This window comes from Alkaliphilus peptidifermentans DSM 18978, assembly GCF_900101495.1.
In the GTDB taxonomy this organism is placed as follows: Bacteria; Bacillota; Clostridia; order Peptostreptococcales; family Natronincolaceae; genus Alkaliphilus_C; species Alkaliphilus_C peptidifermentans.
This window is the reverse complement of record NZ_FMUS01000007.1, coordinates 1-115,343: the sequence shown is the minus strand read 5'-3', so window position 1 is coordinate 115,343 and position 115,343 is coordinate 1. Positions and strand designations below refer to the sequence as shown.

The following is a 115,343-nucleotide window of genomic DNA, read 5'->3' as shown; positions in this document are numbered from 1 at the left end:
TGGAAGGATGCTATTGGTGAGATTGGTGATAAATTAACTGAGATTCTTAATATTTACGGACCATCATCACTTCTTCATTATACAGAGTCTGGACACTGCGGTCTGTTGAAAAATATAGTTACTGCCTTCTTCAATAGCCTGGGCTCAGTAATTCAAACTGAAGGAAGCCTATGCTGGGGTGCAGGTATAGCTGCTCAGAAGCTGGACTTCGGGAAGGCTTTAAGTCATTCTCCAGAGGATCATTTAAACTCAAAAACTATAATAATTTGGGGTAGAAATCCTGCAGATACAAATCTTCACCTAGTTCCCTTTCTAAAGGAGGCCAAGGCACAGGGTGCTAATCTAATCTTAATTGACCCAATAAAAACCAAAACCTTTGCTTTAGCTACAGATTTTTATCAGGTTAAGCCTGAAGGCGATGGATACCTAGCCTTAGCTATGGCAAAAATAATTATTGAAAGCAACTGGGTTGATGATGAATTTTTACTTAGATATAGCAATAATTATACAGACTTTAAAGACCATCTCTTAAATATTAAAATGGAGGATTTGGTTGAATCTTCTGGATTAACTCTGGAAGAAATAATAAAGCTTACTAGAATGTATGCCCTCTCGAAGCCTTCTTCAATTATTTTAGGGTATGGCCTTCAGCGATATAAAAATGGTGGTAAAAACATTAGATATATTGATGCTCTAGCGGCCTTAACTGGCAATATTGGAGTTGACGGCGGTGGAGTAAGCTATGCAAACCAATATTTAAGTCAATGGATTAATTGGAAATATGCTTTAAATACTCCAAAGGAAAAAGGAATAACCATAAAGAAACCGCTGTTTGCAGATTTTGTTTTAGAAAAATCACCCAATACTATTAAAGGTATTTTTGTCACAAAGGGTAACCCAGTAATACAATTGCCCGACACAGGAAACACCATAAAAGCCTTTATGAGTATACCCTTAAAGGTTACAATTGATCATTTTATGACCGATACCGCTGCCCTTTCAGACTATATACTACCCTGCACCCATCAGTTTGAAGAGGAGGATTTCCTTAGCTCCTCCATGTGGCACGACTATTTCTATTATACACAACAGGCTGTTTCTCCCTCCAAGGGGGTAAAGCATGAGTTTCAAATATTTAAGGATTTGGCTATTCATATGAACTTAAACAGCTATTTACTTAATTATGGTAATGAGGCTGATTACTTAACTAAATCTCTTGAGCCATTATTAAAAAATAGCGGACTTGACTTGAATACTATGAAGGGTAATTTTTATAAACTGACAGGCAATGATGTTCCCTGGAAAAATAAGCAATTTTCAACACCCTCCAAGAAGTTTGAGTTCATATTACCTAAGGATGTAATAGATTCAAATATTGAAAGGGATTTAAATTATCCACTTCAGCTTATTACATTGCACCCCAAAAACTCACTTCATTCCCAGCATTTTATGGATGAAATCGAAGGCTCTTTACCAATAGTCTATTGCAATACCGCCACAATAAAAAACTACAATTTAGCTACAGGTGATAAGATAACTATTGAATCTATTAATGGAAGTATTAGTGCAATTGTAGAATGTGATGATGGTATTTTGAAGGACCTTCTTGTTTTATATGAAGGCTGGTGGTTAAAAAACGAAGGAATCAATAGACTTACAGGTATGCTTCTTTCTGATATTGGAAATCAGGCTGCTTATAACCACTGCTTTTGTAAAATTAAAAGTTATTAATACCATGTAATATAAGCTTCCTTATTATTCAAATTATATTTTAAATTGTTTTTGTTAAAAATATAATTGAAGGGAGTGATTTAAATGCCATGGAAACAAGGAAAGATTAAACTAGCAGATGGAACCACGTATCCAGCAGAGCTCTTAATTGAGAAGGGAAAAGAAGTTTGGAATGTTAAAATTCAAAGTGATAGAGGGGTAGTTGAAGAAATAGATCCTGACCATTTTGCCAATAAGCTTAAAAAATCTCCGGAAGATGTATACCCCTTTACCTACGAGCTAGATAACTAATAAAGTTTGAAAAATAAAGATCAATTAGCTGAATAAAGCTTTTTGATCTTTATTTTTATTCAGAACTTTCTATAAATATTGCCTGTTAATAAACAAACTCTATGGTTTTAATCCTCTAATAATATAATGTTTTCTATCCCTAATATTACATGTCCTACTAAATCCCTTTAAATATCACATTGTAACAAAATCTTAATTATTTTTTTCTCGTTAATACTTTATCTATATTAATTATTAATGTATAATTATTATGACAACAAAATTATTCTTATGGGAGGATTTATACTATGAAAAAAGTTTTACTGTTTTTACTTATTGGCATACTTGCTGCTGGGATGATTGCTTGTTCATCTAACGATGCCGAGCCAAGTGTAACACCACCGGCTGCTTCTGAGGATACTGATTCTAACCTATACAATGATGGTACCTATACAGCTGTATCTGATGCTACTGATAAAGGTTATGGTGCTGTAACTGTTACTATCGTAAACGATGAAATTACTGAAATCGAATTATTTGAATATAACGGTTTTGGTGATGAAAAGCCTGAGTCTTATGCTTATGAAGCGTATCATGAAGCAAAGGAAGCTATGCCAGCAAAATTCATTGAAGCTAATGGAACTGACGTAGAGATCTTTACTGGTGCTACTAGCTCTAGTACTAAGTGGATTCAAGCTTTAGAAAGAGCTTTAGAGATGGCAAAGACTGAATCTGACAGTGAAGCTACTTACTTTGATGGTACTTTCCTTGGATCATCTGATGTAGGTGAAAAGGGTCGTGGAGTTGCTTGGGTAACAATTGAAAATGACAAAATCGTTTCTGTAGAGTTAAAGGCATCAACCTTTGAAGCAGACACTAAAAAAGAAGTTTTCAAAGGGGAAGAATATCCATACGAGCCTTTCCATGAGGCTGTAACTGAAATGGCAGAAAGATTTGTTGAAGCCAATGGTGATGAAGTTGAAATCTTTACTGGTGCAACTGGTTCAAGTACACAATGGCAACAAGCAGTTGAACGTGCATTAGGAAAGGCTGCAAGATAATTTAATCACATACTTCAAGAAGAGAATCCAAAAGGGTTCTCTTTTTATTTTGCATTATTTATTGGAAATGGTATAATATATTTAGACATTCTAAATATATGAGGAGGCACTATGGACTACAGTGGTAAGAGGCATTTTATTCTTAATGGTAGTATGCCAAAGGTAATTTTGACTTTAGCTACTCCTATAATGTTTAATAATTTTATCCAAACCCTATATAATCTCGCTGATACTTTTTGGGTAAGTAAGCTGGGGTCTAATGAGGTTGCTGCAATGGGACTAGTTTTTCCCTTCATATTTTTAATTATTTCTATAGGGATGGGTATGAATGTAGCTGGAACAGCCTTAATTTCTCAGCATGTGGGAAATGATGATAATTCAAGTGCCAAAATGGTGGCTGGTCAAATATTCACTTTTTCACTAATCCTGTCAACTGCACTAGGTGCTATAGGTTATTTTGCTACTCCCTATTTAGTCGGTATTGTAAAGGGAGAGCCGGAGGTATTGAGTCTTAGCTCCCAGTACTTAAGTATTATGTTTCTTGACATGCCTATTGTTTTTCTGTTTTTTGTTTATAACTCTATTAAGCAGGGTCAAGGGGACACCTATACCCCTATGGTATTAAATGTCTGTGGTGTTTTATTGAACATTGTTTTAGATCCTATATTTATTTTCACATTTGGTTTAGGGATAAAGGGTGCTGCCTTTGCAACTATAATATCAAGGGGCATTTTTGCCATTTATGCAATATATACTTTATTTTCAAATAAGCAACCTATACATCTAAATAGAAAAAATCTAAAGCTAAAGAAGGATTTGCTATTTAAAATACTAAAGGTCGGTATGCCTGCTTCTATTGGGCAATCCGCTGCTGCCTTTGGCTTTATAATTTTAAATGCCTTTGTTATCTCTTATGGGACAGCAACTTTAGCAGCCTTTACAATAGGAAACAGAATTAACTCATTGGTATTGATGCCAGCAATGGGAATAGGCAGCTCTATAGCCACCATAATTGGTCAAAATTTAGGTGCTGGCAAAAATGACAGAGCTAAATTGGCGTTTAAAACCAGTGTATACCTATCTACCCTCTTTATGGTGGCTGGAAGCATAGTTCTTTTAATGGCATCTAGATCAGTTGTTGGAATTTTTGTTAAGGATGATCCCGAGGTATTAAACCAAGGAATTCGATATCTTCGATTGATTTGCATAGGACTTCCTTTGATGGGAATTTTTCAAATACTAATAGGTACCTTTCAAGGTTCAGGTCATACAGGCTACGGCATGGCATTGGAGATGGGTAGACTATGGGGTCTTAGAATACCCATGATTATATTATTTAGATACTTAACCGGATGGGGCTCCGATTCAGTTTGGTATGCAATGCTTTTAAGCAACTTTTTTATATGCATTGTAGGATACCTAATATACCTAAAGGGTACATGGCAGGAGAAGGTTATACTGGAGAAGGCAGTTAGCTAAATATAAAAATATATTCAATTAAATATGAGTAAAATAAAACCTGTAATTACTGCAACTAATACTTCTGCAGAATTACAGGTTTTATTTTGAATATTTTTTCTCATAACCACGTTAAGACAGTAAGCCTACAAGTCCATCCTTCTTATTGGTTATTAAAGAGAAGATCCGGATCGATGGCTTCAATGACATAGTCTTTCGTTTGGCTTAAAACATCTTTTGTCAGGGTGATTTGAGCCACATGGACGGTATCGCCGACCTCTAAATCCGGTAGTTCTGTCCATAAAGTGTTGGCATCCACAAAAACCGTATCCACTGGCCGATTGTTGATGCGAATGCTACTAAAGGTTGTGAACTGGGTACCTTTGACGGTCATACCGGTAGGTTCTAACACTATAGTGTCAATGGTGATAGGGAGAATGCCAAGGGTTAGTGACTTGGGTGCATAACCCGGTTCGCCGCCGTAAAGATAATAGTTGCCATATAGCATATCGTATTGTAAGGCGACTAGACGCTCTTGATAATCCCATTGATGGGCATAGTTTTGATGCAGTTTGGTCAAATAACCGTTGTTGATACCGGCATAGGACAATACTTGTGCGCTGAGTTGATAAGCATCAAGGTCCTGGTTGTCACCCTGCAAACCATAATTGCTCCAAATGACATATTCAGTCTGGAAACGGTTGCCATGCTTCAACTCTGCATCTGCAAATGGGATGCTGGGCAAATGGTCGCCGTAGAAGACAGCAATGGTCGGTTCCTCAAAATCTGATAAAGCAGCAATCAAATCGCCGATAAAGGCATCGGTTTCATAGAGTTGATGCAAATAATAAGTGTATGGGATTTGAAGACTATCATCCTCTAAGCCATCAAGAGTGATGAAGGTGGGGTCGTCAGTTGAAATATCCAGATACTTTCCGTGGGCTTGGACGGATATGGTAAAAACAAAATCCCTGTCTGGCGTTGCTTTTAATGCTTTAAAGATTTCTTTTGTTAATACCGCATCTCGTGCCCAACCGACGGGGGTATAGGTAATATCGTGCATATATTCGATGCCATTAAAACTGTCAAATCCCAGGTTGCCATAGATAAGATGGCGGTCATAAAAAGTGCTGGTGTTGTTATGGATGACATGACTATAATAACCGTAAGGTTCTAAATTGTAAGGCAGCGACTCCGTGGTATGTGTTTTTAGAATGGTTTTATAGGGGTACTCTCCGGCGCCAAAATAAGCCAGGTTCATACCTGTTAAAATTTCAAATTCTGTATTGGCTGTTCCGGCACCTACAGTGGGGACGGTTAGGTAGCCATGGGGAAAGTTCGCCTTTAGTTGCGTGAAATTTGGAATGGGATTTTCTGAAAATGACCAGTCAATTACTTGGTGGACATCAAAAAAACATTCTAATTGAACCATGATGATATTAGGACGCAGGCTAGGTGTTAAAGCGGTTAGTGTATCCAAATCATCTTTTATGCTTTGAATGGTCAAGACGTTGTAATCTTCTGGTTCTTTAATGCCTCGATCAATCAAGCTGGCTGAGAAGCAGTAGGCGAATCCATAATCATCATAAGCTTCAATCAGGTTACTGAAACTCTCGTTATAGGACTCTGAATTAACCGCAAAGGAATTGGCTACGATTAATGTGCTTAGAATCAGAGTAAAAACTAAGCTATGTTGTGCAAGGGCAACCTGCCTTTTGGGCAGTTTTTTCCATGCCATGCCAATAGCGAAAAAAGCTGCTAAAAAAGCCAGTAGGATTAAAACAATCTGAAAAAGACTGAAGTACATAAAAATCATGGTGATGGCAGACTTTAAAATAGCAAAATCTGGTCCGTTTAAAGGGGTGATCCGAATACTCAAGACAACCCAGTTGGCAATACCAAGGCCTATCCATATGACGCTAATCAGCACAAAAAAGAAATTTCTACGCTTAAAGAGCAAGGCGACAGATAACGTACATAATATAATCAAAAAGTTGGTGAAGAACATAAAAGGGTTTTGAGTCATATAAAATAAGCCCCCCAAAAACACTCTGCGGTTCAAACTTTCTACGACTAAAGTTAAGGTGAAAGCTAGTAATAGTACCAAATATAGTGAGGGTTGATCTAAGCGCTTTATAAAAGATTTAAATATTTTCACTGGTTTCATATACACACACACTTTCTGATACATATCATTATTTTTACTTATATTAAATCAAAAATAAAGAAAAAGTTCAAGAGGTTGATGATCCACCTGAGTGTTGACAGAACCATAACCCGGTGTATACCGAATGACATTAGGAATAATGCTTAATATCCCTCTGCCTGTCTCTGATGATTAATCTTATTCTTCATTAAATAGCTTTCTTCAATCTCCTTGTAATCAAATCCTAATCCTACCCCCAGTTTTACGAAGCTTTTCCACAGTTTTGTATAGTTTTCTTCCCTTTGATTAAACTGCAGGGCTGTAATATTTGCAAAAACCTCCATAAACTGACCTGTAACCGTTTCAGGAGCATTGATTTCTTCAAAGCTTAGGTATAAGAAACCCTTCTCTAGCCCTATACTTAGTATAAAATGTAGACAATCTACATATTCCTCTAAAATTACTTTCTTTTCTGCAGGACTTTTTAAGCTCCAGTACTTAAAGCATCTTGTTTCATTTGCCAATTCGCCCAGCTCCACCAATAGGGCTAGAATTTTACGAGGCACCAGGTCTTTCCCCTCCAGTTGATGCTCCTTTAATATCTTCATATCCAGCTCTTTTTGTATTTGAAAAAGCTTTTCTATATTCATCATTACTTCCTCCTGTAGTATGTAAATCTTTGTTATCTAATTTCACATTTTATCATAATTATGAATAGAAAACTATCCCTAGAAAAAAGCTATATAATAAGAGGACTTGTGTATGATTATGTATTGACTTGTATTATTATTTGATTTATCCTTATAATATGTACATAAATCAAGCTATTTCATAAAGCAGATTACTCACTGTATGCCTACTGCCTTTCTGAATTTTACTGCATATTTTAAAATTTATTTTATTATTTATGATACATATGCAAATTTAAAAATGAGTGTATTTATACATTTTAGGAGGTATTTCAAATGAAAAATATTAAAGAAAAGGCACTATGGAGTGGACGCTTTTCCAGTTCGCCTGCTGAAGTTATGCAGCAGTTTAGTCAATCCCTTGATATGGACTGGCATTTCTATAGTCAAGATATATTAGGAAGTAAGGCCCATGCCAAGATGCTCCATCATATTAATTTGATAGATGCAAATGAACTGGAGCAGCTTCTACAGGGCCTTGCTGAAATTGAGATGGAAATATTAGAGGGAAAGCTTGTTCCTAAAGTCTCATTAGAGGATGTCCACATGAACATAGAAGCACGACTTATTGAAAAATTAGGTCCATTGGGTGCTAAAATCCACACGGGTCGTTCGAGAAATGATCAAGTAGCCACAGACTACCGCCTTTTCATGAAGGCTGCAATTGAAAGCATCATGAATAAACTCATTAAATTTATGGAGGTTTTAACAAATAAGGCAAGTGATAACATAAATGTAATTATTCCAGGATTTACTCACCTACAGCATGCACAGCCTATTTCCCTTGGTCATTACTGGATGGCATATTTTTGGAAATTTGAGAGGGATTTAAAGAGATTTCAAAATGCTTACGAAACCACCAACGTAAATCCTTTGGGAGCTGGAGCTTTAGCTGGGTCTACTCTGCCATTAGATCGTGATTTTACACGAGTTGAATTAGGTTTTGATTCTACTACTGAAAACAGCTTAGATACTGTTTCTGATAGGGACTATCTTTTAGAGTTTTTGTTTGCTGCTTCCACCTTTATGCTAAACACCAGCCGTTTAAGCGAAGATTTAATTATTTGGTGTACATCGGAATTCGATTTTATTCAGCCCCCAGATTCCTTTTGCACCGGCTCCAGTATGATGCCTAATAAAAAGAATCCTGATGCTTTAGAACTGACAAGAGGAAAGACCAGTGGAGTTCTCAGTAGTTTATTAGACTTAATGGTTAATATCAAAGGCTTACCCTTAACCTATAATCGAGACCTACAGGAGGACAAGCGCCCAGTTTTCCACGCTATAGAAACCGTCAATATAGTTTTAGAGGTTCTTACTCCTCTTATTGCTGGAGTAAAGCCTAAGGAAGAAAAAATTGCTCCCCACTTGAAAAAAGGCTTTCTCCTTGCAACAGATGTGGCAGAATACCTAGTTTTAAAGGGTATCCCCTTCAGAGAAACCCATGAGATTGTGGGTAACTTGGTGCAATATTGTATTGGCGAAAACAAGGGCTTTGAAGACTTATCAATGGCTGAGTGGAAAAATAGTAATTCAATATTTGAAGAGGACATTTTGGATATTTTATCGGTGGAGGCTGCAGTTGACCGCAGAAATACCTACGGGGGCACTTCACGGAAGGAAGTTGAAAGACAGATTGAAAAGGGACGCCTGTTAATTGAAAAGACTCTAGTATAAACAACTAGAGCCTTTTTTTACATATTATTTTCCACAGCACTTCTTATATTTTTTTTCGCTTCCGCAAGGACAAGGGTCATTCCTACCAACTTTGTCGTCCTTAACAACAGTTTTACTTGAATTATATTCCTTCTTTATCTCTTTTTGCCTATCTTCTGTAAGGATGGAATTCCATTCCTCAAGTGTATATAACCATTCTGCTTTAGCGGCATGCATATTGTAGTACAGCTTATCAAACTCAATTGTGATATCTATTGTTGATTCTTCCTCTAACTCTTCTAGCTTTATGGATTCTACAAGACTTTCGTTGACACCATCTAAAAAGCCCAAGAAATATACTGGAGTTACATTATACTCCTGTGATAATTCCTTTATACTTCCTTTAAGATGTCCTTCCTTACTTTGAAGAATACTTTCATAAATCCCTTTTTCCATTTCGCAATAATTCTTCCAAAACTCATTGGCTTGCGTTTCTTCCTGTTCTTCAAAAGCTAACTGCTTCCACCCATCATATAAGCTCATTCACTAATTCTCCTTTGTATTCGTATTCCAATAATATTATAATACAAACTGTTGAAGGTTGCAATCCTTAAGCCTCTGCCTCCACAAGAAGAGACTTTGAATTATATATGTTTTTTCTCTTAAATAGAGTATAGCTTAATGTAAACCTAAATATTAGGTCCAATGACATGGCCACCCAAATTGCTGTTATGCCAAAGCCAAAATAAGATGTAAGGATGATTGAAAGGGGAATACGTATACCCCAAATTCCTGCTGCAGCAACTATCATAGGTACCTTTGTATGTCCCGCTCCCCTTAGGGCTCCATTTAAAACGCCAGACATATTTTGTGGAACTTGAACCATCCCCATAAACATTAAATATGTTACACCGATCTGAATAACTTCTTGTTGATCTGTCAATAGTCCCATAACTACAGAAGGGAAAAACACAAAAACTATTACTACTATACTGGTAATTGCCATAGATCCTTTAATAATTTCCTTTAAATACCTCTTTCCCATTTCTGGTTTATTTGCACCAAGGGATTGACCCATAAAGGCTGTTGCTGCTACGCCAAATCCTGCCGCTGGCATAAAAGATATGGATTCTGCCTGAAAGCCCAGCTGGTAGGCTGCAAGGGCAACCTCACCAAAGTTTAATATTATTTTTGTAAGTATAATTGCAGAAAACTGCCAAAATAAAGATTCCATAGCTGTAGGGCCACCGACACGGTAAACTGCTGATACCTCTTTAATATCAAAAGATATAATATCTTTTATAGTAATTTTCCCAACAACTCCAGCTTTACCGAATAATATGGTCAAACCAATAATAGCTGCAATAACTTGAGCTGTAACCGTTGCCATTGCAGAACCCTTCAGCCCCATGGAAGCAAATCCCAGATGCCCAAATATAAAAACATAATTCAAACAGACGTTTATAATATTCATAATTAATGCTATTTTCATTGGTGTTTTAGCATTGCCCATCCCTTGCAATATTCCCGCAACCACCAACGTAACTGCCAAAAAGGGTAACCCCCAAGAAACAGTTCTTAAATATAAAATCCCGTTTTCCAGTAATGGACCATTTTTCCCGAAAATTCTAAGTAGTATAGGGGCATTCCAATAAACCACCTGCTGCATTATTATTACCAGCACTATAGCTGACATCAATGTTTGCTTTACAATTTGCTTAAGCTTAGGTATGTTGTTGGCACCATAAGCTTGTGATACAAATACCGTTGCACCTGTAGTAACACCTCTAAACATAGCCCATATAAGCTGTGTTATACGCATGCTTATTCCTACCGCGGCAATAGAAACCGTATCAATTCGACCTATCATGGCCATAGCAACAAATCCAGCCATCATCTGGAGAACATTTTCTACTGTGATGGGCAGAATCATAGAATATATTTTTCGTCTAACTTCCAACTGTGATATCTTATTGGCTTCTATATCCATCTTTTCGTCTCCCTAAATTTTTTATATGCCAACCTTATTATACAATAAATATTAACTATTAGCATAAATTTTTATTATTATTTAATATCTATTGCACTATAAATTTTAGCTCTTTTTATTTATGAAAAATTTAATTATAATTTTTTGTTATTATGAGACTATTATGGTTATAAATATATTTAGAGTAAGTAAATAATTAAGGAGGTTTTTATATGAAATCAATAGGTAACTTATTACAATCAGGAGACTGGAAGGGCGAAAAGCATGTGCCAGTTATACATGCCCCGGCAAAGGTTAGCTCTGGTGAAAAGTTCGATTTAAAGATTACAATTGGTGATGCTATTGGTCACCCAAATTCATTTGAGCATTACATTGCCTGGTTTAAAGTATTCTTTCATCCAGAGGGAGGAAAGTTTCCAATAGAATTGGCTACTTTCAATTTTACTGCCCACGGCGAAGGTGACAATTTTACAGAGCCCGTAGGATTAACTACTGTTAAACTACAAAAATCAGGTACCATTCATGCTATAAGCTATTGTAATATTCATGGCTTATGGGAAAACACTCAAGAAATCACTATAGAATAAATACATAAACCCAGCACACCTAATTTTTAAAGGTTGCTGGGTTATTTTATGGAGCGGTTATTTAATTGCTACATAATTAAAGCAAATTGTAAATTATCAGTCCATTTATTGGTGCTAATATATTGAAAACCATGTGCACCAAAATACTGTGCTCTACATCCTTCTTTATAAGCATATATCCACAGACCAATCCCAGTGGCAATATTTGAATATATTTGATCCAATTATTTGTGAGTATATCAGAATGTAAAAACATCCATATCAATGTTGGAACTAACACAGCTACTACTTTGGTTACCTTATTTTTACCTAACCAATGTAAAAAGAGATTTACCCCTAAAAATCGAAATACTATTTCTTCACTTAAGGGGGCTAAAATAAATATAATTAGGAAGTTATTAAATGAAGATGCCCAATGTGACTTTTCAGAAATGTTTATTAAATCTGGATTTATCTGAGCGTTACTAAATCCTAGAATTGCTAGAGTCCAAATTGATAAAAACAAATTCATCAATAAAATTTGCTTCCAATCTATATTTTTCCATTTGAATTTTCCTTTTAAATAGCTGCTTCCCCTTAAATAGTTTATGTCTGATAAAGATTGAGCTCCCCTAAGCTGCCCCTTTAAAACTGCATAATTAATGAATAATCCGATAAACATTCCAAAAATAAACGGTAAGTCATAATTAATCATTAAAATGCTAGTTAAAATTGCACTAATGATGTTAAGTACAAGAAACAGATTAGCAACTTTTGTAGTCTTTGGCTTATACCTTATTGAGAAGTCTTTGGTGGCTTTATATAATACGATGGTAATTATTAGTGTTGCCAAGGAAATTATTCCATAAAAAAGTCCCATTTTTTTGTTTTGTCCCCCTTTAAGTATTTTTGTTCACATAATTATTTCGACATCAATAAATATCTTTATTGCTAAATTTTACAACCCTTTTAAATTCATTCTGATACAAATTTTCAACAGTCGGCAGGTATTGACTTTATAAAATTGGAGAAAATAGACGTGCCAGTGATTCTTTTACCCTGTAGGATACACCCCTCTTTTTATGGTCTTCCAGCATAATTTCTTTACTATCCTCCAAATCCAGTAAAAAATCTATTGTCATTTCTCTATTTACGTCAGTATCATAAATAAATGCATTAACTTCAAAATTCAAGCTGAAGCTACGTATATCTAGATTAGCTGTTCCAATACTGGAAAAATTGTTGTCTGCGATGACTATTTTGCTATGGATAAAGCCCTTTTGATACTCATATATTTTGACACCAGCTTCAAGAAGCTCCATAAAATGTGATCTTGATGCCCAAAACACAGTTTTATGATCGTATCTGCCTGGTAAAATTATTCTTACATCTATTCCACTAATGGCTGCTGTCTTTAAGGCGACTAATATACTCTCGTCAGGGATTAGGTATGGTGACACCATATATACCTTCTGTGTAGCAGACGTAAGTGCCGTGAAGTAGGCCTGATGTATGGATTCCCAATATGAGTCTGGTCCACTGGCGGCAATTTGAATCATTTGTTCACCGCAATGGGATTGTTTAGGAAAGTATCGTATACTATCTATCTCTTCTCCACTAACAAAGTACCAATCCATTAAAAAAATAGCCTGAAGTACATACAGTGCTTCACCCTTTATTTTTAGATGGGTATCCCTCCAAAAACCTAGCCGTGGGTTCTTTCCAAGGTATTCATCACCTATATTGACTCCACCTAAGAAACCTATCTTTCCATCAATAATTAGTATTTTCCTGTGATTCCTGTAATTCAATCGACTTCCAAAAAGAGGTATTGACACTGGTAAAAAAGCAAAAACTTCTATTCCTGCATCCCTCATTGCTGTAAAAAATTCTTTTTTTGCCTTCCAGCACCCCACCGCATCATATATTAGACGAACCTTGATACCAGCCGTTGCTTGCTCAATTAAAGCCTGTTGAATTTCAAATCCTATTTTACTTTCTTTAATTATAAAATATTCCATATGGATATGATCTTTGGCATTTCTTATTGCATCAAGAATTTCTCTATATGTGTTATCGCCATTTTTTAGTATCTTAGTTTCGTTATTAACTGTTATAGGAGAATGTGTATTATTCATCAATAATGGGATAAGCCTTCCCCTTAAGCCTTTAAATGCTTGCTTAAAAATATAGGTGTTTTGAGAGAAGGAGGCCTGCTCTTGTAATAGCTGTCTTAAAACCTCATAATCGTGTTTTCTCTTCTTTATAAAGGTTTTTTTCTTACGGTGATTCTGTCCAATATAAAGATAAAAGAAAATACCCACCACAGGCAATAGAATTAAAACAAGTAGCCATGCCATTGTTCTAGAAGGATTTCTATTTTCCATCACAATAATTATACTAATCAATATTGTCAGCACTGCTAAAAAATATGTTAGGTAGCTTAGAATGCTCAAGGGATCACCTCCAATCTATATTAATAAATTATACTACAAAGGTTTTAACAGGTTTTTTTCAAATTGCATAATAATGTTTAAAGCCTCCATTAAAAGCTTTTGTCTATCAAACTTTAATATAATATCGTCTATTATATCGGTATTAATTAAGAAGTCCTTTTTATTTTTTATTGGTATAAAAGGAATACTATTTATTGTGTCAATTATTTCTTCAAGTGTGTATATTTTATGGGCTTCCAGCTTCTTTAAAGAAGCTATCGCTTCGATTACTCCAAAGTATACATCACTATAGGTAGCTTCATTTCCAAGCTCCATAAGCTTAATAAATCTTGGTATAATCTCTTCTAAAATTAGTCTATTTAATGGTATATTATGTGGTAGTTTAAACAATTGCCCTAGTTTTTTTACTGCATTACTGTCTAAATTCATAAAAAAAGCCAATGCATCCTTTTCATTAATAACCCCTTCAATATAAAAAGTCTTGCCCTTTAAGCGTCTAAATACTTTTAATGTATCTAAATATCCAAGCATTATGTTTTGTCGTGCTCTATCTGTTGAAAAGTCTAAAATGTTTCCTAATGATTTTTGAGGGCTTATATATATTACCTCTAAATCCTTATGCTTAATTTTTCTAATTCTACCACTACCGAATAATCTAACAGCAATTATTTTACGATATCCCTTCTTATATAGCATTTCAAATGGCAAGTTATCATAAATTCCACCATCAATAAATAACTTACCATCAAGCTTCTTTGATTTAAACACAGGTAAATAAGCAGATGCCATTAGATAGTCTGCCATTTTGCCTATTGGTATTTGTTCTTTATAAATTTCTAAGGGTTTACGATCAGTAAGACAAACAGTTACAAATCCAAAATCTTTAGATGAGTTGCGGATCACATCTTCCCTTAATGTGTTTGTAATTAGATCCTGTAGGGGTTTATTATCAATGCCGAACCCTTTTATGGTTCTTCGAGCCTCTTCGAAAAATAGTTGCAAATTGTCGGAGGTTAGGTGATGTTCAGCAATCATCTCATATATACGATCATCAATATTCATGATTTTTGTTGGGGAAACATTATGCCATATTTCATGGGCTGTATCATAATCTCCTTGTATCATCAATGCACCATTTAAGGCCCCTACCGAAGTACCTGAAATACCTTGAAAGTCTAAGCCTAGCTCGTTAAAGGCCCGCCAAGCACCGATTTGATAGGCTCCTTTAGCGCCACCACCTTCTAGTGTTAATCCAATCATATAGAGCACCCCTCCTTCATTGTTATCCTTTAATCATTATACTCTAAAAAGGTAAAATTAAACACTCCATTGAGTTAGGTAGGAGGGTAAATTTAGATGATTTAATACCTATGTAATAAAAAAGACGAAGCAAGATTGCTTCGTCTTTTAGGTATTAGCTTAAATTATTATTAGTTTGCTAGCTTTGCATAGCTTTCATATCTTTCTTCTGCTTCTTTTTGAGCTTTAATAAATAACTCCTCAGCAATCTCTGGGAAGCTGTTTACTAGTGAAGCATAACGAACTTCACCCATTAAGAATTCCTTAAAGGAAGCCTTAGGCTCTTTAGAGTCAAGAGTAAAAGGATTCTTACCTTGTTCCTTCAACTCTGGGTTGAATCTGTATAGATGCCAGTATCCAGCCTCTACAGCCTTTTTAGACTGCTCTTGCGTCTTACCCATACCCGCTTTAATTCCATGGGCAATACAAGGTGAGTATGCTATTACTACAGAAGGTCCTTTATATGCTTCTGCTTCCTTCATAGCTTTAATAAGCTGGTTCTTATCTGCTCCCATAGCTACTTGTGCAACATATACATATCCGTAGCTCATTGCGATCATACCTAAGTCCTTCTTCTTGGTCTTTTTACCAGAAGCAGCAAACTTAGCAATTGAAGCAGTCGGACTAGCCTTTGAAGATTGTCCTCCAGTATTAGAATAAACTTCTGTATCCATAACTAGTATGTTAACATCTTCTCCTGAAGCTATAACATGATCTAATCCACCAAATCCAATGTCATAAGCCCAGCCATCTCCACCAAAAATCCATTGAGATTGCTTAATTAGGTATTGCTTCTTTTCAACTATCTCGTCTACAATAGCATTACCCTTTGCAGCTTCAAGCAATGGAAGTAGTCTGAAGGTAGCTTCCTTTGATCCTTTACCTTCTTCTTTATTTTCTAACCAGAATTTAAAGGCATCCTTTAATTCTGTAGATAAATCTGACTCTAAACCTTCCTCCATTAAATCAGCAAGTCTTGCTCTAATTTGTTGAACTCCTAAGAACATACCATATCCAAATTCTGCGTTATCTTCAAATAGAGAGTTAGCCCACGCTGGACCTCTTCCGTCTGCATTTTTACAATATGGTACAGATGGTGCACTACCACCATAGATTGATGAACAGCCAGTTGCATTCGCCACCATCATTCTATCGCCAAATAATTGAGTAATTAACTTAACATAAGGAGTTTCTCCACAACCTGCACATGCACCTGAGAACTCAAATAGAGGTTGAGCAAATTGGCTTCCTTTAACTGTTTCAATATTTGTTAAATGTGATTTATCAGAAACTGTTGTTACGTAATTCCAATTATCTTTTTGCTCCACTATTTGTGGTTCAACTGGTTCCATCACCAATGCCTTACCCTTTGGAGCTGGACAAATATCGGCACAGTTTCCACAACCTGTACAGTCTAATGGACTTACTTGGATTCGATATTGTAATCCATCAAATTCTTTACCCATGGCTTTTAATGTGTCCATACCTTCTGGTGCATTTTTAACTTCTTCTGCGTCCAGTAGGATTGGTCTTATGGCTGCATGTGGGCAAACGTATGAACATTGATTACATTGAATACAGGTTTCCTTTTTCCACTCAGGTACATGAACAGCTATACCTCTCTTCTCGAATGCTGAAGTTCCAAGAGGGAAGGTTCCATCTTCTGTTCCAACGAATGCACTAACTGGAAGAATATCACCATTTTGTGCGTTCATTGGTCTTAAAATATTCTTGATGAAATCTGGCTCTTCTACCGCAGCCGCTGCTTCATCAGTTGCTCCAGACCAAGAAGCAGGAACATCTATCTTTGTTATTGCATTTACACCTCGATCAACTGCTTCATTGTTCATTTTAACAATCTTTTCACCTTTACTTCCATAAGCATCTACAATAGCATCCTTTAGGTACTTCACAGCATCTTCTACAGGAATAACCTCAGCTAGCTTAAAGAAGGCTGATTGACAAATCATATTAATTCTTCCACCTAAACCAATCTCAGATGCAATATCAGTTGCATTAATGGTATAGAAGTTTATATTGTTATCTGCAATATATTTTTTCATTGCTGCTGGAAGCTTTTCAGACAATTCTTCTGGCGTCCATATACAGTTTAATAGGAAATTTCCACCTTTTTTCAAGCCCTTTAACAGGTCATATTGATGTACATAGGCTTGGTTATGACAGGCAACAAAATCAGCCTCATCAATTAGGTAAGTTGATTTAATTGGCTTATTACCAAAACGCAAGTGAGAAATTGTTACTCCACCAGACTTCTTAGAGTCATAAGAGAAGTAAGCTTGAGCGAACATATCAGTGTTGTCACCAATGATTTTGATAGCACTCTTATTTGCTCCAACTGTACCATCAGAACCTAGGCCCCAGAATTTACAGCGAATTGTTCCCTTAGGGGCAGCATTTACATTTGCTTCTACTGGAAGTGATGTGTTGGTAACATCATCAACAATACCAAGAGTAAATCTATCCTTTGGTTGACTGGCTTTTAAATTATTAAATACTGCTACTACTTGTGCAGGTGTTGTATCTTTAGATCCAAGTCCATATCTACCACCAACTATTAGTGGAGCATTTTCTTTTCCAAAGAACATTGATTTAATATCTAAATGTAATGGTTCTGCCAGTGCTCCCGGTTCCTTTGTTCTATCAATAACAGAAATTCTCTTAACAGTTTTAGGAAGTACATCAAAGAAGTACTTTTCAGAGAAAGGTCTATAAAGATGAACCTTAATAACCCCTACCTTTTCGCCTTTTTCCATTAAATAATCTACTGTTTCTTCTATTGTATCTGTTATTGAACCCATTGCGATGATTATGTTTTCAGCATCTTCTGCTCCGTAGTAGTTGAATGGTGCATAATCTCTACCTGTTAACTTATTAATTTCCTTCATATAGTCATTTACTAAATCAGGTATTTCATCATAGAATCTATTGGCTGCTTCTTTAGCTTGGAAGAAGATATCTGGGTTTTGAGCAGTTCCTCTTAAAACAGGATTTTCTGGATTTAATGCATTGTTTCTGAAAGCTTTTAATGCATCCCAATCTAAAAGCTTAGCAAATTCATCATATTCGATAACTTCTATCTTTTGCATTTCATGTGAGGTTCTAAATCCATCAAAGTAATGAATAAATGGAACTCTTCCTTTAATAGCAGCTAAATGCGCTATTCCACCTAAGTCCATTACTTCTTGAACGCTACCAGTTGCCAGTAATGCACATCCTGTCTGTCTTGCAGACATTACATCAGAGTGGTCTCCAAAGATAGATAGCGCATGTCCTGCAACAGCACGGGCACTTACATGGAATACTCCTGGTAGTAATTCCCCTGCAATTTTATACATATTAGGAATCATTAAAAGCAAGCCCTGTGACGCTGTAAATGTAGTTGTTAAAGCTCCTGCAGCAAGTGATCCGTGTACTGCCCCAGCAGCCCCTGCCTCCGACTGCATTTCAGTTACCTTTACTGTTTGGCCAAAGATATTCTTTTGACCATACGAACTCCACTCATCAACATTTTCAGCCATGTTAGATGATGGAGTAATAGGATAAATAGCTGCAACATCAGTAAATGCATAAGCCACATATGCAGCGGCCGCGTTACCGTCCATGGTTTTCATCTTTCTTGCCATTATATTTCCTCCCTTTATAAATTATTTATATTGATCTATCTTTCAACGATAGAAACAATGTATCTTGTATACCATTTCATTATATAAAAAAACTGAAGATATTTATAGTGCAACTTTTTTTAATCGTTATCCTTTTTTTGTATTGCTTTCATAATATTCTATCTTTTCATATTTACCCCAGAAACAAGGTAGTTTATAGATTAAAATTCTAGCACTACAGAAGATTTCGTCATATAAAAACGTTTTCCTGCAATATTAATAAAAAATTAACATGATTTATAATTAATCATGTTAATGAAGGTTTAATCATCATTCGATTCTTCTTTATTATTGTTAATATACTCTATAATAAGTCTATCTAGTTGTTGACTAAGTTTCATAGTCTCCTTATTCATAAAATTTCCATCTTGCACCAATAGGTTTAACTTATTTCTTGTTTTCTCGATTTTCTTTTTTAGTTCCTGTAGCTTTTTTTCATCACAAGTCAATTTTTCTACCTCACTTTATAAATAAACATTCATTCATATATTTCTTTTATTAATTAAAATAGAATGATATATTACACTTTACCGATGGGTGCCATATATACGACAAACTCTTCTTCTCCATCTATATTTAAAAGTAAATCAGCTGCCTCCTGATGGTATGCCGCTATAGCACAGGTCCCCAATCCAATTGCCTCACAGGCTAAATAAAGATTTTGACAAAGGTGTCCAGCATCTAATAGCATAGTCTTATGGGCTGCTACATTATATCGCCACTCACTTCTATATGGAATACAGCTCCATATAAAAATTACAGAACCTTTTGCAGCAAATTTTTGTCCTAAAGTTATTTCCGTTACCTTCTCCTTAAAGCCCTCGTCTTCTTTAACTAGACAAAGTTGATGACTTAAGGCTAAATAACGATAAATTCCTGGTTTTAAACCCTTTACTGTATTTACAAAGATGTAGGTTTCAAAGGGGTGCCTTGCTCCACCAGAAGGTACAGTTCTTATGGTGGCATAGTTGTCACCTTTGATAGTATCCACTCCCTGGGTTGCCCATAATAAGTAGCCTAGTTCATCTAAGTCCATTTCGTAATTTTGATATTTCCTATGACTTCTACGTTCTTCTATTGCTTTATGGAAATCTTTCTTTATAATACTGGCATCTATTTTAGGTAGTTCAATTTTCTCGCCATCAATTTCTGTTGATTTTTCTAGGGGTGGTTGCTGTATTTCTTTATTCTGATCCGTCTCAATATCATCCAATAATTTAAAGTTAGCCTTCATAAATTGTCTGTTAGCTTTTATTGATTCCATGTAACCTCTCCTTTATAAAATATTTATTAATTATAGTATTCTATTCTTAGTTCCACATACCTTCCATTTTTTGTGATTAATTACATGAAATTTTTACCTATGGTATTTTTTTGTTTTCAACAAAAATAATCCCTCTGTAACGAGGGATTATTTCATCTTTATTTAAGTTTTATTAACAATTCACCAGCTTTTACCTGTTGGTTTTCCTTCACCTTTATTGACTCAACAATTCCCTTAAGAGGGGATGTAATATTTGTTTCCATTTTCATCGCCTCCACCACCAGGAGACTCTGGTTCTCCTCAACGGCTTCTCCTTCTTTTACTAACACCTTAATAACTGTTCCTGGTATACTTGCACCAATCTCATTCTTATCATCTGGGTCGGCTAGCTTTACAAATTCAACTTTGTTCTCAAGACCAGATGCTTTATCATGAATTGGTATTTCCCTTCTATTCCCATTCACTTCGAAAACTACAGACCTATTACCCTCATTATCTAACTTCCCAATTTCCAAAAGCTTAATAATTAATATCTTTCCATCTGCTATTTCTACTTCGCAGGTTTCTCCTTCAAACAGTCCATGGAAAAAAACATCGCTACCCATTCTACTAAGGTCACCATATTCTTTAATATATTGAAGATACTCTTCAAAAACCTTTGGATACAGAGCGTAACTCAGAATTTCCTTCTCTGTTGGAGCTATATTATAATTCTCATTTAAATATTTAGCTATGCTTTCAAAATTTTCAGGATCTAACATCTCCCCTGGTCTACAGGATATACTCTTTTCTCCCTTGAGCACCAGCTCCTGTAATTTCTCAGGGAATCCTCCCATCGGTTGACCCATCATACCTTTAAAATATGAAACAACAGAATCTGGATATGTCATTTCTTTACCTTTGTCGTAAATATTTTCTGGTGTTAAATCATTTTGCACCATAAATATTGCAAGGTCACCAACCATCTTGGATGATGGTGTTACCTTTACAATATCCCCCACCATCTCATTAACGATTTTATACATTTCCTTTACTTCCTTAAATCGGTGTCCTAAACCAAAGCTTTCAACCTGTGGCTTAAGATTAGAATATTGTCCACCTGGAATTTCATATTTATATACCTCTGTAGTACCTGACTTTAACTCTGACTCAAATTGACTATATACAGGCCTTACCGCACCCCAATAGCTCGAGATTTCTTCTACATCATCAAGATTTATTTCAGTTGCACGGGTGGTATTTTCCAATGCTGCAACTACCGAGTTTAGTGCAGGTTGACTGGTTAGTCCTGACATACTATTAAATGCTGTATCTATTATATCTACTCCAGCTTCTGCTGCCATTAAAACCGTTGAAACTCCATTTCCACTGGTATCATGAGTATGAAGGTGTATAGGCATAGACACCTCATTTTTTAATGCTTTAATCAGTTTTTCTGCTGCATATGGCTTTAATAACGCTGCCATATCCTTAATTGCAAGGATATGGGCACCTGTCTTCTCAATTTCTTTTGCCATGTCTACATAATACTTTAATGAGTATTTATCTCTTGTAGTATCTAATATGTCACCAGTATAACAGATACAAGCCTCTGCAATTTTATTGCATTTTAAAACCTCATCTATAGAAATTTCCATCCCCTTCAACCAGTTTAAAGAGTCAAAAATTCTAAAAACATCAATTCCAGCGGTTGCAGACTCTTGAATAAACTTCCTAATTACATTATCCGGATAATTTTTATATCCTACCGCATTACTACCACGAATCAGCATTTGAAATAGAATATTAGGTATTTTCTTTCTCAATTCCTCTAGCCTGGTCCAAGGCGATTCCTTCAAGAACCTATAGGATACGTCAAAGGTTGCTCCACCCCACATTTCTATTGAGAATAAGTCCTTTGCCAATACAGAAGTTGCCTTTGCAATTTTTGTCATATCTCTAGTTCTGACTCTAGTAGCCATCAAGGATTGGTGAGCATCCCTCATTGTGGTATCTGTTAATAGTAGTTTTTGCTGTGACCTAATCCATTCTACTACTGCTTCCGGACCTCCACTATCTAGTATTTGCTTTGTTCCAGAAATGTCATTCGGTCTAACTATACTTGGGACAATAGGAACATCAAACTCCTTTTTATTACCTTGTGTTTCATTCACAACCTTTTCACCAATATATCTTAAAACTTTTAGCTCTTTATCAGTTTTTGGTGCAATATCGAATAGCGATGGATGCTCTGCAATAAAACCAGTATGGCACTCTCCTTTTATAAAGGTTTCATGATTTAACACATTTATTAAAAAGCCCATATTGGTTTTAACTCCTGTAATTTTTAACTCCTTAATTGAACGTATGGATTTTCTAATTGCATCGTCGAAGTTTCGTGACCATGCAGTTACCTTAACCAAAAGACTATCATAATAGGGACTCACATTAGCACCGGCAAAGCCGTTACCTCCGTCTAGTCTGATGCCAAAGCCTGAGCCAGTCCTGTATATATCTATTTTACCTGTATCAGGAGCAAATTGATTTGCAGGATCTTCTGTAGTAACTCTGCACTGAATTGCATAGCCTCTTGTAGTAACATCCCCTTGTTCTTTTATTCCAATTTCCGAAGATGCCAAAGGGTATCCTTGAGCAACTAGAATTTGATTTTGTACTATATCTATCCCTGTCACCATTTCTGTTACTGTATGCTCTACCTGTATCCTGGGGTTCATTTCAATGAAATAATGATTGCCATGGATATCCACAAGAAATTCTACTGTCCCTGCATTACTATAATTAACTGCTCTAGCAATCTTCAATGCATCTTCACAAATTTCACTGCGCTTTTCTTCTGATATAGTGATGGCTGGTGTAAATTCTATGAGCTTTTGATGTCGTCTTTGAATAGAGCAATCCCTTTCAAATAAATGAACTATATTTCCATATTGATCACCTAATATTTGAACCTCTATATGCTTTGGTTTTTCCAAATATTTTTCTATGAAAATATCTTCTATTCCAAAAGCTTTTTTTGCTTCGTTTTTTGCACTATAGAAGGCATCTATTAGGTCTTCTTCTCGGTGCACTATTCTCATGCCTCTGCCACCACCACCGGCTGCAGCCTTAACCATAACTGGATATCCACAGAAGTTAGCAAATTCTTTAGCTTCATTTTCGTTTTCAATGGGTTTTTCTATTCCTGGGATAGTAGGAACATTTGCATTTTTAGCTACTATTTTAGATTGTATTTTATCTCCAAGCTTTTCAATCATAGTATAGTCTGGTCCTATGAATTCAACTCCTGCTTCCTTACATTTCCTGGCAAATTCTGGATTTTCCGCAAGAAATCCATAGCCAGGATGTATTGCATCTACACCTTTTTTCAAGGCAAGGCCTATTATCTCATCTATACTTAAATAAGCATCTATTGGACCTTTATTTTTACCAATTAAATAGGATTCATCTGCCTTTGTCCTAAAAAGAGAGGTTTTATCTTCATTTGAATAGATGGCCACAGTTCTAATACCCAGTTCATTGCAAGCTCTAAATATTCTTATGGCAATTTCCCCTCTATTTGCCACTAAAACTCGTTTAAATTTTTTTACATTCATAGCTTTTCACACTCCAAACACGTAATTTTTAATATATATTATGCATAATTATTCATCGGCATTAATATTTATTTTTTCGGGTAATAAATATGATTATACAACAAATACAACAGTGTTTCAACAATATTTTATTATGTGTATTTTCTATATTATCATTACATTTTTATGTATAAATATTTTTTTATGTTAATCTTCAGTAAATTGCAGGTATGGTTATATAATCTTACAAAAACCAAATTAAAATGCTCCCTTTTTAAGGGAGCACGGGGTTGTTGAAAAACCTTGATATTTTCAAAGGTATTAACAAACAAAAAATCAAGCTATATATATTTCTTCATTTCATCCGCAGTCTTTCTAAGATTGTTTTCAAACCATATTATTTCAATATCATGTATTGTACAAATAACCATTATTAAAACACACAAAATGAAAATTGAGCCATAGATTTACTCTGACTCAATTTAAATAATGTAAGTTATACAATTAAAAAACTACTAGTTTGAAGGGGTATTGGCCCCTGTTATTACCCCAAAGCTATTAATGTCTCATTTACCAATTCCTTCATCAATTCCTTAACAGGAATTATCTTTTTCAATTTATGAGCATTTTGCCCCACAAATATTAGACCATTATCAACATCTCCAATTACTGCATTTATTAAAGCTGTTGATATACAGTAAGGGCTTTTACCAGGGTCACAAGGCTTTAAACAATTATAGCATTTGGTTATAGGAATATTGTCCAGCTCTAATTTTTTTATAAAATCATTTCTAATGGCTCTCCCTGGCATGCCGACTGGGCTTTTTACTAGTACAATATCCTCTTCCTCAGCATTAATATAGGCTTCTTTATACTTGATATGAGCATCACATTCATCAGTGGCTGCAAACCTCGTTGCCATTTGAACACCTGCAGCTCCAATTTTTAGATATTTAGCTATTTCATTCCCATCATATATACCACCAGCTGCAACAACTGGAATTTCTTTATCACTGGCTTCACGGAAAGGCTTTAATGCCTCTATTACCTCCTTAACAATTGAGAATAGGTCAGGCTTTTCTTCCTTCTGTAATTCTTCCATGGAAAAACCTAGGTGTCCTCCTGCTTCTGGCCCTTCAACAATTACCATATCTGGTAGATAATCAAATTTTCGTTGCCATACCTTTGCAATAAGTGCAGCAGCCTTTCCTGATGAAACTATTGGTGCTATTTTAGTTCCTGATCCCTTAACAAGGGCTGGAAGCTCTGTTGGTAATCCGGCACCTGAAATAATAATATCTATTTTTTCTTCCACAGCAGCCTTAACCATATCTTTATAATTATTAATAGCCACCAGCAGATTTACACCCAAAATACCCGTTGGACTTAGTTCCCTTGCTTTTCTTATCTCTTTTTTAAGTCCTCTTACATTGGCATCATCATTATTGGTTTCGAAATCTGGTTCTCGAAATCCTATTTGCACTCCAGAAATTATCCCAATTCCACCAGCATTTGCTACCGATGAAGCAAGACGTGATAATGAAACTCCTACTCCCATTCCTCCCTGGATTATAGGGATTGGGGAAATTAACTCACCTATTCGAAGTGGTGGTAAATTCATGTCATCGACTCCTTGAAAATTATTTGTTTATTTATAAAATATTTTATCACATATTAAGGACAAGTATAGCTATATTTTTACTAAAATAGAATAAATATTGAAATTTCAGCTTTAGTAATAGATGTATATATCTTTAAGCATAGTCAAAATATTCATCAATAATACCCAAATAATTGAATATGAAATTAGACATAGCCTCATTTTTTTGATATGATGACATGGATACCAATCATAAAGGAGCGTTAAAAATGAAAAATGATATCTTAGCAGTTGTCGGAAACAAAAACATTACTCAGAGTGATGTGGATAGTGTTTTGAAAAACATCGATCCTCAACAGGCAATGCAGTTTTACAGTGAGGAAGGAAAGAAAAAACTATTACAAGAGTTAATTAGTCAAGAATTACTATACCTGGATGCAATAGACAACAACCTGCAGGAGGATGCAGACTTTTTAAATGAGGTTGAAAGGGTTAAAACTAATTTATTGAAACAATATGCCATAAGTAAATCAATCGCCAATATAAGTGTTTCTGAAGAAGAAGCTCTTAATTATTATAATGAAAATTCTGCAAGCTTTAAAAGCCCAGAATCAATAAATGCAAGTCATATACTTGTAGAAACAGAAGCTGCGGCTGATGAAATAATTAGCGAAATTCAGAATGGCTTAAAATTTGAAGAAGCCGCTCAAAAATACTCCAAGTGTCCTTCAAAGGAAAAGGGTGGAGAGCTAGGTCACTTCACTAAAGGCAAGATGGTACCTGAGTTTGAGGCTGCTGTTTTTAACATGGATGTTAATGACCTTAGTGCACCTGTAAAAACTCAATTTGGATTCCATATTATTAAAGTTTTAGATAAAAAACCAGAAGCTATTCACTCCTTTGATGAAATAAAAAATCATCTAACCCAACAAATTCTTTCTCAAAAACAACAGGAAGTTTTTTATGCTAAGGTTGAATCTTTAAAAGAAAAGTATCCTGTTACAATGAATATTTAAACTTCTACTATGTGCACACAAAAGCCTAACCTATCCAAATGGATAGGTTTTTTTTTATCACTCTTTATTGCTATGTGAATAAAATAAGTAGAAAGGTATATTTAAGGGTGGTGACTAAAATTATGTTTACTATCGACAATGCAGATTTTAGAGGCTTTGTTTCAGGCCTTAATACAACAATTCCCCTTCCTTCAGGTAGATATACAACTGCTATCAATTTTGATAATGCAGCAACGACTCCTGCCTTCAATTATGTTCTTCATGAAATAATAAGGTTTGCACCTTGGTATTCCTCTGTACATAGAGGTACTGGCTTTAAATCTCAATTTTCTTCAAGTCTTTACGAAAACTCTAGAAGAGTAGTAGCTGATTTTGTAAATGCTGATTTAACCAATAGTACTGTAATTTATCTAAAAAACACCACTGAAGCAATCAATAAGGTTTCACATCACCTATGCAATTCACCCGAAGACATAATACTTAGTACATACATGGAGCACCATTCCAACGATTTGCCATGGCGTGGTAGGTTCCAGTTGGAATATATTTCTATTGACCCTAAAGGCAGATTAGACTTAAAGGATTTAAAGGCTAAGCTTGAAAAATATAATGGCAGGGTAAGGTTGGTTGCAGTAACAGGAGCATCAAATGTCACTGGTGCAGTAAACCCCATACATACTATTGCGTCTCTATGTCATAATTATGGTTCCCGCATTCTTGTTGATGGTGCTCAACTGATTCCCCACGGTGGCTTTAACATGCGGCCCCATGACTCTGAAGAACATATAGACTTTCTAGTGTTTTCAGCCCACAAAATGTATGCACCCTTTGGAATAGGTGTGTTAGTTGCACCAAAGGAAGTTTTTGAAAAATCCCCCGACATTGTAGGTGGAGGCACTGTAGATTTAGTGACCCATGATTATATAAAATGGGCTCAGCTTCCTCAACGGGAGGAAGCTGGAACACCAAATCTAATGGGTGTAATTGCACTTATTTCATCCATTCGCGTTTTAAAGACTATAGGAATGAATAAAATTTCTGCTCATGAGCTTTCATTAACAGGATTCTTAATAAATGAGCTGAAGAAAATTGAAGGAATTGAATTGTATGGAGATACCGAATCTAATAACAGGGTTGCAATTATACCCTTCAATATAACTGGAATACCTCATGATATTACAGCAAAGATTTTGTCCTATGAGGGAGGTATAGCCGTTAGAAATGGATGTTTCTGTGCGCAACCCTACGTCCAAAGGCTACTGAATATTACCCCTGAATATATAGAGGAAAGAATAAATGATCCCTCTCTTCCTCACCCTGGTTTTGTAAGAATTAGCTTTGGATTATATAATACATACCAGGAGGTAGCTGTCCTTATTGATATATTAAAAAAGATAGTGAAGGATAAAGACTATTACTACAAGCTATATAAAAATTTTGATTATGATTACTTTCCAAAATGATTTTAATTTATAACTACTCCTGCCCAGTTAAAATTATTTATTTTAGGTATTTGGTTAAACTAACTATAAATAATAATATTAAAGGAGTAGTTCACTTGAATAGAAAAGTAAACCTGTTAATGTTTAGTGGTGATTTTGATAAAGCAATGGCTGCTTTAATACTTGCAAATACTGCAAAGGAAATGAAGCTTGATGTAACAATGTTTTTTGCTTTTTGGGGCTTATTTTTAGTTAGGGATCCAGCAAGCTTATCCACTGACCATAAGACTACATACGAAAAAATGTTTGGTATGATGACTCCAAAGGGAATAGAGGACCTACCTCTATCCAAAATGAACTTTGCAGGTATTGGCAAGGAAATGCTGAAGGAAATGATGAAGGATGATGATACCCCCTCTTTATCAGCCTTTCTAAAGGGAGCACAAAATAAAGGTGTTAAGTTTTATGGTTGTAAGCTTTCTATGGAAGTGATGGGCTTTAAAAAGGAAGAAATGATTCCTCAGCTTGAGGTGGTAGATGCTAAAACCTATATGGAGGATGCATTAGAGTCCGACCTACAGCTTTTCATATAGTAATTATTACAATTACATTACAATTAAATAAATATGTTGTATTTTTCTTATATGTGCCATATAATAGTCAATGTAGAAATAAATACCATAAATTACAAAGGAGGTCGTGCAAGATGATTACAAATTACATTTCAGTCAATAACACCATATCCATACAATTTAATGATATAGCACGACTTATAATGCTGTCGTAACGTTAAAATTACTTTTTTTGTAATTAAATAGATTATGAAGCCATAGGTTGTGTATGTTAACCTGTGGCTTTTTATATTTTCAGCCTTCTATTCAAGTTGAAATAGAATGTTTGCTTATATAATGTTATTTTTGGCCATAGATTAAATCTATGGCTTTTATTATGTAAAATATGATGTACAAAAACCATTACATCATATGGAAAGGAGATGAAGAGTAATGAAAAAAATGGTGATTAAGGTTTAACAGTTAGAAGCGAAAAATAAACCAATAGGAGGTAGATAGAAATGTCAGTATTAAATTTTTCTTTAAAGGTAAGTACATTTCAAATAGTTTTTGATATTAAAAGGGATGTAACAAATGATCCCCCCAAGATAAAAGATGAATTTGAATACGCCAATAAAATAAGAGAAGCAGCTGAAAATCAGTTTTTCTTAATGGGTAAGCAATTCTAATTTTATAAAAGGGGGTAAATTTAAATGAAGCAAAATAGTATTACATATCATACAATTAATGTGTATGAGGTACTGTTTTTATGAAACAAAAAATTTGGAGGTAGATTATATGTCAATAATGAGTTTATCATTAAATATAGCAAGCTTTAGTATAAAGATTAATGTTAATAGAGATAAAAATAAAAATATCGAAACACTAGATAAAGTTATAGAGAAGGAAAAAATCTATAATGATTCTATTGATAACATTGAACGTGCCAAGGCTGCTTTTTATAATATGAATATGTTACAGTAATAAATTCTGGGGTGAATGATTAAATCATTCACCCCAGAAATCTATTAGCTTATTTTCGATATTTTTCTTGCTAATTACATCAATATTATTCCAATATTTTGGGAATATTTTTTTGTAGCTATTAGTAAGGTATCTATCGTCTATCAGTAGCACCGTTCCCGTATCCTCTTCAGTTCTAATCACTCTACCTGCTGCTTGTAGTACCTTATTCATTCCAGGATACTTAAATCCATACTCATAGCCTTTTTGATATTTTTCCTGATAATAGTCTTTAATTAGGTTAGTTTCAAGGCAAATTTGAGGCAACCCTACTCCAATTATAATTGAGCCTAAAAGCCTAGTGCCGATAAGATCAATCCCTTCCGAAAATATTCCTCCCAAAACACAAAAACCTAAATAACACTCACCATTTTGATGCTGAAATTTATCTAAAAAAACCTCCCGCTCCTCCTCTGTCATATAAGGAGCTTGTACCAAAATATTATAGGTAGAATTATGGGTAGAAAATATTTCTACTACTGATTCTAAATATTTATAGGAAGGAAAAAAAATTAGATAGTTTCCTGGTTTTATTTCAATTATCTTTTTTATATACTGGGCAATGTCGTTATAGCTTTTTTCTCTATCATAGTATCGTGTGGATATATCTCCAGCAATCAATAAGCATAGCTTTTTACTATCAAAGGGAGAATCAAGTAGTAAAGAATAATCCCCCTCCTCTCCCCCTAAAACATTTCTAAAATATTCAATAGGAGTAAGGGTAGCAGAAAAAAATATTGCAGATCTGCCACGCTTCAGTGCCTCCCTTAACAGCTTTGATGGATCCAAACAAAATATTTTCAGCTTTGTATCTTTACCTGCTCTTTCAACATAGGTAACATAATTCAAGTCATAAAACTCAGCAATTTTTACGAAGGCTATGGAATCAAAATACAGCTGGAGAAACTCTTCTCTAATCTCTTCACCTTTATTTTCTGTGAAATAATAATCACATTCTTCAATAAACTTTCGTAATAATGGATATATTTCTGAGGGCTCATCTTTTTGTGCATAACTTTCATCATCACCATACAACTTCTTCATGTTTAACATATATTTATTTATTTTTTCTAATGCCTTCGCTATATCTTTACTTTTGTTCTTTATATATTTTTTTTCCTCAAGGAACCTACCTTTATATAATTCTGCAGAAAACATCATTCTAGCCCTCTCAACTAAGTTATGGGCTTCGTCTATTAAAAACGTATAGTCTCCACCATATTCAACAAAAAATCTTTTTAAGTAAACCCTTGGATCAAATACATAGTTATAATCACAAATGATGCAATCTGCCCACAGAGAAAGCTCTAATGAAAACTCAAAGGGACATAGATTATATTTTTTAGCATAATCTTCTATTGTGATTCTATCAAATGCCTCTTCCTCAATAATTTCCTTAAGAGCATCATTTAGCCTATTAAAATAGCCCTTGGCATATTGACATTCATCAGGGGTGCAGCTTTTTGTCTTTTCAAAACATATTTTATCCTTAGCTGTAATTGTCACAGATTTAAAGTGCAAACCTTCTACCCTTAGTTTATCAACGGCTTCCTCTGCAACTTGACGGGTTATTGTTTTTGCAGTTAAATAAAAAATTTTAGAGGTTTTCCCTTCTCCCATCGCTTTTATCGCTGGAAAAATAGTGGACATGGTTTTACCTATGCCCGTTGGAGCTTGTACGAAAATCTTTTTCTTTTCTTTTATGGTTTGATATACAGACACAGCCAGCTTCCGTTGCCCTTTACGATATGTATTAAAGGGAAATTTAAGAGCTTTAGCTGATAGGTTTCGTTTTTCCTCCCACTGATTAATTAAATCTGCCCATACAATATACTTTTCTATTAACGAATAAAAGAAATCCTTCAATTCTTCATGTGAAAAGGTTCTTCTAAAACGCTTTATCTCTTCTGTCTTTAACTGATAATAGGTTAGCTGTAAATCTATTTTATCCAATTGATTCTCAGTAGCATATATATATCCATAGCATTTTACCTGGGCCCAATGAAGCATGTTGAACTCATCCGTTAATTCTTCAATAGGCATTGTTATTGTTTTGATTTCATCTACAACAGTACACCCATCTATGGTGAGAATACCATCTATTCGTCCAGAGAAGTTGAAGAGAAATTCGTCATATTTTAATTGATGCTTAAGAGTCACCTCTGCCTCATCTTCTGCTCCATAGCTTCTCTGAATTTTTTGATGACCCCTTGTTCCTTCTAATGCACGATTTGGCCCTGCAAATGACAGGTTGAGATCCCCGCCACGGAGTATAAGCTCCACCATATTTCTTATCGATATGTTAATTTCCTTTGTCATGACTTAAATTTCCTTAGTTTTTTATTTAAGTATAACAGAGTGCTTTGTGTCGAACAAGTGTTTTGCATATTTAAATTATTCTTCTATCACTGTTATTTTCCCTTATAATATAATCACTATTTTCCTTAATACTATAGGGCTGATCCAGCCTTAGAAAGACATAACCTTCTGCCTTTAAATATTCCATTATTTCTGGTAATGCTTCTACAGTAGTGATCTTTCCACCAGCATCATGCATTAATATTACTAATACTTCCTTTCCCCTTGAGCTATTAATTAATCTATTAACTAGGTGTTCCTTAGGTAGTACCTTTCCTTCGCTATCACCGTTAAGTGCATTCCAGTCTATATATGTGTACCCAGCTTCATTAATAGCTTTTATGAAGGCTGGTCTGCTACCAAACATGCCTCCTGGAAATCTAGTTAAAGTTAGGTCATATTCTGTTTGAAGGATATCATTAATGACTTCTTCCGTCTTTATAAGCTCTTCAATGTATATATCTGTATTTTGATAAATATTTTTGTAGCTATGGCTATAGCTATGGTTTCCTAAAAGATGCCCTTCTTTGTTTATGCGTTTTATAATATCTGGATACTGTTTAGCATTTTTCCCAATAATAAAAAAGGTTGCCTCTATTTTTTCAGTCATCAAAATATCTAATATTTGGGTTGTTATATTGGGGGTAGGGCCATCATCAAAGGTTAGATAAGCAACCTTTCTACCACTTCCCTTATAGATGTTATCGTAGTGCTCTTGCTCAAGCTTGATTTTTTGATTCTTTACTTCCCTATACATTCCTTCAGTAACGTCTCTATATGGTTCAAAGGCCTTTCTTATTAAAGTAATTTCATCTTTGTTTATTTCAATAACTTCACTTCTTGTATTAGGTATATTTATAATATTAATAATTATAATAGATAATAAAACTATAAAGAATCGTATAAAATTCCATCTACTCATAGTTTCTCTCCTCAGTTTAACACTTCACTACAAGACATATATATTCAAGGAGAGATGAATTATTTGTGGTTTTATTATTTTTTTGGTATTCTTTTATTGTGTCGTAATAAATATAATACATATTAAAAATAATTGGAGGTGTCCTAGTGGAATCATTTGAAGTAAAATTGGAGAAATATGCTGACCTTGCATTAAAGGTGGGCATCAATCTACAGAAGAATCAAACTCTTGTTATAAATGCCCCAATAGATTCAGCTGTTTTTGTTAGACAAGTTGCCAAAAAGGCGTACTTCTATGGTGCTAAGAATGTTCATATTGAGTGGCATGATGAGGAGACTACTCTTATTAAGTATCAACATGCTCCCGACGAAGCCTTTAAAGAGTATCCCCTATGGAAGGCAAAGGGCTTTGAGGAGATGGCGGCAGATGGCGCAGCTTTTCTTTCCATTTCTGCAACTAACCCAGATCTTTTAAAGGATGTTGACCCCGAGAGGATCGCTGTTGCTAATAAGACAAGTGCCCTTGCATTACAGGAATTTAAAAAATATACTCAAACTGCCAAGGTCAGTTGGGCAATAGTTTCTGTCCCCACTAAAGAGTGGGCCGCAAAGGTGTTTCCTAATTCAGATGTAGATAGACAAGTTGATTTGTTATGGGAAAAAATATTTATGGTTACAAGGATAGACCAAGAGAACCCAATTGATGCGTGGAAGATACATATTAATAACCTAAAAGCAAGACTTACCTACTTAAATGATACCAAATTTAGAAGGCTGCACTTTAAAGCACCTGGATCAAACCTTACTGCAGAGCTTCCTGATAGTCACCTTTGGATAGGTGGAGGTATAAAAAATGCTCAGGGCATTGATTTTGTACCAAATATGCCAACAGAAGAAGTATTCACATTGCCATTAAAAACTGGTGTTAATGGAACAGTAAAAAGTACTAAGCCTCTAAATTACGGCGGCAAGCTAATAGAAGATTTTTCTCTTACCTTTGAAAAAGGTAGAATTGTTGATTACAGTGCTACCGTCGGATATGAATCATTAAAGAAGCTAATTGAAACAGATGAAGGTGCCCATTATTTAGGCGAAATTGCTTTAGTTCCTCATCATTCACCAGTGTCAAATTCTAATGTTGTATTCTACAATACTCTGTTTGATGAAAATGCTTCTGTTCACCTAGCCCTCGGGATGGCTTATCCCCTCTGCATAAAGAATGGAGGTCAGATGTCTAAGGAAGAACTAGAAGAAAATGGTGCAAATACAAGTCTTATACATATCGATTTTATGATTGGATCTGAAGAAATGGATATCGATGGAGAAACAAGCGATGGCAAAATTATACCAGTCTTTAGAAAAGGAAATTGGGCAATATAAAATAATGATCCCCTTCACTTACATGTGAAGGGGATTATTATTTGAATACTTACTCTTCGTCATATAGCCATAAGTATGTGTAATATGAATTTTTCACCTTTGTAATATACCGTCTGGTTTCCATAAAGGTTATTGATGTAGGAAATCCTTCTGGAGTTTCTCCAACAGTGGTTCTACTCCATCGTCTTACGTTGCCTTGCCCACCATTATAGGCTGCCAAAGCCTTATCTAAGTCACCTTCAAACATATTAAGCATTAAGCTAATATAAAAGGCTCCAAATCGAATATTTTTTTCTGCCTTTAACATATCCTTATCACTGTATGAAACCTTTAATCTATTGGCTATATCTTGTCCTGTAGCTGGCATAATTTGCATAAGACCCATGGCCCCTACTCTCGATAATGCATCAGTTCTGTAATGACTTTCTTCCCTCATTACTGCCCAAATTAGGTAGGGGTCTATGTTAAATTCTTCTGCCGCTGATAAAACCTCTTTTTGAAATGGCCTTTGATATGTCAATTCATAGGCTTTACGACTAGGCACTTCATTTAAAGCTCTGCTTCCCCACCTAACAGCCATATAAAACTGTCCCTGCTGTTGATACCATTCACCCAAACCCAGCTTTTCTGCAGTAGAGGTATACTTTTCTCCTATAGCCTTCTCAATTTCTGCTATTTCATATTTTTGATTCGATTCAAATATCTTAACTCGATTCAAAAATTCCGGTAGCTTTGGGGTCATGTCCTCCTCCAATTGCCACTGGTATTCTCTTCCCAAGGCCATCATCCAGGCTGGCGATTTTTCCAGAACTTCAATTACCTCATCTTCAACTGGAATATTAAGCTTTGTTTGTAGTACATAGGCACGGTAAGCTGCATCCTCTTGGTAAGAGCCCGTTTCTTTAGCCAATTCATAATAAACCTTTAGTGCTTCCTCTTCCCTTTGAAAATCATCTAAAATTCTGGCACCCTTCCATCGAGAAATATGAGCGGTACTATTTATATAGGCAATAGCAGCCTCTTCTAAAATACCCTTCTCCTCAAGTAATAAACCTAACCTATAGGCTCCTATTTTATCTAACCCCTTATATACTTCTATTGCTTTATCTTTTTCTCCCAAACCTTCGAGACTTCTCCCATACCACCACATAAAGTCATCATCAGTTTCTCCCAATTCAATTATATCCTCCATTAATGGGATAGCTTTTGTATAGGCCTCTGTCCTTGCCAATAATAATGCGTATTGTTTGTTTAATATTTCTGCTTCATCATTGTCAACATTGGGAATATTTTTTTTAATAAATTGAAGGGCTATAACGTTATGATTACCCTCCAATAGTTTATTCACTATAACAGAGTACTCTACGCCCAATTCCATCATAGCTTTAATAGCTCTGTCATCCTGTATCAGTGTCATGTAAATTAATATTGCTTCCTCTATATCTCCCCTTGCACCCAAAGCATCTGCTAGCTTCAATTGAATTTCTCGTGTATCATAAAGTTCTAGTGCTTTTTGATAAAAGCCCACAGAGTCCTCATCTTTTTCTTCAAATCTCTCAGCTAAAATTAAATTAGAGATATAGCCAGTTGCATCAACCCTCTCTGCCAATACCTTTAATGCCTCTTCGCCAGTGGCAGTTCTATCCGCCTTAAGCACTTCCAATAATTCAAGCTCCTCAATTGGCCCTGTTGCCTGATCTAAATAAGAGTCTGCCTTAACATTACTTTTGCTTTCTTCATGTCTAGCAGGAAATATATCTATTAATAAAAAAGATACTAAAAATATCATAATTAGAATTGGAACCCAAATAATTTTTTTCATTGTCAAAAATCCCCCTAGAATTATCATTACTATATATATTTCTATAAAAAAAAATAAATACCTTGCCAGATATCTATACAAATATTTAATAATTTGATAAAATTCCCCATATCTTAAAACTATATAATTATTGTTTTTTAAGTAAATTCAATTACTCATCAACAGATTCCCAGCATAGTAAAACCCAGCACTATCAGTATTTTTAAAGCATTTAAGGATGCTGGGTTTTTGAATATCTTTTTAATCATCAAGACTAATATGGCAGTATCCATTTGGATTCTTTTCTAAGTATTTCTGATGATATTCTTCTGCCTTATAATAGGCCTTCAAGGGTTCTATCTCTGTAACAATCTTCCGAGAATATCGTTCTTGTTGCTGATTTAGTACTTTTATAATTGTATTTTGATCACCTTCGTCTGTATAAAATATACCCGATCGATATTGATGGCCTATATCTGGTCCTTGTCTATTGATTGCTATGGGATCAATTATCTTGAAAAATCGTTGTAGTAGCTCCTCTAAGCCTAGTTCTTCGTTGTCATACTTAATACGACAAACCTCAGCATGTCCTGTATATGTATTGCACACCTGTTGATAAGTGGGGTTTTTAACATTCCCGTTGGCATATCCCACCTCAGTCTCTATAACTCCTTTAACCTTTGAAAAATACGCTTCAACACCCCAAAAACAACCTCCGGCTAAAATTATCTCCTTCACTTTTCTTTCCTCCTTTCAATCGAATACTCTATTATCTTATCAATAATATACCCACTTATTCGATTAAAAAGCACTCAAAAATAATGAATTTAAATAAGATTCTCCAGTTCCTTCAGAATGACAAACATTCAACATTTTTCATTCACGATTGTCAGCTTCATACATTTCTGCCGCATGGTAAGAGCTTCTTACAAGAGGGCTTGAAGCAACAAATTTAAACCCTAAATCTAATCCTTTAATTCGATACTCTTCAAATGCTTCAGGAGTAATATACTCTTTAATTGGGTAATGGGCTTTGCTAGGAGCAAGATACTGCCCTATTGTCAGCAGGTCGCAACCAACGCTTCTTAAGTCAGCCATAACCTCCTCAACTTCTGCTTCAGTTTCTCCAAGGCCAAGCATAATTCCAGACTTAGTTATAATTTCATTGTCTATTTTTTTAACATTCTTCAACAGCTCTAATGATTGCCTATACCCTGCCATTGGTCTAACCTCATTATATAAACGTGGTACAGTCTCTATATTATGATTTATAATATGGGGTCTTTCAGCCACAACCTTGGCTAGGGCAGCTTCACTTCCCTGAAAATCTGGTATTAAAACCTCTACTATAATTTTCTCATCTCTGTTTTTAATCTCTTTTATTACTTCTGCAAAATGAGCTGCCCCGCCATCTGGTAAATCATCCCTTGTAACCGATGTAATTACAACATGCTTCAACCCTAGTTTTATTGTTGCTTCAGCAACATTTACGGGCTCATTAACATCGACCTGCTGCAATACTCCGTGGGAAACATTACAGAAGCTACAATTTCTAGTGCACTCCCTACCTAAAATCATGAAGGTAGCTGTTTTTTTACTAAAGCATTCTATTTTATTAGGGCAGTTAGCTTCCACACAAACAGTATTTAAATCCAGGGACGCTAATGTTTCCTTTACATACTCAAGGTTATGTCCCTGTCTTAATTTAATTCTTAACCAATGGGGTTTTCTATCTGCTGCCATTACATTACCTCCAATTGTAAAGATTCTATGTCAATTATGTTTATATTTTTATAACCAAATTCCTTAGAATAATATTGAGGAAGTAGTTTTGTTACTTCTTCAAAATTAAAAGTAGTTTCCTTTAATTTCTCAATGGATGTGACACCTTTATCGGTTATTCCGCAGGGTACTATTAGTCTAAAATGCTCCAGTTTAGTATTAATATTAAATGCAAATCCATGCATTGTTACTCCCCTTTTAACGGCTAAACCAATTGCAACTATTTTATCTCCCTCTATCCATACTCCAGTATGTTCTTTTTCTCTTCCTGCATCTATATCGAACTCATTCTTAAGAAGCTTAATAAATACATCCTCTAATTTACCAACAAAATCCCTTATACCTATGGGAAAGCTTCTTATATCAACAATAGGATAGCCAACCAGCTGTCCTGGCCCATGATAAGTAACGTCACCACCCCTATTTGCCTCAAATATCTCAATTCCCTCCTCCTTTAATATTGTGGAGGGGACAACAATGTTTGTGGACTCTGCCCTTCTCCCCATTGTAATAACAGGAGGATGTTCAACCAATATAAGGGTATCATCAATTTCTTTGTTTTGTCTCTTTTCAAGAAGCTGATACTGAATTTCAAGGGCCCTTTTATATTCACATTTTCCTAGAAATAAAACATTGATATCCATATATATACTCCTTTATTTAAATACCTCCCACTTTAATAAAGGGGAGGCATTATCTAATTTATTATTTCTACATCAACTGATATCTATAAATCAATGTAGCCTTATCATTTTTTTCCTTTACATCTCCCTTTAAAAGGGTTGCTGTTTCACCAGTATCCAACTGGACTTTTGAGCCTTCCATACTCTTTATATACTCTCTTACAGCATCTGCTTGACTTGGTTCAACCATTTCCTTGACGCCCCAGGCGACTGCAAGTACATTTGCCATATCTCACGTTGAGCAAGCATTTGCTTTTCTTTCTTCAATTGATTTCTTTATGCTTTCTACCAGTGACTCCTCTAAATTTCCATCTTGAAAAATCATTGTTTGTCCCTCCTTTAGTATTCTGGTTATTATTTACTCCACTTTAAAACCATTTCTCTGGCAGCCTTGGCCTCATCAATTCTTCTAACTGGCATACTGTAGGGAGCTTCCTTTAAAAGCTTTGGATCTTCCTTTGCTTCTTCAGCCAATTTAATCATTGCATTAACAAAGCTATCAAGAGTTTCGCGACTTTCTGTTTCTGTAGGCTCTATCATAATTGCTCCATCAACTATAAGTGGGAAGTAAATAGTTGGTGGATGATATCCATAGTCTAAAAGTCTTTTTGCTAAATCTAACGTAGTTACTTCCAATGTATTTTCTTTTAAGCCTTCTAATATAAATTCATGCATACAAATTTGATCAACAGCAATCTTATAATGGGATTTTAGCCTATTCATTAGGTAGTTGGCGTTAAGTACAGCGGTTTCACTTACCTCCTTAAGCCCCTCAGCCCCCATAGATAGTATATATGCATAGGCCCTTACCATCACACCAAAGTGCCCATAAAAGCCCTTTATCTTACCAATAGAATGAGGCAAATCATAATTTAGATAATAGCCGTCATCTTGTTTTTCAACAATTGGCACTGGCAGAAAGGGTACTAAATCCTCCCTTACTCCTATTGGTCCACTTCCTGGTCCTCCTCCTCCATGGGGTGTGGAGAAAGTCTTATGGAGATTGAAGTGGATTACATCAAAGCCCATGTCCCCGGGTCTACAGATTCCCATAATAGCATTCATATTTGCTCCATCGTAATAAAGCAAGCCTCCAGCTTCATGTACAAGGTCGGCTATCACTTTTATATTCTTTTCAAACAACCCTAATGTACTTGGATTTGTAAGCATCAGCCCGGCAATTTCATCATTCAATACAGCCTTTAAGCTTTCAATATCTACTCCACCATTTTCATCTGATTTAATCTCCACCACATCAAAACCAGCAACAGCGGCAGATGCAGGATTAGTTCCATGGGCAGAATCCGGTACAATTATCTTGTTTCTTTTTAAATCTCCCCTCTTTTCATGATAAGCCTTAATAATCATTAATCCTGCCATTTCTCCATGAGCACCGGCGGCTGGTTGAAGACTCATTTTTGACATACCAGCAATTTCTGCCAACATTTTATCAAGGTTATACATAACCTCTAATGCACCTTGTACAGTTTCCCTTGGCTGGTATGGATGTAGAGTAGAAAACCCACTTAATGAAGCCATATCTTCATTTATTTTAGGATTATACTTCATGGTACAAGAGCCCAATGGATAAAACCCTGTATCTACACCATAATTTTTATTGGATAGAAGGGTGAAGTGTCTTACAATATCAACTTCACTAACCTCCGGTAGATTAAGTTCTTCATCGCTAAGGAATTCTGATGGTAGTAGTTCTTCAACTGATGCCATATCCACATCACATTCAGGTAAGGAATAGGCCTTCCTACCTTCCTTTGAAGCTTCAAATATTAATTGATTATATTCCTTCATCTAAAGCACCTCCATAATCCGAACTAATCCATCTATCTCTTGTCTTGTTCTCTTTTCTGTAACACACATTAGAAGGCCGTTTTCTAATTCCTCATAATTATGTTCCAACTCATAGCCTCCAAGGATACTATCCTTTAAAAGCTCTTTATTAACTTCATTGGCCTTTATGTCACTTGTTATAACAAATTCCTTAAAGAAGGGCTTGTTAAATACCGGCTTGAATTTTCCACTCTTTGTAATCTCATTAAAGGCATAATGGGCCTTTTTTGTTGTAAGTGTGGCTACTTCCCTTAAGCCCTTCTTGCCCATAGTAATTAAGTAAATAGCCGCCATCAATGCATTTAAGCCTTGATTAGAGCAAATATTTGATGTAGCCTTATATCTTCTAATATGCTGCTCTCTTGCTTGTAAAGTTAGTACAAATGCTCTTTTGCCATCTAAATCTTGTGATTGCCCTACAATTCTTCCTGGCATTTTTCTTACCAGCTTTGAATTAGCTGCGAGAAACCCTAAATATGGACCACCAAAGTTAAGCTGATTACCAAGGGATTGTCCTTCACCCACAACAATATCTGCCCCTAGCTCCGAAGGCTTCTTTAATATTCCTAAAGAAATGGGATCAACATACATTATAAAATTAGCTTTATTATCATGGGTAATTTTCTCTACCTCAGTTACATCCTCAATGATGCCGAAAAAGTTTGGACTTTGAACAATAACACCTGCCGTGTCCTTACTTACGGCATTCTTCAGCTTTTCAACATCAGTCACACCCTCAGCCATATCTACTTCTATTACCGCAATATCACGTAGCTGCAAATAGGTTTTAACTACCTTGCGAACCTCTGGATCAACAGTCTTTGATACTACTACAGATTTTCTTCTAGTTGCTTCACAGGCCATAACAGCCCCCTCACCACATGCAGTTGGACCATCGTACATTGAAGCATTTGTGACATCCATTCCTGTCAAATTGCATATCATTGTTTGATACTCAAAAATTACTTGCAGTGTTCCTTGACTTATTTCAGCTTGGTAAGGTGTGTATGCAGTATAGAATTCTGACCTCATTGCCAGGTGCTTTACTATAGATGGAATATAGTGATCATAGGCCCCAGCCCCTAAGAAGCATGTTAACTCATCGGTTCCATTATTCTTAGAAATTAGCTCCTTCATGTGACGGGATAGTTCTAGTTCAGATATGGATTTCCCTAGTTCCAAAGACCTTTTTAGTCGTATTTCCTCTGGAATATCAATAAATAAGTCATTTGTTGATTTGACTCCGATAGTATCCAGCATTAACTTTTTGTCAGCGTCTGTGTTTGGTATATAACGATGCATAAATTAATCCTCCTTTGAACAGAATTCTTCATACTCCTTCGCACTCATTAAATCATTAAGCTCTGATTCATCAGCAATTTCTATAGCAACTAGCCAGCTTTCATAGGGTAATTGGTTTATTTGCTCTGGAGAGTCCTCTAATGCTTCATTTACTTCTACAACTGTTCCTCCAAAAGGAATATATGCATCGGAAGCTGCCTTAACTGATTCAATTACTCCAAAGGCATCCCCCCTGCTAAATTCATCTTCTTCTGCAGGTAATTCTACGTAAACGATTTCTCCTAGTGCATGCTGTGCATAATCTGTAATTCCGATATATGCCTTATTTCCTTCTACCTTAACCCACTCATGATCTTTTGAGTATAATAAATCTTCTAAAACCTTTGAATTCATAGTTAAATCCTCCTCATTTATTTTTTATAGTTTTTTTGGTAAAATCTTTTACTAATAACCTTTGCCTTCAATAGTCTATTTCTTACTTGCACATTGATAGGTGTATCCAGCTCATTGTAGTCAGCATCAACAATAGCAAGGCCTATGGTTCTTTTTAAGGTTGGCGATTGATAGCCAGTAGTTACAAAACCAATTATTTGTCCATTATCTGCCACAATTTCATATCCATTCCTCGGTATACCTTTATCAACCATTTCAAAACCCACAATTTTTCTTTTTAAGCCCTCTTGTTTTTGTTTTACCAATGCTTCTTTGCCAATAAAATTTTCTTTATTAAGCTTCACAAAAAAGCCTAAGCCTGCTTCAAGGGGTGTGATTTTTTCACTAATTTCATTACCATAAAGGGGCAGTGTAGCTTCAAATCTCAGGGTGTCTCTTGCACCCAACCCTGCAGGCTTGATACCTTCCTTTTCTCCAGCCTCCATCAATTGCTTCCATACCTTTTCTGCATCTTGGTGATTTAGGTATATTTCGAAGCCGTCCTCTCCTGTATATCCCGTTCTTGATATTAAACATTTAGCTCCAGCTACGTCTATATTTTGCTTACAATAGAAGAAACCTATTCTTGATAAGTCCTCATTAGTCAATTTTTGTAGCACCTCTTCTGCCTTTGGGCCCTGAATAGCTATTTCTGATATTTCTTCAGAAATATTGTTTAACTCCACATCATAATTCCTTTTATTATCCTTCATCCATGAAAAATCCTTATCTATGTTTCCTGCATTAATTACTAGAAGATAGTGTTCTTTTGAATATTTATAAACCAGTAAATCGTCAACAATTCCTCCATGAGGGTAGCACATGAAGGTGTACAGGACCTGATTGTCTTCTAAGATTGATACATCATTGGTTACAAGATTTTGCAAATAAGCTTCAGCATCACTACCTTTGACTTCCACTTCTCCCATATGGGATACATCAAATAGCCCTACGGCTGTTCTTACAGCTTCATGCTCGGCAGTAATACCTTCGTATTGAACTGGTAATGACCAGCCAGAATAATCTACCAATTTCCCTCCATGGTTTTGATGAACTTGGAACAGTGATGTTCTTTTTAATTCAGACATTTATTTACCTCCTTCACATTGTTAAAAAAAGAGCATTTTCTTGAAAATGAAAAAGGAATATAATAGCACCACAAAATAGGTTACCATTATACTCCTCTGTATTTAGCCTGAGAGCTTCTACATATTCAATGTATTTCTCCTTTGGCGCCGATTACGGACTCTCCAGAGTTCCATCAAGCAGCGATACCTTTGCCTGAAAGTTTCTATAAAAGGCTGGCACCTTTTATATTGCATCTTCGGCTACCCTAACGGATATCTCTCGCTACTATCATTTGGATTAATATTTAATTAATTATAATATTTAAACATACTATTATTATATTTTAGTTTTTTAAATATTTCAACAATTGATAAAAGGTTAACACATTCTTCTACAATATTAGGATTATGGTAATGCGTGGATAGCTATTCCCTCTAACCCCAACACAGCTTCGTAAAAGGCTTCCGCTAATGTTGGATGAGCATGAATGGTATTAATAATATCCTCTATCTTCAGCTTTCTGCTTATGGCCAGGGTTCCTTCTGGGATAAGGTCAGATGCATGGGGTCCCATAATATGTACGCCTATAACCTCATTGTTATCATTTGCAATAACCTTGATAAAGCCTTCAGTTTCTCCTAATGTAAGGGCCTTACCATTACTTGCAAAATTAACTTTACTTGTTCTATAGTTTAATCCTTTATCCTTGGCTTCCCCCTCTGTAATACCTACACTTGATATTTCAGGAAAAGAAAATATACAACTAGGGACAGCAGAGTGTTGTTTTGTATTGTTGTAGTTTAATATAGCTTCTACAGCTGATACTCCTTGATGAGAGGCTACGTGTGCCAACATATTTTCACCCAACACATCACCTATTGCATATATCCCAGGTATACTAGTTTCAAAGCTGCTATCCACTTTAATTCTTCCTGCTTCCATCTCAACCCCAATTTCTTGCAAATTAAGATTATCTGTTTTGGGTATTCTTCCTATAGATATTAAAACCTTATCACTTTCTATTACAACATCACCTTTTTTTCCACTTGAGTATACTATGTATCTATCATCCTCTTTTTCTATTTTTGTAACTTTAGTTTCCTTAAGAATTTTTATGCCTTTTTTCCTTAAGGATGCTTCGAATCTCTTAACTATATCTATATCCATTCTATTAAGTATATTGGGTAGAAGCTCTATAATGGTTACTTGAGAACCAAAGGAGTTAAAAATTGAGGCAAATTCTATTCCAATAACTCCACCACCAATGATAGTCAACTTTTCTGGAATTTCTTTAAGATTTAGAAGCTCTGAGCTACTTAATATCCCCTCTAGGCTTACACCTGGTATAGGGGGTATCCATTCCTTTGAGCCTGTAGCAATAATTATATTATTTCCCTTAATGTCAATTATTTTATCTTCTCCTGTATCAATACTTACTGTGTTTTTATCCTTTAGTAAGCCTGCTCCTTTATATACTGCAATTTTATTACCTTTCATAAGTTTAGTTATTCCATCTGTCAATTGTGTAATAATAGAATTTTTTCTCTCTTGAATTCTATCGATATTAACCTTAAATTTTGATACTTCAATTCCATAGCTTTCAGCATCTTTTATTGTATTTATAACCTCTGCAGTTCGATATAATGCTTTGGTGGGAATACACCCCCAATTTAAGCATGTACCCCCTAGGTTTTCCTTCTCAACAAGCGCCACCTTAGCTCCAAGCTGAGCTGCCCTTATGGCGGCATAGTAGCCTCCAGGCCCACCACCTATCACTATAATATTGTAGTCCATACTCTCCCTCCATCTCAATTTTTCTGATATGATTTTTTATTATAAATAGCTATAAACTATTCTTAAAAAAAATTACAAAAAGAGGAGTATAACAGCACATCAAAAATTGCCATTACACTCCTCTGTATCTTGCCTGAGAGCTTCTACATAATTAAATGTATTTCTCCTTTGGCGCCGATTTCGGACTCTCCAGAGTTCCATCCGGTAACGATACCTTTGCCTGAAAGTTTCTATAAAAGGCTGGTACCTTTTATATTGCATCTTCGGCTACCCTTTGGGTATCTCTCGCTACTGTCATTTGGATTAATATTTAATTGACCGTAAAAAGTATAAGTCTATTATAGATTATTTTTTTTATTGTTACAATAGTATAGAAAATTTATTTTCAAATAAAATAAAAAGCTTTTATTTTGCCATTTAATCCTCTAAACTATTTAATTCCACGTCAAAAATAAATTCTACAGCTTCAGTTGATATATATAGTTTTTCGTCGTATCTCATAATACCATTATCAAGGCTTATTTTATCATGATTCAAATATATAGAACCATTATTCAAGCTCATAACAACAATATTATCTTTATTCTGAGCCACCATTAGTTTAAGCTCTTTATAGTAATGGAGTTCCATATCAAAATTATCAAATAACCTTTCTAAGGGTAAAAATGTTTTTCCTTTATAACGAAGAGCCTCTTCATTATACTCTGTCATTATATCGCCAGTTCCCTTTTCATTAATCATCAGTTTTATATCATCGAAATATGGCTTTCCTATTCTTTGATATATTATTTCTTGATTTTTGATCATTTGGATGTCCATATCCTCTGTAGTATATTTTTCTACAAATTCCAATCCATCCTCATATGATTTGAATAGTTGAATAAGCTCTCCCTCCATAATTACCTCGACATTATAGTTTCCCTTAATATTTAGAGCCTCTTCTGCAAACAGAAGACCTAATGCTTTTGCTGGCTCATATATTTTATCAAAGTCTGCTTCACTATATTGCCTATAGGCAAACTCCATGGTAAAGGATGGTTTTTTCAACTCAACTGCAGTCCAATCTGCGTATCCAGAAAAGCTTCTGAAGTTTTGTGGAATATTATTTAATGCAGGAACAGGTCTAAAGAAAGTAAGATTACTAATTTTTCTTGTTATATCCTTAACCTCTTCAAGGTCTTCCCCCTGCTGATATTTATACCAGTATATTTCCAGTCCTTGTGTATGATAGGCAGCATATATTAAAAAAGGATTGCTTATTGATAGCTTTTCCATAGCCTTAACCTCCGCCTCCGAATGGGGCTCAAAGCCTTTAAAATGAGCATCGGCCGGAACATCAATATCAAATCTTGATTCTTCATCCCAGCCAAAGTCCCATTGTCGATTAAGGTCTATTCCCCTTATATTTGATTTCCATCTAAGACCGGGAGTAAACCATGTTGATTGTGGATGTTCAACGATTTTATCAAATTCCTCTCTCAATAAAGGGCTCTTAATAGATTCCTTGCCCAATATGGTATAGTCTACACCATCTGGATTAACCATTGGAACAAAAAATATAGTTACTTCATCCAAGAGCTCCTTTACATCATATCCAAGTATTTTTGAATTATTTACATATCCATTGGCATAGTCCTCGATATTTTTCAATATGATATTAGTTGTTATTCTTTCACGGGCATGGAAGCTACCGTTGATGTGTACCAAGGTATCTCCCTTCCCTAGCTTTACCAATATAATATCCCTATCATCAGCCGATTGACCTATGACTTCGGTCTCAATTAGCTCCGGGAATTCTTTTTCTAATTCTTTGATATTACTAGTCATAATCTCATATGTTATCGGTTGATAGGGATCTACGATTCCATTATTATTGGAAGCAACAGTTACTTCATTAATAACCATGAATAATAAAACAACTATACATGTCATTATTAGCTTCTTCATAGTCTTCCCCCTTCTATTGAAACTGGTCCTCTATTATTTAAATAAATTAACAGCTTCAATTGTTTATAGAAGCTGCTAATATTTTTGTCAATTATTTATAGTTAACTTAACTTGCTGATGATTCATTTTCTTCAATGGATACTGCTATCTCTGTTCCTTCGAAATACTCCTTATGCCATACTAAAAACATATATATGGTCCAAATTTTACGACTATTATCCTTCTTACCGTTAAAATGCTCCTCTAATAGCTTCACTAATTCATCAATATTAAAGAAGCTTTTAGCCGCTTCAGATGTAAATGCCTGCTTTACAGTATGAAAATACTTTTCTTCCCTTAACCAAACACGTATTGGTACAGGGAATCCTAGCTTCCTTCGACTGGCAACCTCTTGAGGTAATTTTTTTACAGCGGCTCTACGAAGTGCATATTTTGTTGTTGTTTTATTAACTCTATATTCTAATGGAAGCTGGGAAGCCACCTTCCAGACCTCCTTATCTAAATAAGGCACCCTTAGCTCTAGGGAGTGGGCCATACTCATTTTATCTGCCTTTAGAAGAATATCTCCTGTTAACCACATATTTAAATCTAAGAACTGCATTTTTGTTGTATCATCTTTATCTGCTACTTGGTCATAAAAAGGCCCTGTAATATCGGTAGGAGAATACTGCTTAAAGTCTCCCTTTAACATAAGCTTGCTTCTTTCTTCTTCAGTAAACATATAAGCATTTCCAATAAATCGTTGTCTTACATCTTTGCTACCACGAATGAAAAAGTTTTTCCCTTTTATATCGAATGGAAGCATGGAGGCCATGCCACCTAATGCACTTCTGAGGAACTTCGGTAGATTAGTTAACGGTTTTAGACTTAATGGCTCCTGATATATTCGATAACCACCAAACAACTCATCGGCTCCTTCACCAGACAACACAACCTTAACCTGCTGACTAGCCAGCTGACTTACAAAGTAAAGGGCTACACAGGAAGGATCAGCTAAAGGCTCATCCATATGATATTGGACCTTTGATATAGCTTCCCAATATTCTTCAGGAGTAATGATTTTAGAATAGTAGTCTATACCAATTTGTTTAGCTAGTTCAGTAGCTTCATCCACTTCGTTATAATTGGCATAATCAAAACCAACTGTAAATGTTTTATCTCCATTAAAGGACGCCGCAACATAACTGGAGTCGATTCCACTTGATAGGAAGGAGCCTACTTCTACGTCACTTACCATATGGGCCTTAATAGAATCTTGGACTATTTCTTCTACCTCCTGGACTACTTCTTCAAATGGCCTAACAGGGCCGTCATTATCAAATTCCGCTTGCCAGTATCGATTCACCTCTACTTTACCCTCTTTATAGATTATATAGTGGGCAGGTGGAAGCTTGTACACTCCTTGAAAAAAAGTTTCTTGCAGTGGTGAATATTGAAAGGTTAAATAGCTTTGTAATGCAGTGAGATTAACTTTTTTAGTAATAGCAGGATGTTCAATTATACTTTTGATTTCCGAACCAAAAATAAAGCTTCCATTCATGTTCCCATAATAAAATGGCTTGATTCCGAAAAAGTCTCTAGCCCCAAAAAGGGAATTGTCTGCTTTATTCCAAATTACAAAGGCAAACATACCTCTTAAATGCTTAAACATCTCCGTCCCATATTCTTCATATGAATGAAGTATTACCTCCGAGTCAGTCTTTGTTCTAAACTTATGACCTTTTTCTATAAGGTCCTCTTTTACATCCATATAATTATATATTTCTCCATTAAAGATTAGAACTAGACTCTCATCTTCGTTAAAAATAGGTTGTCTTCCTTCTTCAAGGTCAATTATACTTAACCTCCTGAAGCCAAGTGAGATTCCTTCATCAACATATTTTCCACCTTCATCGGGACCACGATGAATGATTTTATCCATCATCTTTTCAATCACCTGATGCTTTTCTTCAAGCTGCAATTGATCAGCAAAACCACATATACCGCACATATACCATATCCTCCTATATAATCATTTAATATTACAATTGTTTTATTAATTAAACAGTATACATTCCACTTTATACTATATATTATCTATTATCATTGGGCAATATCATATCCAATGTTTTTCCCTCTGGAAGATAGGAAATTGCTTGCCTTCCCATTTGAACCCATGCATCCTCAAAATCTTCCTTTTTTATCTTTCTGTTTTTCGAATTGACAAGTGGGTCATTGAAATATATATAGTTATCATCATATCCTGTCACTAATACAGAATGTAGTCTATAGGTTATTCTAATGGGCCCTGTAGGAGTTTCCCAAGTTTGAAAATGATTATCGCCAAGCTTCTTATAACGAGAGTTAGTAATAATCCATACAGGTATATCTTTATTAATAAAGTAATAAAGATCATCAAAGCTTCCACCGGTCAAATTTACTACTCTATTCTCCATGTAGGTTTCTGCCAGCTCTAAAATCGGCCCATAGTATACACCTAAGCCCGGCCTTTGGAGAGTATACATATCTCCAACATACCCATTATAAGGATTTCCAAAAAAAACTTTTCCATTCTTCAATTGATAAGGTGTCGGATCCTTCTTTACCTCTGCAGCTAACGTCATTTTATCAATATCTATTCCAGCATATTGAAGTAGCATTGCAAGGCTAGTAACCTCACAGCCTCTGGGTAATTCTGGATATTGCAAAATTAGAGGTGCTTCCAATATAACTTTTTCTCTTAATTCTGGAATAATAAAATTTTCTACTTGGTTAATCTCCTCCATATTAAGCATTGCACTAGGGTTATATTCCTGGTATCTATTCAAATATATATCCTTAAACTGAAAATAAAACGTTATTAGGACTACTTGAGTAATTAAAGCTAGTCCAAATAGTATAGATATTAGTTTTCTGTTTTGATATGGTGTGCCTGCCTCAGCTGATAGCGTAACATCACCCTCTGATATCTCCGTAAAGCGCAGCTCTCTTTTAATACCATCTATTCTGTCCTTTTTCTCTGTCAATTGCATATTCACCCTGTTACTTCTCCAATTTTCCACCGGCTGGGTGCGAATATACTTTAGATTGTCATGAAAAATCGACAGACTAGGATGCTGCTGTCCTAGCTTGTTTTTGGCAATTGACAGCAGATTATTAGCCTCATTGATTGCCTCTTTATGATAGCCAGAATAATAGAGCCTAAAAATTTCATCATTCAATTTATTTAGTTCTTGTAAAATTACATTTTCCGTATTTCTCATTGCTTTTCCCCTTTAGGAATCACTTTTTTTGAATGCAATTTTATAAGCATATTGATATCCTTAGTAATATATTAATAATTGGTGGTAATAATAATTCCACCCATACCATCTCCTGATATTCTAGCTATATTATCATTATTATAGAGAAATTCTAAAAGCTCATCTGAGTAAATAGAATCAAAATAATACATTTTATAGCTATCTTCATTATGATCAACAAACTCTTCTTCTAGGTTATTTTTAATATATTCTAGATACTCCTCTAAACAAAGGTTCAGCTTATTCATAAGTTCAGCATGGGGTACACCTACATATCGCAAGTGCCAAGGCTCATCTATAATTCCTGTTATATCCATCTTTTCTTCTGTATATCTAATTACAAACCCATACTTCCATGAATTATTATTAAGCCACTTACCCTCTACTGTATCTCCAAAGTCCTGAGATACACCCATACTCCTTAAAGTAGAGAAATCTACTCCTAATCCTATTTGATGCTCACTGCTTCCTGGAATAGCAACGGAGGTTGCCGCTTCTCTTCTAGCCTCATCAGCTCCCATAGAAGCCAATAAAAAATTTACACGATTATTAAATAAAGTGGTTTGCCTTTGATATGACCTATAGGTACTAATTACCACCATTTGATCTGCTCCATCATAGTAGGCATCCTTTAACATAGATGTTATAGAATTAAAGGCAACTTCATCAATTTCCATATCATTTCTAGAAACCCTTATATAAGAATTGATATGGTTAGCCAGATTCACCATATTATTAGGAATAAACTCACTGGAAACAGGATATTGAGGATTAATCAAGAATAAATCCCCTTGGCTTGTCTCATCTGTAAATTCAATTTGTCTATCAAAGTTACTCCATACCAGTTTATTCTCTTCTTGATCAATAATATATGACATCCTATGCTCTTTACCATATTCAATTGTTGAAGAGACTTCTTCGAAGGAATTAATATAGAAGTTTCCTTCCATTAAAACATATCTTCTATAATTATTCCATAGAACTACGTTATCAGTTTTCTTTTTGATACTGGAATCTTCATGGCCTAAAGCAAATTCTAAAGCTTTATTATAGTTAGAAAATTCCTTTGTTAAATGATTGTTTACATATACTCCATAATTTCGTCCCAGCAACCGACTAGCCAATGGGATTTCCTTTAGTTCAATAACGTTGGCACCCCATACCCTTATAGCTTCAAAATTAGGCAGTACTTTACTAAGTTTAATTTCATTTGGATCAATATATTGTCTTGCTTCAACCGACTTCATCAATGGCCCTTTAAGCATGAACAATGATATTACAAATAAAGATATCAGTACAAATAATACCCTGCTTGATCTTCTTTTTCTTTTTTTATGTCTCATAGTTCCTCCCTCTAAAAGGTATCCCCTTACGTCTGTAGTACTTTAGTTATTATTAAAAGCTATACATAATTAATTCTATCATATTTATACAAGCTTTGCTTTATTTTCGTGTAATATGTCAAAAAGTGACAGCGTATTAACTACAATTTGACCACTTGAAATAATAAATTGAAAAAATTATAAATTATTTAGTTAAAGTACGATTCCTTTTTGGTAAATAGCAAATAATATAATTAGCTTCACAAAATTTGAAATGGAGGTATTAATAATGAAAAATAGAATTTTTATACTACTTGCTTCACTATTTCTGTTGACTTCTTGTGCTCCTCCCCAAGAGCGCCCACCTGGTGACAATCAGGTTGATTATAAAGAATCTTCCATCTTTCATACTGCTCCCGTTAAACATGGACGTATAACTAAAAATGATGTAGAAGTCAAATCTGGCCTGGGAAGAGATTTTGAAACTATAGCAAATCTTAAGCTTAATGATGTGGTAAGGGTTTTAGATCATGTTAACGATTGGTATGTAATACAATTGGATAATAATCAAATTGGGTCAATAGAGGTGGATTCAGCAACCCCAGTTGTAAAAGAAAGAAATGGAGGTAATGGCGAAGAAATTCCTTTTGCCCAATACCAAGAGGGTACTGAGGTAGTTCCAGAAGCAACACCAGATGATGTACAGTGGGGAGACGGCTCTGCAGGAGCTGAAAGACAACAGGTAATGCCTGGGCCAAGAATTCCAGAGCAGGCAGGAGATCAAAATGATACTCCAAATAGGCAACCACAAGAAACTACTATGGAAGGAGCACAGGGAAGAAACCTTTCATCTGAAGAACAGCAACTGGTGGACTTAGTTAATAGTGCAAGACAAACTAATGGTCTTCCTCCTTTACAGATTAGCTTTGAGGTAACACGCGTAGCTAGAATTAAATCTCAGGATATGATTGACAACAATTATTTTAGTCACTACTCTCCAATTCATGGCAGTCCCTTCGAAATGCTTGACAGCTATGGTGTTGACTACCTACATGCTGGAGAAAATTTAGCCGCCAATGCCTCAATTGAAAATGCCCATACAGCTTTAATGGACTCAAGTGGTCATAGAAAGAATATCTTAAATCCAGATTTCACTCATATTGGTATTGGTATACGCCCTAGCCAACAATATGGATACATGATTACTCAAATGTTTATAAGTAAACCACAATAAAACAGGTATTGAAACTGCTATTGCAATTGGATGTTTGTATGTCTAATACTGACTATTCTAAACATTTCGACTTATTTTCCAACCAGTTAAATTTGATGTACATTTATCAAATTGTGATATAATTAATATAGAAATTAGTTATATTGGTACATTAATGTATTAGATTTAGGTGTATTTTTGCTTTTACATTTGTAAAAGTATATATAATAAGGAGGGGATTCCATGAGTAAAAACATTGATTGGGGTAAACTAGGCTTCGGTTATATGAAGACAGATTTACGTTACGTGTCAAGGTGGAAGGATGGCAAGTGGGATGAAGGACAATTGGTTGAGGACAATAATATCACACTAAGCGAATCTTCAACAGCTCTTCATTATGGACAACAGTGCTTTGAAGGATTAAAGGCCTATCGAACTAAGGATGGAAAGATTCAGCTTTTCAGGCCTGATGAGAATGCAAAACGGATGAATGCTAGCTGTCGACGTATAATGATGCCTGAAATGCCTATAGAAAAATTCATCGATGCATGTATCCAAGTTGTTAAGGCAAATGAAGATTATGTACCACCCTACGGTACTGGTGCTACTCTTTACTTAAGACCCTTTGTAATTGGTGTTGGCGATAACCTTGGTGTAAAGCCTGCTCCTGAGTACTTATTTTGCGTATTTTGCGTGCCTGTTGGCCCATACTTTAAGGGTGGCATGAACCCTGTGAACTTTACTATTTCTGAGTATGACCGTGCAGCCCCATATGGAACTGGTGCAGCTAAGGTTGGCGGTAACTATGCTGGAAGTCTTTATCCCCATAAGCTTGCAGTTGAAAAAGGATATGCAGACTGTATCTATCTTGACCCAATGACCCATACAAGAATAGAAGAGGTTGGAGCTGCTAACTTCTTTGGGATTACAAAGGACGATAAATTTATAACTCCAGTATCTCCATCTATTCTTCCTAGTATTACAAAGTATTCATTGATGTATCTTGCCAAAGAATATCTTGGTATGGAGGTTGAAGAAAGAGATGTATTAGTAAATAATCTAGATGAATTTAAAGAAGCTGGTGCCTGTGGTACTGCTGCTGTTATTACACCTATTGGTGGAATAGAGTATAAAGGTAATCTACATGTGTTCCACAGCGAAAAAGAGGTTGGTCCTGTTACTAAAAAGCTATACGACACTCTATGCGGCATACAATTTGGTGATGTAGAATCTCCAGAAGGATGGATTGTAGAGGTTAAATAAGAAATATATATAATAGCTTGCCACTCCGGCAGGCTATTTTTTTATATTTGTATTGATAATGATTATTATTATCCTTTATGGGTATATTAGAATCAAGAGCTTATAGAGCTAATATACAGATATACAGGGAGGAATTAAATATGACTTACAAATTGCCAGAATTAAACTATTTCTATGATTCATTAGAACCATATATTGATAAAGAAACTATGGAAATTCATCATTCAAAGCATCACCAAGGATATATTAATAATCTTAATGCCGCATTGGAGGGGCATGCCAAATTATCCGATATGGACATTGAAGATCTCCTTCAATACCTTGACCAGGTCCCTACAGAAATTTATTGGGCTGTAAGAAATAATGGGGGCGGCTATTATAATCACGACATCTTTTGGAATGTCTTAAGCCCAAATGGTGGTGGAGAGCCTAAAGGAGATTTGTTAGAAGAAATTAATAATACCTTTGGTAGCTTCCAGCAGTTTCAAGATTCCTTCAATAAAGCTGCCACAACACGATTTGGTAGTGGTTGGGCATGGTTAATAATTAACTCAGAGGGTAAATTGGAAATTACATCTACACCAAACCAGGATAATCCTATCATGGATGGAAATAAGGTGCTAATGGGAATTGACGTTTGGGAGCATGCCTACTACCTAAAATACCAAAACAAGCGGCCAGATTATATTCAAGCCTTCTGGAATGTAATCGATTGGGATTATGTAAATAATCGATATAAAATGTACAGATAACATATACTGAGTTTTTACTCCTTTCTATCAAAATGGCAATGAATCAATTGATTCATTGCCATTTTTGTACCTAAGATAATCTAATTATATTTAAGAGATTTCTCTATTTTATTAAAAGTGATTATCCACAAAACGATTAGAAAAATACTAACTAATATTAAATATGGAATTATGTTATATCCTCTTGAAGCTATTATCCAATGGATTGCCGCTGAAATACCGATTATAAAGGCTGTTCCAAAAAATGAAGATATACTGCTATGCTTAACATATTGAAAATCCTGACTAAAGGGAAGCTCCTTCCCAATCATAGAAAAAATAAAGAGCAGAGTAATTAAAGAGCTAATAAATATTATCGCAATATGGCCTATAATATCTATTCCATAAATTAATGTAAACACAAGAGAAACAAACAAAAATACAGGTAAAACAATAGTAGCTATAAAGCACTTAATTGATCCTTTATATACGGCTGATAAATTCTTAATTGGTAAAGTCTTATAAATCCATGCTGCCTTATTATTTTCACTTGTACTGATTATAGGATAGCTTGCAATTAAAAGTGCTGTACTCATATACATAGATAAGTAATTTCTACCTTCCCTTATTATTGATAAAAATTCAGGGAAGGATCCAGCATCTAAGCCCCTCATAAACATTAAAAAGGGTAACACAGCTGCAAATGCTATATTGGGGTATATTTTCAGCTTTAGGGCCCGTTCTTTCTTTATCATATTTTTAGTAAATATATAAAAAACCTCTTGAGTTTTATTTGGACATAATAGTTTTACGAATTTTGAAGGCTTCTTTATATTATACTTTCTAATGGTATCTCCACTATTATTATTTAATTTTTGTAGGTATCCTTCAAAGTAGGGGGAAGCTACTTTATAGTAAATAACCATAGTTATTAATGGAATAAACAAGCCTGCTAAACTAAATATTATATAATGGCTAGCATAATTACCTTCAATGAATAAGGTATATTGGGCTGCAAACCATGTTGAGGGTAGTAAATAGTTCCACCAAGCTGGTGTAAAGGATATATTGAAATCAAAAATAACAAAGATACGACCAATTAATTGATAGGCCAATATCATAGCTACTGCAAGTATAATTTGAAAATAATTAATAATATCCTTCAGTTTTTCTCCATCAAAAAAGAAAAGTATAAAAAAGTACAGTAATGATGTGAAAAACATAATAAGACCTGCAATAAGAAATAGCTGAAGTGAAAAAACAATTCCAAAAGTCACTCCATATTTTATGGTTCCAGCAATTAATGTAGGTGCAGCACAGGCTAAAATTATCATAAACATGTAAATAATAATATGGGTTGTTTTTGCAGCATTAATAGTTCTGTTATCAATTGGTTTTGGATTTAGAATATTCTTCTCTTTTATATCTAAAAGTACTGATGAATAATCAGAAATCATTACAGACATTACTAAGAAAAGAATCATTCCAATAATTATATTCATTTTGTAGAACAAAGGAAAGGGCGGGAAAATGAATAGCATAATAATTATTCCCCAAATTCCATACATAAGTAGAGACTTAGCAAACATGTTGCCTTCCTCTGCATTTGTATTGTTGTTTATTAATATCGTTGGAGTACGCCTTTCATCCATCATTAGTTTAACCTGCAAAATTTTACGCATAATAGGATAGTTTACACCAAGTTTTCCATAAACCCATTTAAAAGCATCTAAAATTTTCAGGATCTTTGTATGTTCCATTGATTACACTCCTTGTAGGGTAGTAACAAATTCATTTGCTATTTCTTTATATTCTTTGAAGCCTGTTAACTGATTAAAAATTTCTTCAAGGGAACCCTCTTTGCTTTTCTCTTTTAATTCACCAAATGTCCCATCAGCAACCACTGCCCCATCATTAAGGAGAATAATTCTACTACTGATTTTTTCAACTATCTCCATTATATGAGATGAGTAAAAAATTGTTTTGCCTCGGGAAGCAAGCTCTGCAAGGATTTCCTTAAAAATCATAACACTATTGGCATCTAATCCACTTAAAGGCTCATCTAAAAATAGTATATCTGGATTATGCAAAAGACTGGCTATAATTAAAAGCTTTTGCTTCATTCCTTTTGAATAGGAGGATATTCTCTCGTGATATGCTTCCTCTATTCCAAACAATCCCATTAGCTTCCTAGCCTTTTCGTTTATAATCTCCAGCTCCATTCCATATACCTCTCCGATGAAGGTTATATATTCGTATCCAGTAAGGCTATCATATATTTCGGCAGTCTCGGGTACATATCCAATTCTTCTTTTGTACTCGATTCTATTTAGTGAAATATCTTCTCCAAAAATTTTAATTTCACCCTCATATCCTTCAATTATTCCAAGGATTATTTTAACAGTAGTACTTTTTCCTGCTCCATTTGGTCCGATATATCCAATAATCTGACCCTTATATATTTCTAAATTTATACCTTTTAACACTTCTTTTTCACCATAATTCATTCTTAACCCTCTTATATTAATAATAGGCTCATTATTGAACAAGTTATTCACTCCTTTATGTAGTAAATTTAAAACAATTAAGGAAATTTTTCCTCTAGACTACTGGAATATTATATCATATAATAAATATTTAAGTAAATAAATGGCAAAAGGATCATTCTATCTAATAAGAATGATCCTCTTTATATGTTTCTATGTTAAGGGGAAACTTATGCTCCTTTTTTACGGGAGGATATATCAATCCATACAGCAATAAGAAGTACTAATCCACGTACAATTAGCCTTTGGGTAGTTCCTACATCTAGTAACAGCATGCCGTTATTCAATGTAGACATTACCAGTGCACCAATTATGGCTCCAATGATTGTTCCTTCTCCTCCTAAGGTACTGGTGCCACCTATAATAGCGGCAGCAATAACATCCAACTCCATTCCAACGCCTGCTGAAGCAGCTGCTGAACCCACCCTAGCAGTATATATAATTCCACCAATTGCTCCTAGGATTCCAGAAGAAATAAATATCCATAGGGTTCGTTGCTTAATATTGATTCCTGATAGTTTTGCAGCTTCTTTGTTACCGCCAATTGCATATACGTGCCGGCCAAAGGTGGTCTTAGTTGTTAAAAATGTATAGAGGCTACCAACCAACATTAGGATTAAAATAGAATATGGAATACCAAGATATAAAGCCATTACAGAAAATATTGCTGAAATCAGTGCAATAACTAGAACTATTTTAGTTATGAATAGAGACATTGGTAGTATATCAAAACCATATTTAATTCTTTCTTTTCTTCTTGAAAACTCCATCCAAAGATATGCTCCTATTACCAACAGCCCTATAATAACTGTTGTATCATGGGGTATCATATCCCTTGGTGTACTTTGAATAAACAAATTAGGTAAATATCCTCCACCTATTTTATTAAACACTCCACTTGTTGCAACAGTTTCTCCCTTTGTTACTCCTAAAAGAAGTCCATTAAGGATCATCATGCCTGCCAAGGTCACAATAAAGGCAGGTACTTCTCTATAGGCTACCCAATAGCCCTGCCATAATCCCACCAAGGCACCCACTGCTATTGTTATTATAATAGATGGAATAATACCAATACCAAATCGAGCAGGTAAAATAGCTACTACTGCACCAGTAAAGCCCACTAAAGCACCTATAGATAAATCAATATGCCCTGCTACAATTACCAAAACTACTCCACAGGCTAATACTGCAATATGGGCAGTTTGTAGAAACAATGTGGAAAGATTTCTTGGTGTTAAGAAAAAGTCACTTAAAGCTGAAAAAATAATCATAATACCGATTAAAGCTATAAACATTGTATATTGTCTAAAATTATTCCTTAGGGATAGCTTGATGATTTCTATTGGACTTTGTTCACTTTTCACTTTACTTATCATGAATTAAACCTCCTCTAATTCCTTCAGGGTTCTAGGCTGTTGGCCGGTTGCATAGTACATAATAGTTTCTTGATCTGCATCCTTCCAATCCAGTTCAGTAGAAATTTTTCCTTCGTGCATTACAAGAATTCTATCACTCATCCCTAAAACTTCAGGTAATTCTGAAGAAATCATTATAATGCTTACACCCTGATCTGCTAACTTATTCATTATGTTATAGATTTCAAATTTAGCTCCAACGTCTATCCCTCTAGTCGGTTCATCCAATACTAGTACCTTTGGTTTAGCCATTAACCATTTTGCTATAACAACCTTCTGCTGATTTCCACCACTTAGGTTTTTTACTTTTTGCTCTATTGAAGGTGTCTTTATTTTCAATGCCTTTACATATTCGTTAGCTGCCTTAATTTCTTCATTCTCATTGATTCCCATTATGTTGGAAATTTTATTTAAATTGGAAAGAGTTATATTTTCTTTAATATCCATCATTAAAACCAATCCAGTTTTTTTCCTATCCTCCGAGAGATAACACAAGCCTTTTTCAATGGCATCCCTTGGTTCTTTTACTTTAACTAATTCATTATCTATAATTATTTCCCCAGTTTTATTAATTCCGTATGCTCCAAATAGACTCATCATCAATTCTGTTCTACCAGAACCCATTAACCCTGCTACGCCAAGTATTTCACCTTTTCTGGCATTAAAGCTTACATTATCAATAGCCTTCCTATCAGGTAATTCTGGATTGTATACGTTCCAATTCTTCACTTCCAAAACAACATCCCCTGGAGTATGCTCTTGTCTTGGAAAAAGCTGTTTTAGCTCTCTTCCAACCATTCCAGTGATGATCTTACTTTGATCAACCAATTCATTGTTTGGGTAGCTTTCAATTGTCCTACCATCTCTTAATATCGTAATGGTATCGGCAATGGCTTTGACTTCCTTAAGTTTATGTGAAATATAAATACAGGTTATTCCCTCTTTTTTTAGGGCCTTAATAATACTCAACAAATTCTCACTATCTGTCTCATTTAAAGCTGCTGTGGGTTCATCTAAAATTAGTATCTTAATATTTTTTGAAAGAGCCTTAGCTATCTCCACCAACTGTTGTTTTCCAATACCTAGATTAACAATTCTAGTATCAGGGCCAGATGAAAGGCCCACTTCCTTTATAAGTCTGTTGGTTTCTGCCATGGCCCTATTCCAATCAATTACTCCAAACTTTTCAAATTCACTACCTAGGAATATATTCTCGCATATATTCATTTGCTTTACCAACGTTAGCTCTTGATATATGATTCCTACCCCTGCAGCCTCACTGTCTTTAATAGTATTAAACCTTTGTTCTACACCATTAATTAGTATCTGCCCTGTATATTTTCCGTAGGGATATACTCCACTTAATACCTTCATTAGGGTTGATTTACCAGCTCCATTTTCACCTACTAAAGCATGTATTTCGCCCCGTTTAACCTTTAGGTTAACATTATCAAGTGCTTTAACCCCTGGAAACTCTTTAACAATCTCCTGCATCTCTAAAATATATTCACTCATTTTGCTTCATCCACCTTTCTAAAAGAGGGAGGAATAACTTAAATAGCTATTCCTCCCGCAGGCTAACAGAACAAATCACCTATTATTTTAGATCTGCTTCAGTAATGTAGCCGCTATTTACTAATACTTCTCTAATGTTATCTGCAGTAACTACATCTGGTTCAAGTAGTACAGATGGTACATCAAATTTGCCATTATCTACTGCTCCATTTGTTTTTACATTTTTTCCTTCTGCAAGATCTATTGCTATCTCAATAGCTGCTTGACCAAGAGCTCTTGTATCTTTAAATATGGTCATAGACTGTGTTCCTTCTACTATTCTTTTAGCTGCAGCCTTCTCAGCGTCTTGTCCTGTAATCGGAACATCTCCAGCTAAACCTTGGGCTGCTAAAGCTTGAATAGCTGCTCCAGCTGTTCCATCATTTGGTGCTAATATTGCATCAACTTCATTGTTGTTTGCCGCAAGGGCTGCTTCAACTATTCTTAAAGCGTTTTCTGGAACCCAGTTATCTACTGCTTGCTCAGCTATAACTTGAATTTTTCCTGCATCGATTAAAGGTTGAATATATTTCATTGCACCTTGCTTAAATAGTGTTGCATTGTTATCAGTAGGCGCACCAGACATAATTATATATTTTCCTTCTGGAACCTGCTCTGTAATGAATTTACCTTGAAGTTCTCCAACCTTTACGTTATCAAAGGATAAGTAAATGTCTAATTTATCAGTGTTGGTGATTAGTCGATCGTAGGAGATTACAGGTACACCCTCTTGCTTAGCCTTATCAACTAATGAAGCTGCTGCTGAAGCATCGTGGGGAGCTAAAATAAGAACATCAATACCTTGGGTTAATAGTGCTTCTACCTGAGTAATTTGCTCTTGCATATTGGCATCAGCTACACGAACCAGTAGCTCAATACCCATTTGTGCAGCAACCTCTTCCATTTTTTCTTTATCTCTTACCCATCTTTCTTCTCTTTGTGTTGGAAGAGAAAGACCTACTTTGATTTTTTGCGGTGCATCTGAAACTGCGGGTTCCTCACCTGCTGGTTCACTTGTTGGTGTTGATCCACATCCTACAAACATAGTAACAACCATCATAAGTGCCATTAATAAAGATAAAACTTTAAACTTTTTCATTATTATTCCTCCTTTTTTATATTAACGAATGGCACAAAATATGCCCTTCGCTATAAAACATTGCTTATTGTTCTAAGTAAACGTTTTCTTAAAATCTGTAAAAAAGCATTCAGCTTCTTATTTTAATATATTTCTTTAATTCTTTTTAATAGACTTGTTTGCCTCTGTAGGATATTTCGTTATTCTATAGGATTTTATTTCATTTGTTTTTTTAAATATTATAATAGTAAAAATTTACGATAAAAAAATCTAACCACAGCCACGTACACAGCCACAGGGACGTTTTGTTTGCCACCTTTTTCTTGGCATGACAGCAAAGCACCCTATTCTCACTAAAGAGCATAGGGTGCTTTGTCATATAAATTAATTCTTGACTACTTGTAAAATTCTAAAGTTAAATGTTCTTGATTGAAACCCACCATGGGGACGTTTTGTTTGCCACCAATTTCTTTTTTACACTCTTTCTCAATCTAGCTCTTGTAAAATTAGTTAATGCCTAATTGATTATATAGGAAGGATTGTAATCATATATCCTCCTGCAATTAAACTTAAGAGATTTGCCACAAGTACAAATGAAACTTTTCTATATCCACTATGCTCCTTTACTAATGTTGAAAATGCAATAATTTCTACAGCAAATATTATCAACTCTGCAAATATTAGAGAAAAAATTATATAGCTGGCCAAAGGAGAAAATCCATTAAGCCAAAGATTTAAACCTCCTTGCGTAATTAAATTTATTATGAGGAAAATAATCCATGATCTTTTCTGTCTAAATCCAAATAATAGGAATACCAGTCCTTCTATCATAAGTGTCAATATTATTCTAAATGACACTAATTTAATTGATCGTGATGTTGATTTTCCTTTAGTCAACGATTGATTCTCTAAATTCAGTATAAATACATTATTATATGTATTTAATGATTCCTCTAGAGCTATTTCAAAGCTGTTGTTTTCAGTACTTATTCTCAGGTTATAATCATGTATGTTTCTTAAATCTCTTGAATAAAAAGTATAATATGTTTCAATAATCTTATCCCTTTTGCTGGCTTCATTATATTCATCATTGGATCCAATGGTTATATGAAGGTCATTAGGTGCATTAGGTACTATTATTAATATTGATGGGGGTTCTGCTGCATTTCCAAAAGATATAGATGTACAAACAGCCATCATAAATAACATTGAAACAATTATAGTAAATGTGATTCTCTTTGATTTAAACATAATAAATTAATCCCCCTACCCCTTAGTTTTTAATCTTTTATTTAAGAGTATTATCTGTAAGTTCAAAAACTAAATTAAAAGTGTATTTTCCCCTCTTCGTCTAACTCATCACTCTCATAATAAGCTTTTGCATAGATAATTGTTCCATCCTCCACTTGTTTTATTAGAGTGAAATAATAGTCTGAAGTGCCCTCCTCAAGTACAATTATTTCTTTTGTTTTTATATTATACTTAACTAGGTCAACTGTTCCATCTAGTTCTATATCTATTTTAGGCTTAATATCACTAAGCTGACCAAAGATTAACCATTCAGAGTCAGGTGACCAAAACCCAGTTCCAATGCATCCAAATGTATCTATCGTTACCTTGTCTTCAATTGAAACAATGCTGCCTATCCGTTGTATAGAAGTACCTATATCAGCTAAAAAATATTGATGGTCTGGTGACGGGATTAGTTCACATATTCTATATTCCTTGTCATCAATAAGTGTTGGTTCTGTTTCCCCTACTTGCCAGATGTACATTTGTCCATACCATTCATCTGGGTTTCCTTTAACAAAAGCAACAATAGACTCCTCCGATAACCATGTTATACCATAAATATCTTCTTGCTTTTGGACCTTCTCGTTAATGTTTTCATAAGTACTATTTATTACATGCAAATTTTCTTCATGCTCAGAATTTGATGTTACTACAACAGAATCTAAATCTCCTTCTTTACTTTCCATATGCTTGTTATATGAGCATCCAGTGTTTATTAATAAAGGTAATATTATAATAATAGTAATAAGTTTCAATTTATTTGTAGCATTAAACATTTACATACCTCCCCTTAAATGTCTCCTTTATCCTGCATCTGAGGATTATGGCATACATCTTTTTTTTACTAATTATTTGATGATCACCTATTATCACCTTATCATATTTACCTAATATGTTACAATAAAAGAGGTTTTTGCAAAAAACGAGCCCCTTGGTATGCTTGGTATGACCTAGTCTTTGTTGATGTTGGCACTTCAACAGTTGGTAATTCATCAAGGTGTAGCAAAGCATAATCACTGGCTTTTTTACCTTCTTTGATATTATCTGGCATACAGGTAATCACTTCTATACCTAGTGCGCCTGCTTTTTCCAAGGAGCCAAGGGGATGTCAGACCAATGTGCTATAATGTGAAAATAAGGAAATAAATTAATATTAATAAGCAAAAAAACTTTATAAAATTTACAAAAACACTTGACTTTTTTAAAATGCCCTAATAATTGAGTAGGATGCCTTTATTAAAGGTATATCTTACTATTATTGGGTGATATAAAAATTTTAAAAAATTTTATGACTGCTCTTGAAATAGCCAAAAAACAAATTAATGATTCACTTTTTATGATTAACAATCGTACAAAATTACATTTTTTACTAGAAAAACTGCTAAAATGAGTTTTAAGGATGCAATGTGTTTTATATTAAAAGGATTAAGAAAAACACTTCAAATTGAGATAGATGATTGGTACGGAGAAAACCTCATTTAAAAGAGGGATCCAGGAGGAACGCACATCTATCTCTCTGACAAATAGATTATAACAACGATGTTTAGAAATTTCAATCCTAGGTGTCACTGATTCATCTGAACAATACAATTAAATTATCAAGGAACATTCGGGGGAGGTTTTGAACCCTGCCCCTATATTTATCTTACAAGGAGGGAAAATATGAAAAAACAGTATGGAATAATTGCGTTTTTTGTTATAGCCAGTCTTATTATTACAGTGTTTGGTGTTGCTTCTAATTCAGAAAACATCATTGAGACTGTAAATCAAGATACTATTAATGAATCTACCGAAGAACAGCTCAATGAGGATAACACTCCTGAAGATACAAGCGAGGAGTCGACCACTTTGGAGTCATTAGGTATTCAAGATGAGGTCACACAGAGTCAAGATATTGAGTTTGAAATGTCAAAGGAAGAAATAGAATTAATTAGGGAAATGCCATTTGCATGTGAGTCTCCTGACGGTAAAAATCAAGCGTTTCTTAGGTTGAGCGACAGAGAAAAAACAATTTTTGATGATATAGTGGTTGTTGACCTAGAGTCCAAAAAGGCTAGAGTATTAAGCCTAGACAATGTATGGTATACAACGGTATTGGGAGTCCAATGGCTTAATTCTGATTTGATAGCATTTACAGGTCATGTTAATCCTAGTCTTGAAGTATATGTTGTTTTTGATGCAGGAACTGGTGATCGTATTCGTAAACATGATGGTGTAGGCTTTGTGTGGGATAAAGAAATGCATCATGTTTACTATTCCTTGCCGCAACCATTTTTTTCAGAGGTAAGAGGAAATGATAAAATCATGGAGGATGACGACACGGTACTCTATGAAACTGATTCTGATGTTCTCATTATAGGTGGTCCCGCCCTTTCTGAATCAGGAGAAATGTACTTTTTTGAGTGGAGCGAAAAAAAGAATAAGGTTTCTCTCGTGAAGGCAGAAAGGAACCCGAAGGAGAAGTTAAAGAACATTAAGAAGTTTGACTGGGACAAACCCTACGGGGATATAAAGGTAAAGGGTGATGAGAGCATATTGGTAGAAACACTTTACTCGTCAGATACATACAATCTAACTGACATTGAAAACATCACTGAAGAAGCTGTAGAGTAGTAAAATCTATTAGTTAAGGCGTGGGATGCAAATTCTTGCGCCTAACTTTAATTATGGGAGGTAAAAATGGGAAGAAAGCGCTTAATCATTCTAATAATCGGACTCTTGATGATTATGAGTCTACAGACAGGATGCAAAAATTTATTTGGGAGTGAACAAACCCTTGAAGGTGAAAAGATAGTACTAAATGTTCTAGAAACCATCTCAGAGGATATTAACGGTGATAATTCACCAGAAACCATTGTATTGATTGAAAGCGAAAATATTGATAACAATGAGTATACAGTCAAGCTTTCTTACGGAAAAAAGCAATCCTATACTAAAACATTTTCACGTATCGGATTGGTAGCTAACATGTCAGTAATAAACTCGGGTACCTCGGGAAAAGGAATCTTAATTACTATTAATGAGACTGAAACCCTAGATTTATCTTGGTCGGAGCCTTTTTATGCCTATAAATATGCTGCGGTAATTTGTGACTTTAAGGATGATCTGATTATACCGTATCTTGTGGAAAGTCGGTCCAGTGCTGAGGGTTTCAAAATAAGAAAAAGTGAACAGAAACTCATATTGCATGATTATATGACTGGCTTTGAGGTAGAATACGAACCAAAACTTATAGAGAGTGACATACTTCCCTTTCAGCAAGTAGATGAGTCGACTCTCTCAAGTCAGCTTAATAATTCTGGTTTCAATGTTGTTGACATTAGGGAGATCAATAACGATGGAAAAGATGCTGTGGTTTTTATAAAAACAATTCCTGGGTTTACGCACAATAGCTTATTGGGTGTGATTGAGTATCAATATGAATTTGTTCAAGGGGAATGGATGTTGTTAAAACAATCACTGTTGTATGATTATGGTGAGGCTGTGATATATGAAAAAACATTTGAAATTAAATAAGAGGGACATGGGGACAGGTTGAGACCACTGAAAAAGTAGCTCGTTTAATTGACTCTTTTATACCTACAGCTCATCGAAACACTCTCCGCAGATCACGTCTAATTAATAAAATGGCCCCCAAGTACAGTAGCTTAACTTATATACATGCCGATGCCGGCTATGGAAAAACCACATTACTTATGCAGTTTGCTAAGGAACGTAATATGATGTAATCGGAGCCAAGGACAAGCCAAGACAGTCAACAGCCAAGGGGACGTTTTGTTTGCCACCAATTTCTTTCTTACACCATTGCATAATCCAGCTCACTCAAAAGATTTCACGGGGAATATTTTCAAATTATAAAGCTAAACTTCTATTTTAAAATAATTCCACTGATTTAAGTGAAAAAAGATTAGTGTTTCACTGATCCCCAAACATCCCCTGGCTAGGAGCAAGTTTATGCTGTGCCTATGAAACATAGAAGAACTCAGAAATTACTTCTGAGTTCTTCTATGTTTCATTATAGTTATTTTACTATCATAATCTCTCTAGTCTCCGGATCATACTCCACTGTAGCACCCAAGGCTTCACAAATAAAACGTAATGGTGCATAGGTGCGTCCTGGAGGCAAGATAGCTGCTTCGCAATCAATCATGATGGCTTCTCCATTTACCAGTACTTCCTTTGAGTCTATAGTCAAAAGGATTTCTTTTTCTCCATCCTTGATTATAACCTGCCTTGTTTCTGATAGCCAGATTACCTCTGCTCCTAAGGCTTCGCTGATGAATCTAATGGGTACCAAGGTCCTGTTGGAGGCTACGTCAATAAAGGGTGTTGCATCCAGTAAATAGGCTTCATTATCTATTTTTATTTCACTTTCTCCTATGGTTAGTAGGATGTGTATTTTAGGAGCAATTGTTTCTTCTTCCTTTATTGGTTCTCCTGTTGGTTCTTCCTGTTGTACTGCTTCTGTCTTCTCTTCAATTATTTGTATGAAGCTTTCCTTTGAAACTCTGCCATTTTTATCTGTTACTGTAATGGTGTATTTATAGGTTCCTCCTTTAGTCGGTATACCGCTAATTACACCTTCCTTTGAAAGGGTTAATCCTTCTGGCAGTGTTCCGCTGGTGACTTCAAAGCTATATCCTCCACTTCCTCCTGTGGCGGTAATCCTGTAGGAGTAGGCTTCACCAACGATAGATTTTTCTGGTGTTTTATCTGTAATCTTTAGATTTTGAATAATGCTTCCTGATGAAGACCCTCCACCTGATGAACTGCTGCCTCCTGAACCTTCGTCACTGGAACCACCTGACTTTATTATGGTTACGGTATTTACTTCTGATATATTGCTTGTTTCTAAGCTGTCTCTTGCTATTACTCTATATGTTCCTGCAATTAAATCTCTAAATATGTTGGAATCTTGCCATGTTGATCCATTATCGTTGCTATATTCATATGATCCGCTTCCACCATATGCTGTTATGGTTATGCTTCCGTTATTTCCTCCGGTAGTTATATCTGTTTTTGTTATGCTTATGGTTACTTTTTGGGATGCTGGCGGCTGAAGCTGTAATACTATAAGACTGAAGTCTCTTACATCGCTGGCTCCTTTATTATAAACTGCAGCTGTTACTGTTACTTGTGCATCTCCACTTCCTGATGTTGGTCGTGTTACTAATCCAATATCTCCACTTGTATTAATCTTAATTATGTTTTTATTATTTGATGTCCAGCTGATGCCTGAGCCATACATAGCTCCTATAGTTGTGAGTCTTATATCTTCTGTTACCGAGTTTGCACTGTCTCCCACTGCAAATCCTATACTTAAAGCAGCTTTATCTATCGAAACCTTTTCTTGATCTGTTATTGTAGGTAAATCCTCTATATATTGTGCTGTTATTGTTAGATTGGAAGTCACATTGCTAAAATCCTTATCCCAACCATTAAAGATATACCCAGGTCTTGAAGGATTGGCAGGCGGTGTAGCTGAATTTCCTTCAGTTACTATTTCAGTTTCGAGAATATCTCCATTCCAATCTATGAAGGTTACTGTATATGTAGGTATTGCGTTAACTATTATGGTATTAGTCTCTATCCTGCTTCCACTGGTATGGGTAATGGTTATTTTACTGCCATTATCTCCAATGGTTAATATTGTTCCATCTGTCTTATCAACAGTTAATCCATTTCCTGTAAAATCTGCATATTCTATTTCTTCCTCTGTACTGTTACTCCAATGTAGTTTCACTTTAAGTCCACTTAAATCCAGGGCTTCACCCTCGGTATATTCTAGCTTTGGTTGGGTCTCTATGGTAATACTGTTTACTGCTGCATGAACTATTAAGCCATTGGTCTCTATGCTTTTTTCACTGGTATGGGTTATGGTTATTTTGATGCTATTATCTTCATAAGTCAAGCCTGTTCCATTTGCCTTATCAACTGTTAGTCCCTTTGTTGTAAAATCTGCAAATACTACTTCTTCCACTATTCCATTACTCCAGTGGAGCTTCACCTTAAGTCCACTTAAATCCAGTTCTTCTCCATCGGTGTATTCTAGCTTTGGTTGGGTCTCTATAGTAATACTGTTTACTGCTGCATGAACTATTAAGCCATTGGTCTCTACGCTTTTTTCACTGGTATGGGTTATGGTTATTTTGATGCTATTATCTTCATAAGTCAAGCCTGTTCCATTTGCCTTATCAACTGTTAGTCCCTTTGCTGTAAAATTTGCAAATACTACCTCTTCCTCTGTACCATTACTCCAGTGGAGCTTCACCTTAAGTCCACTTAAATCCAGTTCTTCTCCTGCGGTGTATTCTAGCTTTGGTTGGGTCTCTATGGTAACATTGTGGACCACTGCTATATTAACTATAAGAGCATTAGTCTCCACACTACTGCCACTAATATGGGTGATGATCATTTTACTGCCATTATCTCCAATGGTTAATATTGTACCATCTACCTTATCTACCGTTAATCCCTTTACTGTAAAATCTGTATATTCTATTTCTTCCTCTGTACTGTTACTCCAGTGGAGCTTCACCTTAAGTCCACTTAAATCCAGGGCTTCACCCTCTGTATATTCTAGCTTTGGTTGAGTTTCTATGGTAACACTGTTTAAATTAACTTCATAACATGTCACCTCCCAATTTTGAGGTGTATTATCCTCAGCTGTTACAGTATAGGTTACTGGACTGCTAAAATCCCTTGGTTCACCAGATGCAGGTGATATAGTAGCACCTGCAGATACTGTAATTATAGGTTCCAATGCTGTTATATTAGTACCATTAGGTATATCGAAATAAACGCTATGGTTAACTGCATCAATTTCTGGTGCCCCAATCTGACCATCAACAGCAAAATCTATAATATCATTTGCACTGCTTTTCACATAGAAACGCAAAGTACCACTTGACACTACATTTGAGATGTTTCCATAAGCATCTTCACATATGATGTATATCCTATAGTAGCCTGCACCAAAACCCGAAAAGTCTATTACATTATTTTGCGAAGTCCCTGCTGTTGGATAGGGATTCGATTCATAATAGTAAGCCGCTTCATTATTAGCATCCTTCCCATCTGCCACCTGTTCCTTTGATGGGGCTGTAAAATTATCTGGTAATACAACATATTTTATGGTGCCTTCTTCGTTAAAGGACACTCGAAACCTTGCTTCCTTCCCTGAAATTGTAACACCAGTGTTTCCGGTCCATGCTGGAGGAGTAGCATCCTGCAGGGTAGTAAATTCTCCACTTATAATACTTGAAACATTTCCTGTGGCATCAATTCCAATGGCATAGGAAATGTAATCTGTAGAATGCTCTAGTCCTCCTACTAATGCATTATATTCTGTACCTGTTCCTTTAACAGTTCGATTGTTACTCACAATTCCATTTGCATTGGATGGAGCAGTTTCCGAGGCTTCTTTAACCAAAACATATATTTCTGCAAATTCATCAGAAGATACAGAAATATTTACTGAGAAATCTGATGGTGTAATAGTACCTATGCTTATTGTCGGTGGTATGGTATCTTCAGGATCTACGCCTGATTTGCATAATATAACAAATTTCTTTTTAATACCAGAACTCAATTGAGCTGTTACTGTTACATTGGTATCCGTACCAGGACTTGTAAATGCTACATTTCCAGCACCATCAAATCCGAGAATACCAGACGGTTCAGCTGTCCACGTGACCCCATTCACTGGAACGGTAAAGCTTCTTCTCACATTAATAGATGTATCACTTAAGAATGGACTTGTAGTATTCTCAAAAAGAAACAGAGGAATAGCACTCACTAATGAACTGTCCCTAGATACAGACCCAGGTACAGTATTAAATACTTTAAGTCGTGGATAAAAGCCTTCTTCAGCCTGCCATATATCGGAATCCCATCCTGCAGTCAGGGATGAGCCTGTCATTTCCGATGTAGTCTTAGAAGTTACACCTGCAAATGATGCACTGGTTTGGTGGAAGGCATAACTTACTGCTGAAGCTTGAATATCAAAGATAGAGTTATTTATATGAACCTGATTTTCTGTATTGACATATCCTGCAAATCCACCTATTCGGCTTCTTGTAATATTTACAGTAGTTAATTTGGTAGCAGAATAGCTGTTATTAATTGTCACTGGCACATTATTATTAACACCTATATACTCTAAAGAACCAATTAATCCACCGGCATACCGAATATTAGAAATTCCATTATCTGTACTGGTTAGGGCGATATCCATAGTGGAGTATGAGTTAGCTATAGTCAGCGAAGCATTGCCTGCATTACTAATGTAAACTTCTCCAATGAGTCCACCAATCCTAGCTAATTCAGCACTGGAATGAATGCGTCCTGAGGTGAAGCAATTTTCAATGACAGTAGATCGAAAGTTAGTAATAGTTAAATAGGCCACTAGCCCACCAGCACCTCTTACCTTTCCCTCCATGTTGATATCCACAACACCTAAATTTTTAATACTAACATTAGCATTACCAGTACCAACCCAGCCAAACAAACCAGCCCATTCATAATTATTGGAATAACTGGTGAGGTTACTTATTACATGTCCATTGCCATCAAAGTGACCCACAAATCTCCTTTCATTGGTTCCTATCATCACCCAATTTTTTCCCGCCAAATTTATATCGTTAGCAAGTCTTATGTATTTGTTTGCAAAACTAGTTTCACTATTGACTAAGGCTGCTAACCCCGCCAATTCTTCAGCTGTCGCTATTATGTATGGGTTAGCTTCTGATCCTTTTCCTTCAGCTGTTTGTGTAGTATACCATGTAGTATCTGGTACACCTGAGTCTTGCCAGCTAGTGGCTGGCCATGTAGCTTCTACTGTCGACACCGACATTATATTGAACACTAACAAAATTGTTAATAATCCAATAATGCATTTTCTCTGTTTCATCATAGTTCTAATATTCCCCCTTAAATTTTTTAAATTCCCTTGGCATTTCTCATAGTTCTCTCCATTGACTCCCCTATATTTATACCAAATTGTGATTCTTTTATATTATATCAATCTTCTCTAACAGGATTCTTACAAATTCGACATCATACGTGCCAGGGGTGCCAGGGGTGCCAGGGGTGAGTGCCAGGGGGACGTTTTGTTTGCCACCAGGATTAAAGAATATAAAAAAGAAGAAATCCAATGATTTCTCCCTTTTATTTAAGTTCTTACTTATCAAAATTAAGTATGGCTTTTATCCTCTCAGAAGGAACTGTATCATACTCCTCCTTCAAAACCCTTTCAAGCCAGTGATAATGATTAAAAGCAGCATTGTTATCTCCACACTCTATATACATCTTAATCAGCATATAGTTTGGGTTTTCATCAAAGGGTTGTAATCTTGTTATTTGTTTTAAAGCGCTTTTAGTCTTATGACTGTTTCCTTCCTCAATATAGTAATTAATTATTTCATTTAAAGCTGTTATAAAACCTTCACGCATTTCTTGATCCTTTTCCATACTCCATATATAACCCTCTTCTATCAAAAAACCTTTCCCGTACAATTTGCTAACATTTTCCACAGCATCAAATGTATTTTTATCATTAGTTTTGTAATTTGACAATGCACTTCTAGCTTCTAAATAATCACATTCTCCACTTTCAATTACAAGGCAGTACCTGCTTCCACTATAGTCTAGCTTGACCATATTTTTGATTTGAGAAAACAGGTTTCTTATCTTACAAACTGCTGTTTGCAAAATTTGTAGTGCCTTTTCTGGTTCATGGTCTGGCCAGAGGTTTTCGATAATCCTTTCCTTATGTATATAACTGCCATGGTGCATAAGTAGGTAGGCAAAAAGTTCTTCTGCCTTAGCCCTCTCCCATCTGACAGGTAAATCTCCAATAGTAACATTAAGATGATTGAAGGTCTTGATTTTAAGGGTTTTTAATTTGAATTGTGCTCTAAAAGCTATTTCATTTTTAATCTTTTCTACCATACGATAAAAGCGTTCCTTTTTAATTGGCTTAAGTATATAGTCTATTGCATTTAAATCAAAGGCTTGAACTGCATATTGATTATAGCTTGTAATAAATACGATTATCATTGATGAGTTAATCTCTAACAATTTTTCTGCCAGGGTAATCCCATCTATCTCAGGTATCTCAATATCAATAAATGCTACCTGTGGTTCTGTTAATGGGACCTCTTCCAATGCTAGAATAGGATTTTGATACTTTCCTGATATATAAAAAAAGCTTGTTTTTTCAATCAGGTCACTAATCTCTTCTAAATTATACCACTCGTCATCAATAACAATCGCTCTAATCATATTCAAACCTCATTCCATCTTTATTTCTTCAAAATTTTACTGTGTTAAAGGACTCCAACTGGCTTTTCCCATGAAAGGGTATGGAAAACTTTACAGATGTAAAACTTCCTTTTTTACTATCTATCTTTAAGCCATCTCCATAATGCTTTATTAGCCTTCTATGTATATTAAGGATTCCTATCCCCTGATTATTTCCTTCTCCCATTCTTATCTGCAGGAGCTTTTCTTCAGATATTCCGACACCATTATCCTTTATTTCAAAGGATATTTTTGTTTCCTCATTGGTAATTATAAGCCATACATTTCCTCCATCTGCCTTTCTTAATATACCATGTCGGATAGAATTCTCCACCAGTGGCTGAAGTATTAGTCTAGGAATATTGATTTTAGGCATAGTATCATATATTATATCAAATTGCAATCTATCTCCAAACCTTGTCTTTTCAATAGCTATATAAGTATTAACTGCTTCAATTTCTTCTTCTAACAAAACCATTGGTGTCGTATTGTCGAAGTAACAGCAATTTGCTAGATATTCTCCTAGATTTTCAATTAGCTTCTTGGCACCATTTGGGTCTCTAGTAACCATTGCACCTATGACGCTTAAGGTATTATTTAAAAAATGGGGTTTTATTTGTGCTTGTAAAAATGACATCTCATTGGTTTCTGCCTTGTCGAGTGCTGTTGTTGCAATATATTTTAGGTTTTTTTCATTTTCAACAAATATTGTTATATCATTGATGGTAACTATTTTCCCAATCTCAAAACCATCCTCCAGTACTATTTTAGTAATTTCAGCAGAATAATGTCGTTCAGTACCATCCTTCTCCAGCTTATATTTAAATGTGGAGTCTTCTCCATAGATTCCATTCAACTCAGGATGTTTTTCAATAAAGGAATCAAGGGTATATTTATGTGGAAGCTCCTTTAGCTCTGGATATATGTTAATAAAAGTATTGTTAGCATCAACAATGTGGTTGGTTAGGTCAATTACCATAACTCCTTCTTTTGATTGACGAAAAACAATTTCTGTTGCAATTGGTATGGTGTTAAAAATTCTAAACTTAAATATCCCAAACATATATAGAATTCCAGAAAAAATCGAAACCACTGGGAAGTAATCAATGCCAAGGTAATTTTTATTGGCAGCATTCAAATATACAGTAAACCAAGGAAACAAAGATGTAAATATCATGATAAAATAGCCGTATTTGTGGAGTCGTGAGGACTTTATCACCCCCCGAACATAAAAGGTCATAGATATTATTCCTAAAAGTGTTCCAGAGATCACCATCAAGAAAAACAATGGTCCTTTATCAGAAAAAATTACTGGAAAATATCCATTGCTTTCAAATCTATAGGAAGAAATATATAGATTATGTAAATTGTTAGTGAAATATATTAGAATGAATGAAATAGGGTGATAGAGGCCTAGGTACTTTGCTATTTTCAATTGCTTATTGGTAGCTTTTGAATACTCCAAGCTTAGCATCATCCATAGGTAATGTTGAAAGGGTATTGGTATATGCTGAAGGTTAAACCAAAACATTGCTGTAGCTAGATTATTGGAATTTATTTCACCTATGTATGTTAAATTATATATAATTGCCGTAATTAACAGTAGTATAAAGTAATTAGCACCGGGTATACTTCGCTTTTTATATGCATAATTGATCAGTAAAATGGCACAAAAAACCGATGCTGCAAGTACCAATGTAAATGCTAATCTAACTACATTCAAAGGCTTCTCCTCCAATTTTGTGGGTTGAACTTAAAATAAATCCAAATAAGAGCTTTGGGAACGTTATTCTTTCCATTGAATTAATAAATTTTATCCAGTACTCCTCTCCCTATTTTAAGGACTCTTGATAATTGTCTATTACTTGCTCCAGTCGCATTTTTAATATCTTTAAGAATTTCATTTCTGGATTTTATATCCAAATTACTTATATTGGTTATGTCTACTAATAAAGATATTGTTTCTTTTAATCCTTCATCTGTATATCTTTTTCTAGGATCATACTCTAGACACTTATCCTGATTGTTTTCTTTCATATATGTTATAAAATCATTGGTGCCTTTAAAATAACTTAATCCGATTGTGGAATCTATTAATGTATTGTTATTAATATATTCATTATAACTGCTCCATTTATAGTCTTCCAATCTTTGTACCATTCCTGCTTTAATAGGGTTTTGATGAATATATCTTAAGACAGTGAGAAAATAAGAATCTGTATTTACAGGTTCACTCTTAAATCGATTTTGAAAAAGATGTCCTGTTCTGCCATTTTCTATATTATGATACTGTGCATATCCTACCGTAATTCTTCTAACTATATCTCCTATTTCCTCTACTCCTGTTTTGAGTAATATATGTACATGATTTGTCATTAAGCAATAGGCATAAATTGTGAATCCTGTCTTTTCCTTTGATATCCTCATATACTCAGTAAATCTCTCGTAATCAGCGTCTTTCAAGAAAATATCTCTTTTATCTATTCCTCTAAGCATTATATGGTATATCCCTGTTTCACTTTTTTCTCTTGCTATTCTTGGCATAATTATCACCCATTTTTATCCTATCATATTTTTTAGTAGGTGGCAAACAAAACGTCCCCTTGGCCTTGGCATGCCATTACTCTTTACTTTCTAGCACATTCATTATGTTTTTATAATCTTCTATTAAAGGAGTATCTTTAATTTTGTTAAGATATTCATTTAATATATCTTCAGTAATACCTTCTTTTTTATAGTCTTCCACAGTATGAGCAGCAAGCCAACTAGAAGTGTAAATCTTATCATTAATAAGCAGTGCATACTCGTTTACAAAGGATCTATTGATTAGTTTTCGATCTCCTGAATAAATTGCTTCAATCTGCTCTTTTGAATAAGTTGATACATTGGCCTCTTTAAAAGCTTCTTTTGACACATTTAGTTCTTTTACAGCATTTACTATAGTAACCTCCCATTTATCACGACCTTTTGGATTTGTTACACTCTCAAATTGAGCTAACCATTCATCTACTTTATCGTCTCCAACAATATTACGTAAATATGTTGGTATTCCATAATATATCATATCATAGGGAGTGCGAATTTCAACCTCCGTACCTCCTCCAATTGCATCATAATTGAAAACATAATTTTCTTCATTTAAAAGAGGTGCGGTAATCTCATCTTCCAGAGCAACATCATTAGAACTTATTTGACATCCACATAGTGATACCAAACTGAAAATTATTAAAATTATTATAAAACTCTTTTTTTTCATATTTGTCTTCCTTTCTATATCAATCTAGGTCTGAAGTTTTGCCGCTAAAGGTAATTGAAGGGAAAAATTTTTGAGGATTGACTGTATCAGATGGACCTAGACTTGAATTTTTTCCTTGATTATTTACGTCAAAATGTAGGTGAGTTCCTGCTAACGGGTTTTCTGGTGTTGGTTTTGGCCATACATCGCCAGTGTTTCCTGTAAATCCTACAATAGTTCCTTTGTCTAAACAAGACTAGTTATTAAGTGGCAAAAAAAAAGTCCCCTTGTCACTTTTGGCTATGGCTTTATAAATATCAAGACGTCTTTTTGCTCACATTTTTAAATATATTATCTTTATACATGCTTGTTATTAAATTATAACCAAGTAATATTTGTAATAAGTTAACTGTACCACTCTTATCTATAATAAGATTAGTAAAAATATTTGTGGTTATACCCACTAAAAAAGATAAAGGTAAATAGTATATAACTTCACTCAAAGAAAAAATAAATAACGGTAAACACACTATTAATAGCTTTTCACGATTAAAATGCCAACTACCATCTTTTTTTATTTCTCCTAGTAAATGCTCTAAGCCTATTAGTATGGAAAATAATATATTCAATAATAATTTTATTATAATCATTAACCATGGATAAAACCTTAATGTAAAATTGCTTACAAGTTGCTCACTTATGCTTTCTATAACTTTTTGACGTATCATAAAGAATAGAATAAGCATACTTAAATAAATTAAATAAACTTGCCATTTTTTCACGTTTTAAATCCCCTTTCGCTAAAATTATCTTATCAATATGTTAATGAGAAAAATGTAGAATTCTGTAATTATTTACGCATCATTTACAAGGTAAGGATTTTTATATATAAGAAATTTAAAAATGAACATAAGCGTAATCTGAAAATCAATTACCTAATGCTCATTTGAATCTAGGTGGCCGTTAATTATAAAGCCTGAACTCAAACACTTTCTTTGGCTATTTTTCGCAAAAACCATGGTGCTGGTTTTATCACCAACACCAAATATTATATATCCATTTAATATTATTCAATTATTTTATTCTCTACGTTGATAGACAAATCTAACGGATCCTCAAAGAATTTATAATATATACTGACTGTTCCTAGATCTATAAAACTGGGATTAATAGGTTCTTCATTTAATATTATATGCCCTCTCTCAGAATTTAAAACTAATCCCCACAATCCATAAATATTTTCATTATTATCACTGAAAGAACTCCAGTTAAAAGAGTTATTTTTTCCATCAAAAATCTCATCTTTTCTATAATAGCCTGCATAAACAGTTTTTTTGTCTCTAAGAACGCAAAAATAAATTTTTTCATAATCTTGATAAATGGCTATATCTTGCTCTGGATAAGATATGTGGATTAGATCATCATTATTAACTTCTTCTCCTAAAGCATTTTCAATTGTTTTAGTAACAAAGGGCGTAGTATCTTGACTACAGGCGTTTAGTAATAAAAGTGGTATTATCAAGATAAGAAAAATTATTTTTATCATGGAGTTCACTCCTTAGAATTGGAATGTGTTAAGTTAAATTTTTTATTGGGCTCAGTCTAATGTGTCTTAAATAAGTGAATAAATATAAATAGGTGGCAAACAAAACGTCCCCTTGGCATTTAAAGAGGTGCGGTAATCTCATCTTCCAGAGCAACATCATTAGAATTTATTTGGCATCCACATAGTGATACCAAACTAACAATTATTAAAATTATTATAAAACTCTTTTTTTTCATATTTGTCTTCCTTTCTATATCAATCTAAGTCTGAAGTTTTGCCGCTAAAGGTAATTGAAGGGAAAAATTTTTGAGGATTGACTGTATCAGATGGACCTAGACTTGAATTTTTTCCTTGATTATTTACGTCAAAATGTAGGTGAGTTCCTGCTAACGGGTTTTCTGGTGTTGGTTTTGGCCATACATCGCCAGTGTTTCCTGTAAATCCTACAATAATTCCTTTGTCTAAAACAAGACTAGGTGACGCTTCGTTCATTCCACCCTCTGACACCCTTTAACCTTGAGTGGGGCGGACAAACGAGCGTCCCCTAGTCTTTATAGTCTTTCATAGGTAGTAACATAGTCACTCTTAATCGTACATTTTATCTAAAAATTTCATCTAAAAATTTTTCCGATATATTCGAATTCATTCTCTAGCTGAGGAATATTTATTTTTTTAAGATAGTTATCTAGTATTTCCTTTGTAATTCCTATATTTTCATAGTCTTTTTTATTATTTCTCATTAACCATTCAATAGAGTAAATTTCACCATCTACTAAAAGGGCATACTCATTAGCAAAGGCTTTATTTATTTCCTCTTGGTTATCAGAATAAATAGCTTTTATCTGTTCTTTGGAGTATATTAAATCTTTATTTGCCTTTACAAAATCTTCCTCTTTAATATTAAGCTCTTTTACTAGGTTAATAATATTACATTCTTCTATATTTCGTCGTCTACTCCAATTATATTCCACTAAGAATTCATTCCTCCATTCAGTCAGTTTTTCATAATCTACAATATCATGTATAAAGCTGTCTAATCCATAATATTCAAGCTGATAAGGTGCTAGTAATTCCAACTTTGAAGGTTTTATATTTATATTAGATATAGGCAAAGACTTTGCTTTATTTGTTTTTATTAAAACGCCTTTAATAGGTAGATATTCTTCTTTAAAGTCAATAATATTTATTTTATCAAGATATTTTATCAACTCTTCTTCAGAAATACCTGCTCTCTCGTAGTCTTTTGCGGTACGTGAAGCAAGCCAATCAGCAGTATATATTTCATCATTAATAAGTAAAGCATCTTCATTTACAAAAATTTTGTTTATTAGTTTTTGATCTCCTGAATAAATAGCTTCAATCTGTTCATCTGTATAAACAAATCCATTATTTGCTTTTATAAAGGTTTCTTTAGGTACATTTAGCTCCAGTACCGCATTGACGACCGTTATTTCCCATTTGTTGCGTCCTTCTGGATTATTATAACTTTCAAATTGACTTAGCCAATCTTCAAATTTTTCTTTACCAACAATGTTAATTATAAACATATCAACTCCATAAAAACCAAATTCATGTTTGGTTAACAATTCAAATTTAGAATCTCCACCAAAAGCTTCTTCATTGTCAATAATTTCTGTGTCTGTAGAGTCCTTAGTTGATGTTAATAAAGTGTTTTCTTGTTGTTCTATGTTTCCAACTTCTGTTTTTTGGTTTTGATCTTTGTAAGTCTGTTCATACTGAAATTCAGCATTGCAGGCACTAAGAAAAATTGTAGTTATAAAACAAAAAAATACTATTTTTGGAATTTTTTTCATATTCAACCTTCCTTTCATTCTAAATCAGAGGTTTTACCAGTGAAAGTAATTGATGGAAAAAACCATTGTGGATTAACAGTGTCACTAGCATAAAGATTACTATTTTTACCACTTTTGTTTACGTCAAAATGTAAGTGTGTTCCTGCTAACGGATTTTCAAGTGTCGGTTTAGGCCGTACATCACCAGTATTTCCTGTTAATCCTATAATAGCTCCTGTTGTAATATTGAAACCTTCTGCTACATACAGTCCTTCCTTCATATGCAGATATCTAACGCGCAATTTATTACCACTGTTTGGATCTATAGAATCTGTTTCAACAACCACGTAGTAACCTGCTGAAGAACTGTACCTTGCTATTATTATTTTACCATCATATACATTTGTTATTACAGCTTCAGATATATGATTAGATGAATTGCTACTTACTATATCTATCCCATAGTGGGTTGGTCTATCTGATAATTTATAACCTGAAGATATATGTCGAAAATCAGTATCTGTATACATATATTCCCAACCAAATGCTCCATAATCATCGTCAGCATATAATTTAGCTCTTAAATGATAAGAGTCAGCTGCATCATATCCTGTATAGCTATATACTTTTATGTAGTAATCCTTATTTGGTTCAATAGTAATTTGTGAAATTAATTCATCACTATTCCCACCTTTATAAGAACCTTTTAACAGATTTTGACTTGAATCATATACCTCCAAATCATAATCGCATCCACTTGGAATAGATCCAAGCCAGAAATTTGCCTTTCCAGCTTGTGTGAATTTAATTTTAAAGTAGTCCACATCAGATCGACTACTTATATATCCATATACATTCTCATCATCATATATTCTATTAGCACTTGCAAATGTATCATTGGGTTCACTTTCGTATCTGGTTGATGAAAGTGTGTTTATTTCTCTATCTGTTACTTCTGTATAAAAAGATATCGTTGAATAGCTTAAATTTGTTTTGCCTTTTGAACTTTGTAATATCATAGAACCGCTTATATTATTTAATCCACTCGCTGTATCATAAGATATTATAAAATCTATAACGATATCTTTAGGTAAATTTTTTACTGTTACCACTTTTTCAGAAGAATCTGTTTGATATAATTCTTTTTTTTCATTATATAATGCTAATGAGTATTTGTTAATAGTATCATCAAAAGTAAATAAAACTTCATTATCCTTGTCTACATTTATTTGATATGGCATACTATCATTTTCTACATTGAATACAACATCTCCATAGCCAAATGGCTGTATCATGCAGATAAGTAGAATTAATATCATTGGTATAAATCGCTTCATTTCTTCACTCCTCTATAAATTTTATATGTACTTCAACATTAAGTGATTAAATATCACACCCACATATCCTAGCTTCACCTCTCTTTTTTCCTATTAATTTTTCATAGATGTGTGTGTATTTTTTAAAATGTTAAATTGTTTATTCAATTAAATGACCTCCATTCCTTCCGATATTACCTATCTAGCCATATACCAAAGGTATTTAACCCTTTATGGGGTGTATTTAACCATAAAAAAACTTCCACTTTTAAAAAGTAAAAGTCTTTTTTAATTTTTCAAACTTAATTCTACTCATACATGCTATTTTTTTAGTGCCTTTTAATTCTATATTATAGGATCTGTTTCCTATATCTTTAATTTTACTGATTTTCTTAGTATTTACTATAAAGGATTGATGTGTTCTAATAAAATTATCACTTAATCTATTTTCCAGTTGAATTAAAGTCTTATCTACAACATATCCTTCTTCGTTAGTATGTGCTACTGTAGCTTTACCTATTTTTTCAAAGAACAATATATCTTCTAATGGCAGCATCAAGGTATTGCCATTATCGTTTACCTTTAGCATATCTAGCTTAGGTTGCTTTCTTGTATTTAAGATTTTCATTGCCAGCTCATTTAATGTCTCTCTAAATGCTTCAATATCTAAAGGCTTAAGTAAATAGTGATAGGGATGAACAGTATAGGATTCGATGGCATACTCCATATGGCCTGTAATAAATATTATGTGTATTTCTAGGTGTATTTTGCATATTAGTTTTGCTGTATCTATTCCATTTAGTTTTGGCATACTAATATCCAATAATGCTATATCTATTTTATTGTCTTCTGCTGCTTTAACTGCCTCTAATCCATCCCTGGCAACAAACACCTTGCTTATTAAGTGATTTCTTAAAGCTATTTCTTCTAGCATTTTTCTTATATACTCATTATCATCACATATTAATATATTTATCATATTAGTTGTCCTTCCTTATAATTCTTTATTAATATTTTGAGGAGATTTGCATGTTAACCCCTTGCTGTCGGTACTTTTTTTCATGACTACTATAATAAAGCTAAGCTATACATGTTATCTTATCAATAATAACATGAAAAAAATGTAGAATTTTGAAAAAATATCCATATTCTTAGTTTTTCATCGATTTTTCTGTCTTATTATATTGTAAATATAAAAAATGAGGATAGGTATAATTTAAAAATCAAATTACCCTATCCTCATTTATTTGATATGTCTATGGTATATTTCTATATACTTCATCGTACATATGAAAACCATCTTTAATAATGGTGTCATCCATATTTGCTTTATCAACTGCTATGGGCTCAAGGACATAATATGGAACATCATACTTACCATCATTAATAAAGCTTTTAATATTTGATAATTCTTCTCCCTTTGCCAGCTGTATTGCCATTCTTGCGGTGGCGTCAGCTAGTTTGTCTATTGGTTTATAGACCGTCATAAGCTGAGTACCCTCAACAACCCTTTGACATCCCGCTAAATCTGCATCCTGTCCAACCACTATTGTCTGCCCCGCCAGCCTATGCTGAGATAAAGCTTCGATTATACCATCTGCCAAACCATCATTACCGGCTATAATAGCATCTATTTTAACTTGGTTTTGTAGCAGCTCATCGGTAACCCTAAAGGCATATTCCTTCATCCATTTCGGTGCCCATTCTTCAGCTATAATATTAAATTGTCCTTCTTTTACTCTTTCTTTAAGGACTTTATCATAACCCTCTTTTATCTGTATTGTATTATTATCGCTTGTAGCGCCATTTATAATTAGTAGATTTCCCTCTGGTAGATTATCAACTACTGCCTGAGCCATTAGTTCTCCTACCTTTGTATTATCAAAGGAAATATATAGGTCAACTCCAGAATTTCTAACTAATCGATCGTAGGATATAACCTTTACCCCCTGTTTTTTAGCCAGTTCAACTGCGTCAGCTGCCTTATTCAGGTCATTTGGTACTATTATTAACACATCTATATTCTGTGTTAGCAATGATTTAACCTGCTTTAGCTGATCTTGATCATCATTGTTGGCATTTAATACTACAATATTTGCTCCTAGTTCCTTTACCTTTGCCATAACAATATCTCTATCTTTAATCCAACGCTCCTCCTTTAATGTCCCCAGAGAAAAACCGATTTTTATCTGATTACTATGTCCTTCAACCTCCTGCGAAGCATTATTATTAAAATAGGTGGTTCTAATAATATCAACAACTTGCAGTATTAATACTACAAAAATAACTGTAAGAAAAATAACCAACATTGTTTTTATCATTACCTTTGGTTTCATCACTATATCACCTCTTGTGGTAATGCATGATTACGATAATCTGTAGGTGTCATTCCTGTTATCTTCTTAAATATTTTACTGAAGTAGTTGGGGTCACTGTATCCAACCTCAAAGCATATTTCTTTTATATTTATGCTGGTATCCTTAAGAATTTTCTTGGATTTCTCTATTCTTAATTCTGTAAGGTAATCAACAAAGTTTTTTCCGGTAGAATCCTTAAAGAATTTACTGAAATAATGGTAGCTCATGTTTATTTCCTTTGCTACGTCATCTAAGCTTATGTTCTCTTTATAGTTCTTTTCAATATATTGAACCGCCTTTGCTATTAATCCATTCATTTCTTTTTTTCTATATTCATCAAGCTTCATCACTGTGTTTTTCAAGAAATCAATGTAGCTTATCTTTAACTCTGTTATTTCTTCAAACTCAAGTATTTGCATCAAATGTATATTGCCATCCACTATATTAACATCGGGGCTATTGGGCAAAATACGTTGAGTCATAATGAATAATTCAATAAGCTTTGATTTTATATAATTTTTATCAGTTTTATAATGTAAGGTTAGCCATAAAAAGATTTCTTCAAAGGTATCCAGTGTACCCCTTAGGTCTCCCATTAACACATTATGAATTAGAATTTTTTCCTTATTAATTGGATAAGTATTTTTGGGGGGTGCTGTCCAATTTATATCCTCGAAATGTAAAATCTGCCCTTCATTTAAAGGAACGGCTGCCATACATGCTTCATTGTATGATTCTGAAAACAATTCTATACCATATTTTCTTCCTAACCCTATTTTATAATTTATGTTTAAGGACTTATTAACTCTCTTGGTAATCCTTTGTGCATATGAAATAGCTTTGTTCCTTATTTCATACCCATCACTAGACCCATTGGTGGGAATATATGCAACAATTCTATCAAATAATGGAGGCCCTATTAAGCAGCTACATGAACTCTTTAACTCTAGGCTAAACAGCTCAAACAACTGCTGCCTATCAAGACTATTTTTCATACTTTCCTCTTTATTATTAGTATTTGAGGGGTCTATTGAAACCACCATTACATACCCTTCCTTCAGCTCCATTCCAAAAATGTCTTCATAAAATCTTACATCACATCTAGTGCTATTAAAGAGCTGTGAATAAATAAATTGTCCCTCCATATGGGGGAGGATTCGAGTAATTTTTTCTCGTAAAGCCATTTCCCTTTCAATGGCCAGTCTCTTATTCTTAATAGTAACTGTTAATTCCCTTAATGTATTAATAACTTTATTTCTGTTAATAGGCTTCAATAGGTATTCGCATACACCTAGGTTAACAGCATCTTTAGCATACTGAAAGTACTCATAGGCAGAAATTATTACAAAGATAATATCTTTGTTGGCTTCCTTAATATGTCTAATTGCATCCATTCCATTAATGCCAGGCATATGAATGTCCATAAAAACTATATCGGGCTTTAACAACAATGATTTCTCTATTGCATCCCTACCAGATTTTGCTGTGCCAACTATTTCAACATCATCAACATATTTATCTATAATAAACTTAATTGATTCAATTACTATGTGCTCATCATCTGCAATAAGTAGCTTAATCATAGAATTCTCCCCCCCTAGTAATATGGTATTCTCAAGGTAACCTTTGTTCCTTTACCAATTTCACTTTCCACCTGGATGATTTCCTTACTGTCGGTTATATTATAGAATAGCTTTAATCTTTCAATAACGTTATGCATACCAATACCGGAAGCATGTCTATGGGTTTTTGCATTCTTGATTCCATTTGAAAAGAAGCCCTCTAGTTTTTCTTCTTCCATGCCAACACCATTGTCTATTACTTCAATAAGTATAGTTTCCTCTACTCTCATGACATTAAGTATGATTTTTCCATCTTGATCAGTCTTTTCTAGTCCATGGATGAAAGCATTTTCTACAATTGGTTGTATTATTGTACATGGAACCTTTACTTGTAGTACATCTACATCAATATTTGTAGAAAATTCTATCTTGCTACCAAATCGTCCTTTTAGTATATACATATATTTTTCAACATAATTAATCTCTTCTTCTAAAGTAATTGGTTCATCTAGCTTTCTAATATTATATCTAAAAAGCTCTGCTATGTTCTCTATGAACTCAGAGGATTTGTCTGCCCCCTCCATCATTGCCAGCTGAGATGCAGCATTTAGAGTGTTAAAAAGAAAATGTGGATTTATTTGAGATTGTAGTGACTTAAGCTCTGCATCCTTTAACAAGCTTTTCATTTTTAAGTTTTCCATTTCTTGTTCCTTTAGTTTGTTTTCTACCTCCGCTTGTTTTTTGATTTCATCAATATAGCTTCTTATATTAACTACCATTTTATTAAATGCCTTAGCTAAAATATCAACTTCATCATTAGTTGCTGTTCCAATTGATTTTATATTAAAATCTCCCTTAGATATTTTTTCTGCTGAATGGGCCAGTTCTATAATAGGCTTTGTTAATCGATAGGTAAATACAATAGCCAGCAATGTATTTATTACTATAGATACTGCTATTACTAAGATATTTGCATAGCTTAAAAATGTCATGTTCTTAGTAATAACCATATATTTTTCCGAACCATCTTGTAGCCTTCTATTTAATAAATTATTTACGTAATATTTTATATGTTCACTTATTTCATTTGCCCTAGTAAAATGAGCAATATACTCACTACTTATTCGACCCCTTTTGGCTTTTACTGCAAAATCCGTTTCTATCAGCAAACCATCTATCATGTTTCCAATATTCTTTAACATAAGACTATCTTCATCGTAGGTAGCATCCCTAGAAAAGCTTGCCGATTTCTTTTCTAAGGAGCTGTAAGCGGTGTAGTAGTTTAACAATGCTTCAGATGATTTTGTGGAAAGATACTTTTCAACCTCCATCATTAAGGTGTTTACTTCATTATTTAAGTCATTTAGATAAACATGATCACTAATTATTGGCTTAAGCCTCGCCAAAATGGTTTTTGCATTTTGATAGGAATAAACACTTGTAACACCTAATATTAGAGTTGTTATTAAATAATATAAAAATAACTTTTTTCGTATTCCTGTAAATCTAAGGTATTGAGTCTTCATATCCTCACCAACTAATCATCAGATTCTAAGCTTTTTTGATATTCTTCCAGATTACTTTTCTTTATTATCTTTACACCTGTATCTATGAAGGTGGATACATTATTTGTTTCTTTGATATCCATAAGTGCTTTTAAGCTCTCATATCCCATTTTGTATGGTTCACTCATAACTGTACCATAAATGATACCTCTATCGATATACCTTAAAATATTCTCCATATTTCCATAACCTACTAGAAGAATTTCTCCCACCTTATTATGATCTACTATAAGCTGAGCTGCACCCAGTGTATCTACCGAATTTGTTGTAAAAATAGCATCCACCTCAGATCTACTGGTGATTATTGCTTGAGTTATTTCTTCTGCACTTAAAATCCCCATTTCCGAGGTATAAACCTCTATTACCTTCATTTCTGGGTATTCCTTTATTGTGCTTAAAAATCCATTAATTCTAAGATTTTGACTTGCCGTATCCAGTTCAAAGTCACTACTTACAATGATTGCAATATTTGATGAGGCATCTGTTGCCTCCACCATAAGCTCAGCTGCTTCTTTTCCTAAAAGAAAGCTGTTAGTACCCACAAAGGCATTTCTATTACTGTATTTGTTATCATTCTCAATAGTTACAACGGGAATTCCTTTATTATATGCCTTGTTAATTAATTCTGTAGAGGCCAGTCCATTGGAAACATGAGTAATTATTCCATCTACATTAGAAGTAATGGCCATATCCAAATATTTAAGCTCCTCTTCAGGATTATTAAACCGGGGAGCATTGAATTCTACAACAACATTATAATCTTTAGCTGCATTTGTAACACCACGCCTAACCTCCTTCCAAAAGGGATCAACGGAGTTTTGACCAATAAAATAGAAATGGTATGTAGGGTTTAAGAGTGATTGTTGGCTAGTATCCATCCTTTGCAATTGATACAAAGAAAATCCAGTTACTACAATAAGAGCAACAAGTATGGAAATTATGTGATTCTTAAAAAAACTGTATATATTTCTTAATATATTCATATGGGCGTATCCTCCTGGGAATCTATAAGAGAATCATTAATTCACCTTGTAGTATTCTATATTATTTAAGCTATATCCTGCGCTGCTAGTATATAATTGCTGTTGTAAATATTAGAAACTCGATTAACCACCATTGCCACTTCATTAGTATCTACATACTGATTCTTGCTTAAATTATTAAAAAAATAAAGGGCCATTCATGAAACAAATACCTTTATGTTGTTTCATCTGAATAACCCAAAATAAGTCCTTATTTATTAAATTCTTTTTATAAAATGACTAAGCCTCTAGAATTATTTGCAGTTATTAGCCTTTCTTTATCTAGTTCTTTATCTATAAGCTGGCTTATAGTAATATTTTACTGCAAAATATTACTATTCTTTATTCTCTATCATTATTTATCAATTTTAATAGCTGGTATCTTAAAGCGCATTATCGATTAGTTCTTTAAAATTACTCTGAAAAAGGCAGAGTTCTTTTTAATCTACTGCTTTCTAAAGCCAGCTCTATGATTCTAATAGTATTCCTAGCCTCATTGGCAGTAACTATTAACTTATCTTCTCCTAAAATAGCATCATATACATTTTTATAAAAGTAGCGATAGTCTCCCTTCTCGCTTTGGATCCTTCCCCTAACACTCATTCCTTTTATTTCAGTGTTAATGGTTCCCCATATGTCTTCTGGCTCCTCTCCCCAGTTTTCACTGTTTATAGGGCTAAGTCCTTGTTTCAAAGCAGTCTCCTGAACATCTAACCCATACTTAATGAATGATCCCTTATCACCAAGAAGAATAAATTTTGGTAGCGCTTCTCTAACCAGCATTCCCGCCTTTAATTTTACCTTTAATCTGTCATAGCTTAAGGTTATCTCGAAGGAATCATCCACCCTGGCTTCACGTCGTTGGGTTCTAATATCTGCTGTTATTTCAGCAGGTAATCCAAACAGATATAGGGCCTGATCGATAAGATGGCTGCCTAAGTCATATAAAATACCAGCTCCTGGTGTTGCTTCTTCTCGCCACCCATCCTTTATTATGTTTCTGAATCGATCAAAGTGAGCCTCGTACTCAACTAAATTACCTAGTATTTCACCCTTGATAATATTTTTTACTGTTAGAAAATCGCTATCCCATCTACGATTTTGATGTACTGTTAATAGCTTTCCTACCTTATTTGCCATTTCAATTAACTGGTCTGCTTCACTTGAGGTTATAGTAAAGGGCTTTTCAACAACAGTATGCTTACCTGCCAGCAGAGACTTACGGGCTAGCTCTACATGGGTTGTATTTGGGGTAGCTACAACCACTAAATCAATAGCAGCATCCTGTAAAATATCATCAGCCTCTTGAACTACCTCTACATCTGGATAAGTATTTTGAATATAGTTTTTAACATCAGGGTTTTTTGTAGCTATTTTAGAAATAGATAACCCCTCTATACTGTCAATAATAGGTGCATGGAAAACCCTACCTGCCATCCCAAAGCCAATAATTCCAACCTTAATTTTTATAGACATGTTTTATCCCTCACTTTCTAGTTTTGTCCTTCCTCAAGCTGCATTTTTCCATACATACCACTTCCTATAATTCCTGCGTCATTACCAAGCTGCGCTAAAACTATTTCTGTTATATTCATATTTTTCACATAAATTGTTTTAACAATTTCTTTCTTCAATTTATCAAGAAGTAGATTGCCTGCACCTGAAATGCCTCCGCCAATAGCGATAACCTCTGGGTCAAAAATGTTTATCAAATTTGCTATTCCTATCGCCAGGTATTTTATCATTCGCTCCACTACCAATAGTGCAACTTCATCTTCTTCTGTTGCACAATCAAAAATTAGCTTGGCATTTATTAACCTTCTTTCTCCAGCTACTTTATCAATAATAGTGCTTTTATTACCTTCTTCTAAAAGCTTTATGCAGTGCTTATTCATTGCTGTTGCAGAAACAAAGGTCTCCCAGCATCCATTATTACCGCAATTGCAGTCATAGAAGTTTTTTCCAATTACCATGTGTCCCATTTCTGTACCTATACCATGACTTCCACTATATACTTTTTTATTAATAATTAGACCACCACCAACTCCTGTACCAAGTGTTAAAAATATTGAATTGTTTGTCCCTTTTGTTCCGCCCTTTATAAATTCTGCAACAGCTGCGACAGTTGCATCATTTTCAATATAAACCGGCAACCCTAGCTTTTCTCTTAGTGATTGACCTATGGGCACATTTGTCCAAAAAAGGTTTGTAGCAAAATATACCAATCCGTCATCTCTGGATACCCCTGGTATACCTACTCCTACTGCTTTAATAGCTTCTAATTTAATACCGGTTAATTTACAAACCTCATCAATTAGATCTACTATTTTATTAATTATCCCTTCTGGTCCCTTCTCTACTTCCGTAGGTCCACTGACCTTATTTATTATATTTCCTTCTTCAGTTATTAGCCCAACCTTTATGCTGGTACCCCCTAAGTCAACTCCCATATAGTACAATAAGTTCACCTCATTCTCTTATTTTATTAAGCTACAATTTCGACTAATTTAGGTTATTTCCTTTCAAAAATAAAATATTTATAGTATCTAATAAAAATTTCCTTTTATCTATATATAATTCATTAAAAATTAACTAAATAAGAAAGGTAAATATTACTTATTTATAGAATTATATATAAAAATGAAAAAAAGGAGTGTCACTATGGAAAATTTACGTCTGCAAAAAGTACTTCAGGAAATGAAGGTTAATAGCATTCCACATATGATTATTACTGACCCAGCTTCAATTTATTATCTTACAAATAAGTGGATCAGTCCTGGAGAAAGGCTGCTTGCCCTTTATTTAACTGAATCAGGTAATCATAAGCTATTAATAAATGAACTCTTCCCTTTAACCGAAGAGATTGGTATTGAAAAGATTTGGTATAAGGATACTGACTACCCAGTAAAAATCCTTGCTAAGTTTATAGATACAGCTTTAATTAAAACCATTGGTATCGATAAAAATTGGCCTTCAAGATTTCTTTTGCAGCTAATGGAGCTTAAATCTGATTATAACTTTGTAAATGGATCCTTTATAATTGATACCATACGTATGATAAAGGATACTAAGGAGATAGAATTAATGAAGGAGGCATCAAGCCTTAACGATTGTGCAATTGAAAAAGTTATTGGTTTAATAGCTGGTGATTCCTCTGAGAAGGAAATATGCAATAAGCTTATAGATATTTATGATTCTTTAGGTACAGATGGACCTTCCTTTGATCCTATTATAGCTTTTGGTGCAAACTGTAGTGATCCTCATCACGAGCCAGATGGTTCATCGCCAAAGCCTGGTGATAGTGTTATCATAGATATTGGTTGTAAAAAATCATTCTATTGTTCTGATATGACAAGAACTGTGTTTTATAAATCTGTATCGGAAGAAGGGCGAAGGGTTTATAATATTGTTAAGGAAGCAAATGCAAGGGCTATTGCAACTGTAAAGCCTGGCGTAAGATTTTGTGATATAGATATAGCTGCAAGAAGTTATATTGAGGAAATGGGTTATGGGAAATATTTCACCCATAGAACTGGTCATTCAATTGGTCTTGAAGTCCATGATGAAGGTGATGTCTCTTCAACTAATACCAATGTTGTTTTACCTGGAATGATTTTTTCTATTGAGCCTGGGATTTATCTTCCAGGTGGATTTGGAGTTAGAATCGAGGATTTAGTTGTTGTAACTGATGATGGATGTTTAGTTCTTAACAACTATACTAAAGAATTGACAATTATAGACTAATTTACAATTACTAGAGCTACTAAATGTAGCTCAGACAGTTTTTATTGCGTCTCGAATATAAAAGTTTTTTAACAGTCCAGATATTGTTGACTTTTTTAACAACCTCAGAGCTACTAAATGTAGCTCTCTTTTTATGATAGTGTTAAAGCTTACTATTTAATTATTTATTAATATTGTTCATTATCAGTAAGATTAATTTTCCATAAATGTTTCTAAAAAATCTCTTTTCTGATGTAATAATGTCGTATATAATCTATTATGTGTGTCTTATTATTATGTATATGATATTTTAACATATATTGTCTTTTTCAACGAATGAAAGGAGATTACAATGAGTATATTGACAGTGAAAAATTTAAGTCATGGCTTTGGAGATAGAGCAATTTTTAATAATGTCTCCTTCCGTCTGCTTAAGGGTGAGCATATAGGTTTAATCGGGGCTAATGGTGAAGGAAAATCAACATTTATGAATATAATTACTGGAAAGCTAGAGCCCGATGATGGTCAAGTAGAATGGTCAAAAAATGTACGTGTTGGTTATCTTGATCAACACACAACTCTTCATAAGGGTATGACTATTAGAGATGCCTTAAAGAATGCCTTTAAATATCTTTTTGACATGGAAGCTGAAATGAATGCTATATGTGAGAAGATGGCAGAGGCTACTCCAGAGGAATTAGACCAATTGATGGAGGATATGGGTGATATTCAAGATATTCTAACTAATAACGACTTTTACATCATTGATGCGAAGGTGGAAGAAATTGCACGGGGCTTAGGTTTAGATGATATTGGCATTGATAATGATGTTCAGGATCTTAGTGGAGGACAAAGGACAAAGGTATTACTTGCTAAGCTACTCCTGGAGAAGCCTGATATTTTACTTCTAGATGAGCCAACAAACTACCTGGATGAACAGCATATTGAATGGCTTAAAAGATATCTACAGGAATATGAAAATGCATTTATTCTAATATCCCACGATATTCCCTTCCTTAATAGTGTAATTAATTTAATTTATCATATGGAAAACCAAGAATTAAATCGTTATGTTGGTGACTACGATAGCTACATTCAGGTTTATGAGGCGAAAAAGCAACAATTGGAGTCTGCCTACAGAAAGCAGCAGCAAGAAATTGAAGAGCTTAAGGATTTTGTTGCTAGGAATAAGGCAAGGGTAGCAACAAGAAATATGGCCATGTCTCGACAGAAGAAATTAGATAAAATGGATGTTATTGAACTGGCAAGAGAAAAGCCCAAGCCAGAGTTTAATTTTAGAGAAGCAAGAACCTCTGGTAAGTTGGTTTTTAAAACAGACAATTTGGTTATTGGCTATGACGAACCCCTATCTAGACCACTTGAATTACAAATGGAGCGAGGGCAAAAAATAGCCCTTGTTGGGGCTAATGGCTTAGGTAAAACTACTCTACTGAAGAGTATTCTTGGAGAAATAAAAGGAATTTCTGGCTCAGTTGAGTTAGGGGACTACCTTCACATAGGTTATTTTCAGCAGGAGATTAGAGATGCAAATTATAACACATGTATAGAAGAGGTTTGGAAAGACTTCCCTTCACTAAGCCAATATGAGGTTCGGGCAGCTTTAGCAAAGTGTGGACTAACAACTAAGCATATTGAAAGTAAAGTAGTGGTATTAAGTGGCGGTGAACAGGCAAAGGTACGGTTATGTAAGCTCATTAATAGAGAGACAAATATTCTTATATTAGATGAGCCAACCAATCATTTAGATGTTGAAGCTAAGGATGAGCTTAAGAGGGCTTTAAAGGCCTATAAAGGAAGTATTCTACTGATATGCCATGAACCTGAATTTTATCAGGATATTGTAACAGATGTTTGGAATTGTGAGAATTGGACAACAAAAATAGTATAGAATTAGGCAAACCTCCACATACTGGTGGAGGTTTGTTTTTTATGGAGTGGAGTATGTAATTAACTTTGGCTTAAAAGAATAGTACCTTTCTGACAAGTTTTTTCTGATAAGTTGATTTGTCAGAATAATTTTTCCGCTTACATGATTTTATTTGCTTTTCCCTTTAGTGAGCTGTATTACATCTAGAAATTTCCTCTAAATCATGACTTAAAGAATTAATTTTGCCTATGGAGCTACTTATGGAAGATACATCATGACTTAAACTCTCCATTGTGGCAGATACTTCTTCTGTAGCAGCTGCTTGTTGTTCAGAAATACTGGCTACACTTTCAATTTGTTCTTGTATAGAGATAATATTTGAAGAGACCTTTTCAATCATTCTGATTTCTGCTGTAACGGAATTGTTTGTTTTTTGAAATCCTTCTGTAAAATCATCAAAGTAGGACAATACTTCCGCTAGAATATCATTTCCTGCTTTTAAAGCGGTGTCACCTTGGTTTACAGTTTTAACAGCTTCTTCTGTTTGATGTGATATCTCCATAATAATACTATTTATATCTTTTACTATTTTTGAACTTCCTTCAGCAAGCTTTCTTACTTCATCGGCAACTATAGCAAATCCTTTTCCCTGTTCCCCTGCCCTTGCTGCTTCAATAGCTGCATTCAAAGCAAGTAAATTCGTCTGCTCGGCAATCTGATTAATGGAATCAAGAAAGCTAATAATATCATTGGTTTTGTTTTGCAACTGGTTAACAATAGTCAAAGAAGTTCCTACAGCTTCGTTGATTGTCTTCATTTGAGTTCCCATTTGTTGTACTTTCTGAGTGCCACCTGTAACTTTTTGAATCATATTATTAGAGTTTTCTAAAACATCCTCAGAAACCCTTTGCGTCTCTTTCATTTCGTAAGCAATGTCGGTCATGTTGTTATTTATAATGTTTATACTTTCAGCTTGATGTTGTACTCCTTCTGTCATTTCTTGTATAGTAGCATTCACATTTTCTATGGTAGTTAAATTTGAATCCATGTTTTCCGAAAAAACATTAATGCTTTCATTTAAGATCTTTGCCCCACTTTTTACCTTTCCCAATGTATTATTTAACACATCTACTAAACTTATGGCCTCTTTTGCTTTTTCTTCCGACAGATCGATAAGTCCTGAACTCCATTTATTTATAAAATAGAGACAAACAAAAATTGCATTTGCATTTACCATAAGAAGCATAAGTAGTGTGAAGCGTGCTTCTCCGCTGAAAAGTCCTTGGGGATTTAGGAAATACACTGAAATAAGTATAATGTTAAGAATAATACTGTGAAAAATTATTAATCTCTTACTAAAATACATTGAAATTACAGTTATTGAAAGAATTATTGCATATGTACCGTTGAAACTCATCCCTGGTGTCAAAAAGTCCTTAAACCCAATAATTGCAATTAGTAATGCATAAATAACCCCCTTTTTTTTACTATCAATGTTAACAAAATAAAGTCCTGTGATTAATCCTGCAACAATGATTATTGGAATAGATAGCTTTAATCCACCTATAAAACCATACTTCATAACTGCTAAGCTGGTTACTAGTAAAACAATGGAATTAACGATAAAGGTACTTACCTTATCTGCATTTTTAAGATGATTATTCATGATATAATCCCTCCAATTATGTTTTATATACTTAATAGTTCCTTGAACAATAAATTAGCATGTTTCAAATTGAAATTAATACTTCTGTAAGTATTCCTTAACACTGTGGGTATCTTGAAGTAAATTTTCTGCCTTTGTTACAATTGTTTCTATCATGGAAGCCTGCTCCTGTATACTTGCGCTAGCCTCTTGAGTACCGGCAGCATTTTCTTCAGATATCGAAGAAAGGTTTTCCATAATTTCTATAAGACCATTTTTCTTTTCTTCAATGGTCTTTATTGTCTCTAGGTTCATCGTAATGTTTCTATTTATATTTTCAATTTTTTTATCAATCCTATTGTATATTTCTTCATTTAGTGTAACTTTTTCTAGTACTATAGCGTTTTTTTTCACCACATCATTAACATTATTGCTTGACGATACAATATTTGTCTTCATTTCATTAACAATGCTTCTTATTTCTGCATTGAACCTACTTGTTTCTTCAGCCAGCTTTCTAATCTCCTCAGCAACCACAGAAAATCCTCTTCCTGCCTCCCCAGCTCTAGCCGCTTCTATGGAAGCATTTAAAGCGAGGAGATTGGTTTGTTCAGAAATCGAATTGATCATATTATTAGCCTTTTCAATGTTTTCACTACTATCTCTAGTTAGATTCATTTTCTCGTTAACAGAATAAATTTCTTCTTTCATTTTGTCAATGAGTACACTCAATTCACGTATGGTCTCAATTCCCTTAGTTTTTTCATGAACCAACTCTTGGTAATCCTTTAGGATATGATCTATATTCTTGTAATTGGTATCGATCAGCTGTCCAAGTTCATTGGCATAGGCAACTCCATCTTCTAGATCTTTTGCTTGATCCATAGCACCACTAGCAATTTCCTCTATAACTTTACTTACTTCTTTTATGCTAGAGTCCAAATGCTTAATACTTTCTGTGGTTTTTTGTGTGTTTCTTTCAACAAAATCAAATTTTTCAATGATTCCAGAGAAGATATCTTTGTATGTATCCACAGATGCTTCTATATGTGCCTTCAATTCCCTTCTTGACCTTGGCCGTGAAAAATTTAAAACATCATGGTTGATTTGCTTAAGTCCCAACAGCGTAATGTCAACTCCAAAAACACCCATATCCTGATTATCTTTTCTGAGCAATTTCGCTACAGTCGTCATGAGAATTGGGACTCCATCAATCTCATAATGAAAAGGTTCTAAAACTTCTATTTTTTTAGATCGTAATGGTTTATTATAGAAATCTTCTTTTTCAACATCTGGCAATCTTTGAATCAATATACCTTTTTTTGTTTTGTAATGATAAGAATTGAATTGCCCTGTCTTGTCATAATGCATTGTATTTATATACTTCGTCTGATCTTTGAAGTAGTTATCAAACCCTACAAACCAAATACCAAAAATATAATTATCTGCTTTAAGAATCTTATCCAACTCTGATTCGATGGATACTCGATCATCAGGAAGTTGTATGTTCTTTACTTTTTCAACATTTTTTCGAATGATTTCATAATCCATCAGAAATGATTGTTTTAGAATCTCAATTTCATTTGCAAAATCAAGTTTAAACATTTGATTACCTCCTTAGGGTTTCTACGTTTATAAAAAAGAATTCGATTTTGATTATTTACAGAGAATCTAGGTTATATTAATTAGCAAATTGCTATAACATTAAAAGCTATATAAAAATCTATTCTACTAACATAATCTTGCCAGAAATAAAATATCCTTTTCAATTAAGTACGGTTAAATTTTAAATTGATTTATTTCATTTGTTAGTTTTTTAGACAAACCATTTAGATTTTCTGCAAGTTTTGCTACTTCTTCAATGGCTATTGTTTGTTGTTGTGTAGTTGCACTTACCTCCTCTGTTGCCGCTGCCGTCTGTTGTGATATAGCGGAAATGTTCTCTATACATTGTGTAATATTATCTTTACTGCTGATAACCTCACCAATTAACTTATTAATATTTTTTATTTCAAAGGATATATTGTCTATTGATTTAGATGTATTTGTAAAGGAAATATTTACCTGTTCCACCGAATTTGTTTGTTCAATTGAACTGCTTTTTACTTCCATCATAATTTCTGCTGTTTTAGTACTTTCAGCCTGAATAGCTGTTACTATATTTCTGATTTTATCGGTAGATTTTGCCGATTCTTCAGCAAGCTTTCTTATTTCATTTGCAACTACAACAAAGCCCTTGCCCGCTTCTCCTGCTCTAGCCGCCTCTATAGAAGCATTTAAGGACAGTAGATTAGTCTGATCAGCAATAGTACTTATGGTTTCAATTATATTTCCAATATCTGATGATTTGAGACTCAGTTCTTCAATTACCTTTTCTATTTTACTTATGGACTCGTTATTAAATCTGTTTTTATCCTTTAACTCCTCTAAAGATTCCTTACTGGTGGTATTTTCTTTCATTGCATTTTCCGTTGTATATAAAATTTCATTGTTACCAATCTGAAGCTGAGAAAAGGTATTGTTTAACTCTGTTAGCATTTGAGATGCTGCTAACGTAGTTCTTGCTTGTTCTGTTGCTCCTTCAGCAATTTCGTCTACAGAAAGGGATATTTGTCCAGCTGATATGCTAGTATCATCTGCTGTTTTTGCTAACAAACTAGATGAAGTGTCAACCTCAGTTACGGCATCAACAGAATTTTTTATTAAGCTTTTTATATTTTGCTGCATTCTCTCTATTCCCGTAGCAATGTTTCCTATTTCATCCTTTCTTTTGGTGATTTTATCAGGTATACTTTGTGTAAAATCGCCAGTAGAAATAACCTCAATATGCTGGAAGGTTTCCTTTAAGGGTTTTGTTATAAAACCTCCAATTATAAATGCAGCTATAATGGCAAGTATTACACCAATTATTATTAAAAAGTTAGTTACTCTCCTTAGAGCCACTAAGCTTTCAAAAACCTCTTCTCTAGGTGGAGTAATACCCAATATCCACCCATTTGACATTGTCACAAAAGCTGAAATTACATCTGTACCTTCAAAAGTATAGTCAATCACTACACTTCCATCTTGTTGAATTTTATCAATTATCCAGCTATATTCTCCATTGCTTATTTCACTAAAATTTTCACCTTCAGTTAAGTATGAATGGATCAAAAATTCATAATTATCATTTAATAGAAACCCATATCCAGTATCATAAACTGTTAAATTCTTTATTATTTCTGCTATATCCTGAAACATAAAATCAGTACCAACAACTGCAATTAGTTTATTATCAACAAATACTGGTTTTGTATAGGAAACAAAAACATCATATGATCCATCATCAAATACCCACACATATGGATCAGTCCATATACCCCTTTTATTTTGTACTGGTGCAAACCACCAAGCCATAGATTCATCAGTAGGATCTTCATAGTACGTAGCAGAAACTTCTTCTTGTCTACTAACAACTCCATCCCTGTTATGATCAATATAATATAGGTCATGTTCAGTACCCGTTAAGTCTGGATTGAAATAAATATATGCAGATTTTGCACTGCTAGCCTTTTGAGCAAGTTCCTGTACCATAGGTGCTAATCTCATTTTAAAGTCATACAAATATTCAGGATCTTCTTGTAATTTTTCTATATTAATTTGTGATGTAATTAAATACTCAAGGACATTTGAAATGTATTCCACCTGAGAAAACTCTTGATCAAAACTATTACCATAGGCCTCTACCATAAAGCTTAACTTTGAAGTTGCTTCTTCTTCTATCAATCTACCACTTCTTATAGAGCTAAATATACCTATTGATGTAGCTGTTAATACGGTGCAAACTACAATAGCAGCAATAATTCTAGTTGTAATGGAATTGATACTAAAGTTACGCATACTCACTTGTCATTCCCCCCTATTTTTTTCATAAAATATATAAAACTGTTAATACATATATGATTCGACATCTTTCGACTTTGTCCTTCACTTTTTATAAAATATATATACTATAAACTAACTATAGTCTGCACCAAACGCCACTTATAACTTCAAAGTAGTAAAATGGTTTGTAAAACACAAAAAGACCCACCTTCTATAATTGGCGGGCTCTTATTTGAGACTTACATTAAGTTAATTTCATTAAGGTTTCTTTAATTATTGCTATATCCAGTGATGCACCTATTCCCTTCATACAATACCTCTCTATGCTTCCATTTGTAGTAGGCCTTCTTCATTCAAAAGCTGTGCTGCCCCTTGGTCTAAAATAACAGTAACATCTTGATGCAGCTGAAGCACCGATGCAGGTAGTTCAGGGGTGATTTTTTCATGAATCATATTATATATTGTCTTAGCCTTCTCTGACCCACTGGCCAATAGAATGATTTTCTTAGACTGCATAATTGTTTTAATTCCCATACTAATGGCTAGTTTAGGTACGTTATCAATTGATCCGAAAAATCTAGAGTTAGCATTTATTGTATCTTCATCTAAATTAACCAGGTGGGTTAAAGCTTCAAACTTTACATCTGGTTCATTAAATCCAATATGTCCATTTCTTCCAATTCCCAGTAATTGAATATCAATTCCTCCAGCTTGCTTAATCTTGCCTTCGTAATTTTTACACTCAAGCTCTATGTCTTTAGCTATACCATTTGGTATATGTATATTTTCCTCTTTTATATTTATATGATTAAAGAGATGCTTATTCATAAAGTAGTAATAGCTTTGTTTATTGCTCTTATCTAAACCATAGTACTCATCTAAATTAAAGGAGACAACCTCCTTAAAGCTAATTCTTCCTTCCTCATAAATCCTAACCAGCTCTTTATATGTACCTATTGGTGTCGAACCTGTGGCCAAACCAATTACACTATTGGGTTTTAAAACAATATGACTGGCTAGGATATTCGCTGCCTTTTCGCTCAATTCATTATAGTCTCTTGCAACGATTACTTTCATGCTTATTTCTTCCCTTCATAACATATTTGACCTTCGACGATAGTAGTTGATATTTCCAGTTCTTCATTAAATATTGTCAAATCTGCAAATTTGCCTACTTCTATGCTTCCCCGAAGTTTATCAATGCCTATAAGGCTGGCAGGATTTAAAGAAGCCATATTAACAACATACGGAAGACTATAATTTGTATTCTCCCAATAATTTTTAATTGCTTCATTCATCTTAAGAACGCTTCCTGCTAAGGTTCCATCCTTTAACTTTGCAGTTTTAGAGGTAACCTCAATCAATTGTCCACCAAGGTCATAGGTACCACTTTTCATACAAGCCCCCTGCATTGAATCAGTAATTAATATGATTCTGTCTGTTCCCTTTACATCACCTATAATGCTGAAAATAGCGGGATGGACATGAATTTTATCTGCTATAAGCTCGCAATATATATTAGACTTTAATATTGCTCCTACAACCCCAGGGTCTCTATGGTGGAATCCAGTCATTCCATTAAAAATATGTGTTGCACTTTCAACGCCTGCCGAGATAGCATCCATTGCCTCTTCATATGTGGCATTAGAATGCCCCATAGACATAGCTATTTCATGATGCTTCTTTACATTTTTTATAAAGGATAAATTTTCATCTACCTCTGGGGCAATGGTTATAATCTTTATTACATCATGAAATTCTTTTATTAGATTATAGTCAGGATCAATAATATATTTATCACTTTGAGCACCCTTTTTAATAGGGTTAATGAATGGGCCTTCAAGATGGGCACCAAAAACCGATGCTCCCTTATGCCTATTTTTCATGGCCTCACCAATTCTCTTAAGGGCCTTACTTATATCGTCAAGTGGCATTGTCATGGTTGTTGCCAATATGCCTGTAACTCCATTTTGGCATATTTTTTGGCTTATTGCTTCTATGGCTTTTGGATTGTCATCCATTGTATCGTAGCCAAAAGCTCCATGTATATGAATATCAATAAAGCCTGGAGAAATGTATTGTCCTTTAGCATCTAAAACCTCTATTTCATCATCAGGTATATCATCGGATATAATTATGATTTTTTCATCATATATCAATACCTTATTATCTAGAATTTTATCCCGCAATATAATTCTTCCATTTATTATTGCATTCATATTAACACCTCTCGTATTCTAATTTATTTTTATTCTATTTATTTCTATCTTTTTATTTTAAATCCTTTTCTCTTAGCTTAAATTTTTGCCATGGAAGTATATAATCTAAAAGATATACCTCTTCCTTACATATTCTTCCAACAACACTGGTCTTTCCACTATTTTCCATATCCTTTAGGGCAATCTGGAGTTCTCCTGCATATCTATCATATAGGGAGCTATCAATTATTATATCTCCTCTTTCAATTTGCTTTGGGTTCATAAGTTTAAAATGGTTATCCATATATTTAACCCGGCTTTGTGTAGAACGAATCATGTATTCAGATACATCCCCTCTATTGAAGTGAAGTTCCTCAAGTAAAATTTTCCTCTCAATGTCGGGAAGTCCTTCCAAAACCTCTATGTTAAGCGAAAGCATATCTCTATTTATTTCTGCAAGTCCTTTAAGCTCTTCTTCAGAGGCAAACCCGTTGGCAATAATAACATCATCTATTAACTCTGTATTAAACAGATCCTTCGCCTGTGTTTCTATAGGTAAGTTTCTGTGTTCTTCAAGAGTGCATAGCCCCTCACTTACTTGCCATGGGCCAATTTTTCCGATATTGGAAGAAACAAATGCTGCTGTTCTAATACCCTTCTCTCTATATTCCCTTGAGCATTTAAGAAAGTGCTCTCTAGATAATCCTGTATACCTATGGGGATAAAAGTTATGGCATCCAATTAAATTATCTTTGTTTGGGACATATGAAAGAATATTGTCTAAATACTTGGTACCACTACTCATATTCACTTCTATTTTTAATCCATAGGGGTTGAAGGTCATTATGCTTTCCTCCATTCCACTAAAGCCTAAATCTAACCTTAGCCCCCACAGCTTCATGTCTTTAAAAAATTTTAGATCTTCATAGCCAATATTATACTCTTCAAGTACTGAAGGACTTACGTCTGCTATCACCTTCATTCCTAAACTATCTGCAAATCCAACAATTTCCCTAAATTCTTCAATTATCTTGTCTTTGTCCCCCTTAGCTGATATTAGGCAAGTAAATATCCTGGTAAATCCATATTTAGCAGCCAATGATAAATAATTCTTTATTTCTTCCATACTTCCATTTCCAGGGTATATTGAAATTCCCAATTCCCGCATTCTATACAACCTCCTGTTTTCTACACATTACATTTCTGTATAGATCAACGAATTCCTCAGCTAGGTCCTTAACCGTCATAGCATTCATTAAATGATCCTGCGCATGAATCATTAATAGAGATATTTCCACCTTATTTCCTTGTGCCTCAGAATGAATTAACATAGTTTGAGCCTCATGGGCCAAGGCTAGCTTTTCCTTTGCATCTTCCATGCATTTGGTAGCCTTTTTATAATCACCCTTCTTAGCATTTTGTATTGCCTCCATACTGGAACTTCTTGCTTCCCCACTGTGGGTAATTATAGTAAATATAGTAACTTCAATATCCATATCTAATCGCTCCTTGCATTAGGTTATTATTTATTAAATTGTGGTAAATAGTCGACATTTGCCATTAGTATATCATCTAGTATTTTTTTTGCAACCTTTATTGATGGTACCAAAGGATTAGACATAAGGGACATTAGAGCTGTGTTATAGTCCCCAGATATTCCTGCTTCTACTGCCAATAGCTCATAGCTTTTTACTGCTTGAATTAAGCCATTAATTTGTATAGGCAATTTCCCTGATGCAATAGGTCTAGCACCAGACTTGCCAATAACAGCATTCAACTCTACTACAACATCCTCCGATAAATCTACAATCCCACCATTATTGTGTACATTTACAGTATGAATTTCGTTCTTATCATTATAAATAGCGCTTATCAAAGAGACAGCAGCGTCAGAGTAGTATGCGCCACCCCTCTCCTCTAATTCCTTTGGTTTTACATCAAGCTCAACCTTCTTATATAGATTGAAAAGTGCTTCTTCAATTCTCTTAACCTGCTCAGCCCTTGTTCCTTTCTCCTGCAATGCTCTTTTTTCATCCTCCAGCATTTCATCTGTCATATAGAAATATCTATGATATGGACAGGGTAACAACCCTAAAGCATTAATAAAATCTTTATCCCAAACAAGATCTGGAATATTCTTCATTGTTATAGAATTACCCTCAGCCAGATTTCTTAAAACATCTGTTGTAATATCATCACCATCTAAATATACTTTCTTACCATAAACCATATGATTTAAGCCAACAAAGTCTATTCTAAGACGACTGCTTTCGTATCCAAGTATCTTTGCAATATTATTAATCATACCAATTGGCACATTACAAAGTCCTATTGTCCTCACATTTGTATGTTTTAATACCATTTCAGTTATAATACTAACTGGATTAGTGAAGTTTATAAGCCATGCATTTGGTGCAAGAACCTCAATTTCTCTACAAATATCTAAAATAACAGGTATTGTTCTTAAGGCTTTTGCGAAACCTCCTGGCCCTGTTGTTTCTTGACCAATCACATTATATTTTAAAGGTATTTTTTCATCCAATGCCCTTGCCTTTAATCCACCTACTCTTATTTGAGTAACTACAAAATCAGAATCCTTAATTGCTTGTTTTCTATCTAAGGTTTGATATATTTTTGTTTCTAATCCTGCTTTTCTTATCATTCTTTTGGTAAGCTCAAATATAATATTTAATTTTTCTTTTCCTTCTTCTATATCAACCAAATGAATTTCCCTAACTGGTAGTTCATTGGTCCTTTTTATAAAACCCTCTATTAGCTCTGGTGTGTAGCTGCTGCCACCACCTATAACAGTAATTTTTAATCCACACTGCATGTTTTTCACCCCATTATTATATTGATATAAGGTAAAGGGAGTAATACACTCCCTTTACCTCTACTCTATAAATCTATTAAATTGTACTTTTTTCTGCTTTATCTTCTGTATATTTATCTGCTAATTTAATAAATGGCAGATATATTAACACAGCTACACAGAAGTTAAATAGAGCTAATAATGCACCCATAATACTTCCACCTGTAGCCAAAAATCCACCTATTCCAACTGGTGTTATCCATGGGATTGCTACGAAGGTAGGAGGCACTAATCCAGTTGCTGTAGCTATATATGCAATTAGTGTAAGTATACCTGGAGTAATGAAAAATGGTATAAATAAAATTGGATTTAAAACAATTGGCAAGCCAAATATCATAACTTCATTAATTTGGAAAATTCCATTAGGTAAGCCCAGTTTTGCAACCTCTTTGTATTCTTTGCGTTTTTTTGTACCAATAAATATTGCAGCTATTAATGCTAATGTAGCTCCAGATCCACCTAAATGTACATATGCGTCAAAGAAAACTCTAGTTATATTATTTGTTGCTACTAATCCTTGTTCAATTAAATCTGCATTTTCTAAAAGTGCTGGTAAGTAAACTGTATTCATGATTGGATCTAATAGATTAGCTCCATGTAGACCAAAGAACCAGAATAAATTGATAAGCATAGCCGCTATCATAGCTGATATAGGACCCTGCCCCAATCCTTGAAGTGGCACTTGAATAGTATTATATATTAAATCATACAGACTTGTGTTTCCAATAGTAGAAATCAAATGCGCTACTGTAGCAGATACATATACTGCTGCTATTCCTGGTATTACAGCAGCAAAGGCTCTTCCAACTGCTGGTGGTACTGTGTCAGGCATTTTTATAACTATATTTCTCTTTGTTAATTTAACAAAAATTTCAGTAGCCAGTATCGCTACAAGTAGTCCAGTAAACAGCCCAGTTGCACTTAAAAACCCGAAATGTATATATCCCCAACTTGCATCTCCATGGATCTGAGGAGTAACCGCAATAAAGGCACCAATAGAAACTAATCCAGCTGCCAAACCATCTACATCATATCCCTTTGCTAGGCTGTATCCAGTTGAGAAAACAACCAAAAGGGTCATAATTGCAAAGGTCCCCCACCAAACATTGCCATTTATACCCCTTAAAAATTCGAAAAATGGAACCCAAGTAACCAGAGTGTTGTTTAATAATACAGCGAATGAACCAGCTAAAATGAGAGGCATTATAGCTACAAAGCCATCACGAATAGCTATTAAGTGTCTTTGTCCACCTATCTTAGCTGCATACGGCATAAAATACTTCTCCATAAATTCTAGAAACTTTTTCATTTTTATCCCCCTTAATTTAAATTTATAATTCCATTAGGTATCTAATTTATTAAATCTACTCTAACAAACCTAACGCCTGATTCAATACTGCTTCTCCGTTCATGGTTCCATAATTGATACTATCAATGACGGCAACAGGAACTCCCTTTCCAGCCAGAGACTTTTCCATTTTACTAAGTAAATATCTGACTTGTGGACCCAATAATAGTACATCTATATCATCAAAGTGTTTTGAAGCCTCAGTTTCAGAAACGGCAAAAATCTTAGCTAAAACCCCTTTTTTTACTGCAGATGTAGTCATTTTAGTTACCAGCAAGCTGGTGGACATTCCAGCAGAACATACCAGCATTATTTTTTTCATTACATTTCCTCCTCATTTTTAGCCTTAGATTATAGATTACCTATCTAAACTGTCTACAGCCAATATCAGTGCCCCCATTACTGCCTTATGATAGGGTAAATGGACGTTTATGCCAGGAAGCATCTCTGTTACCTTTTCTATGAATAACCTTCTTATGGTTTTAGAGTTTTCAAATAGTCCCCCACATAGTCCTAGTGAAAAAATATCCTCATTTAATCTTTTTGCTAAGGAATGTGTCATTTCCCAAAGATCATCTATTGCTTTTTCAACTATGGTGGTGGCTCCTTCGTCTATACCATAGAGCTTTATTATTTCAGGAGCAATTTCAGCGATATGGTGTTTTTTTGTGTCGGGTGAATAAATAAATTGAATTAATTCCTCGGGATGGGATAAATTAAGCTTGCTCTTTACTTCATCCCAAATTTTACTTTGTGCTTTTCTGCCATCGTAGCCCTCCAGTACTCTTCTTAAGGCATCTCTGGCGATTGCATAACCACTGCCATAATCATCAATAAGGTGACCCCAGCCACCAACCCGATGACCTTTCCCCCACTGATCTATGCCATAGGCTATAGACCCAGTACCACTAATAACTATTCCACCTCTTTTAAAGCCATTTGCTGCTACAAGTGCAATAACAGAATCATTTACCACCGATAGATAGTTTTTGTAGCCTATATCTGCAAACTGTTGCCTCACTACTCTTTCGTCCTCAGCAGAATCAATCCCGGCTCCGCCAAAGCATAATCCCTCAATTCTATCCATGGCTACGTTTTCCTCTTTTTCAAAATAGGTAAAAATTTCCTTGAATCTCTCCCTTACCATATCAATTCCAATACTATGGTAATTAGTGGCCCCAACCTGGGCTGTTGATATAACTTCCTTCATATCATTCCCTAAATATGCTATTGTTTTTGTACCACCTCCATCGATTCCTATAAAGTACCTCATAATAACCTCCTCTCTTAATTAAGTTTTTATTCTAGAATAAGCTTTTCTTCAAATAATTCCTTTAAGGCCTGTATGGCAGCAGCTTCATCAGTTCCCTCTGCAACAATTTCAATTGAATCTCCATTTTTAGCTGCTATCCCCAATACCGACATAATGCTTTTACCATTTGCTGATTTATTATGTTTTTGTAGAGTTATATTTGAAGAAAAATTTTTAGATGTTCCAACCAACATACTAGCGGGTCTTGCATGTAATCCTGATTTTGTCTTTACTGTAACAGTGAGCTTTTCCACCTTACTCCTCAACTCCCTTCATTATTGTCACTGTTATATAGAGCAAGATTGATGCCAACTAATTTAATAATAGAAATAGTTTATTATTTTCTATACAACCTAGTTAAATCAACTGCCTGATAGCTTTAAACTGAACTCAAAAACTAAAAATAGTGTGCGGATTTTTACGCACACTATTATACACAGTTACACACTATTGCATTATTTAATATTATAGAGCTTCATTTTCATTATTAGATATCATCATATTACATATGTAAGCTAGTTCATTTTCTCCGATATCAATTTTGTACTTATTTTCTAAGCTTATGCAACAATTTTTTACTATTATCATTTCTCTATTAAACTGATCTTTATAATGGATTAATCCTTCAAAAGTAGTTTCTTTACCGCCACCCTTTAGCTTGTCTAAAAGAAAGCTAACATGCAGAATGATGCCAATAACAGCCTCGTCCCTTATTTTCAGATTAAGCAGGCTTTCAATATCGGATATCGTATGTCTTATTTCATCTATAATTTTTTCTCCATCAATATACTTTAAATGATTTTTTAATGACTTTCCTATTTTAACATAGTTCTCCTCTTCCTTTACAATATCTTCAAGATACTTCATACCATCACCAGCAATCATTTCTGCTGCTGAAATGAATGGGATATCATTCACATGTATATCTACGGTACTTACAATAGCTAAAATCTTATGATTTTCTTTATACTGATTAATGGAAGCCTTGAATCCCTTCCTATTTAAAATGTTTAAAGGAATTATTTCAATATTATAATTGTTGGATAATTTTTCCTCAATGATGCTCTTAAGTCGTTCTGATGCTCCTTCTCCTGTAAAACATGCTGTTATTATAATATTTTTGTTTGTCATCTTTATTTTCTTAACAAAACCTTTATTCATGCAACCAATGTCCTTAAAGCTCTCATAGATTTCATTTATATCCCTTCCTAGAACTGCCTTTCTGCATGCATCAACAGCAATTGGTGTGCTGACCATATCAATAGTTTTTACAATTATACCGGTTTCCTCATATACCATATCTCCAAAATTGGTGAGGGAACCCATATCAACCAATAATAATACCCCCCGCCCTCTATCTAGCTTTACTATCTGTTTTTTAGCCAGTTCATACATATCCAATGGCTTCATACTAAGGGGCATATCTAGAGCAGCTGCATGGTGAGCCCCTACTAAGGTATTGCATACATCAACCATGCTACTGGCAGTTGTGTTTCCATGCATTATTACAAGTATACCAACCTTAATCTTTTCATCGCCATCAATATCTAATGGATTGGAGGTGAAAAATAATGTTAAATATCCGATTTCATCCAGTGGTGTTTGAACATGAAATTTTTTATCGATGATTTTTACTGACTCCATCGCTACTAAAAATTCATCAGGATATTCAACACGAATCAAATTTAATTTTGGATGATATATTTTTACACCCTTCTTAACTCTCTCAATAAATCCATGAATATGTAGTGCCAATCCATAGTAAATTTTCTTATCATACTTTCTTTCCAACTTATTCTGAGCAAGTCTTAATATTTCTTCGACTGTTTCCAATACTTCTACATCGACTATCTTAGATATTTCCTGTATTCTAATATCCTCATGTAGGTTTCCGAGATATTTTTGAAAATGGCTTTCAATATCTATATTGATTATCTGATTAATCTCCTCGGCCTCAATACCAGATTTTTTTAAGTCTTCTAGCTTCTTTTCAATTGCGTCATAAAAGTCCTCATTGTCACTAGGTTTACTGGTTATATTAGGTGCTACATCCTCTCTAAAATTAAATCGTAGAATGTCACACTTTGTGTTTACCAACTGATCTATTTCATCTCGTAATTCATTAATCCTCATCATTCCTTTTTTTACATGCTGAGGTAAATCTGACTGTGTTATTAATATATACTCTTCTTTATTTGACTTATAATTTACAAATGCCTTTGCACAAGACAACTGAATATCACTTCCTAGCTGTCCAATATTATTGGGACAATCGTAAAGAAGTAGTGATATGAGGGAATTCCTATTTACATATACACTTTTTCCTATTCTCTTTGATTCCTTTTTTATGAAATATTCAATTAAATAATATCTTTCAGCTAAGCTTTTCTCCCTTAAAGGAGGCAATGTAATAATCATTGGGATTCTTCTTGTAAAAGTATTAAGTAAATGGGATTGAGGGTCCTCTGTTGTAGCAGCAATAATTTGCACTTCAACTTGAATGGTTTTTTCCGTTTCACCTAATGATCTAAATACGCCTGTATCAATGTAAGTAAATAGCATTTCTTGTCCCTGTGGTGAAAGTCTATGGACTTCATCAAGGAATAAAATGCCTCCATCTGCTTTTTTTAGTAAGCCTTCCTTATCTTTATCCGCACCCGTGTATGCCCCCTTTTTCACTCCAAAAACCTGTGCCATTACAAGCTGTGGATTATCAGCATAATCTGCACAATTAAACCTAATAAAGGGTGCTTCTGTATCAATTACCTTTGCCTCAATGGCAAACTGATACATTAATTCTGCGAACATTGATTTTCCCACACCGGTTTCGCCAAGTATTAATGTATGCAGCCCTCTCGGAGGATATAAAATAGCAGCTTTAGCTTGTTGTATTGGTATTTGCAAGCTTTGTTGTCTAAGGGTAATTTCATCAACACTATTCTTTGTATCTTGTACTACTGTAATTACTTCATCCTTTTTTAAAGAGCTATATAAGACAGGGCGACCCTCAGCTTTAAGAATTTTATTCTCAATATAAAGAATATTTAAGTACCTACTTACATTGGCTCTATCATTCTTTAGCACCTGACTGACTTCGTAAGCAGAAATTCCTCTATTAAATTTTTTCTCCAATTGAACTAATGCATCATATACCTGATCAATTTTTTTCATAATACTCCTCTTTTAATCAATATATTTGATGTTTTATTCTTTCTTATTTCTATAATAAGCGCTTTTATCCTTTAAAAATTTCAAATATCCTAAAGTTGCCAGTCGATCTCTCGGCAGCCCATTTTTTTAAGAAAATTGTTGGTTTTAGAAAAGGGTTTGCTTCCCATGAAGCCCCTGTGGGCTGAAAAAGGACTTGGATGAGGTGATTTAATAACAAAATGCTGGGGTGCCGTTATAAGGGCCTCTTTTTCATGAGCATTTTTTCCCCAAAGTATAAAGACTATAGGGTTATCCCTCTTATTAAGCAAAGAAATAACATTATCAGTAAAGTATTCCCAGCCAAGTCCTTTATGTGAGTTTGGCTCCCCCTTGCGAACGGTTAAAACTGTATTAAGCATTAATACTCCTTCCTTTGACCACTTTTCTAAATAGCCATGATTAGGTATACTACACCCTAAATCATCCTGAAGCTCCTTAAAAATATTTTGCAGTGAGGGCGGTATTTTAATTCCAGGTTTAACGGAAAAGCTAAGTCCATGGGCTTGCCCCTCTCCATGATATGGGTCCTGCCCCAAAATCACAGCTTTTACCTCCTTATATGGGGTATAGTGCAGGGCATTAAAAATATCATGTTTATCTGGATATACTATTTTTCCCTTATACTCCTTCATCAAAATTTCCCTAAGCTTTATGTAGAATGGTTCTTGAAAAATATCTTCCAGTAGCAATTGCCAGTCATTTTTTAAGATAGACATTCTATCCCCCCTAAAAATCTCTATTTATTATTCTTTATTTTATCATACTTTGTTTTATCGTCTTTATAAATTTTTTTCTTTTAATGAATGAACTGATCATCTATAACCCTGCAACTTACTTATTAATTTCAATTGAAGTTTTATTTCCTATTTACATTATTTTGTCTTATTTGGAAAACCTATAAACTATCAAATGTTTAACTGGAGGTATTTCTATTGGATAACCATATTAACAGTATTAAAATCCCACAAAGCCCAGAGCCCTATTGGAGAGCATCTGTAAAGACTCAGTCCTTTGAACCTTTAACGCAGGACATAACTACTGATGTAGCTATTGTTGGTGGTGGTATAACTGGTATAATATCAGCCTATCTTTTACTTCAAGAGGGATTTAAGGTTACGCTGATTGATGCCAGTAATATTCTAAATGGCACAACTGCCCATACTACAGCAAAAATTACTGCCCAGCATGATTTAATCTATGCTGAATTAATTAACCACATAGGAAAAGAAAAAGCAAAATTATATTATACCGCCAACACAAATGCCATTAAATTTTATGCTAATATTATTAAAAATAACAATATTGATTGTGATTATGATAAACAGGATAGTTTTGTCTATACCTCTTCTGATAAATATATTAATAAAATAGATCAAGAGGTAAAAGCGTATCAACAGTTGGGAATTAGGGGAGATTACGTAGAAAGCCTTCCAGTTCCCATAAACATAAAGGCCGCCGCTGTAATGAGGGACCAATCACAATTTCACCCACTAAAGTTTTTAAATCATTTACTAGAGTTTATAGTAAATAATGATGGACATATTTTTGAGGAGACAACAGCTGTGGATATTGTAGCTGATGATGGATTAAAGGTTATAACAAAAAATGGTGCCAACATAAGCTGTAAGAATGTAATAATAGCCTCCCATTTCCCCTTTTATGGAATAAAGGGCTTATATTTTTCTAGAATGTATCCCGACCGCTCCTACGTTTTAGGAGTTAAAACAAAAATAGGTTATCCTGGAGGCATGTATTTAAGTGCCGACGATCCTAAACGTTCACTTCGTTATACTAATATTAATGGTGAAAAACTCGTGTTAATAGGGGGAGAAAACCATGTTACAGGTAAAGACAAGGAGACCTCTGAGCATTACTATGCCCTTAAAACCTTTGGTGAGGATATTTTTGGCTTGGAAGAAATATTATATAGATGGTCTACTCAGGATTTAACTACCCTCGATAATATCCCCTATATAGGCCGACTGACCAGTAATACTCCTAATATTTTTGTTGCAACTGGCTATAGGAAATGGGGTATGACCACCAGCGCTTTAGCAGCTCTTTTATTAAAGGATTTAATAATGGACAAATCCAATCCTTATACAGAGGTTTTTAGCCCATCAAGATTTCATGCCGACCCAAGCATAAAAAATTATATTAAGTTTAATGCCAACGTTGCGAAAAAATTTGTTGCTGGCAGATTTAAAGATCCTTTTAGGACAGTGGAGTCCCTCAAAAAGGATGAAGGGTCAATTGTTAGTGTAAATGGAAAAAGGGTAGGTGCCTATAGAGACCCCGATGGAGAATTACATTTAGTTAGTAATACATGTCCCCATTTGGGATGTATGTTAAAATGGAACCACGGTGAAAGAACATGGGATTGTCCTTGTCATGGGTCAAGGTTTTCAATTGATGGAGATATAATAGAAGGTCCAGCAGAAAAAGAACTAAAAAAATGAAAAACTTGGAATAACAAAAATCAACATCCCATTTATCATTGGGATGTTGATTAATTTTATTGTCCATATACTTTTTTTGTACCTATCTTTGCATAACGTCTATGAAGTCTATCATGTATTGTGGTAAATCAGGTGGTCTTCTACTGGAAACAATGTGTCCATCTACAACACTTGGCTCATCAAGCCAAACAGCACCTGCATTTACCATATCATCCTTGATTCCTGGGGTGCTTGTTACTTTTTTACCCTTAAGAATATTGGCAGAGATAAGTATCCAACCAGCATGACAAATTTGACCTATTGGCTTTTTATTTTCATCCATATATTTTACAATATCTAATACCTCTTTAAAGCGTCTTAGCTTGTCAGGGGCCCAGCCTCCAGGTACCAGAAGGGCATCGTAGTTTTCTGGCTTCAAATCAAGAAATGAGCAGTCCGAATGTATTGGTACTCCATATTTACCGATATACTTTTTGTTAGCTTCTTCTCCTGCAATATCTACTATGGCTCCTTCTTCTCTTAATCGAAGAACCGGATACCATACCTCTAGATCCTCAAAATCATCATGAACAATGTAAAGAACTTTTTTTCCTTTAAGCTTCATAATAACATCACCTCCTGCAATATTATTTTATTAGGCGTTTGGGAAACGCCACAACCCGTATAAGTACGTGATATTTTTTCTTATAAAATAGAATTCCTCCTTTATGATAAACTTGAGTTGTTTAGAAAGGCATCCACTAAAATTCAAAAAAGGAGTTATGTCTTTATGATACCACACAAACAACTTTCGTTGGCAGAAATTTATTCTGATTGCAAATCTTATTTTGAAAATGATAACCTCATTTTCTCTCTTTGTTAGAAACTACTACTAATCTTAATGAACTTATTCCATCATCTTTTATTAATCACTTTTACGCATTTACCTCGTAAATACCCTCTCAAAGCAATGCTTTGGGCACTTATTCTTCAACGTATCTTTTCCATTCCCACAGATTCTCTTTTGATTCTTTTCCTTAATTACTATTCCGTGTATACATCCATGAATCAGGTTATATGCCAGACAAGTCCCTGTCCCTTTGTCTGATTTATCTGACTTATTCCAAAATGGAGTGCTCTAATCAATAGAGCACTCCATTTGTTTCATTATTCATTAATAAGCTTCGATTCCACTAAGAGATTTTTGATGGCCTGTGCTGCCTCTGCATAGGTCAGCTTCGATTTTGGCGAAATGGTTGTTGTACTTGTTCCATTGAATACATGAGCCTCCAATACTGCTTTTACATAACTTGATGCCCACTCGCTTACTTGTTCAAAATCTGTATATTTATGATGTCTTGTAACATCGCTACCGGTAAGTTTTGTCACCATCATAGCTCTTTGGTACATCACCATAGCTTCTTCTCTTGTAATATGCTGATCCGGTCTAAAGGTTCCGTCCGGATAACCTGTTACAATACCATATTCATTGGCTATGAGTATCGCCAGTGTTCTGTCTGCTGTACTGCTAACATCCGTAAACTTGTTCTCATGGGTTGAACCTTCTCTATAAAGACCCAATGCTCTGACAATGTACTCTGCAAAGTCTGCTCTTGTGATAGCATTGTTCGGTTCAAAACTCTCTGGATTAAAGATAATAAGTCTTGATGCCATGTCGTTAACTGTGTCCTTTGACCAATGGTTCTCTACCGATTTTATTTCTACTTGATTCCAAATGACCGCATAGACAGAGTTGGTTAAGGAGCTCAGTTTTGCATACCATTTACCGTCTTTTTGGTATACTGACGTGGGTACATGGCTGTATGTCCCGTCTGGGTTTAACACAATACCTGTTGTGATTTTACTTGGATCTAACCCTTTCGGGATTTCCATTACCCGCTCTACATAGTTACTGAATTTGCTGATTTTTAACTCATCTGCTGTCCCATCAGCTCTTGTTGTTTTTGCTACTACTTCAAAGGATACTGGTGGGAATATTAATTCAGCCCCATTTGCTTTGACAACTTCATTGTACCTTTTAACCGCCTTTTCATCTAGCTTAGTGATTTTTATTTCTACTTTAATCTCAGTAAGATTCGTTTCCTTAATTCCAAGATTTTCTGCGACTTTACTTATTTTAAATTCTTCTGCCGGTATAATGTATTCTATATTATCGTGTTTAACAGCTATATCGAAGGTGTTCTCTTCCAGTTTCTTAACTATATCTCCGGTAAGCTCTACTTTAACTACTTCTGCCTTTGCATCCGCAACAGGAACTTGAAGGACATTATTTATTCTAATTGTATTGTTTTTAATAGCTTCTTCTATTTTGCTCTCAATGATTTTACTATCAACTTCTACAATTACAGTTGATTTACCATCTTCAGTTGTTTTTGTTTCTTTTCCGGCATTTTGCTCTTGTCCGTTGACTATGACTATTGCATATGTCTCTGTTATTGGAGCTGGTGTAGCCTCTGTTGTTGGTGTTGTTCCTCCTGTTCCTCCTCCTGTATTATCTGATGAATTTCCACCACTTGGAATGGCTGTCCACATTGCATAGAGGTTAAGGTTGTTTGTCCCTATGATTACGGCTGATCCTTGTGTATAGCTTGTGTCTTGCCCGTTGGCTTGGGTGTTCCAGCCTGCAAATGTATATCCTTCTTTTACTAGGTTTCCTGTATTACCTAGTACTATAACAGTTGCTCCATCTTCATATAGGTTGCTGTCTGTAGGTACGCTTCCTCCTGTATTTCCATTTCCATGATATGCTATGGAGTTAAAGCTAACAACTACTTCTGCTATGAGTGGAACGGTGCTAAGATTTAATTTGCTTTGGCTTAAGGATATGGTTCCTATACCTTGTGTATTTATTGATCCAGACACTGCTAATGTTACTGTATTGCTGTTATTGTTTATAGAGTTAATGCTTAATGTGCTAAATTCATTACCTAGAGTTATATCGCTAGCATATACGGAACCTGTTACTGTGTCATTAAGGACATTTAGTGTAAAGGTTCGATTAAAATTAATGCTTCCTTTTACGTTATCAGGATTTGCTGTTATTCTGATGCTAGCTGGATCTATCCACTGTGCATAAACGGTGATGTTGCCTGTTATTACTGTTGAGCTGTCAAAGGTTGTTCCTGAACCGTTTGCTGCTGTATTCCAGTTAATAAATGTATAACCTTCTCTTGTTGGAGCTGCTGGAAGTGTTACTGTGGTTCCATGTGTTAAGTTGGTGATGGCTGCCACTGAGCTGCCACCTTGACTATCAAAGGTTACTGTATATTGAGCAACTGCTAAACTCACTGTATTACTGGTTACTTGGGTTAAGCCTGTGCTGTTAAATGCTATTTGTACTCCATTTACTTCGGCTTCGTTGGTAGCTCCCAGGTTTGTGAAGGTGACCACTCCATTTGCTGCTGTGACTGTTGTGTTTCCTGTTAGGGTCCAGCTACCGCTGTCATGCCTTGTGGCTGTTACTATTGCTGAACTGTTGTTTGTGCAGAGGTTACCATAGGTATCTCTTAGTTCTAGTATTGGCTGTTGGGCAAATTGTCCTCCGTTTACTGCTGGTGCTGTGATGTTTTGTGTAATGCTGATGTTTGTTGCTGTTCCATGGGTTGGAGTGATGGTTAATGTGTTGGTGTCTGGGGTGGTTA

At 34.5% G+C, this 115,343-nt stretch carries 89 protein-coding genes, 1 pseudogene and 4 riboswitches (1 of these 94 running past the window's edge); of the genes and pseudogenes, 21 read left to right on the top strand and 69 right to left on the bottom strand.

What is annotated here, in order from left to right; translation table 11 throughout:
* From BLP68_RS06970 to BLP68_RS06955, 4 genes are all read left to right on the top strand, one after another.
* Positions 1 to 1,731 carry the 3' portion of a molybdopterin-dependent oxidoreductase gene (locus BLP68_RS06970; RefSeq protein WP_091541671.1) on the top strand. It extends 225 nt beyond the left edge of the window, so only the last 1,731 of its 1,956 coding nucleotides appear in the window; its start codon lies beyond the left edge, outside the window; its stop codon occupies positions 1,729 to 1,731.
* A gap of 84 nt (positions 1,732 to 1,815) precedes the next feature.
* Positions 1,816 to 2,022, top strand: a complete 207-nt coding sequence (locus tag BLP68_RS06965) for a hypothetical protein (RefSeq protein ID WP_091541669.1) — start codon at positions 1,816 to 1,818, stop codon at positions 2,020 to 2,022.
* Positions 2,023 to 2,309: 287 nt separating this feature from the next.
* Positions 2,310 to 3,062: an FMN-binding protein gene (locus BLP68_RS06960; protein WP_091541667.1), complete on the top strand. Its 753-nt coding sequence runs from the start codon at positions 2,310 to 2,312 to the stop codon at positions 3,060 to 3,062.
* Between the two features lie 111 nt (positions 3,063 to 3,173).
* A complete protein-coding gene (locus BLP68_RS06955; RefSeq protein ID WP_176758903.1) occupies positions 3,174 to 4,541 on the top strand; it encodes an MATE family efflux transporter in 1,368 nt (455 codons plus the stop codon).
* Positions 4,542 to 4,683: 142 nt separating this feature from the next.
* Here the strand turns inward: BLP68_RS06955 and BLP68_RS06950 are convergent, their stop codons facing one another.
* Both BLP68_RS06950 and BLP68_RS06945 read right to left on the bottom strand, forming a co-directional pair.
* On the bottom strand, positions 4,684 to 6,546 hold the full coding sequence (locus BLP68_RS06950; protein ID WP_176758902.1) for an LTA synthase family protein: 1,863 nt from the start codon (positions 6,544 to 6,546) through the stop codon (positions 4,684 to 4,686).
* Positions 6,547 to 6,830: 284 nt separating this feature from the next.
* Positions 6,831 to 7,319 (bottom strand): dUTP diphosphatase, encoded by a 489-nt coding sequence (locus BLP68_RS06945; protein ID WP_330389102.1) that lies wholly within the window; start codon positions 7,317 to 7,319, stop codon positions 6,831 to 6,833.
* Positions 7,320 to 7,631: 312 nt separating this feature from the next.
* On the opposite strand from BLP68_RS06945, the gene argH reads away from it, so the two are divergent.
* Entirely contained in the window at positions 7,632 to 9,032 is a 1,401-nt protein-coding gene (gene argH, locus BLP68_RS06940; protein WP_091541659.1) for an argininosuccinate lyase, read from the top strand.
* Between the two features lie 24 nt (positions 9,033 to 9,056).
* On the opposite strand, the gene BLP68_RS06935 is transcribed toward argH, so the two are convergent.
* Entirely contained in the window at positions 9,057 to 9,554 is a 498-nt protein-coding gene (locus BLP68_RS06935) for an SEC-C metal-binding domain-containing protein (RefSeq protein ID WP_091541657.1), read from the bottom strand.
* Positions 9,555 to 9,621: 67 nt separating this feature from the next.
* A complete protein-coding gene (locus tag BLP68_RS06930) occupies positions 9,622 to 11,001 on the bottom strand; it encodes an MATE family efflux transporter (RefSeq protein ID WP_091541655.1) in 1,380 nt (459 codons plus the stop codon).
* A 212-nt stretch (positions 11,002 to 11,213) separates the two neighbouring features.
* Between BLP68_RS06930 and BLP68_RS06925 the strand changes: the two genes are divergently transcribed.
* Positions 11,214 to 11,588: a class II SORL domain-containing protein gene (locus BLP68_RS06925; RefSeq protein ID WP_091541652.1), complete on the top strand. Its 375-nt coding sequence runs from the start codon at positions 11,214 to 11,216 to the stop codon at positions 11,586 to 11,588.
* 76 nt (positions 11,589 to 11,664) lie between these two features.
* Here the strand turns inward: BLP68_RS06925 and BLP68_RS06920 are convergent, their stop codons facing one another.
* The 8 genes from BLP68_RS06920 to BLP68_RS06885 all read right to left on the bottom strand — a co-directional run bounded on the left by BLP68_RS06920 (position 11,665) and on the right by BLP68_RS06885 (position 25,462).
* Positions 11,665 to 12,447: a CPBP family intramembrane glutamic endopeptidase gene (locus tag BLP68_RS06920; RefSeq protein WP_091541650.1), complete on the bottom strand. Its 783-nt coding sequence runs from the start codon at positions 12,445 to 12,447 to the stop codon at positions 11,665 to 11,667.
* A 136-nt stretch (positions 12,448 to 12,583) separates the two neighbouring features.
* The gene (gene cls, locus BLP68_RS06915; protein WP_091541647.1) at positions 12,584 to 14,023 is read right to left on the bottom strand and encodes a cardiolipin synthase; all 1,440 of its coding nucleotides are present in this window, start codon (positions 14,021 to 14,023) and stop codon (positions 12,584 to 12,586) included.
* A gap of 33 nt (positions 14,024 to 14,056) precedes the next feature.
* Positions 14,057 to 15,283, bottom strand: a complete 1,227-nt coding sequence (locus BLP68_RS06910; RefSeq protein ID WP_091541644.1) for a patatin-like phospholipase family protein — start codon at positions 15,281 to 15,283, stop codon at positions 14,057 to 14,059.
* A gap of 170 nt (positions 15,284 to 15,453) precedes the next feature.
* Positions 15,454 to 18,966 (bottom strand): pyruvate:ferredoxin (flavodoxin) oxidoreductase, encoded by a 3,513-nt coding sequence (gene nifJ, locus BLP68_RS06905; RefSeq protein WP_091541642.1) that lies wholly within the window; start codon positions 18,964 to 18,966, stop codon positions 15,454 to 15,456.
* A 302-nt stretch (positions 18,967 to 19,268) separates the two neighbouring features.
* Positions 19,269 to 19,454, bottom strand: a complete 186-nt coding sequence (locus BLP68_RS06900; protein ID WP_091541640.1) for an aspartyl-phosphate phosphatase Spo0E family protein — start codon at positions 19,452 to 19,454, stop codon at positions 19,269 to 19,271.
* A 71-nt stretch (positions 19,455 to 19,525) separates the two neighbouring features.
* The gene (locus BLP68_RS06895; RefSeq protein ID WP_091541638.1) at positions 19,526 to 20,269 is read right to left on the bottom strand and encodes a SagB/ThcOx family dehydrogenase; all 744 of its coding nucleotides are present in this window, start codon (positions 20,267 to 20,269) and stop codon (positions 19,526 to 19,528) included.
* Positions 20,270 to 20,427: 158 nt separating this feature from the next.
* Positions 20,428 to 23,862 carry a pyruvate carboxylase gene (locus BLP68_RS06890; RefSeq protein WP_091541636.1) on the bottom strand — a complete coding sequence of 1,145 codons (3,435 nt, stop codon included), beginning with the start codon at positions 23,860 to 23,862 and terminating at the stop codon, positions 20,428 to 20,430.
* 523 nt (positions 23,863 to 24,385) lie between these two features.
* A complete protein-coding gene (locus tag BLP68_RS06885; protein WP_091541634.1) occupies positions 24,386 to 25,462 on the bottom strand; it encodes an NAD(P)H-dependent flavin oxidoreductase in 1,077 nt (358 codons plus the stop codon).
* 248 nt (positions 25,463 to 25,710) lie between these two features.
* Here BLP68_RS06885 and BLP68_RS06880 point away from each other — a divergent pair, with 248 nt between their 5' ends.
* The 5 genes from BLP68_RS06880 to BLP68_RS06865 all read left to right on the top strand — a co-directional run bounded on the left by BLP68_RS06880 (position 25,711) and on the right by BLP68_RS06865 (position 29,434).
* A complete protein-coding gene (locus BLP68_RS06880) occupies positions 25,711 to 26,457 on the top strand; it encodes a peptidylprolyl isomerase (protein WP_091541631.1) in 747 nt (248 codons plus the stop codon).
* A gap of 122 nt (positions 26,458 to 26,579) precedes the next feature.
* Entirely contained in the window at positions 26,580 to 27,920 is a 1,341-nt protein-coding gene (locus tag BLP68_RS06875) for an aminotransferase class V-fold PLP-dependent enzyme (protein WP_091541629.1), read from the top strand.
* 95 nt (positions 27,921 to 28,015) lie between these two features.
* Positions 28,016 to 28,492 carry a DsrE/DsrF/DrsH-like family protein gene (locus tag BLP68_RS06870; protein WP_091541626.1) on the top strand — a complete coding sequence of 159 codons (477 nt, stop codon included), beginning with the start codon at positions 28,016 to 28,018 and terminating at the stop codon, positions 28,490 to 28,492.
* Between the two features lie 479 nt (positions 28,493 to 28,971).
* Positions 28,972 to 29,139, top strand: a complete 168-nt coding sequence (locus tag BLP68_RS21670; protein ID WP_176758901.1) for a hypothetical protein — start codon at positions 28,972 to 28,974, stop codon at positions 29,137 to 29,139.
* Positions 29,140 to 29,248: 109 nt separating this feature from the next.
* Positions 29,249 to 29,434 (top strand): hypothetical protein, encoded by a 186-nt coding sequence (locus BLP68_RS06865; RefSeq protein WP_091541624.1) that lies wholly within the window; start codon positions 29,249 to 29,251, stop codon positions 29,432 to 29,434.
* Positions 29,435 to 29,458: 24 nt separating this feature from the next.
* On the opposite strand, the gene BLP68_RS06860 is transcribed toward BLP68_RS06865, so the two are convergent.
* Positions 29,459 to 31,792, bottom strand: coding sequence for an ATP-dependent DNA helicase (locus BLP68_RS06860; protein WP_091541621.1), 2,334 nt, complete (start codon positions 31,790 to 31,792; stop codon positions 29,459 to 29,461).
* A gap of 70 nt (positions 31,793 to 31,862) precedes the next feature.
* Entirely contained in the window at positions 31,863 to 32,753 is an 891-nt protein-coding gene (locus BLP68_RS06855; RefSeq protein WP_091541618.1) for a polysaccharide deacetylase family protein, read from the bottom strand.
* Positions 32,754 to 32,899: 146 nt separating this feature from the next.
* Here BLP68_RS06855 and BLP68_RS06850 point away from each other — a divergent pair, with 146 nt between their 5' ends.
* The gene (locus tag BLP68_RS06850; protein WP_091541617.1) at positions 32,900 to 34,132 is read left to right on the top strand and encodes an aminopeptidase; all 1,233 of its coding nucleotides are present in this window, start codon (positions 32,900 to 32,902) and stop codon (positions 34,130 to 34,132) included.
* Positions 34,133 to 34,181: 49 nt separating this feature from the next.
* Here BLP68_RS06850 and BLP68_RS06845 read toward each other — a convergent pair whose 3' ends face one another.
* From BLP68_RS06845 to BLP68_RS06785, 14 genes are all read right to left on the bottom strand, one after another.
* Positions 34,182 to 35,954, bottom strand: a complete 1,773-nt coding sequence (locus tag BLP68_RS06845; protein ID WP_176758900.1) for a lytic transglycosylase domain-containing protein — start codon at positions 35,952 to 35,954, stop codon at positions 34,182 to 34,184.
* Between the two features lie 240 nt (positions 35,955 to 36,194).
* Complete coding sequence (gene msrA / locus BLP68_RS06840) at positions 36,195 to 36,671, bottom strand: peptide-methionine (S)-S-oxide reductase MsrA (RefSeq protein WP_091541613.1); 477 nt, start codon at positions 36,669 to 36,671, stop codon at positions 36,195 to 36,197.
* A gap of 138 nt (positions 36,672 to 36,809) precedes the next feature.
* Positions 36,810 to 37,676, bottom strand: a complete 867-nt coding sequence (gene lipA / locus BLP68_RS06835) for a lipoyl synthase (protein ID WP_091541610.1) — start codon at positions 37,674 to 37,676, stop codon at positions 36,810 to 36,812.
* On the bottom strand, positions 37,676 to 38,359 hold the full coding sequence (gene lipB / locus BLP68_RS06830; protein WP_091541608.1) for a lipoyl(octanoyl) transferase LipB: 684 nt from the start codon (positions 38,357 to 38,359) through the stop codon (positions 37,676 to 37,678). The genes lipA and lipB overlap by 1 nt, the downstream gene beginning before the upstream one ends.
* Positions 38,360 to 38,426: 67 nt before the next feature.
* Complete coding sequence (locus BLP68_RS21410) at positions 38,427 to 38,588, bottom strand: hypothetical protein (RefSeq protein WP_176758899.1); 162 nt, start codon at positions 38,586 to 38,588, stop codon at positions 38,427 to 38,429.
* Positions 38,589 to 38,752: 164 nt separating this feature from the next.
* Positions 38,753 to 40,207: an aminomethyl-transferring glycine dehydrogenase subunit GcvPB gene (gene gcvPB, locus BLP68_RS06825; protein WP_091541605.1), complete on the bottom strand. Its 1,455-nt coding sequence runs from the start codon at positions 40,205 to 40,207 to the stop codon at positions 38,753 to 38,755.
* Positions 40,208 to 41,548, bottom strand: coding sequence for an aminomethyl-transferring glycine dehydrogenase subunit GcvPA (gene gcvPA, locus BLP68_RS06820; RefSeq protein WP_091541602.1), 1,341 nt, complete (start codon positions 41,546 to 41,548; stop codon positions 40,208 to 40,210).
* A gap of 3 nt (positions 41,549 to 41,551) precedes the next feature.
* Positions 41,552 to 41,941, bottom strand: a complete 390-nt coding sequence (gcvH, locus tag BLP68_RS06815; protein ID WP_091541601.1) for a glycine cleavage system protein GcvH — start codon at positions 41,939 to 41,941, stop codon at positions 41,552 to 41,554.
* Positions 41,942 to 41,958: 17 nt separating this feature from the next.
* On the bottom strand, positions 41,959 to 43,068 hold the full coding sequence (gene gcvT / locus BLP68_RS06810) for a glycine cleavage system aminomethyltransferase GcvT (RefSeq protein WP_091541599.1): 1,110 nt from the start codon (positions 43,066 to 43,068) through the stop codon (positions 41,959 to 41,961).
* 94 nt (positions 43,069 to 43,162) lie between these two features.
* A riboswitch (glycine riboswitch) is annotated at positions 43,163 to 43,236 on the bottom strand.
* A gap of 3 nt (positions 43,237 to 43,239) precedes the next feature.
* Positions 43,240 to 43,340, bottom strand: a riboswitch (glycine riboswitch).
* A gap of 113 nt (positions 43,341 to 43,453) precedes the next feature.
* On the bottom strand, positions 43,454 to 44,842 hold the full coding sequence (gene lpdA / locus BLP68_RS06805; protein ID WP_091541597.1) for a dihydrolipoyl dehydrogenase: 1,389 nt from the start codon (positions 44,840 to 44,842) through the stop codon (positions 43,454 to 43,456).
* A gap of 120 nt (positions 44,843 to 44,962) precedes the next feature.
* A riboswitch (glycine riboswitch) is annotated at positions 44,963 to 45,037 on the bottom strand.
* 3 nt (positions 45,038 to 45,040) lie between these two features.
* A riboswitch (glycine riboswitch) is annotated at positions 45,041 to 45,140 on the bottom strand.
* A gap of 119 nt (positions 45,141 to 45,259) precedes the next feature.
* Positions 45,260 to 46,789 (bottom strand): M14 family zinc carboxypeptidase, encoded by a 1,530-nt coding sequence (locus BLP68_RS06800; RefSeq protein WP_091541595.1) that lies wholly within the window; start codon positions 46,787 to 46,789, stop codon positions 45,260 to 45,262.
* Between the two features lie 106 nt (positions 46,790 to 46,895).
* Positions 46,896 to 48,779: an asparagine synthase (glutamine-hydrolyzing) gene (gene asnB / locus BLP68_RS06795; RefSeq protein WP_091541593.1), complete on the bottom strand. Its 1,884-nt coding sequence runs from the start codon at positions 48,777 to 48,779 to the stop codon at positions 46,896 to 46,898.
* Between the two features lie 82 nt (positions 48,780 to 48,861).
* The gene (locus tag BLP68_RS21960) at positions 48,862 to 50,031 is read right to left on the bottom strand and encodes a C39 family peptidase (RefSeq protein ID WP_207647887.1); all 1,170 of its coding nucleotides are present in this window, start codon (positions 50,029 to 50,031) and stop codon (positions 48,862 to 48,864) included.
* Between the two features lie 71 nt (positions 50,032 to 50,102).
* The gene (locus BLP68_RS06785) at positions 50,103 to 51,413 is read right to left on the bottom strand and encodes a M15 family metallopeptidase (RefSeq protein WP_091541591.1); all 1,311 of its coding nucleotides are present in this window, start codon (positions 51,411 to 51,413) and stop codon (positions 50,103 to 50,105) included.
* Between the two features lie 268 nt (positions 51,414 to 51,681).
* Between BLP68_RS06785 and BLP68_RS06780 the strand changes: the two genes are divergently transcribed.
* The 3 genes from BLP68_RS06780 (at position 51,682) to BLP68_RS06770 (ending at position 54,620) form a co-directional block, all read left to right on the top strand.
* On the top strand, positions 51,682 to 52,626 hold the full coding sequence (locus BLP68_RS06780) for a CAP domain-containing protein (RefSeq protein ID WP_091541588.1): 945 nt from the start codon (positions 51,682 to 51,684) through the stop codon (positions 52,624 to 52,626).
* A gap of 222 nt (positions 52,627 to 52,848) precedes the next feature.
* On the top strand, positions 52,849 to 53,868 hold the full coding sequence (locus BLP68_RS06775; protein ID WP_091541586.1) for a branched-chain amino acid aminotransferase: 1,020 nt from the start codon (positions 52,849 to 52,851) through the stop codon (positions 53,866 to 53,868).
* Between the two features lie 140 nt (positions 53,869 to 54,008).
* The gene (locus BLP68_RS06770) at positions 54,009 to 54,620 is read left to right on the top strand and encodes a superoxide dismutase (RefSeq protein WP_091541583.1); all 612 of its coding nucleotides are present in this window, start codon (positions 54,009 to 54,011) and stop codon (positions 54,618 to 54,620) included.
* A gap of 80 nt (positions 54,621 to 54,700) precedes the next feature.
* Here the strand turns inward: BLP68_RS06770 and BLP68_RS06765 are convergent, their stop codons facing one another.
* The 8 genes from BLP68_RS06765 to BLP68_RS21405 form a co-directional block, all read right to left on the bottom strand.
* Entirely contained in the window at positions 54,701 to 56,359 is a 1,659-nt protein-coding gene (locus BLP68_RS06765) for a hypothetical protein (protein ID WP_091541582.1), read from the bottom strand.
* A gap of 3 nt (positions 56,360 to 56,362) precedes the next feature.
* Entirely contained in the window at positions 56,363 to 57,106 is a 744-nt protein-coding gene (locus BLP68_RS06760; RefSeq protein ID WP_091541764.1) for an ABC transporter ATP-binding protein, read from the bottom strand.
* 209 nt (positions 57,107 to 57,315) lie between these two features.
* On the bottom strand, positions 57,316 to 58,521 hold the full coding sequence (locus BLP68_RS06755; protein ID WP_091541579.1) for a sugar ABC transporter permease: 1,206 nt from the start codon (positions 58,519 to 58,521) through the stop codon (positions 57,316 to 57,318).
* 3 nt (positions 58,522 to 58,524) lie between these two features.
* The gene (locus BLP68_RS06750; protein WP_091541577.1) at positions 58,525 to 60,075 is read right to left on the bottom strand and encodes a xylose ABC transporter ATP-binding protein; all 1,551 of its coding nucleotides are present in this window, start codon (positions 60,073 to 60,075) and stop codon (positions 58,525 to 58,527) included.
* Between the two features lie 82 nt (positions 60,076 to 60,157).
* Entirely contained in the window at positions 60,158 to 61,213 is a 1,056-nt protein-coding gene (locus tag BLP68_RS06745) for a sugar ABC transporter substrate-binding protein (RefSeq protein ID WP_091541574.1), read from the bottom strand.
* Between the two features lie 504 nt (positions 61,214 to 61,717).
* Positions 61,718 to 62,443: a hypothetical protein gene (locus BLP68_RS06740; protein WP_091541572.1), complete on the bottom strand. Its 726-nt coding sequence runs from the start codon at positions 62,441 to 62,443 to the stop codon at positions 61,718 to 61,720.
* Positions 62,444 to 62,517: 74 nt separating this feature from the next.
* The gene (locus BLP68_RS06735) at positions 62,518 to 63,261 is read right to left on the bottom strand and encodes a hypothetical protein (protein WP_091541570.1); all 744 of its coding nucleotides are present in this window, start codon (positions 63,259 to 63,261) and stop codon (positions 62,518 to 62,520) included.
* A gap of 119 nt (positions 63,262 to 63,380) precedes the next feature.
* A complete protein-coding gene (locus BLP68_RS21405; RefSeq protein WP_176758898.1) occupies positions 63,381 to 63,536 on the bottom strand; it encodes a hypothetical protein in 156 nt (51 codons plus the stop codon).
* 611 nt (positions 63,537 to 64,147) lie between these two features.
* Here BLP68_RS21405 and BLP68_RS06730 point away from each other — a divergent pair.
* Both BLP68_RS06730 and BLP68_RS06725 read left to right on the top strand, forming a co-directional pair.
* Positions 64,148 to 65,098 (top strand): hypothetical protein, encoded by a 951-nt coding sequence (locus BLP68_RS06730; RefSeq protein ID WP_091541568.1) that lies wholly within the window; start codon positions 64,148 to 64,150, stop codon positions 65,096 to 65,098.
* A 66-nt stretch (positions 65,099 to 65,164) separates the two neighbouring features.
* The gene (locus tag BLP68_RS06725) at positions 65,165 to 66,001 is read left to right on the top strand and encodes a hypothetical protein (protein ID WP_091541565.1); all 837 of its coding nucleotides are present in this window, start codon (positions 65,165 to 65,167) and stop codon (positions 65,999 to 66,001) included.
* A 505-nt stretch (positions 66,002 to 66,506) separates the two neighbouring features.
* Here BLP68_RS06725 and BLP68_RS06720 read toward each other — a convergent pair.
* The 17 genes from BLP68_RS06720 to BLP68_RS06640 all read right to left on the bottom strand — a co-directional run bounded on the left by BLP68_RS06720 (position 66,507) and on the right by BLP68_RS06640 (position 89,633).
* The gene (locus tag BLP68_RS06720) at positions 66,507 to 71,399 is read right to left on the bottom strand and encodes a stalk domain-containing protein (protein ID WP_091541563.1); all 4,893 of its coding nucleotides are present in this window, start codon (positions 71,397 to 71,399) and stop codon (positions 66,507 to 66,509) included.
* A 266-nt stretch (positions 71,400 to 71,665) separates the two neighbouring features.
* Positions 71,666 to 72,769: a response regulator gene (locus tag BLP68_RS06715; RefSeq protein ID WP_091541562.1), complete on the bottom strand. Its 1,104-nt coding sequence runs from the start codon at positions 72,767 to 72,769 to the stop codon at positions 71,666 to 71,668.
* A gap of 28 nt (positions 72,770 to 72,797) precedes the next feature.
* Positions 72,798 to 74,510 carry a histidine kinase N-terminal 7TM domain-containing protein gene (locus tag BLP68_RS06710; RefSeq protein WP_091541559.1) on the bottom strand — a complete coding sequence of 571 codons (1,713 nt, stop codon included), beginning with the start codon at positions 74,508 to 74,510 and terminating at the stop codon, positions 72,798 to 72,800.
* Positions 74,511 to 74,590: 80 nt separating this feature from the next.
* Positions 74,591 to 75,331 carry a transposase gene (locus BLP68_RS06705; RefSeq protein WP_091541557.1) on the bottom strand — a complete coding sequence of 247 codons (741 nt, stop codon included), beginning with the start codon at positions 75,329 to 75,331 and terminating at the stop codon, positions 74,591 to 74,593.
* Positions 75,332 to 75,407: 76 nt separating this feature from the next.
* Positions 75,408 to 76,043 (bottom strand): hypothetical protein, encoded by a 636-nt coding sequence (locus BLP68_RS06700; protein ID WP_091541555.1) that lies wholly within the window; start codon positions 76,041 to 76,043, stop codon positions 75,408 to 75,410.
* 296 nt (positions 76,044 to 76,339) lie between these two features.
* On the bottom strand, positions 76,340 to 76,804 hold the full coding sequence (locus BLP68_RS06695) for a hypothetical protein (protein ID WP_091541552.1): 465 nt from the start codon (positions 76,802 to 76,804) through the stop codon (positions 76,340 to 76,342).
* A 284-nt stretch (positions 76,805 to 77,088) separates the two neighbouring features.
* Positions 77,089 to 77,568, bottom strand: a complete 480-nt coding sequence (locus BLP68_RS06690; protein ID WP_091541549.1) for a hypothetical protein — start codon at positions 77,566 to 77,568, stop codon at positions 77,089 to 77,091.
* A gap of 255 nt (positions 77,569 to 77,823) precedes the next feature.
* Positions 77,824 to 78,060, bottom strand: coding sequence for a hypothetical protein (locus BLP68_RS06685; protein ID WP_176758897.1), 237 nt, complete (start codon positions 78,058 to 78,060; stop codon positions 77,824 to 77,826).
* A gap of 119 nt (positions 78,061 to 78,179) precedes the next feature.
* Complete coding sequence (locus tag BLP68_RS06680) at positions 78,180 to 79,382, bottom strand: hypothetical protein (protein WP_091541543.1); 1,203 nt, start codon at positions 79,380 to 79,382, stop codon at positions 78,180 to 78,182.
* Positions 79,383 to 79,396: 14 nt separating this feature from the next.
* Positions 79,397 to 80,698, bottom strand: a complete 1,302-nt coding sequence (locus BLP68_RS06675; protein ID WP_091541540.1) for a M23 family metallopeptidase — start codon at positions 80,696 to 80,698, stop codon at positions 79,397 to 79,399.
* A gap of 247 nt (positions 80,699 to 80,945) precedes the next feature.
* Positions 80,946 to 81,656, bottom strand: coding sequence for a LytR/AlgR family response regulator transcription factor (locus tag BLP68_RS06670; RefSeq protein WP_091541538.1), 711 nt, complete (start codon positions 81,654 to 81,656; stop codon positions 80,946 to 80,948).
* 277 nt (positions 81,657 to 81,933) lie between these two features.
* On the bottom strand, positions 81,934 to 83,013 hold the full coding sequence (locus tag BLP68_RS06665) for a sugar ABC transporter substrate-binding protein (protein WP_091541535.1): 1,080 nt from the start codon (positions 83,011 to 83,013) through the stop codon (positions 81,934 to 81,936).
* A 2-nt stretch (positions 83,014 to 83,015) separates the two neighbouring features.
* Entirely contained in the window at positions 83,016 to 84,617 is a 1,602-nt protein-coding gene (locus tag BLP68_RS06660) for a response regulator transcription factor (RefSeq protein ID WP_091541533.1), read from the bottom strand.
* Positions 84,618 to 84,631: 14 nt separating this feature from the next.
* Positions 84,632 to 86,122, bottom strand: coding sequence for a sensor histidine kinase (locus tag BLP68_RS06655; protein ID WP_091541530.1), 1,491 nt, complete (start codon positions 86,120 to 86,122; stop codon positions 84,632 to 84,634).
* A gap of 11 nt (positions 86,123 to 86,133) precedes the next feature.
* On the bottom strand, positions 86,134 to 87,144 hold the full coding sequence (locus BLP68_RS06650; RefSeq protein ID WP_091541527.1) for a sugar-binding protein: 1,011 nt from the start codon (positions 87,142 to 87,144) through the stop codon (positions 86,134 to 86,136).
* Positions 87,145 to 87,597: 453 nt separating this feature from the next.
* Entirely contained in the window at positions 87,598 to 88,659 is a 1,062-nt protein-coding gene (locus tag BLP68_RS06645; RefSeq protein WP_091541525.1) for an oxidoreductase, read from the bottom strand.
* A gap of 17 nt (positions 88,660 to 88,676) precedes the next feature.
* The gene (locus BLP68_RS06640) at positions 88,677 to 89,633 is read right to left on the bottom strand and encodes an ROK family protein (protein WP_278278201.1); all 957 of its coding nucleotides are present in this window, start codon (positions 89,631 to 89,633) and stop codon (positions 88,677 to 88,679) included.
* A 211-nt stretch (positions 89,634 to 89,844) separates the two neighbouring features.
* Between BLP68_RS06640 and BLP68_RS06635 the strand changes: the two genes are divergently transcribed.
* Positions 89,845 to 90,927 (top strand): M24 family metallopeptidase, encoded by a 1,083-nt coding sequence (locus tag BLP68_RS06635; protein ID WP_091541520.1) that lies wholly within the window; start codon positions 89,845 to 89,847, stop codon positions 90,925 to 90,927.
* A 331-nt stretch (positions 90,928 to 91,258) separates the two neighbouring features.
* Complete coding sequence (locus BLP68_RS06630) at positions 91,259 to 92,815, top strand: ABC-F family ATP-binding cassette domain-containing protein (RefSeq protein ID WP_091541517.1); 1,557 nt, start codon at positions 91,259 to 91,261, stop codon at positions 92,813 to 92,815.
* A gap of 163 nt (positions 92,816 to 92,978) precedes the next feature.
* On the opposite strand, the gene BLP68_RS06625 is transcribed toward BLP68_RS06630, so the two are convergent.
* From BLP68_RS06625 to BLP68_RS06560, 14 genes are all read right to left on the bottom strand, one after another.
* Positions 92,979 to 94,460 (bottom strand): methyl-accepting chemotaxis protein, encoded by a 1,482-nt coding sequence (locus tag BLP68_RS06625; RefSeq protein WP_091541514.1) that lies wholly within the window; start codon positions 94,458 to 94,460, stop codon positions 92,979 to 92,981.
* Positions 94,461 to 94,535: 75 nt separating this feature from the next.
* Positions 94,536 to 96,044: a methyl-accepting chemotaxis protein gene (locus tag BLP68_RS06620; protein WP_091541511.1), complete on the bottom strand. Its 1,509-nt coding sequence runs from the start codon at positions 96,042 to 96,044 to the stop codon at positions 94,536 to 94,538.
* A 174-nt stretch (positions 96,045 to 96,218) separates the two neighbouring features.
* Positions 96,219 to 98,318: a methyl-accepting chemotaxis protein gene (locus BLP68_RS06615; protein WP_242876928.1), complete on the bottom strand. Its 2,100-nt coding sequence runs from the start codon at positions 98,316 to 98,318 to the stop codon at positions 96,219 to 96,221.
* 306 nt (positions 98,319 to 98,624) lie between these two features.
* Positions 98,625 to 99,380, bottom strand: coding sequence for a glucosamine-6-phosphate deaminase (gene nagB / locus BLP68_RS06610; protein ID WP_091541507.1), 756 nt, complete (start codon positions 99,378 to 99,380; stop codon positions 98,625 to 98,627).
* A 2-nt stretch (positions 99,381 to 99,382) separates the two neighbouring features.
* Entirely contained in the window at positions 99,383 to 100,522 is a 1,140-nt protein-coding gene (gene nagA / locus BLP68_RS06605) for an N-acetylglucosamine-6-phosphate deacetylase (RefSeq protein WP_091541504.1), read from the bottom strand.
* A gap of 52 nt (positions 100,523 to 100,574) precedes the next feature.
* Positions 100,575 to 101,669: a DUF871 domain-containing protein gene (locus BLP68_RS06600; protein WP_091541503.1), complete on the bottom strand. Its 1,095-nt coding sequence runs from the start codon at positions 101,667 to 101,669 to the stop codon at positions 100,575 to 100,577.
* 1 nt (position 101,670) lies between these two features.
* Positions 101,671 to 101,997, bottom strand: coding sequence for a PTS sugar transporter subunit IIA (locus BLP68_RS06595; protein WP_091541500.1), 327 nt, complete (start codon positions 101,995 to 101,997; stop codon positions 101,671 to 101,673).
* Positions 101,998 to 102,023: 26 nt separating this feature from the next.
* Positions 102,024 to 103,334 (bottom strand): 6-phospho-beta-glucosidase, encoded by a 1,311-nt coding sequence (locus tag BLP68_RS06590; RefSeq protein ID WP_091541498.1) that lies wholly within the window; start codon positions 103,332 to 103,334, stop codon positions 102,024 to 102,026.
* A gap of 76 nt (positions 103,335 to 103,410) precedes the next feature.
* Positions 103,411 to 104,682: a PTS sugar transporter subunit IIC gene (locus BLP68_RS06585; RefSeq protein ID WP_091541496.1), complete on the bottom strand. Its 1,272-nt coding sequence runs from the start codon at positions 104,680 to 104,682 to the stop codon at positions 103,411 to 103,413.
* 55 nt (positions 104,683 to 104,737) lie between these two features.
* Positions 104,738 to 105,043, bottom strand: a complete 306-nt coding sequence (locus tag BLP68_RS06580; protein ID WP_091541493.1) for a PTS sugar transporter subunit IIB — start codon at positions 105,041 to 105,043, stop codon at positions 104,738 to 104,740.
* A gap of 36 nt (positions 105,044 to 105,079) precedes the next feature.
* A complete protein-coding gene (locus tag BLP68_RS06575; protein ID WP_091541491.1) occupies positions 105,080 to 105,994 on the bottom strand; it encodes an N-acetylglucosamine kinase in 915 nt (304 codons plus the stop codon).
* Between the two features lie 26 nt (positions 105,995 to 106,020).
* Entirely contained in the window at positions 106,021 to 106,287 is a 267-nt protein-coding gene (locus tag BLP68_RS06570) for an HPr family phosphocarrier protein (RefSeq protein WP_091541490.1), read from the bottom strand.
* Between the two features lie 211 nt (positions 106,288 to 106,498).
* Entirely contained in the window at positions 106,499 to 109,204 is a 2,706-nt protein-coding gene (locus BLP68_RS06565; protein ID WP_091541487.1) for a sigma-54-dependent transcriptional regulator, read from the bottom strand.
* A gap of 89 nt (positions 109,205 to 109,293) precedes the next feature.
* Positions 109,294 to 109,959, bottom strand: coding sequence for a uracil-DNA glycosylase (locus tag BLP68_RS06560; protein ID WP_091541485.1), 666 nt, complete (start codon positions 109,957 to 109,959; stop codon positions 109,294 to 109,296).
* 216 nt (positions 109,960 to 110,175) lie between these two features.
* On the opposite strand from BLP68_RS06560, the gene BLP68_RS06555 reads away from it, so the two are divergent.
* Positions 110,176 to 111,702: an FAD-dependent oxidoreductase gene (locus tag BLP68_RS06555; protein ID WP_207647886.1), complete on the top strand. Its 1,527-nt coding sequence runs from the start codon at positions 110,176 to 110,178 to the stop codon at positions 111,700 to 111,702.
* Positions 111,703 to 111,784: 82 nt separating this feature from the next.
* On the opposite strand, the gene BLP68_RS06550 is transcribed toward BLP68_RS06555, so the two are convergent.
* Entirely contained in the window at positions 111,785 to 112,306 is a 522-nt protein-coding gene (locus BLP68_RS06550; RefSeq protein WP_091541482.1) for a type 1 glutamine amidotransferase domain-containing protein, read from the bottom strand.
* 165 nt (positions 112,307 to 112,471) lie between these two features.
* Here BLP68_RS06550 and BLP68_RS06545 point away from each other — a divergent pair.
* Positions 112,472 to 112,726: pseudogene (locus BLP68_RS06545) on the top strand (ISNCY family transposase); the annotation flags it as partial.
* A 122-nt stretch (positions 112,727 to 112,848) separates the two neighbouring features.
* Here the strand turns inward: BLP68_RS06545 and BLP68_RS06540 are convergent.
* On the bottom strand, positions 112,849 to 115,343 hold a 2,495-nt coding region (locus BLP68_RS06540; protein WP_091541479.1), incomplete at its 5' end, for an InlB B-repeat-containing protein.

Bases quoted from the DNA above. Each gene is read 5' to 3' on its own strand.
- BLP68_RS06800 (WP_091541595.1), bottom strand. From the start codon at position 46,789: ATGAAGAAGCTAATAATGACATGTATAGTTGTTTTATTATTCATGGTT.
- asnB (WP_091541593.1), bottom strand. From the start codon at position 48,779: ATGTGCGGTATATGTGGTTTTGCTGATCAATTGCAGCTTGAAGAAAAG.
- BLP68_RS06960 (WP_091541667.1), top strand. From the start codon at position 2,310: ATGAAAAAAGTTTTACTGTTTTTACTTATTGGCATACTTGCTGCTGGG.
- BLP68_RS06665 (WP_091541535.1), bottom strand. From the start codon at position 83,013: ATGAAACCAAAGGTAATGATAAAAACAATGTTGGTTATTTTTCTTACA.
- BLP68_RS06725 (WP_091541565.1), top strand. From the start codon at position 65,165: ATGGGAAGAAAGCGCTTAATCATTCTAATAATCGGACTCTTGATGATT.
- BLP68_RS06950 (WP_176758902.1), bottom strand. From the start codon at position 6,546: ATGACTCAAAACCCTTTTATGTTCTTCACCAACTTTTTGATTATATTA.
- BLP68_RS06625 (WP_091541514.1), bottom strand. From the start codon at position 94,460: ATGAATAATCATCTTAAAAATGCAGATAAGGTAAGTACCTTTATCGTT.
- argH (WP_091541659.1), top strand. From the start codon at position 7,632: ATGAAAAATATTAAAGAAAAGGCACTATGGAGTGGACGCTTTTCCAGT.
- BLP68_RS06635 (WP_091541520.1), top strand. From the start codon at position 89,845: ATGGAAAATTTACGTCTGCAAAAAGTACTTCAGGAAATGAAGGTTAAT.
- BLP68_RS06885 (WP_091541634.1), bottom strand. From the start codon at position 25,462: ATGAATTTACCACCACTTCGAATAGGTGAGTTAATTTCCCCAATCCCT.
- BLP68_RS06670 (WP_091541538.1), bottom strand. From the start codon at position 81,656: ATGATAAATATATTAATATGTGATGATAATGAGTATATAAGAAAAATG.
- gcvH (WP_091541601.1), bottom strand. From the start codon at position 41,941: ATGAATTCAAAGGTTTTAGAAGATTTATTATACTCAAAAGATCATGAG.
- BLP68_RS06600 (WP_091541503.1), bottom strand. From the start codon at position 101,669: ATGCGGGAATTGGGAATTTCAATATACCCTGGAAATGGAAGTATGGAA.
- lipB (WP_091541608.1), bottom strand. From the start codon at position 38,359: ATGGATATCAATGTTTTATTTCTAGGAAAATGTGAATATAAAAGGGCC.
- BLP68_RS06965 (WP_091541669.1), top strand. From the start codon at position 1,816: ATGCCATGGAAACAAGGAAAGATTAAACTAGCAGATGGAACCACGTAT.
- BLP68_RS06565 (WP_091541487.1), bottom strand. From the start codon at position 109,204: ATGAAAAAAATTGATCAGGTATATGATGCATTAGTTCAATTGGAGAAA.
- BLP68_RS06860 (WP_091541621.1), bottom strand. From the start codon at position 31,792: ATGACAAAGGAAATTAACATATCGATAAGAAATATGGTGGAGCTTATA.
- BLP68_RS06925 (WP_091541652.1), top strand. From the start codon at position 11,214: ATGAAATCAATAGGTAACTTATTACAATCAGGAGACTGGAAGGGCGAA.
- BLP68_RS06620 (WP_091541511.1), bottom strand. From the start codon at position 96,044: ATGTTTAAACTTGATTTTGCAAATGAAATTGAGATTCTAAAACAATCA.
- BLP68_RS06720 (WP_091541563.1), bottom strand. From the start codon at position 71,399: ATGATGAAACAGAGAAAATGCATTATTGGATTATTAACAATTTTGTTA.
- BLP68_RS06550 (WP_091541482.1), bottom strand. From the start codon at position 112,306: ATGAAGCTTAAAGGAAAAAAAGTTCTTTACATTGTTCATGATGATTTT.
- BLP68_RS06745 (WP_091541574.1), bottom strand. From the start codon at position 61,213: ATGAAAAAGTTTAAAGTTTTATCTTTATTAATGGCACTTATGATGGTT.
- BLP68_RS06770 (WP_091541583.1), top strand. From the start codon at position 54,009: ATGACTTACAAATTGCCAGAATTAAACTATTTCTATGATTCATTAGAA.
- BLP68_RS06780 (WP_091541588.1), top strand. From the start codon at position 51,682: ATGAAAAATAGAATTTTTATACTACTTGCTTCACTATTTCTGTTGACT.
- BLP68_RS06595 (WP_091541500.1), bottom strand. From the start codon at position 101,997: ATGGATATTGAAGTTACTATATTTACTATAATTACCCACAGTGGGGAA.
- BLP68_RS06955 (WP_176758903.1), top strand. From the start codon at position 3,174: ATGGACTACAGTGGTAAGAGGCATTTTATTCTTAATGGTAGTATGCCA.
- lipA (WP_091541610.1), bottom strand. From the start codon at position 37,676: ATGGCAGCAGATAGAAAACCCCATTGGTTAAGAATTAAATTAAGACAG.
- lpdA (WP_091541597.1), bottom strand. From the start codon at position 44,842: ATGGACTACAATATTATAGTGATAGGTGGTGGGCCTGGAGGCTACTAT.
- BLP68_RS06730 (WP_091541568.1), top strand. From the start codon at position 64,148: ATGAAAAAACAGTATGGAATAATTGCGTTTTTTGTTATAGCCAGTCTT.
- nifJ (WP_091541642.1), bottom strand. From the start codon at position 18,966: ATGGCAAGAAAGATGAAAACCATGGACGGTAACGCGGCCGCTGCATAT.
- BLP68_RS06760 (WP_091541764.1), bottom strand. From the start codon at position 57,106: ATGAATTATGGTGAAAAAGAAGTGTTAAAAGGTATAAATTTAGAAATA.
- BLP68_RS06575 (WP_091541491.1), bottom strand. From the start codon at position 105,994: ATGAGGTACTTTATAGGAATCGATGGAGGTGGTACAAAAACAATAGCA.
- BLP68_RS06650 (WP_091541527.1), bottom strand. From the start codon at position 87,144: ATGAATATATTAAGAAATATATACAGTTTTTTTAAGAATCACATAATT.
- BLP68_RS06765 (WP_091541582.1), bottom strand. From the start codon at position 56,359: ATGGAACATACAAAGATCCTGAAAATTTTAGATGCTTTTAAATGGGTT.
- BLP68_RS06675 (WP_091541540.1), bottom strand. From the start codon at position 80,698: ATGAAGCGATTTATACCAATGATATTAATTCTACTTATCTGCATGATA.
- BLP68_RS06685 (WP_176758897.1), bottom strand. From the start codon at position 78,060: ATGAACGAAGCGTCACCTAGTCTTGTTTTAGACAAAGGAATTATTGTA.
- BLP68_RS06715 (WP_091541562.1), bottom strand. From the start codon at position 72,769: ATGATTAGAGCGATTGTTATTGATGACGAGTGGTATAATTTAGAAGAG.
- nagA (WP_091541504.1), bottom strand. From the start codon at position 100,522: ATGAATGCAATAATAAATGGAAGAATTATATTGCGGGATAAAATTCTA.
- gcvT (WP_091541599.1), bottom strand. From the start codon at position 43,068: ATGTCTGAATTAAAAAGAACATCACTGTTCCAAGTTCATCAAAACCAT.
- BLP68_RS21670 (WP_176758901.1), top strand. From the start codon at position 28,972: ATGTCAGTATTAAATTTTTCTTTAAAGGTAAGTACATTTCAAATAGTT.
- BLP68_RS21405 (WP_176758898.1), bottom strand. From the start codon at position 63,536: ATGCCAGATAATATCAAAGAAGGTAAAAAAGCCAGTGATTATGCTTTG.
- BLP68_RS06580 (WP_091541493.1), bottom strand. From the start codon at position 105,043: ATGAAAAAAATAATGCTGGTATGTTCTGCTGGAATGTCCACCAGCTTG.
- BLP68_RS06645 (WP_091541525.1), bottom strand. From the start codon at position 88,659: ATGTCTATAAAAATTAAGGTTGGAATTATTGGCTTTGGGATGGCAGGT.
- BLP68_RS06700 (WP_091541555.1), bottom strand. From the start codon at position 76,043: ATGAAAAAAAAGAGTTTTATAATAATTTTAATAATTTTCAGTTTGGTA.
- BLP68_RS06910 (WP_091541644.1), bottom strand. From the start codon at position 15,283: ATGATTGGATTAACACTAGAAGGTGGTGGCGCTAAAGGAGCCTATCAA.
- BLP68_RS06655 (WP_091541530.1), bottom strand. From the start codon at position 86,122: ATGAAGACTCAATACCTTAGATTTACAGGAATACGAAAAAAGTTATTT.
- BLP68_RS06560 (WP_091541485.1), bottom strand. From the start codon at position 109,959: ATGTCTATCTTAAAAAATGACTGGCAATTGCTACTGGAAGATATTTTT.
- BLP68_RS06945 (WP_330389102.1), bottom strand. From the start codon at position 7,319: ATGATGAATATAGAAAAGCTTTTTCAAATACAAAAAGAGCTGGATATG.
- BLP68_RS06740 (WP_091541572.1), bottom strand. From the start codon at position 62,443: ATGTTTAAATCAAAGAGAATCACATTTACTATAATTGTTTCAATGTTA.
- BLP68_RS06865 (WP_091541624.1), top strand. From the start codon at position 29,249: ATGTCAATAATGAGTTTATCATTAAATATAGCAAGCTTTAGTATAAAG.
- BLP68_RS06895 (WP_091541638.1), bottom strand. From the start codon at position 20,269: ATGGAATCAATAAAAGCTAACAGACAATTTATGAAGGCTAACTTTAAA.
- BLP68_RS06880 (WP_091541631.1), top strand. From the start codon at position 25,711: ATGAAAAATGATATCTTAGCAGTTGTCGGAAACAAAAACATTACTCAG.
- BLP68_RS06855 (WP_091541618.1), bottom strand. From the start codon at position 32,753: ATGAGTAGATGGAATTTTATACGATTCTTTATAGTTTTATTATCTATT.
- BLP68_RS06615 (WP_242876928.1), bottom strand. From the start codon at position 98,318: ATGCGTAACTTTAGTATCAATTCCATTACAACTAGAATTATTGCTGCT.
- BLP68_RS21960 (WP_207647887.1), bottom strand. From the start codon at position 50,031: ATGAGAAATACGGAAAATGTAATTTTACAAGAACTAAATAAATTGAAT.
- gcvPA (WP_091541602.1), bottom strand. From the start codon at position 41,548: ATGCATCGTTATATACCAAACACAGACGCTGACAAAAAGTTAATGCTG.
- BLP68_RS06845 (WP_176758900.1), bottom strand. From the start codon at position 35,954: ATGAAAAAAATTATTTGGGTTCCAATTCTAATTATGATATTTTTAGTA.
- BLP68_RS06640 (WP_278278201.1), bottom strand. From the start codon at position 89,633: ATGGGAGTTGACTTAGGGGGTACCAGCATAAAGGTTGGGCTAATAACT.
- BLP68_RS06890 (WP_091541636.1), bottom strand. From the start codon at position 23,862: ATGAATGTAAAAAAATTTAAACGAGTTTTAGTGGCAAATAGAGGGGAA.
- BLP68_RS06660 (WP_091541533.1), bottom strand. From the start codon at position 84,617: ATGATTAAGCTACTTATTGCAGATGATGAGCACATAGTAATTGAATCA.
- BLP68_RS06735 (WP_091541570.1), bottom strand. From the start codon at position 63,261: ATGTTTAATGCTACAAATAAATTGAAACTTATTACTATTATTATAATA.
- BLP68_RS06775 (WP_091541586.1), top strand. From the start codon at position 52,849: ATGAGTAAAAACATTGATTGGGGTAAACTAGGCTTCGGTTATATGAAG.
- BLP68_RS06585 (WP_091541496.1), bottom strand. From the start codon at position 104,682: ATGAAAAAGTTTCTAGAATTTATGGAGAAGTATTTTATGCCGTATGCA.
- BLP68_RS06755 (WP_091541579.1), bottom strand. From the start codon at position 58,521: ATGATAAGTAAAGTGAAAAGTGAACAAAGTCCAATAGAAATCATCAAG.
- BLP68_RS06705 (WP_091541557.1), bottom strand. From the start codon at position 75,331: ATGCCAAGAATAGCAAGAGAAAAAAGTGAAACAGGGATATACCATATA.
- BLP68_RS06680 (WP_091541543.1), bottom strand. From the start codon at position 79,382: ATGAAAAAAATTCCAAAAATAGTATTTTTTTGTTTTATAACTACAATT.
- BLP68_RS06690 (WP_091541549.1), bottom strand. From the start codon at position 77,568: ATGATAAAAATAATTTTTCTTATCTTGATAATACCACTTTTATTACTA.
- BLP68_RS06930 (WP_091541655.1), bottom strand. From the start codon at position 11,001: ATGGATATAGAAGCCAATAAGATATCACAGTTGGAAGTTAGACGAAAA.
- nagB (WP_091541507.1), bottom strand. From the start codon at position 99,380: ATGAAAGTAATCGTTGCAAGAGACTATAATGAATTGAGCGAAAAGGCA.
- BLP68_RS06785 (WP_091541591.1), bottom strand. From the start codon at position 51,413: ATGAGACATAAAAAAAGAAAAAGAAGATCAAGCAGGGTATTATTTGTA.
- BLP68_RS06920 (WP_091541650.1), bottom strand. From the start codon at position 12,447: ATGGGACTTTTTTATGGAATAATTTCCTTGGCAACACTAATAATTACC.
- BLP68_RS06875 (WP_091541629.1), top strand. From the start codon at position 26,580: ATGTTTACTATCGACAATGCAGATTTTAGAGGCTTTGTTTCAGGCCTT.
- BLP68_RS21410 (WP_176758899.1), bottom strand. From the start codon at position 38,588: ATGGTTGAACCAAGTCAAGCAGATGCTGTAAGAGAGTATATAAAGAGT.
- gcvPB (WP_091541605.1), bottom strand. From the start codon at position 40,207: ATGAAGGAATATAATCAATTAATATTTGAAGCTTCAAAGGAAGGTAGG.
- BLP68_RS06590 (WP_091541498.1), bottom strand. From the start codon at position 103,334: ATGCAGTGTGGATTAAAAATTACTGTTATAGGTGGTGGCAGCAGCTAC.
- BLP68_RS06935 (WP_091541657.1), bottom strand. From the start codon at position 9,554: ATGAGCTTATATGATGGGTGGAAGCAGTTAGCTTTTGAAGAACAGGAA.
- BLP68_RS06750 (WP_091541577.1), bottom strand. From the start codon at position 60,075: ATGAGTGAATATATTTTAGAGATGCAGGAGATTGTTAAAGAGTTTCCA.
- BLP68_RS06630 (WP_091541517.1), top strand. From the start codon at position 91,259: ATGAGTATATTGACAGTGAAAAATTTAAGTCATGGCTTTGGAGATAGA.